At 56.8% G+C, this 95,963-nt stretch carries 79 protein-coding genes and 1 riboswitch; of the genes, 21 read left to right on the forward strand and 58 right to left on the reverse strand.

Annotated features, from left to right (window positions below; all coding sequences use genetic code 11):
• Positions 1 to 363: 363 nt before the first annotated feature.
• From MJ257_RS06405 to bcp, 7 genes are all read right to left on the reverse strand, one after another.
• Complete coding sequence (locus MJ257_RS06405) at positions 364 to 1,764, reverse strand: NCS2 family permease (protein WP_240268438.1); 1,401 nt, start codon at positions 1,762 to 1,764, stop codon at positions 364 to 366.
• 229 nt (positions 1,765 to 1,993) lie between these two features.
• A riboswitch (purine riboswitch) is annotated at positions 1,994 to 2,094 on the reverse strand.
• Positions 2,095 to 2,337: 243 nt separating this feature from the next.
• Positions 2,338 to 3,876 carry a glutamine-hydrolyzing GMP synthase gene (gene guaA / locus MJ257_RS06410; RefSeq protein WP_240268439.1) on the reverse strand — a complete coding sequence of 513 codons (1,539 nt, stop codon included), beginning with the start codon at positions 3,874 to 3,876 and terminating at the stop codon, positions 2,338 to 2,340.
• 77 nt (positions 3,877 to 3,953) lie between these two features.
• Positions 3,954 to 6,359 (reverse strand): DUF4129 domain-containing transglutaminase family protein, encoded by a 2,406-nt coding sequence (locus MJ257_RS06415; protein ID WP_240268440.1) that lies wholly within the window; start codon positions 6,357 to 6,359, stop codon positions 3,954 to 3,956.
• Positions 6,346 to 7,578 carry a DUF58 domain-containing protein gene (locus MJ257_RS06420; RefSeq protein WP_240268441.1) on the reverse strand — a complete coding sequence of 411 codons (1,233 nt, stop codon included), beginning with the start codon at positions 7,576 to 7,578 and terminating at the stop codon, positions 6,346 to 6,348. The genes MJ257_RS06415 and MJ257_RS06420 overlap by 14 nt, the downstream gene beginning before the upstream one ends.
• Entirely contained in the window at positions 7,575 to 8,543 is a 969-nt protein-coding gene (locus tag MJ257_RS06425) for an AAA family ATPase (protein ID WP_240268442.1), read from the reverse strand. The genes MJ257_RS06420 and MJ257_RS06425 overlap by 4 nt, the downstream gene beginning before the upstream one ends.
• Positions 8,544 to 8,660: 117 nt before the next feature.
• Positions 8,661 to 10,022, reverse strand: a complete 1,362-nt coding sequence (locus tag MJ257_RS06430; RefSeq protein ID WP_240268443.1) for a polysaccharide deacetylase family protein — start codon at positions 10,020 to 10,022, stop codon at positions 8,661 to 8,663.
• 183 nt (positions 10,023 to 10,205) lie between these two features.
• Positions 10,206 to 10,694 (reverse strand): thioredoxin-dependent thiol peroxidase, encoded by a 489-nt coding sequence (bcp, locus tag MJ257_RS06435; RefSeq protein ID WP_240268444.1) that lies wholly within the window; start codon positions 10,692 to 10,694, stop codon positions 10,206 to 10,208.
• A 130-nt stretch (positions 10,695 to 10,824) separates the two neighbouring features.
• Here bcp and MJ257_RS06440 point away from each other — a divergent pair, with 130 nt between their 5' ends.
• The 3 genes from MJ257_RS06440 to MJ257_RS06450 all read left to right on the forward strand — a co-directional run bounded on the left by MJ257_RS06440 (position 10,825) and on the right by MJ257_RS06450 (position 14,549).
• Complete coding sequence (locus tag MJ257_RS06440) at positions 10,825 to 11,937, forward strand: LCP family protein (RefSeq protein ID WP_240268445.1); 1,113 nt, start codon at positions 10,825 to 10,827, stop codon at positions 11,935 to 11,937.
• Between the two features lie 184 nt (positions 11,938 to 12,121).
• Positions 12,122 to 13,432, forward strand: a complete 1,311-nt coding sequence (locus tag MJ257_RS06445; RefSeq protein WP_240268446.1) for a glutamate-1-semialdehyde 2,1-aminomutase — start codon at positions 12,122 to 12,124, stop codon at positions 13,430 to 13,432.
• A 145-nt stretch (positions 13,433 to 13,577) separates the two neighbouring features.
• Complete coding sequence (locus MJ257_RS06450; RefSeq protein WP_240268447.1) at positions 13,578 to 14,549, forward strand: bile acid:sodium symporter family protein; 972 nt, start codon at positions 13,578 to 13,580, stop codon at positions 14,547 to 14,549.
• Between the two features lie 665 nt (positions 14,550 to 15,214).
• Here the strand turns inward: MJ257_RS06450 and MJ257_RS06455 are convergent.
• The 16 genes from MJ257_RS06455 to MJ257_RS06530 form a co-directional block, all read right to left on the reverse strand.
• Positions 15,215 to 16,681, reverse strand: coding sequence for an ABC transporter substrate-binding protein (locus tag MJ257_RS06455; protein ID WP_240268448.1), 1,467 nt, complete (start codon positions 16,679 to 16,681; stop codon positions 15,215 to 15,217).
• A gap of 292 nt (positions 16,682 to 16,973) precedes the next feature.
• Positions 16,974 to 17,840: a carbohydrate ABC transporter permease gene (locus tag MJ257_RS06460; RefSeq protein ID WP_240268449.1), complete on the reverse strand. Its 867-nt coding sequence runs from the start codon at positions 17,838 to 17,840 to the stop codon at positions 16,974 to 16,976.
• Positions 17,841 to 17,842: 2 nt separating this feature from the next.
• Entirely contained in the window at positions 17,843 to 18,736 is an 894-nt protein-coding gene (locus MJ257_RS06465) for a carbohydrate ABC transporter permease (RefSeq protein WP_372489750.1), read from the reverse strand.
• A gap of 149 nt (positions 18,737 to 18,885) precedes the next feature.
• Positions 18,886 to 20,211 (reverse strand): response regulator, encoded by a 1,326-nt coding sequence (locus tag MJ257_RS06470; RefSeq protein ID WP_240268450.1) that lies wholly within the window; start codon positions 20,209 to 20,211, stop codon positions 18,886 to 18,888.
• Between the two features lie 20 nt (positions 20,212 to 20,231).
• A complete protein-coding gene (locus MJ257_RS06475) occupies positions 20,232 to 22,004 on the reverse strand; it encodes a sensor histidine kinase (RefSeq protein WP_240268511.1) in 1,773 nt (590 codons plus the stop codon).
• 275 nt (positions 22,005 to 22,279) lie between these two features.
• Positions 22,280 to 22,924 carry a beta-phosphoglucomutase gene (gene pgmB / locus MJ257_RS06480; protein ID WP_240268451.1) on the reverse strand — a complete coding sequence of 215 codons (645 nt, stop codon included), beginning with the start codon at positions 22,922 to 22,924 and terminating at the stop codon, positions 22,280 to 22,282.
• Between the two features lie 257 nt (positions 22,925 to 23,181).
• Complete coding sequence (locus tag MJ257_RS06485) at positions 23,182 to 25,593, reverse strand: glycoside hydrolase family 65 protein (RefSeq protein ID WP_240268452.1); 2,412 nt, start codon at positions 25,591 to 25,593, stop codon at positions 23,182 to 23,184.
• On the reverse strand, positions 25,590 to 27,908 hold the full coding sequence (locus tag MJ257_RS06490) for a glycoside hydrolase family 65 protein (RefSeq protein ID WP_240268453.1): 2,319 nt from the start codon (positions 27,906 to 27,908) through the stop codon (positions 25,590 to 25,592). Before MJ257_RS06490 ends, MJ257_RS06485 begins: the two co-directional genes overlap by 4 nt.
• A 418-nt stretch (positions 27,909 to 28,326) precedes the next feature.
• Complete coding sequence (locus MJ257_RS06495; RefSeq protein WP_240268454.1) at positions 28,327 to 29,592, reverse strand: stalk domain-containing protein; 1,266 nt, start codon at positions 29,590 to 29,592, stop codon at positions 28,327 to 28,329.
• A gap of 112 nt (positions 29,593 to 29,704) precedes the next feature.
• Positions 29,705 to 29,953, reverse strand: a complete 249-nt coding sequence (locus MJ257_RS06500; RefSeq protein ID WP_240268455.1) for a hypothetical protein — start codon at positions 29,951 to 29,953, stop codon at positions 29,705 to 29,707.
• A 97-nt stretch (positions 29,954 to 30,050) separates the two neighbouring features.
• On the reverse strand, positions 30,051 to 30,920 hold the full coding sequence (locus MJ257_RS06505) for an inositol monophosphatase family protein (protein ID WP_240268456.1): 870 nt from the start codon (positions 30,918 to 30,920) through the stop codon (positions 30,051 to 30,053).
• Positions 30,921 to 31,308: 388 nt separating this feature from the next.
• Positions 31,309 to 32,079 carry an enoyl-ACP reductase FabI gene (gene fabI / locus MJ257_RS06510; RefSeq protein ID WP_240268457.1) on the reverse strand — a complete coding sequence of 257 codons (771 nt, stop codon included), beginning with the start codon at positions 32,077 to 32,079 and terminating at the stop codon, positions 31,309 to 31,311.
• A gap of 102 nt (positions 32,080 to 32,181) precedes the next feature.
• Positions 32,182 to 33,183 (reverse strand): UV DNA damage repair endonuclease UvsE, encoded by a 1,002-nt coding sequence (uvsE, locus tag MJ257_RS06515; RefSeq protein ID WP_240268458.1) that lies wholly within the window; start codon positions 33,181 to 33,183, stop codon positions 32,182 to 32,184.
• Positions 33,180 to 33,503 (reverse strand): hypothetical protein, encoded by a 324-nt coding sequence (locus MJ257_RS06520; protein ID WP_240268459.1) that lies wholly within the window; start codon positions 33,501 to 33,503, stop codon positions 33,180 to 33,182. Before MJ257_RS06520 ends, uvsE begins: the two co-directional genes overlap by 4 nt.
• A 52-nt stretch (positions 33,504 to 33,555) precedes the next feature.
• Entirely contained in the window at positions 33,556 to 34,650 is a 1,095-nt protein-coding gene (locus MJ257_RS06525; protein ID WP_240268460.1) for a D-alanine--D-alanine ligase, read from the reverse strand.
• A gap of 579 nt (positions 34,651 to 35,229) precedes the next feature.
• Positions 35,230 to 36,234 (reverse strand): amidase domain-containing protein, encoded by a 1,005-nt coding sequence (locus tag MJ257_RS06530; protein ID WP_240268461.1) that lies wholly within the window; start codon positions 36,232 to 36,234, stop codon positions 35,230 to 35,232.
• A 234-nt stretch (positions 36,235 to 36,468) separates the two neighbouring features.
• Between MJ257_RS06530 and acnA the strand changes: the two genes are divergently transcribed.
• On the forward strand, positions 36,469 to 39,186 hold the full coding sequence (acnA, locus tag MJ257_RS06535; protein ID WP_240268462.1) for an aconitate hydratase AcnA: 2,718 nt from the start codon (positions 36,469 to 36,471) through the stop codon (positions 39,184 to 39,186).
• Positions 39,187 to 39,216: 30 nt separating this feature from the next.
• On the opposite strand, the gene MJ257_RS06540 is transcribed toward acnA, so the two are convergent.
• On the reverse strand, positions 39,217 to 40,098 hold the full coding sequence (locus tag MJ257_RS06540) for a GNAT family N-acetyltransferase (RefSeq protein ID WP_240268463.1): 882 nt from the start codon (positions 40,096 to 40,098) through the stop codon (positions 39,217 to 39,219).
• 121 nt (positions 40,099 to 40,219) lie between these two features.
• Here MJ257_RS06540 and MJ257_RS06545 point away from each other — a divergent pair, with 121 nt between their 5' ends.
• The 3 genes from MJ257_RS06545 to MJ257_RS06555 are packed head-to-tail and all read left to right on the forward strand — an operon-like array spanning position 40,220 to position 43,373.
• A complete protein-coding gene (locus MJ257_RS06545) occupies positions 40,220 to 40,606 on the forward strand; it encodes a GntR family transcriptional regulator (protein WP_240268464.1) in 387 nt (128 codons plus the stop codon).
• A 6-nt stretch (positions 40,607 to 40,612) separates the two neighbouring features.
• Positions 40,613 to 41,716, forward strand: coding sequence for a DUF1648 domain-containing protein (locus MJ257_RS06550; RefSeq protein ID WP_240268465.1), 1,104 nt, complete (start codon positions 40,613 to 40,615; stop codon positions 41,714 to 41,716).
• A 34-nt stretch (positions 41,717 to 41,750) separates the two neighbouring features.
• Entirely contained in the window at positions 41,751 to 43,373 is a 1,623-nt protein-coding gene (locus tag MJ257_RS06555) for an alpha/beta hydrolase family protein (RefSeq protein WP_240268466.1), read from the forward strand.
• Positions 43,374 to 43,543: 170 nt separating this feature from the next.
• Here the strand turns inward: MJ257_RS06555 and MJ257_RS06560 are convergent, their stop codons facing one another.
• Positions 43,544 to 44,284, reverse strand: coding sequence for an IclR family transcriptional regulator (locus MJ257_RS06560; protein ID WP_240268467.1), 741 nt, complete (start codon positions 44,282 to 44,284; stop codon positions 43,544 to 43,546).
• Positions 44,285 to 44,526: 242 nt separating this feature from the next.
• Here MJ257_RS06560 and MJ257_RS06565 point away from each other — a divergent pair, with 242 nt between their 5' ends.
• On the forward strand, positions 44,527 to 45,558 hold the full coding sequence (locus MJ257_RS06565) for an alpha/beta hydrolase (RefSeq protein WP_240268468.1): 1,032 nt from the start codon (positions 44,527 to 44,529) through the stop codon (positions 45,556 to 45,558).
• A gap of 67 nt (positions 45,559 to 45,625) precedes the next feature.
• Positions 45,626 to 47,008, forward strand: coding sequence for a Fe-Mn family superoxide dismutase (locus tag MJ257_RS06570; RefSeq protein WP_240268469.1), 1,383 nt, complete (start codon positions 45,626 to 45,628; stop codon positions 47,006 to 47,008).
• Between the two features lie 26 nt (positions 47,009 to 47,034).
• Here MJ257_RS06570 and folE read toward each other — a convergent pair whose 3' ends face one another.
• The 7 genes from folE to MJ257_RS06605 form a co-directional block, all read right to left on the reverse strand.
• Positions 47,035 to 47,628, reverse strand: a complete 594-nt coding sequence (gene folE / locus MJ257_RS06575; protein WP_059042610.1) for a GTP cyclohydrolase I FolE — start codon at positions 47,626 to 47,628, stop codon at positions 47,035 to 47,037.
• A 44-nt stretch (positions 47,629 to 47,672) separates the two neighbouring features.
• The gene (locus tag MJ257_RS06580) at positions 47,673 to 47,915 is read right to left on the reverse strand and encodes a YneF family protein (protein WP_240268470.1); all 243 of its coding nucleotides are present in this window, start codon (positions 47,913 to 47,915) and stop codon (positions 47,673 to 47,675) included.
• A gap of 96 nt (positions 47,916 to 48,011) precedes the next feature.
• Complete coding sequence (locus tag MJ257_RS06585; RefSeq protein ID WP_240268471.1) at positions 48,012 to 49,046, reverse strand: HD-GYP domain-containing protein; 1,035 nt, start codon at positions 49,044 to 49,046, stop codon at positions 48,012 to 48,014.
• Between the two features lie 26 nt (positions 49,047 to 49,072).
• The gene (gene queG, locus MJ257_RS06590; RefSeq protein WP_240268472.1) at positions 49,073 to 50,263 is read right to left on the reverse strand and encodes a tRNA epoxyqueuosine(34) reductase QueG; all 1,191 of its coding nucleotides are present in this window, start codon (positions 50,261 to 50,263) and stop codon (positions 49,073 to 49,075) included.
• A 65-nt stretch (positions 50,264 to 50,328) separates the two neighbouring features.
• Complete coding sequence (gene rnhA / locus MJ257_RS06595) at positions 50,329 to 50,769, reverse strand: ribonuclease HI (protein ID WP_240268473.1); 441 nt, start codon at positions 50,767 to 50,769, stop codon at positions 50,329 to 50,331.
• A gap of 24 nt (positions 50,770 to 50,793) precedes the next feature.
• Complete coding sequence (gene lepB / locus MJ257_RS06600) at positions 50,794 to 51,405, reverse strand: signal peptidase I (RefSeq protein ID WP_372489749.1); 612 nt, start codon at positions 51,403 to 51,405, stop codon at positions 50,794 to 50,796.
• 115 nt (positions 51,406 to 51,520) lie between these two features.
• The gene (locus MJ257_RS06605) at positions 51,521 to 51,964 is read right to left on the reverse strand and encodes a GNAT family N-acetyltransferase (RefSeq protein WP_059042598.1); all 444 of its coding nucleotides are present in this window, start codon (positions 51,962 to 51,964) and stop codon (positions 51,521 to 51,523) included.
• 356 nt (positions 51,965 to 52,320) lie between these two features.
• Here MJ257_RS06605 and MJ257_RS06610 point away from each other — a divergent pair, with 356 nt between their 5' ends.
• Positions 52,321 to 52,935, forward strand: a complete 615-nt coding sequence (locus tag MJ257_RS06610; RefSeq protein WP_240268475.1) for a superoxide dismutase — start codon at positions 52,321 to 52,323, stop codon at positions 52,933 to 52,935.
• Between the two features lie 42 nt (positions 52,936 to 52,977).
• Positions 52,978 to 53,190, forward strand: a complete 213-nt coding sequence (locus MJ257_RS06615; RefSeq protein ID WP_178024149.1) for a hypothetical protein — start codon at positions 52,978 to 52,980, stop codon at positions 53,188 to 53,190.
• A 694-nt stretch (positions 53,191 to 53,884) separates the two neighbouring features.
• Here the strand turns inward: MJ257_RS06615 and mutY are convergent.
• Both mutY and acpS read right to left on the reverse strand, forming a co-directional pair.
• Positions 53,885 to 55,114, reverse strand: coding sequence for an A/G-specific adenine glycosylase (gene mutY / locus MJ257_RS06620; RefSeq protein WP_240268476.1), 1,230 nt, complete (start codon positions 55,112 to 55,114; stop codon positions 53,885 to 53,887).
• A 12-nt stretch (positions 55,115 to 55,126) separates the two neighbouring features.
• A complete protein-coding gene (acpS, locus tag MJ257_RS06625; RefSeq protein ID WP_240268512.1) occupies positions 55,127 to 55,534 on the reverse strand; it encodes a holo-ACP synthase in 408 nt (135 codons plus the stop codon).
• A 321-nt stretch (positions 55,535 to 55,855) separates the two neighbouring features.
• On the opposite strand from acpS, the gene MJ257_RS06630 reads away from it, so the two are divergent.
• On the forward strand, positions 55,856 to 56,761 hold the full coding sequence (locus MJ257_RS06630) for an AraC family transcriptional regulator (RefSeq protein ID WP_240268477.1): 906 nt from the start codon (positions 55,856 to 55,858) through the stop codon (positions 56,759 to 56,761).
• Between the two features lie 93 nt (positions 56,762 to 56,854).
• On the opposite strand, the gene MJ257_RS06635 is transcribed toward MJ257_RS06630, so the two are convergent.
• The 7 genes from MJ257_RS06635 to MJ257_RS06665 form a co-directional block, all read right to left on the reverse strand.
• Positions 56,855 to 58,054: an ABC transporter permease gene (locus tag MJ257_RS06635; protein ID WP_240268478.1), complete on the reverse strand. Its 1,200-nt coding sequence runs from the start codon at positions 58,052 to 58,054 to the stop codon at positions 56,855 to 56,857.
• Positions 58,051 to 58,740 (reverse strand): ABC transporter ATP-binding protein, encoded by a 690-nt coding sequence (locus tag MJ257_RS06640; protein WP_240268479.1) that lies wholly within the window; start codon positions 58,738 to 58,740, stop codon positions 58,051 to 58,053. The genes MJ257_RS06635 and MJ257_RS06640 overlap by 4 nt, the downstream gene beginning before the upstream one ends.
• A complete protein-coding gene (locus tag MJ257_RS06645; RefSeq protein WP_240268480.1) occupies positions 58,737 to 59,804 on the reverse strand; it encodes an efflux RND transporter periplasmic adaptor subunit in 1,068 nt (355 codons plus the stop codon). Before MJ257_RS06645 ends, MJ257_RS06640 begins: the two co-directional genes overlap by 4 nt.
• A 31-nt stretch (positions 59,805 to 59,835) precedes the next feature.
• Positions 59,836 to 60,471 (reverse strand): Yip1 family protein, encoded by a 636-nt coding sequence (locus tag MJ257_RS06650; protein WP_240268481.1) that lies wholly within the window; start codon positions 60,469 to 60,471, stop codon positions 59,836 to 59,838.
• A 348-nt stretch (positions 60,472 to 60,819) separates the two neighbouring features.
• Positions 60,820 to 61,629: an NAD(+) synthase gene (nadE, locus tag MJ257_RS06655; RefSeq protein ID WP_240268482.1), complete on the reverse strand. Its 810-nt coding sequence runs from the start codon at positions 61,627 to 61,629 to the stop codon at positions 60,820 to 60,822.
• A 136-nt stretch (positions 61,630 to 61,765) separates the two neighbouring features.
• Entirely contained in the window at positions 61,766 to 62,200 is a 435-nt protein-coding gene (locus tag MJ257_RS06660) for a BrxA/BrxB family bacilliredoxin (RefSeq protein WP_240268483.1), read from the reverse strand.
• 140 nt (positions 62,201 to 62,340) lie between these two features.
• Entirely contained in the window at positions 62,341 to 64,038 is a 1,698-nt protein-coding gene (locus MJ257_RS06665; RefSeq protein WP_240268484.1) for a two-component system sensor histidine kinase NtrB, read from the reverse strand.
• Between the two features lie 129 nt (positions 64,039 to 64,167).
• Between MJ257_RS06665 and MJ257_RS06670 the strand changes: the two genes are divergently transcribed.
• Positions 64,168 to 65,445 carry a BaiN/RdsA family NAD(P)/FAD-dependent oxidoreductase gene (locus MJ257_RS06670; protein WP_240268485.1) on the forward strand — a complete coding sequence of 426 codons (1,278 nt, stop codon included), beginning with the start codon at positions 64,168 to 64,170 and terminating at the stop codon, positions 65,443 to 65,445.
• Positions 65,446 to 65,914: 469 nt separating this feature from the next.
• Here MJ257_RS06670 and MJ257_RS06675 read toward each other — a convergent pair whose 3' ends face one another.
• The 3 genes from MJ257_RS06675 to MJ257_RS06685 all read right to left on the reverse strand — a co-directional run bounded on the left by MJ257_RS06675 (position 65,915) and on the right by MJ257_RS06685 (position 69,402).
• Entirely contained in the window at positions 65,915 to 67,207 is a 1,293-nt protein-coding gene (locus MJ257_RS06675) for an ABC transporter permease (RefSeq protein ID WP_240268486.1), read from the reverse strand.
• 65 nt (positions 67,208 to 67,272) lie between these two features.
• Positions 67,273 to 68,019 (reverse strand): ABC transporter ATP-binding protein, encoded by a 747-nt coding sequence (locus MJ257_RS06680; protein ID WP_240268487.1) that lies wholly within the window; start codon positions 68,017 to 68,019, stop codon positions 67,273 to 67,275.
• A 63-nt stretch (positions 68,020 to 68,082) separates the two neighbouring features.
• Entirely contained in the window at positions 68,083 to 69,402 is a 1,320-nt protein-coding gene (locus tag MJ257_RS06685; RefSeq protein WP_240268488.1) for an MFS transporter, read from the reverse strand.
• 267 nt (positions 69,403 to 69,669) lie between these two features.
• Here MJ257_RS06685 and MJ257_RS06690 point away from each other — a divergent pair, with 267 nt between their 5' ends.
• Complete coding sequence (locus tag MJ257_RS06690; RefSeq protein ID WP_178024165.1) at positions 69,670 to 70,137, forward strand: MarR family winged helix-turn-helix transcriptional regulator; 468 nt, start codon at positions 69,670 to 69,672, stop codon at positions 70,135 to 70,137.
• A 213-nt stretch (positions 70,138 to 70,350) separates the two neighbouring features.
• On the opposite strand, the gene MJ257_RS06695 is transcribed toward MJ257_RS06690, so the two are convergent.
• The 9 genes from MJ257_RS06695 to MJ257_RS06735 form a co-directional block, all read right to left on the reverse strand.
• Entirely contained in the window at positions 70,351 to 70,524 is a 174-nt protein-coding gene (locus tag MJ257_RS06695; protein ID WP_240268489.1) for a hypothetical protein, read from the reverse strand.
• Positions 70,525 to 70,550: 26 nt separating this feature from the next.
• On the reverse strand, positions 70,551 to 70,892 hold the full coding sequence (locus tag MJ257_RS06700) for a hypothetical protein (protein WP_240268490.1): 342 nt from the start codon (positions 70,890 to 70,892) through the stop codon (positions 70,551 to 70,553).
• 188 nt (positions 70,893 to 71,080) lie between these two features.
• Positions 71,081 to 72,610 carry an MDR family MFS transporter gene (locus MJ257_RS06705; RefSeq protein WP_240268491.1) on the reverse strand — a complete coding sequence of 510 codons (1,530 nt, stop codon included), beginning with the start codon at positions 72,608 to 72,610 and terminating at the stop codon, positions 71,081 to 71,083.
• A 141-nt stretch (positions 72,611 to 72,751) separates the two neighbouring features.
• Positions 72,752 to 74,326 carry an ABC transporter ATP-binding protein gene (locus tag MJ257_RS06710; protein WP_240268492.1) on the reverse strand — a complete coding sequence of 525 codons (1,575 nt, stop codon included), beginning with the start codon at positions 74,324 to 74,326 and terminating at the stop codon, positions 72,752 to 72,754.
• 1 nt (position 74,327) lies between these two features.
• Entirely contained in the window at positions 74,328 to 74,933 is a 606-nt protein-coding gene (locus tag MJ257_RS06715; RefSeq protein ID WP_240268493.1) for an ECF transporter S component, read from the reverse strand.
• A gap of 161 nt (positions 74,934 to 75,094) precedes the next feature.
• Positions 75,095 to 75,844, reverse strand: coding sequence for an energy-coupling factor transporter transmembrane component T family protein (locus tag MJ257_RS06720; RefSeq protein WP_240268494.1), 750 nt, complete (start codon positions 75,842 to 75,844; stop codon positions 75,095 to 75,097).
• On the reverse strand, positions 75,801 to 76,418 hold the full coding sequence (locus tag MJ257_RS06725; RefSeq protein ID WP_240268495.1) for a GNAT family N-acetyltransferase: 618 nt from the start codon (positions 76,416 to 76,418) through the stop codon (positions 75,801 to 75,803). Before MJ257_RS06725 ends, MJ257_RS06720 begins: the two co-directional genes overlap by 44 nt.
• A gap of 14 nt (positions 76,419 to 76,432) precedes the next feature.
• Positions 76,433 to 78,550 (reverse strand): ATP-binding protein, encoded by a 2,118-nt coding sequence (locus tag MJ257_RS06730; RefSeq protein ID WP_240268496.1) that lies wholly within the window; start codon positions 78,548 to 78,550, stop codon positions 76,433 to 76,435.
• 171 nt (positions 78,551 to 78,721) lie between these two features.
• Complete coding sequence (locus tag MJ257_RS06735) at positions 78,722 to 81,508, reverse strand: S-layer homology domain-containing protein (protein WP_240268497.1); 2,787 nt, start codon at positions 81,506 to 81,508, stop codon at positions 78,722 to 78,724.
• 254 nt (positions 81,509 to 81,762) lie between these two features.
• On the opposite strand from MJ257_RS06735, the gene MJ257_RS06740 reads away from it, so the two are divergent.
• Entirely contained in the window at positions 81,763 to 82,716 is a 954-nt protein-coding gene (locus tag MJ257_RS06740; RefSeq protein WP_240268498.1) for an alpha/beta hydrolase, read from the forward strand.
• Here the strand turns inward: MJ257_RS06740 and MJ257_RS06745 are convergent.
• The gene (locus tag MJ257_RS06745) at positions 82,698 to 82,898 is read right to left on the reverse strand and encodes an aspartyl-phosphate phosphatase Spo0E family protein (protein ID WP_240268499.1); all 201 of its coding nucleotides are present in this window, start codon (positions 82,896 to 82,898) and stop codon (positions 82,698 to 82,700) included. The genes MJ257_RS06740 and MJ257_RS06745 overlap by 19 nt on opposite strands.
• A gap of 221 nt (positions 82,899 to 83,119) precedes the next feature.
• On the opposite strand from MJ257_RS06745, the gene msrC reads away from it, so the two are divergent.
• Positions 83,120 to 83,599, forward strand: a complete 480-nt coding sequence (gene msrC, locus MJ257_RS06750) for a free L-methionine (R)-S-oxide reductase MsrC (RefSeq protein WP_240268500.1) — start codon at positions 83,120 to 83,122, stop codon at positions 83,597 to 83,599.
• Positions 83,600 to 83,945: 346 nt separating this feature from the next.
• Here msrC and MJ257_RS06755 read toward each other — a convergent pair whose 3' ends face one another.
• The gene (locus MJ257_RS06755) at positions 83,946 to 86,021 is read right to left on the reverse strand and encodes an endonuclease MutS2 (RefSeq protein ID WP_240268501.1); all 2,076 of its coding nucleotides are present in this window, start codon (positions 86,019 to 86,021) and stop codon (positions 83,946 to 83,948) included.
• 776 nt (positions 86,022 to 86,797) lie between these two features.
• Between MJ257_RS06755 and MJ257_RS06760 the strand changes: the two genes are divergently transcribed.
• Positions 86,798 to 88,678 (forward strand): LTA synthase family protein, encoded by a 1,881-nt coding sequence (locus tag MJ257_RS06760; protein WP_240268502.1) that lies wholly within the window; start codon positions 86,798 to 86,800, stop codon positions 88,676 to 88,678.
• Positions 88,679 to 88,753: 75 nt separating this feature from the next.
• Here MJ257_RS06760 and MJ257_RS06765 read toward each other — a convergent pair whose 3' ends face one another.
• On the reverse strand, positions 88,754 to 90,190 hold the full coding sequence (locus MJ257_RS06765; RefSeq protein ID WP_240268503.1) for an MATE family efflux transporter: 1,437 nt from the start codon (positions 90,188 to 90,190) through the stop codon (positions 88,754 to 88,756).
• Positions 90,191 to 90,338: 148 nt separating this feature from the next.
• Here MJ257_RS06765 and MJ257_RS06770 point away from each other — a divergent pair, with 148 nt between their 5' ends.
• The 4 genes from MJ257_RS06770 to MJ257_RS06785 all read left to right on the forward strand — a co-directional run bounded on the left by MJ257_RS06770 (position 90,339) and on the right by MJ257_RS06785 (position 93,552).
• Positions 90,339 to 91,244, forward strand: coding sequence for an AraC family transcriptional regulator (locus MJ257_RS06770; RefSeq protein ID WP_240268504.1), 906 nt, complete (start codon positions 90,339 to 90,341; stop codon positions 91,242 to 91,244).
• A gap of 114 nt (positions 91,245 to 91,358) precedes the next feature.
• Positions 91,359 to 92,222 carry a DegV family protein gene (locus tag MJ257_RS06775; protein WP_240268505.1) on the forward strand — a complete coding sequence of 288 codons (864 nt, stop codon included), beginning with the start codon at positions 91,359 to 91,361 and terminating at the stop codon, positions 92,220 to 92,222.
• Positions 92,223 to 92,355: 133 nt separating this feature from the next.
• Positions 92,356 to 92,790, forward strand: coding sequence for a hypothetical protein (locus tag MJ257_RS06780; protein WP_240268506.1), 435 nt, complete (start codon positions 92,356 to 92,358; stop codon positions 92,788 to 92,790).
• 51 nt (positions 92,791 to 92,841) lie between these two features.
• Positions 92,842 to 93,552, forward strand: coding sequence for an AIM24 family protein (locus tag MJ257_RS06785; RefSeq protein WP_240268507.1), 711 nt, complete (start codon positions 92,842 to 92,844; stop codon positions 93,550 to 93,552).
• Between the two features lie 65 nt (positions 93,553 to 93,617).
• Here MJ257_RS06785 and MJ257_RS06790 read toward each other — a convergent pair whose 3' ends face one another.
• Both MJ257_RS06790 and MJ257_RS06795 read right to left on the reverse strand, forming a co-directional pair.
• A complete protein-coding gene (locus MJ257_RS06790) occupies positions 93,618 to 95,330 on the reverse strand; it encodes a methyl-accepting chemotaxis protein (RefSeq protein ID WP_240268508.1) in 1,713 nt (570 codons plus the stop codon).
• A gap of 43 nt (positions 95,331 to 95,373) precedes the next feature.
• On the reverse strand, positions 95,374 to 95,865 hold the full coding sequence (locus MJ257_RS06795; protein WP_240268509.1) for a chemotaxis protein CheW: 492 nt from the start codon (positions 95,863 to 95,865) through the stop codon (positions 95,374 to 95,376).
• Positions 95,866 to 95,963: the final 98 nt, after the last annotated feature.

Below are 95,963 nucleotides of genomic sequence, written 5' to 3' on the forward strand. Positions count from 1 at the left end.
CCAAGGTGTTTGACTTGCTCATTTAAAACAAACTGACGAGATTTAAAATCTCAGTTTATTACTCACTCGTTGTTCAGTTTTCAAAGATCAACTTCGTTATCGCCTTATCGGCTACAACTCTTATATCATATCAGGTAATTCGCTCGAAAGCAAGAACTTTTTTTTAGCATCAAGTTCGATCTTTTTCGCAAATGCCTCATCGCCATGAGCGACTTTTATAATATACCAGACCTCGACAGCAAACACAAATACAATACTTGGAAACGGCCTTATGGTTCGAGAATCTACTATATATAAATATAATAAAAAAGAAGCCCGCAGTCCCCAAAGGGACTACAGGCTTGAGAGGCCTTTGTTGAATACTTATCCTTGGCTGCCAAGGAAAATGTAACGAAGAATAATGAGGACGAACAATACCCACATCAACCAGTGGATGCTGTATTTCTTTTTGCCAAGCAGATTGGCGGCGCAAGCCAGCACCACATAAAACACGATGCCGAACGAAATCCCGTTCGCAATATTATAAGTAAAGGGCATCATCGTTACGGTCAAGAAAGCTGGAATTGCGACGACCATATCGGAAAAGTCGATTTCCTTGATCGATTGAACCATCAGAACGCCAACGATAATCAAGGCCGCCGCCGTGGCGGAACCTGGAATCAAAGCCGCGATCGGAGCCAGGAACAACGCTGCCAAGAAGCAAAGCCCCGTCGTAACGGCGGTAAGGCCAGTACGTCCGCCTTCAGCTACCCCCGCTGCGCTCTCGACGTAAGCCGTCGTTGTTGAAGTCCCCAGCAAAGCACCGCCGGTAACGGCTGCCGCGTCAACCAGCATGGCTTTGCCGACGCGTTTTTTGCCTTCTTCCGGATTTTTCATGATTCCTGCACGGGAAGCCGTGCCTACCAAAGTACCGAAGGTATCAAACAATTCCACGAAAGTAAATGTCGCAATGGCGGAAATAATACCGGTATGCAGAATGCCGTCCCAGTCAAACCGCGCAAAGTTGATTTGCGTGAAGTCCGGAACCCAAGGCGTTTGCGGATCGGACAAGGTACCGAAATCCACCACGCCCATCAGCAAAGCGACGACTGTAGTTCCCAGGATCCCCAGCAAAATCGCGCCGCGAACCTGCAGCACCATCAGAATCCCGATCAGCAATAAGCCGATCAAAGCGAGCTGTACATCGGTATTTTCCAAACTGCCCAAATGAATGACCGTTTCGAAGGAAAGTACATCCGTAAACGTGTGAGCCGCAATATCGCTGCCGGCTTCTACGCCGATCGTCATCAGACCGCTGTTTTTCAGACCGATAATCGTGATGAACAAACCGATCCCGACCGTGATCGCATGTTTCAGCGAATCCGGAACGGCGTCAAGCAGCATTTGACGAACCTTAGTTAGGGTCAACAGGATAAAGATCAAACCGGAAATGAATACGGCGGTCAAGCCCATTTCCCAAGTAAACGGATGATCCGTTGTGGCCGACGAAAGAATAACGGAAGCAAAATATGCATTAAGACCCATGCCCGGCGCAAGCGCTACGGGAAAGTTAATGAAAAGGCCCATGGCGATCGTGAAAATCCCGGCGGAAAGCGCCGTCGCCAAGAATACGGAATACCAGCCCATGTCGATCTGACCAAAAGCCGTCAGCGTATTAGGGTTGACCGTAAGGATGTAAGCCATCGCCATAAACGTGGTCAGGCCCGCCATAATTTCCGTACGTACCGTCGAACCGTTCTGTTTCAGTTTAAAAAACCGATCCATGATAAAATTACTCCCCCTTAGAATTGTGACAATCTAGGTTCAAAAAGCCGGCGTTACAGCACCACTTTGTTGAATTCCCTTCGGAAAACGACAAAAAGCCCGAGGCGACATCCCTCGGGTTACCGTACATCCAGAAGAAACGCAATCGTACTGAAGAGCCCTAAGGCTTCAGGGAAGCAAGTCGGCCTATCATCCGGGCGCCCCCGAACGTTTGACTTCCATGCTTCAGAAATACGTTCCTTCTTTTCGTAGCCAGATCATTTACGGTGACCTCGTAGAGACTTCCGGGCCCATTCCCGGAATTATACGAAAAGAACTATGTGGTTTTGTCGATATCCTGACAAGCCTTGTGACGAAGGCTTATTACATGATTTATTCTAGGCGGACGACCCTAAATTGTCAACAGAAAAAACGAATATTCGATAAAGATCGAGCTTATATTGTTCGCCATTTGAATAAATCGTGAAAAGTCTGCTAATCATTTACTTTCTCGGGCAGCATCGCCATTTCTCTCTTCAAAATAAAAAAAGACTGCTTGTCTCTCAAAAGAACAAGCAGTCTTGATCAAAAAACCTATTCCCACTCAATCGTCGCCGGCGGCTTCGACGTAATGTCGTATACCACGCGGTTGACGTTGTCGACTTCGTTGACAATGCGCACGGAGATTTTCTCCAGCACGTCCCACGGGATACGCGCCCAGTCGGCGGTCATGCCGTCGATGGACGTTACGGCGCGGATACCTACCGTGTAGGAGTAAGTACGGGCATCGCCCATGACCCCTACGCTGCGCATGTTCGGCAGCGCCGTAAAGTACTGCCAGATCTCGCGATCGAGACCCGCTTTGGCGATTTCATCGCGCAGGATGTAATCGGAATCCCGAACGATCTGCAATTTTTCTTCGGTCACTTCGCCCAAAACGCGAATGGCGAGTCCCGGTCCCGGGAATGGTTGTCTCCACACGATTTCCCGAGGCAGTCCCAATTCTTCGCCGACCTTGCGCACCTCATCCTTGAACAGCGTATTCAGCGGCTCGATCAGTTTGAACTTCATATCTTCCGGCAACCCGCCCACATTGTGGTGGGATTTGATCGTTTGGGCCGTCGCGGTGCCGCTCTCGACGATGTCCGTATATAACGTCCCTTGAGCCAAGAATTTGAAGTCATCGAATTTGGCCGACTCTTCGTCGAACACGTAAATAAATTCGTTGCCGATGATTTTCCGCTTCCGTTCCGGATCATCCACGCCGGCCAACTTGGAGAGGAAACGCTCGCGCGCATCGATCTTGACGACCTTCATGTCGAACTTGCCGACGAAGGTCTCCATCACGCTTTCCGCTTCCCCCTTGCGCAGCAGACCATGGTCGATGAACATGCAGGTCAGCTGGTCGCCGATGGCTTTATGAATCAGCATGGCGACGACCGAGGAGTCAACGCCGCCGCTCAAAGCGCACAGTACCTTGCCGTCGCCGACCTTGTCGCGAATATCGCGCACGGCGTCCTCGATAAACGTCTCCATGCTCCAGTTGCCTTCGCATCCGCAGATCTCATAAAGGAAGTTCCGAATCATTTCGTTGCCGTGCACGGAATGCCGCACTTCCGGATGGAATTGCACGCCGTACATGTTGCGGTTCGTGTTCGCGAACCCGGCGATCGGCGCATGCTCCGTGGATGCGTCGACCACGAAACCGTCCGGAAGCTGGGTCACATGGTCCCCGTGGCTCATCCAAACCGTCTGCTTCGCATCCAGTCCGCGAGTCAATGCCGAATGTTCGGCAAAATCAACATCCGCTTTGCCGTATTCGCGTTTCTCCGCGCGTTCCACTTTGCCGCCAAGTTGATGAGCCATCAGTTGCATACCGTAACAGATGCCGAAGATCGGCACGCCGAGATCGTACACGGCCGGGTCGATATGCGGCGCATCTTCCGCGTAAACGCTGGACGGTCCGCCGGAAAACACGATGCCTTTCGGCGCGATTTCCCGCAGGCGTTCCACCGGCGTATTAAACGGCAGCAGTTCGCTGTACACGCCCAAGTCGCGGATCCTTCTTGCAATTAACTGATTGTATTGTCCTCCGAAATCAAGGACCACAATCATTTCATTTGGCTTATTCATGACCGAGCCTCCCTCAAATTATGACACCTATTATACGAAACGACAAAAGAGGTCGTCAAGGAAGCCGGACGTCAAAATCAGCGGCGACGAAAGGCCAACTTCCGGCATTGTTCTAGGAACTTCACGCTTTCCTTTCGCTCCGGCCGCAATCCCCCGTAGTAGATCCTCTCCCAGGTCCGCACGAACTGCTCGGCGGACTCCGCTTGCGCCTGATTTCCGATAAAGGCGGTCTGGATATATTCTCGCGCGGTCATGGCCGCAGGTTTGGGTCCGTAGACCAAAGCCAGCTCGCGCCACACCCGATCCGCCGAAGCCAGCAGTTCGCGTCGGCCGGGAAAGGCGCTTCGCAGAGGCAGTCGCCCGAACGCAAGCGGCAACAAGTGTCCGCGCAACCTCACTTCCCTTGCCAACAGCAAAACGAAACCGGCACCCAGAGCCAGCACCGTCCAATCGAATAGGCGAAGTTGCGGATTCAATCCGGCGAATTGTTTTGCAGCCAGCTCGGTCAGCTGCGGCTGCAGGAGCTTGGCCACCTCGGTAGCTTTGGCCAACAGCGGAAAGGCCGCTTCAGCATCTGCGCCACCCAACCCGTGATCCGCTAAAGTGCTGACGCTTAAAGCCATGGATGCACCGAACCCCGGCGTCGGATCAAAAGCAACCCAACCGGTCTCGGGAAAATACACCTCCACCCATGAATGCGCATCGGCATAGGATACGGTATACCGATGCAACTCAGCGGAACCGGTGCCACCAGCGACGGCGGAAGCGGGTACAACTTCGCTGCCCGCTTCGGCAGCAGCCGTTGCGGCGGATGGCGCAGGATCGCCTGGCGCGAAACCCTTGACCCATCGGGCCGGGATCCCGCCGCTGCGAAGCAGGATGACCATCGCCGTCGAGAAATGGTCGCAATAGCCGATGCGGTCGACGAACAGAAAGCGGTCGACGAAATCGGCGCCGTCCGGCGGCTGGCGGGAATCCAGGCTATAAGCGTAGCGATGCTTCAAATAGCTCTCGACGGCTGCAGCCGCATCGTAGCGGCTGTTTTCTCCGGCGACAAGCTGTTCGCCCAGCTTCCGCACCCGTTCCGGCAGAGCTTCCGGCAGCTGCAGAAAGCGGTTCTGGACCTCCACAGGGTCTGGCCCCTCCTCTTGACGCAGCTCGGCTGCGGACGCCGTCGGCATCGTCGACGTCAGCTCATAGCCGTAAATCTGCTCCGAAGGGGCAGCATAGTCGACGATAAATGCATCGGCCCAGGCGTCAAACCGAGGATCCACCTGTACCGGCTGGTTCCGGTCACCGGCGATGATCCGTTCCGTCTGAACCGGAAGCCCGCCCGACAGCAGGGCCACCCGACCCGTCATCGGCGACTCGAACGTCACCGTTTGCCGGATCAGCTCCCGGCCGGCGTCGACGCCAGCGACGGCAGCGGCGGCTTCGCCCGCGGCCGCTTCGCCCTCGAAGCCGCCGGATCGCTCCGCCTCGGCGATCGAGGGTGCGCCCTCCCCGGCCGGCTGAATCCAGCCCCGGCCGGTATAGACGCTTTTGCTTTCGCCGCGCCAGTACGTATTGTACGGCGACAACGCCGTAAAATACGGGTCATGGCGAAGGCGCAACGGCGCGCCCAGTTTGGAGTCGTCCCGGCCGTAGCCGGATACGCTGATCGCCGGGGCACCGCTCGGCTGGCCCATTAGCTCGGCTCCGGTCCAAGCCGACAAGCTGCGGGCGACCTGCTCCCAGGAAATCGCCCGCACCGGCTGCAGCGGCAGCAAGGAGCTGAGCAGCGCCGCGCCGGCCACGCAGACGAGCACGACGCTCCCGCCGGCCACGCCCCCGGTTCCCCGGCTCGGCCCGGACTCGCCGCGATGGAACGCCGCCGCTTGCAGCGCCAGGCCCAGCGCTGCCGAGCGGATAACGCCTAAATACAGCTCCAAGCCGACGGCGGCTTCCAGCACCAGCAAGTAGATCACCGTGGCCGACAGGAACAGCAGGATACTCTGGCGCGACAGCGCCAGCATCTGTACGGAAACGACCAGCAGCGTCCAGCCGATCAAGAGCAGCAGTGCCCTAGTCTCCATGCTGATCGCGTAGAGCCTTCCCGAATCCAGGAACTCCCCCAGGTCGGCGGCGATCGTTTGCGCGTAACTGCCAAACCAGGCTACCCCTTCTTCCCGCCCGAAGAGATAAAGCATAGCGCCGGCAATCAGCAGCGGCGGCAGCGGCGCAAACAGGCCGGACGGCAGTCGCAGGCAGCCGAACAGCAGCAAAGCCCCGGTGAGGATGAAAAACAGCGGAATCAACTCCGTTTGCCTGTCTGGCATCATCGCATGCAAAGGATACAACCATTCTCCAAACAATCCGAACAGCAGCAGCGTGATCACGATCCGCAGGCCGGCCGAAGGCGCCGGATGCCCACCTCGCCGCGAGGGCGCCTCCGCAGCCAATCGGCCTCCGGCCGTGAGCTCCACATGTTTAAGCGCTGGCATGCCCGCTCGCCCCCTTCCGCCGGGACTTTGTCCGATATAGCGTTAGATCCGCTACCGTAACGCCCCGTTCCCGCAGCCGTGCCGCCAGTTGGATCGGTTGCCCCGATCCGCCGAGCCCGCCGGCGCACCAAACCTCCGCGGCCACCCCAAGCTCGGCCAAATGCAGCAGGTCCCCCGCCAATTCAGGCGTAAGCGTGCCCGTGATGACCGTGAGGCTTTGCCCTTGGGAGAGCACTTCAGACCAATCCCGGCGAAGCAATTCTCCTGCGGACAAGCCGTTTCCCAAACGGAGGCCGGCGAGTTGCTCCAAGCCGCCCATCATGCCTTCGCGGCCGGTGACCCGGCAGGCTCCGGCCATCGCTCCATGGCTAAACCTGAGCTCGCCGGCATCGGAATTTCCCGCCTCGCGCGCGAGCCACGTGGCGGCAGCCGAAACCGCCAACTCGAAGCCGACAGGAGAAGCATAATCCCCTTGCTGCGCGCTCAGCAGCAAATACCGCGGCATTACGCCCTGCTCTTCGGGAATGCGGGAGAGCAGCTCGCCTTTTTTCGCGGAGTATTTCCAATGAATTCGCCGCAGCGGATCTCCCGGAGCATAGGGTCTCAAGCGGCCGGGAGCCGGGGAAGACATCACGAGTTGGGGCTGCCAAGCCCCGCCGCCCTCTTGCTCGCCCCGTTCCTCCGCTTCCGGCGGATCTGCCGCCAGGGGCAAGGGATGAATCACCATCACCTCGGCTGCAGCAGCCTTGCGGCTGCGTTTGAACCAGCCAAACGGATCGCCCCAGGTCAGCCGGACGGACGTGTCTTTATAGACGCCCCGAGGCAAGCCCTGAATGGTATACGTCACCCGGTAATCGCGGCGAAATCCGCTGAAAAACAAACTACCGCCCCGGACTCCCGGGCGGTTCGTTCCTAGTCCTGCAGCGGTCCATGCCAACTCGTCCTCGACCTGCAGCCAAACCGGCGGCAGGCCGCCTTCGCAGCGGACCGTCAGCGTGACGGCGACCGGCTCCCCGGCAACCGGGAACGCCGGCTGCCAAGCGCGCTCGACTTTAAAGCGCTTCGGACCAAGAACTTGCACCAAAGCGCCCTGCAGCATAATCCATCCGGCCAGCAGCAGCAAAAACAAAGCCGACGCTCCGCCGCGCCAAGCGTACCAGCCTCCTAAAGCTCCGGCAAACGCAATCGCTACCGGCCAGGCCCATTCCGCGCGCTTCATGGCGAAACCCCCGTTGTCCGCGCGAAAATCGGCACATTCACTTTGGCCAGCACATCGGCCAACGCCTGTTCTCCCCCGATTCCGGCGAGCTTGGCTTCCGTCCGCAGCACGATCCGGTGCGTCAGCACGGCGGGCGCAACCGCCTTTACATCGTCCGGCGTAACGAAGGAGCGCCCCTTAAAATACGCCATCGCCTGCGCTGCGCCCATCCAGGCAAGCGTTGCGCGCGGACTTAAGCCCAGCGCGATTTGCGGATGGCGCCGGGATACGTCCGCCGCGCCAACCATGTAGCGCTTGATCACGTCGTCCACCAATACGCCGCGTACCAGCCGCTGCATGACGGCCATTTCCTCCGGCAGCAGCACCGGCTTCAGCTCAGCGGGATTCGGCGGATCCTGCATCCGGCCAAGCATATCGACCTCCTGCTCCGGCTTCGGATAACCCAACGTCAGCCGCATCAAAAACCGGTCCAACTGCGCCTCCGGCAGGCGGTAAGTCCCTTCGTATTCCAGCGGGTTTTGCGTGGCTAGCAACAAAAACGGCTTCGGCAACGCCCTCGTCACTCCGTCGATCGTCACTTTCCGTTCTTCCATCGCTTCCAGCAACGCCGACTGGGTTCGCGGCGCCGCCCGGTTGATCTCATCGGCCAGCACCACATTCGCAAACACCGGGCCAGGCCGAAATTCGAACTGTCCGCTTTGCGCATGGTACACCGTTACGCCGGTCACATCGGACGGCAGCAGGTCCGACGTGAACTGGATGCGCCCAAACGACCCGCCGATGCAGGCCGCCAGCGTGCGAACCAGCATCGTTTTACCCACTCCGGGCACATCCTCGAGCAAAATATGACCGCCGCTCAGCATCGCCACCACCGCGAGCTCGATCTCCGCTTTTTTCCCTACGATCACCCGATCCACCTTATGGACGAGCCGCTCCAGCAGCGCCTGCGCTTGATCGTGATTCATCGTGACTTCCCCTCCATTTCTAAACCATGGCCGTAATCTATCAACCAGTTTCCCCAGAAACTAGCCGAAATAGACATGGAAGAAAGAGAGAATACGCCCCGCTCACGACATCTCTTGCTAGAGTGCCGAGACCCGCCGTTCGGTTTCGGTCGAAACCGCCTCGACGACCGGATGGTCCAACGCTTCCAGCAGCGGACGCAGCGGAATCCATAACGCCTGCGCTTTGCGGTCAAACGTCACTTCCCACTCGGCAACCGCCCCGTCCTTTCGTTCGGCGGTCAGCACTCCGCACCGTGTATCGGCGACCACGGAGGCATCCCCCCAGAAGATAAAGGCGCTTTGCGTCGCCTCGCTCCAGTAGACTTCGGCGCCGAGGCGCTCCATCACTGTGCGGACGGGCGCCAAATACTGGCCATCCTGCATCTCGTATTCTCCAGCCGCCAAACGCATTTGCACGCCGCCTGCCTCCACCGTGAGCGGCAGCTCCGGCTTAAATAAAGCCGCATTCGGAACGACGTTGGACGCTACCCATTCGGCCGACGGGGCTGGGCGATTTTTCTTGCCGATCCCGGGATCCAGCGTAAATTGAACAGGCTTTTGCTCCGCGGACAGAACGCGAAACTCATAACCTAGCTTTTTATAGTAATGAATAATTTCCGGCAGCGCCTTGACGGTCTCCTCATGTCCTCCTCCGTCGTGCATCAGCACGATGACCTGTTCCTGGGGTTTTTCCTTCTTCACGTTGCTCACGATTTCGTTCGCCGGGACGCCTTTGCGTTTGGAATCGCCGCTGTCCACGTTCCAATCGAAGACCTTATACCCTCCTTGTTCCAGCAAGTTGAAATACGTCTTATCGAAATGCCCGTACGTTCCGCCCGGCGCACGCACCAGCGGCGTGCGGGTCCCCGTGATTTCCCGCAGCACTTCCTCCGTCGCCTTGACCTGCTTCCAGAAATGGCCGAAGCTGTCGTACAGCGCGTCATAGTCGTGGTTATACGTATGATTCCCGAGGACGTGGCCTCCGTCGACGATTCGCCGGATCACCTCCGGGTAACGTTTGGCTTGCTCCCCAAGCACGAAGAAGGTCGCGGTCACTTCTTCCTTTTTCAAAATCTCCAGCACCTGATCCGTATGCGGGCTTGGCCCGTCGTCAAACGTTAAATAGACCGTTTTGCCTTGCGCGTCCTGCTTCGTTGCCTTTGGCGCCTCCGCTTTCTTCGGCTTGACTCCTGCCAAAACCGTCGGCGCGGCAACCGTTCCTACAGCCGACGCAAGGACGGATTGCCCTTTCAGGGGTGTTGCGAGATTCGCTTTATGGGTCGCGGTTCCCACCGCGGCTTGTTCCTTCATGGCATGGGCCTTCACCTCGGGCATGCCTTGCGGCTGGAAGCCCAGCGGAGCGCCGACCGCAGCGATCAGCACCAAAGTAACCAAAATCATACGAACCAGCATAAGTCCGGAAATCCGTGTTTTTTTCATCAACCTTCTACCTCCGCAGCTAGGATCAAATTCTTTTCTATGAATCCATGGCCTATCTGGTAGATTGTATGAAGGTAGAAACGCAAATAGACTTCCGAAATTAACCGCGGACGGCACAAAAAAATCGCCCCCTCGTCATTTAGACAAGAGGGCGATCCGGCGCAGGGCCCTTAAGCTCCCGCCTTACTTCTTATTCGTCTCCCGAAGCGCCTCCAGCACTTGCTCGGCATGCCCTTTCACTCTGACGCCGCGCCATTCGCGGAGCAGCTTGCCCTCCTCGTCGATGAGGAACGTGGAACGGACGATGCCTTCGAATTCGCGGCCGTACATTTTTTTCAGCTGCCACACGCCAAACTTCCGGCACACCTCGTGGGACTCGTCCGAGAGAAGCGGAAAATTCAGTCCCTGCTTCATAGCAAACCTCCCGTGGGATTTCACCGAATCCCCGCTGATGCCAAGCACCGCGGCCCCGTATTCGCCGTACGCCTGGGCGAGATCGCGGAAATCGCAAGCCTCTTGGGTGCAGGCCGGGGTTGAATCTTTGGGATAGAAATAAAGAACGACCTTGCGGCCGCGAAATTGCGATAGCGAAATTTCCTCCCCGCTGTCCGCGGGTAACCGAAAGTCCGGAACGGGCTTGCCGATTTGCACTTGCTGCGGTTGTTCCGACATGTGAACTCCTCCTCGGGCCTCTCCAACCCTGAAATTGATTGTATTTACAAAAAAAATTATAATGTAAAGATATGTAGTATATCTATAATAGAAACCGAATTTATCGTACGATCTGAAAGGAACGAACCCAATGACGAAACGCACAAAACGGGCGATTCTCTGGTCGGTGATCGGAGTGGTGGTCGTCCTAGCCGCCTTAGCGGCATACTATTTTACCGCCATCTATAATCAAGTGGACAATTTTCAAAAAGAAGGAGAGCAGTCTCCTTTCTATAACGTGCAGCCAACCGAAACGAAAGTACCGGAGCCGTCCAAGTGGGAAGGTACGGAACGCGTGAACATCCTGTTGATGGGCGTGGATGCGCGCGGTTTGAAGAAAGGGGAAATCCCCCGCTCGGACACCATGCTGGTCGCTTCCCTGGACCCCGTGAGCAAGAAGGGTTACCTCTTCTCGATTCTGCGCGACACGTACACGGAAATTCCGGAGCACGGCTCGGACCGGATCAACACGGCGATCACCCATGGTCCGAATACGGCGATGCAGGCGGTCTCCGATCTGCTGGGCATCCCGATCCAATATTATGTGTATACCGACTTCCAAGGATTCATCGAGCTGGTGGATGCGGTCGGCGGGGTTGATTTTTACGTGGAAAAAGATATGCACTACACCAGCAATGCGGATAAACATGAATACGACATCGATTTGAAAAAAGGACAGCAGCACCTCGACGGCAAAACCGCGCTGCAATACGTCCGCTTCCGGCACGACGCCCTGTCCGACTATACCCGGACCGAGCGGCAGCGTAACTTCCTGAAGGCCGTGGCGGATAAGCTGAAATCGACGACCTCGATCATGAAGTTGCCTTCAATTCTGGAGAAGATCAATCCTTACATCGACACGAACCTGTCGGTTCAGGATATGTGGAAGCTGGCCACCGTCGGGTATGACGCGCAAATGTCCGCCAGCGAGCAAATTCCGCCGATGGACCTGCTGGTCGAGAAAAGCGTGGGCGGTTCGTCCGTGCTCGGCGTTCGCAGCGAAGAAGAACTGAAACAATACGTGCAGGACGTATTTAATAAGAGCGAAGAAACGGGCACCGGCAACGGGGTCGAAAGCGGCAGCGAGCCCGGCTCAACCGGGAGCAACGACAGCAACGGCGATGCCGGAGACGGCGGCAGCGGCTCGGGCCGTACGGGGGCGAGCGCCGGAAACGACGCGGACCTGGAGGCGGCCAGCCCGTGAGGCTGGAGAAGCCCTTTTTAAGGGCGACTCCGGTAGTTGCACCATCACCAACAGTTGCTGCTCTCACCACCGCACGAAAACGCCGGTTTTCCAGACTAATCAAATGTACTTTTGCAGTTGTTGGATCGCCGGCGCATCATACTAGTTCTCACCAGTTATTCAACCAGAAAGGAAGTTTAGAAAGATGAATCGATCGCAATCGGAACGATTGTACGAAGAAGCGTTGCAACATATCGTAGGTGGCGTCAACAGCCCCTCCCGCTCGTTCAAGGCGGTTGGCGGCGGGGCGCCTGTTTTTATGAAAAAAGCCGAGGGCGCGTATTTTTGGGACGTAGACGGAAACAAATACGTCGATTATTTGGCGGCTTACGGGCCGATCATTACCGGACATGCCCATCCGCACGTCACGAAAGCGATCCAGGAAGCCGCGATGAACGGCACGTTGTACGGGACGCCAACCGAGCTGGAAATCCGCTTGGCCGTCATGCTGAAGGAAGCGATCCCTTCGATGGACAAGGTGCGCTTCGTCAACTCCGGCACGGAAGCGGTCATGACCACGATCCGCGTAGCGCGCGCCTATACGAAGCGGAACAAGATCATCAAATTTGCCGGGTGCTACCACGGCCATTCCGATCTTGTGCTCGTGGCCGCCGGCTCCGGCCCGTCCACACTAGGCATCCCCGACAGCGCCGGCATTCCGACCAGCATCGCGCACGAGGTGATCACCGTGCCGTTTAACGATGCGACGGCGCTGAAAGAAGCGCTCGACAAGTGGGGCGACGACGTCGCCGCCGTCATGGTCGAGCCGATCGTTGGGAACTTCGGCATGGTGATGCCGAAGCCCGGGTTCTTGGAAGAGCTCTGCCGGCTCGCGCGGCAGTACGGTGCCCTCGTCATCTACGACGAGGTCATTACGGCCTTCCGCTTCCACTATGGCTCGGCGCAAACCTACGCCGGCCTCTCGAATCACGAAGCAATCCGGCCGGACCTGACCGCTCTCGGTAAAATCATCGGCGGCGGTCTGCCGATCGGCGCGTACGGCGGCAGCAAGGAGATCATGGAGCAGGTGGCGCCGCTCGGTCCGGCCTATCAGGCCGGGACGATGGCGGGCAACCCTGCTTCCATCTCCGCCGGCATCGCCTGCCTCGAGGTGCTGCAGGGCGCCGGGGTTTACGACGAGATGGACCGCCTCGCCGTGAAATTGACCGACGGCCTGGCCGAGTCGGCCCGCCGTCATGGGGTGCCGCTGACGATCAACCGGATCCGCGGCTCGTTCTCGACGCACTTCTGCGACCACCCGGTCACGAATTACAACGAGGCGCAAGACACCGACGGCGAAGCGTTCGCTGCCTTCTTCCGCGCCATGCTTAGCCGCGGCGTCAACCTCGCTCCGTCGAAATACGAAGCCTGGTTCTTGACGACAGCGCACACGGAAGCCGACATCGACTTCACCTTGGAAGCCGCCGAGGCTTCGTTCAAGGAAATCGCCCGATAAAATAATAGAGTCTGCCTGGTTCGTTCGGTTACGATCAGGCAGACTTTTTTTTTCGGATAAGCGCTACCCCGGCTCCGTCCCATTTACGATTTTCCGCGAACGTTCTATACTACAAGAAGCTTATAAACCAAAGGATGTCGTGACCATGCTGCAAACGTTGAACCGACAACTGAACAAATTGATGCCTTTGATCACGCCTGCCAGCATCTTGATCGGCGTCCTTAGCGGGAGCCATTTGGCCGCATATACCTCCTGGTCTCCGTGGCTGTTTGCCTTCATGACCTTTGCCGGGAGCATCAGCCTCAGTTTCAAGGATTTCCTGAACGTGCTTAAAAAACCTCTTCCCCTGGTGCTCTGCCTGTTCATCCTCCATCTTGCCATGCCGTTAATCGCTATGGGGATGGGGCATCTGGCATTCCCGGGGGATTTCTATACAATTACCGGCTTCATTCTCGCCGCGGCGATTCCAACCGGGGTCAGCAGCTTTGTCTGGGTTAGCATTTACAAGGGCAACATCGCCTTAACCCTATCGATCATCCTGATCGATACGTTGCTGGCCCCGTTCGTCGTTCCCGGCATTCTGGCCCTGCTGATCGGCACGAGCGTGCGGCTCGACGCCGCTGCGATGATGACCAGCCTGTTCTGGATGATCGTCGTCCCGTCGCTGGTTGGCATGCTGCTAAACCAGTGGAGCAAAGGCAAGGTCATCGCCTCCTGGGGCCCTTGGCTGAACCCGTTCTCGAAGCTAGCGATGGCTTCTGTTGTGGCGATCAACGGTGCCGTTGTCGCTCCTTACCTGACCGACTTCAGCCCGCGGCTGCTGGGTCTGGGCGCGATCATCGTTACGCTCGCGGCGATCGGCTACGTGCTTGGCTTCGGCCTGTCCCGGTTGATCGGCCTGAACGAAGCCGACAAAGTGGCGCTCGTCTTCAACGGCGGCATGCGCAACATCAGCGCCGGCGCGGTACTGGCTGTCACCTACTTTCCTGCTCCGGTGGCCGTTCCGGTCGTGCTGGGCATGGTGTTCCAGCAGATGATGGCCTCCCTTGTGGGCCTGGTGCTGGGACGGCAAGCCCGCGCGCGCCAGCAGAAGGACAAAACGGCGGCAGCCGCGTGAACCATCGGGAACGGCGCACGATCAATCTGAACTCGTCATTCATCACTCGTCATTCATTACTCGGCAACGTCCCCCTCACCTTGGCACCGTCCTCGGCACCGTCCCCCGCACTCGACACTCATCTCCCACCGCTCAAGAGCCGCCCTTTTCCCCTTTCCCCCTTCTAACGGAACCAGATGACCTTATCCATTCATTTCCCGGCCATTTCCCAGCCTAACGGAACCAGATGACCTTATTGGACCTAAACGAGTGTTGAACCAGGCCAAAAAGGGGAAATAACGTCTCTCCGTTCCGTTAGAATTCAAACTGGGCCGATTCTCCCAAAATAAGGTCTCTGAGTTCCGTTAGCGACACTGGCGCTGGCATTAGCACGGCATCATCACGGCATCGGCGGCTGGCATTGGCACGGCATCGGCGACGGCACCCGAGTAACAGATCTACACTCCACATCCTCCCCGCCCCCTTCACCATCATTGTTACTCCGACCTGCGCCCCCGTCACACTAGCACCAAACCGGCCCAACACATTGGCACCATACTAGCACACAGTTCCCCACACTGCCGTAGCTACCCGACCTTCACCGCTCGCCACCTGACGCATCCAACGCAAAAAGAGCCTCCCCCGTCCAAATCGGACCGCAGGGGAGGCTCTTTAGCAATTTATGCTTATTGCGGCTGAATTTTATCGAAGAAATTCTCCTGCACGTACTTGGCTGCGACATCCAGCTGTTTCTTGGAGTCGGTGCCCTTCTTCGAGAACGACTCCTGTACAACGTTCGACATCGTGGCGTAGTAGTCTTGCGTGCCGAACTGCGCCTCCGGCTTGCCTTCCAGCAGGCTGAAGAGCTGTGGATCGTATTTGTACACATTATCGTACTTGTCGTAAATGGCTTTTACCTTGCCGGCGTAGTCGGAATCATCGCTGAAATATTCCAACGGGGTCGGCACGTAGTATTTGCCCTCCGCTTTGCGGGCATTAATGGTGTCCTCAACCGATTTCAATGCATCATCGGTAAAGTAGTCGAACGTGATGTAGCGGAACGCCATTTCCTGTTCGTCTTTCGTGGCGTTCGGGTTGATGACGAGGTAATTGCCGCCCAGAACGCCGTAATGCTTGCCGCCCTTCTCCGCTGCAGGCATCGGGTAAGCAATGACGTCCTCCGGCTTCATGCCGCCTTCGTTCAGCGCCGCCTGAATGACGTCAAACGCCCCGGCGATCACCATGGCCGTCCGGCCTTGTTGGAAGGAGCTGACCGCATCGCCCCAGCCCAGCGCCCAGTCTTGCGGGATCGCATTGGCTTCCCATCTCAGCTTCTTGTAGAAATCCAGCGCCTTCACCCCGGCCTCGGAGTTGAAGACGGCAGTCACTTTGCCGTTTTCGTTCGTTTCGATGTCGCCGCCGGCTTCAAACAGGAAGTTGGTCCAGTTCCAGCCTGCTTCATTGCCTTTGCCCATCGGCGCGATCCCCGAAATGCCTTTCTTCGGATCCGCGACGCCTTTGGCTACGTTGTACATGTCGTCCCAGGTCCAATCGAACGGAGGAGCGGCGATGCCTTTGTCGTCCAGCAGCTTCTTGTTGACTACGGTCGAAGTGACGTAACCGTTTTGGGTGATCCCGTACACCTTGCCGTCAACGATAAATTGGTTTTGCAGCACCGGGTTGATTTCGTCCTTGTACTCCCAGTTGTTCCACAGCTCCGTGATGTCGGCGACCCAGCCGCGCTCCACCAGGAATTGGGCTTCTGTCGCCCACGTATTGTAGAAGGTCGGTGCTTCGTTCGAAGCCATCTTCACGCCGATTTCGTTAACGCTGTACTGCCAGTCGTCTTTAACGATCGTCACGTTCGGGTACTTGGCCTGGAAGCGAGCGATTTTATCATCCTCCTGCTGGCGGAGCGTCGTTTCATCCGGCAGCGGATAGTGGATTTTGATCGTAACCTTGCGCTGCGTGATGTCATCGGCTTCTCCCGCAGCCGGTTCGGCATTGCCTCCCCCGTTGTTGCCCGTGGCCGCCGCATTCCCGCCGCCGTTACCGCCGTTATTTTGGGCTTCCTTGTTGTTCCCTCCGCCACAGGCCGCGAGCAGCGAACCGAGCAGCATCAGGCACATCAACACCGCTGAAAACTTGCGCATTGAAACTCCCCTTTTCTAAAAGTTAGGTTATCTTGCATGTTCATCATAAAAGAGAACGATATCGCAATCGATGTGTGATCTTATGACTTTCATGTGCAGGCCTACGATCGTTACAATGGAGGTTCAAAAAGTCAGGTTTTCAGGACCGAGAAGGTTGGATGAAGCTAGGGCCTGAGTAGCGGAGCGTAGGGCAGACCTACGTGAGCAACGGAAAGCCCGGTTGAATTCAAGATTCGACGTCGAATCTGCTTCATGATCTGCTTCGTCATGGAAAGATTACTTTTTGAACTACCTATCCTTTGACCGCGGACAAGTTGACGCTGCGCATGATAAACTTCTGGAACCCGAGGAATACGAAAATCGGCGGAATCATGACCATGAACAAAATGCTGAACTTGATGCTGCTGTCCATATTCCGTGCGTTGATCACATATTTATAGATCGCCGTCGCCAGCGTGTACTTGTCTTCCGTGTGCATGACCAGGGACGGCCAAAACCAGTCGTTCCACGCCGTGGAGAAAATAAAGATCGCCAGCGTAGCGAAGATCGGCACCGACAACGGAACCGCGATCCGCAAGTAACTGGTCCACTCCGAAGCCCCGTCGATCCGGGCCGCCTCGAAAATTTCCGGATGAATGCCGTCGAAGAAATTTTTCATCAGCAGAAAATAATACGCATTCGCCCCGGCGGGCAGCCAGAAGGCCCAATAAGAGTTCAACAGCCCCAACTCCTTCAGGTTTACGAAGTTCGGGATCATGTAGCTCGAGGCCGGAATAAACAACGTCAGCAGAATGAAGAAGTAAATCGCCCGGCTGTACGGCACGCGGATGCGCGAAATGCTGAACGAGGCGAGGCCCAGGACCAGGATGGTCATCAGCAGATTGCCGCCGAAGATCAGCAGTGTATTTTTCAAGAACATCGGTAAATTGATATAATCCCAGGCTTTCGGGAAATTGTCCCAATGCCACTCCTGCGGGAAGAACCGCGGCGGGAACGAGTTGACCTCCTGATTGCTTTTGAGCCCGTTGAACATCGTCATCGCGATTGGATATAACATCGTAAAAGCCATGACCGCGATGCACAACACCATAAATCCGTAAACGATTTTATTAAGCGGCTTCTGCAAATCGGAGGGCGACAGGATGCCTCTTTCTTTCATAATCAGTACTCCTCCTTGTTCAGCTTGTATTGCAGCACGCCAAGCACGCTTAGCACGAGGAACATCAGGACGCCCAGCGCAGTCCCTGCCCCATAGTCGAGCTGGGTAAAGGCATATTTGACCGTCAAGAGCGCGTAGGTCAACGTTGCTTTGTTTGGACCGCCGTCCAGCAAAGCCAGCTGCGATTGGTAAGCCTGAGAAGTGCCGATCAGCTGTAGAATCAACATCAGCACGATCAAGTTCCGCATCGAGGGCAGCGTAATATATTTGATCCGGGCCCAGACGCCGGCTCCATCGATTTCCGCCGCTTCGTACCAGTCCCGCGGAATGCTCAGCACCCCGGCCAAATAAATCAGCATCGCCGAACCGAACTGCTGCCACGTCTCCATAAAGACGATCGAGACCATCGACCACCTGCCGTCGGAGACGAAGGATACCGGATCGGCCCCAAACCATCCAAGCAATGCGTTGATCGGCCCAACCGGGTCGTACATCCAGCGCCACATCCCGTACAGGACGACGCCCGGCACGACAAACGGGAGGTACGCCGCAATGCGCGCGAAGCCCTGGAACCAGCGAAGTTCGGAAATCGCGATCGATGCGGCGATCGGTACCCAAAAGCCGATCACCAAGCAAAGAAGCATATAATACAAGGTGTTGCGAACCGACAGAAGTACGTCGGGGTTGTTGAACACCTTCACGTAATTGTCCATTCCGACAAACGTGTTGCCTTTGACGAAATCGATATTATAAAAGCTGTAAACCATCCCTTTGATGATCGGGACCCATAAGAACACGATAAATATGGCGATCGCCGGAACCAGGAACAGATATCCCCACATGTACTTCTTCCAGTTTGATCCCCGCCGCGGCGCCCGCGAAGCGTCCGCCCTCATCGTATCCTGCTGCATGTTCCCCGGTGAAATCACGGGTTCCCCCATCTTTCTCCCTCTTTTCTACGTAGTGTCTCTTCCCATTTTAGAAAAGAGGACCCCAGGCGAACATGTCTAAAACTATGTGAACTATAGTCGTTCTTACTTCATCCTTATTTCTTCAGCTCCGTGGGACTGACGCCAAAGTATTTCTTAAATATCTTGCTGAAATGCTCGGGCGACTCGTAGCCTACGCGTTCGGCAATCTCGTATCGGCGCAGGTCCGTATTCTGGATCAGCGTTTTGCTTTCCTCCATCCGCAGCTTGATGACGTATTCCCAAAGGTTGTAGCCGGTATTTTTCTTGAACAGGTAGCTTAAATAATTGGGGCTGACGTGGTTGCTGCGGGCCACCTCGTGGATGGTCAGCCCTTTCTGCCGATAGTTCTCTTCAATATACTTCTTGGCACTCTCCACGATCCGGTTGCTCTGCGTCGTCAACTCCTCGTTGGAAGGGTCCTGGGCATAGTTATGCCAGTTGAAATCGCCATAATAAAATACGTGATAATCCCCATGTCCCCCGCCCCACAGCATCGCTTTGTCCGCCTGTCGGCTTAATACGCCCAGGAACCCCGCGCCCTTGAGAATTTGGCTGATCCCCACCGTGCACAGCAAGCCGAGATACTTGTGAATGTGGTGGTGCAGGCTGCGGCCGAGCATTTCAAGCTGGTTGATTTTATTGAGATTCGGTTCGGCGTACTCCGCTTCATTCCATTGGAGGATGAGGGCGATCTCCAGGCTTCGGGTATAAAAAGACGCCGCCCGCCACTCCTGATGCAGCAGCTCGTTGACGATATTGAGCGCCGCATAGCGGAACAGGCGGGTATCCTCGTCCTGGTCAGCCGACGGTTCCTTCTCGGCGGGGATGGCCAGCTTGATTTTGATCACGGAAAAATACGGCCCGGTGAGCCCCAGCCGCTCGGCTTCTTCGGTCCGCTGCTCTACGTCCCCTTCGGCGGGTTCGCGCAAAAGCCGGCTTAGCCGTTCGCCGGATTCCGGGAGCGGCTCCACCATGTGGAAGTGCTCTGCCCCCCGGGATAGCCAGTCCTCGGCTTGCGGCACCGGCTTATCCATCTTCAGCAGCGCGTTGCGCACGGAATCGAGAAACTGCTCGCTGTTCAGCGGTTTGATGAGATAATCCTTGGCGCCAAGCCGGATCGCCATTTGCGCGTATTGGAACGTTTCGTGCGCGGAGATGATGATCGTCTGCACCCACGGCTTGATCAGCTTCGCCTGCTGCATCAGCTCGATCCCGTTCATTTCCCCCATCTGAATGTCGGTGACCAGCAAATCGATATCCTCCATCCGCACGTAATCCAGCGCCTCGTGCCCGTTATACGCGGTGAAAATCTGGCGAATATCGAGGCCCGAGGCGGTCAATAGTCCGGATAAGCCTTTGCAAATCAACGGTTCGTCGTCGACGACCAAAATGTTATACATGTGCTTGTTCCCCCTGTTCGTCATTCGTTTCGGTCGGCCGCCATGGGCAGGGTAATCGTAACGGCGGTGCCGCCCTCGGGCCGGCCCGCGTATTGGAGGCCGTACTCCGGCCCGAAATGCAGCCGAAGCCGCTGATGAATGTTGCGGATCCCGTAGCCGAAGGACGGGCTTGGCGTTTCATCATTGAGCAGCCTGTCGATCGCCTCGAAATCCACCGGTTTATATCCGTTGTCGGTAATCGTAATGCGTACCCGGCCCTGCGCTTTGTCCGCTTCGGCACGGATGGCGATTTCGCCGTCCTCCCCCATATGTTTAACGCCATGAAAGATCGCGTTCTCGATGAGCGGCTGCAGCGTAATTTTCGGGATGATGGTGGCGTGCAGTTCGGCCGGAACGTCCCAGGTCACACGGAATCCGTACTCGTACCGGTGCTCCTGCAGCTTGATGTAGGCGGAGGCATGCTCCAGTTCCTCCTCCAGCGTGATCAGCTCCCGGCCGCGGCTGAGGCTGATCTTCATCAGCTTGGACAGCTCCTTGATCATTTCCGCGGAGGCGTTGTTTCCCTCCATGGCGCTTTTCCAATAGATGCTCTCCAGCGTGTTGTACAGCAGATGCGGGTTGATTTGCTGGTACAGGATTTGCAGTTGAGCTTCCTTCTGTTTGATATCCATCTGGTATTTATAATGAATGAGCCCGTTAAGCCGGCGCGCCATTTCGTAAATCGTGGAGATCAACACGCTGACCTCGTCATTGCGACCGCGGCGCGGCGTCTCCGGCACCACGTTGCCCGGCTCGTAGCGGCGGACGAAATACACCAGCTTCTGGATCGGGGTCATGAGCGACCGCCAGAAGTACAAAATCAGCACCAGACCCACCGCAAAATAAGCGATGGAGATGAGCTGGATAATCCGTTTGATTTCGTTTTGCTGCTGCAGCAACGCTTTGACAGGAACCTTGTAGACGAGTTTCTGCTGCAGGACGTAATTATAATTAATGACGTAAATAAAGTCATCGGTAATGACGTCCTTCACCCCGATCAGGGAATCGCCCAGATCAGCTTGCGGCGGCAGATTCAGGATTTGCCCGGCCGGCGCCTCCGCCGGCGTCGAGGTCAGGATGCGGTTGCTCCAATCGGTAAAATACAGCTCCCCTTCCGGGATCGAGACGGTTTGTAGCGATTCGCCGATGCGGCCGTCGACGTTGGAGACGACGAGCACGCCGATCGTGCCGTTTTTATAAATGCTGTTGATCGCCCGGACATACGCAAGCGTTTTTTGGTTTTGCTGCCCTTGCGTAGGCGGGGACAAATGATCGATCAGGCGCAGGTAACCGTTTCCTTTTTTTGCGACGGCTTCCTCAAACCACTCCGGCTTCTCCTGCTCAAGAAAGAAATAAACGCCAGCCTTCCGCGCCTCCGGATAATACGGAGCAAAAAAATACGCGTTTGACGGATCGTACACGTAAAGGGAATAATACAGCGGCTCGCGCTGGTCGGTTTCCTGCGAGTAATTGAACAGCAGGGTTTCTAGCTTTTCGTAGGTTTTAACCCGCTCCAGGACGGTCTCCGTCCCTTCCCCGCTGGGGTTCAGTTGCTGGAGCAGCGGATGCTGAAACACCGTGGACGTCACTTTGTTGATCGCTTCGATGTCCCGGGTGATCAGCCGGAAGTTCTGTTTGTTCAGCTCGATATACGCGTTGGTGACGTTGCGTTTCAAGATCTGATCGGCTTTGTAGTTGCCGTAGGCATTCAGGATAAACAAGGGAATCACCATCACGACGAACAGAAGAATCATCTGCTGCTTGACGTTCAGGTTGGCGAACGGGTTTCTGAGTCTGTTGCCTGGTTTCAATGGCTTTGCACCTCCGGCAATTCAAATATAGCAATAATCAAAACCGGCAAGGATGCGCGATTCTACGAACATCGTGGCGGTTTCTCCGATTCTCGTACGCGTTGGGCATGGTCACGCCTTATCTCTTAGTGTAGGGGATTTTGGGAATCTTGCCAGCTAAAAAAATAAAGATCCCTCGGTACGTGTTCGAGGGATCTTCTTGGGTATGTCGCAAACCGTCAACGTGCCGATTGCACCAGTTCATGCAGCCCGCCGACGACAAGGTCGGCCGCGCCCAGGATGTCTGGGCTGCCGATGCCCACGACGCGGCAGCCGGCGGCTTTGCCTGCTTGCACTCCCGCCTCCGCGTCCTCAAACACGACGCAATCGGACGGCGGCAACGCCAGCGCCGCGCTGGCGGAGAGGAACACCTCCGGGTCCGGCTTCGCCTTGGACACTTTGGTGCCGTCGATCACGGCGTCGAACAGTTCGGCGATGCCGAGCCGGTCCAAGATGAACGCGGCGTTCTTGCTCGCCGAGCCGAGGGCGATCTTCACTCCGCGCTCGCGCAGCTGCAGCAAATACGCCTTTGCCCCGGGCAAAATTTCTGACGGCTCCAGCTTGGAAATAAACTCGACGTATTCCCGGTTTTTGTCCGCGGCCATTTGCTCGCGTTCTTCCTTCGTGGCCTCCACGCCGCCCACCTCCAGCAGAATGCGCAGCGACTCCATGCGGCTGACGCCTTTGAGCCGCTCGTTATGGGCTTCAGTAAATTCGAAGCCCAGCCGGCGCGCCAGCGACCGCCAAGCGAGGTAGTGGTACTTTGCCGTATCGACGATCACGCCGTCGAGGTCGAAGATGGCACCTTTCATCGTTTCTAACATGCTGTGATTCTCCTTTGGTCATTTTGATGTGCAGCTCTACGGAATTATTTGATCGGCCAGGCGCTAAAATTGAATTCGATTTTTCGAATACAATTCGTTACTAACGGCATAAATGGCGAATTCTATTCGATATTTCATACAGATTCTCGGCTTCCGTCTCCCTAAAGCCCAATTAAGTATGAAATTTCATATACATTCTGCCGAAATCGTCAGAAATAGCGAATTCTATTCGATTTTTCGTATATAACTCGCCTGCGCTAATGTTTTACTCCACTTGGCCGAGCTGAACCGAGCTGACCGTCCAAGCTCCCGGCAGCTTCATACGGGACGCGAACTTCCTGCCCCGGCGCCACCGCTAGCTCCTGGTCTCTCACACTAAACCGCATGGCCGTCGAATTCTCGCCGGAAGCCTTGATGACGACCTCCCCCCGGCTGACGCGTATCCGGTAGGAGCCGCCGCGAAGGCAGACCGGGAACTCGATCGCCTGCCAAGCGGATGGCAAAGCCGGCCGAAGCTCCGCCTGATTTCCATCATAACGCAAGCCGGCAAATCCCTGGATGGCCGCCATCCATGCCCCGCCATTCGCCGCAGGATGCGTGCCGCCGATATAGAGGTCTCCGACGTATTGCTTCGATTCTCCGGTTAAGTCGATCGTCGCCGTTCGCATAAAATACGGATAACCCCAATCCGGCGAACCCGTATCCGCTGCCACCAAGGCATAAATGCAAGCGCTGAGGCTCGAACCATGCTCCGTACGCGGCTCGTAGTAAGCCCAGTTCGCTTGTTTGACGGACGGCGCATAATCGCCTTTGAACAAGTGCAGCATCAGCACCACATCGGCTTGCTTCAGAATTTGCGTTGTCGTTGCAGGGCCGTTTCCCCCGCCGAGATATTCGTGCGGATGAAGCATCCGGCCTTTCAGATCCGGCAGCGAAACGTCCTCCAGCGTATAATAGCGATCGAATTGCTCGATCAAACCGTCCTTGGCATCCGGCTGAGGAACGTATAACCGATCATGCATATCGCGGATCTGTTCCGGGCTGACGGCACTCTCCGCCAGCAACGCTTCGTAACGCTCGGGGTTGCGGCTTCGCAGAATCTCCATGGCATCCAGGGCGACGCGCAGGCATTCCTTGACCATTCGGTTGGTAAACGCGTTGTTATTCACCCGCTCGTGGTATTCGTCAGGTCCGGTGACATCCAGAATTTCGTACCGTTGCTTCCGCGGATTGAAGTACCCATACGAATAAAAGAACTTGGCACACTCCCACGCCACCTCGGCCCCACCGTCCAAAAGCAGGCTCTCATCGCCGGTAAACGCGTAATACTGCCAGATCCCGTAAGCCACATCCGCGCTGATATGCACCTGCTTATCGCGAAAGTAAGTCCGCATCGGACGACCGGTAAACACATCGTTGACGTTAAAAAGCGTACAGGCATCATCGCCCGTCTCTTGGCTTTCCCAGGCATAGAATGCCCCGTCATAGCCGTATTCTGCCGCTTTGCGTTTCGCGCCGTCCAGCGTATGCACCCGGTACATCATCAAGTTGCGGGCCACCTCCGGCGCCGTATGCAGGAAAAACGGCAGCATAAACATCTCCGTATCCCAGAATACCGCGCCTTTATATACCTGGCCGGATAACCCCCGGGCAGGAATGGATACGCGCTCCGAGCGGTCCGGCGCGATGATATGCAGCTGATACATGCTGTAGCGCAGCGCCAACTGGGCTTCTTCGTCGCCTTCAACCGTCATGTCGGAGGTTTCCCACTTGCGCTCCCATCGATCGGCGTGCTCTTGCAGCAGCCGATCGTAACCAAGCTGCCGCGCTTCCCGTGCGGACTGCGCCGATGCCGTCCGTACGTCGCGTGCCGGTGCCCCGTCCTGTCCGGTCCACACGGCGACGTATTTGACGAATTCGACCGGTTCGCCGGCCCGGCACCGCATTTGGATACGGCGGCGGACCGAGAGATCCTCACGAAGAAGCTGATGCTCTCCGCCTCCCCGAACTTCCGCGGCTTCCGCCACCGTTACCGGTATGCCGAGTTCCTGTGTCCAGGCGGTAAGCGACAAAACTTCTCCTGCCGCATCCGTCCCGCTCTCGATCCGTTCCAGATGTGGGCCGTTGATGTCCCAAACATCGCCGTCAATGCCGGTGACGATCGTAAACTCGCCTTCCCGGCTGCTCTCTACCGCGATACGGGATACGATCAGCTCCGGGCGCACCGCGCTGCAAAACCGTTCCGACGTGATCGCGACCTCCGCTCCGTCCGCCGTGCGGAACACAGAACGACGACGGTGTACGGCGCGGCGCAGGTCCAGCGCCTGCTCGTGAGCGACCAGCTCCGGACTGGCGTCCCCTCTGGCGTCTCCTTCGCCGGCCTTGCCCCGGGCCCCCGCATCAGCCGGATCCACGGCCTTGAGCACACTTAACGGCGCCCCATCCCAAAAGACCGCCGTTGCTAGTCCGTTCGGCGCGTTCACCGGCTCGCGCCACTTGTCCCCGACCTTGTCGTACAGCCCGGCGACGATCGTTGCGGTCAGCTCGCTTTTGCCAAACTCCTCCAACGTCCCCCGATAGCCCAGCACCCCATTGCCAATCATGAACTTGTTGCCGTGGTGTGCGATTCGTTCCGGGTCGAACCCGCTTTCCCTGACGATCCAGCTCATTGGATGACCGCCTTTCGCAGCGGCACCCGAATCCCCGCTTCGCCGATGGTAACCAAGTTCCCATACATCGAAATCTCCACTTCGCCGCCGGTCATTGCGCTGACGGAAGCTTCATTCTGATCCACTTCCACCAACAGCTTCGTCCCTTGATAGGTGACCATGAACCGGTAGCTCCGCCAACGCTCAGGGATGCTCGGATTCAGCACAAGCCTCTCCCCGTCCGAACGCATCCCGCCGAATCCGTATACGATATTCATCCAGGCTGCGGCGATCGAGGTCGTATGCAAACCTTCCCGCGTATTGCGGTTATAGTTGTCGAGATCAAGCCGGGTCGCGAACTCGAAGAACCTGTACGCCTCCTCCGAACGCCCGATTTCCGCCGCCAAAATCGAGTGAATCGACGGCGACAGCGAGGATTCGTGGATGCAGCGCGGCTCGTAGTAATCGTAATTGGCGCGTTTTTCCTCCAACGAATATTCGCTGCTGTACAGGAACATGAACATCAGCACGTCCGGCTGCTTGATCATGTCGTACCGGTATAACCGGTCATACGACCAATGCGAATAAAGCGGAAATTCCGTCACCGGAATCGCGTGAATGTCCAGATGCGGCAGGTCGAAGAAACCGTCATGCTCTTCGAAAATCCCCGTCCGTTCATCCTTCGGGATTTTCATGTGCTGCGCCTTGTTCTGCCAGTCCTTCTGCTCCTCGGCCGTCAGGCCGATCCGCGTTGCCAGCTCGCCATAAGCCGCGGCCGCCTCGCCCCGCATCGCTTCCAGCACCTCCAGCGTATATTCGAATAGCTTTTTCGCCATCAAGTTGAGATAGCAGTTGTTGTTAACCATGAGCTGAAACTCGTCGGGACCCATCACGCCGAAGTAGCCGTATTTCCCCGACTGCTGCCCCCACTGTCCGCGAGTAGCGTAAAAACGGCTGATTTGGATCAGCATTTCCGCGCCTTTTTCATACAGGAAGTCCTTGTCGCCCGTGATGTTCACGTAATGACGAAGCCCGTACGCCACCGCCGTGCCGACGTGCAACTGCAGATTGGAGTGCTGCCACAGGTCGCAGCTTTCCGTTCCGTCGATCGTGGCAATAGGATAAAATGCCCCTTCGCAGTCCAGTTCCTTGGCCCGCTTCAACGCTTGAGGGAGCGATTGATAACGGAATTCGAGCAGGCTGCGCGCTGCCTTCGGATTGTTAAAAATATAGAACGGCAAGCAGTACGATTCCGTATCCCAGAAAGCCAGCCCCCGATACGCCTCGCCGGTCAGCCCCTTCGCGCCGATGTTGAAACCGGGATTATCCCCGTGGTAAGTCTGGTACAGCTGGAAAATGCAAAAGCGGATCCCCTGCTGATTCTCCGGATCTCCTTCGATGGCGATGTCCGATTCCGCCCACACCTGGGCCCAATAGGCTTGTTGATCGGCCGCAATCGCATCGTATCCCAGTTGCGTATGCCGCTCCGCCAGCTCGATCCCCCGCTGCCAAAGGTCATCGTTACGAACCGTAAGGTCCTTCTCCGCCACGTTGACGACGAGTTTGTCCAGTATGCTGCTCTTTCCCTGAGCCAGGTCCAGGGTCAGTTCCCGACCGATGTAGCCTTCCTCCTGTACCAGTTGATTGTTCACGGCATCCCTCGCATCCACGCGGAAACCGGAAAACAACCGGTTGCGCGTATTCGCCGTCTCCCCTAAAATCCCCGCGATCCCGGTTCCGCCGGATGCGGCTGTTTCTCCTTGCTTCAGCTCTTTCCAATAATACCGCTGCTGATCCTCATGGAGCACCGCCAGGTCCAATCCCGTCCGCACCTGGACCGTCCCGGAAAAGTTCAGGGGCGTAAACGTGATCCGCTGTGCCCCGAGATGCGACACCTTCATGCTGACGAGGCGTTCAAACGTGAGCTGCACGTTTTTCCCGCTGGCCGTATGCCACACGAACTCCCGGGTGTAAATCCCGGTGCGGAAATCCAATTCCCGCCGAAAGTCGCTGAACCGGCTCTCCGCCAAATCCAGCGTCTCCCCGTCCAGCGTGATCCGCGTATGCAGCCAATCCACCGCATTCACCATGAAACGCAGCGATTTAATGATCCCTTTGTAATGGGCCGTCACCGGACTTTCCTCGAACAACCCGTTGAAATAACTGCCCATCAGCGTATCCCCGCCATACCCTTCTTCCGGATAACCTCTGACCCCCATATATTCATTCCCCAGCGAAAAAATCGACTCGCTGACCCGGTTCCTCCCCGGATCAAAGCCTTCCTCCACGACCTTCCAGGGGTCGACCTGCAAATATTTGTCCGCGATTTTCGGCATGCTCGCCCTCTCCTCCTGTGTTTAGCGCTTATCTTGCGATCTGTCCTTCAGGGCCGACAAGACCGCTCCCTATCCAGCTTAATGGAACGTTCGCCGCCGCCCAATGTCCAGGAGTAAGGAGCTTATGTGCGATTATACGGAGTTGGAATCCCGGCGGTTTGCCCTGCTTACCTTCTCATGCGCTCCTTTACAGGATTATCCTTTTCGTTCAGGGTGAGGTCCGCGGAAAGAGGGAGACTGGTTTAGTTAGGTAATTCGTTTCTCGTTGACCGGGTCAACTCCTGACTTCCCCTTTTCTCTGTAGCCTGATTAAACGGGATGATCGTGCTAAGGCGCTCGAGCAGAGAAGGGGTTTTGAGCATAAAAAACCGGAGCGCTCCTCACGCTCCGGCTACTCCGGCATCCAACAAGATCAGAATTACAATTCGTTAATAAACACCGTCTTCATTTTACCGCTGTATTGTACATCAAGCCCCAGCCCCTGTACGAGTAAGGCTAACGGTACATAGGTTTTGTTCTCCTTGCCGACCTTCTGCAGGAAAGCCGGCGTTGCGGTGGCGGCTGGCGTGCCGTCCACTTGAATTTGCTTAGCGCCGACCGGAATCACAACCGTCCGGGTTCCATAGGTGATCGTAGCGGTGGAATTGCGGGAATCCCATTTGCTTTGGGCTCCGACCGCATCGGTTATGTCCTTGATGGCCACGAACGTTTGCCCGTTCTTCAGGATCGGCGGATACGGCGTGTTCAGTTCTTGCCCTTTGACCACGACGGATATCGGAGCGCCACCGCTCTTCGCCGCTGTTGTCCGGAAGCTTCCCCAAACCGTTTCGGCGAAGATCTTGGCGATTTCCTCATATCCGGCTTGATTCGGATGGATATCGGTATCCGAAAAAATATGCGTCAGCGAAATTTCGCGCCCCGTAAAGGAAGTCGCCACATGGGCTGCCTTTATCGGCTTCGCTTGGGTCGCATGATCGGCTACGACGCCATCCACGATCGCGGTAAACTTGCCCGCCAGCTGCTGCAGTTCATCGTAAATGGAGGCGCCAACGAGCTTCGGCACCGGCTGGTATTGGTCGGCAATCACGATTTGCGCTGACGGGTTGAGTTCCGTCAGAATGCGGACAACCTCGCGAAGGTTGTCGCCATAAGCCTTCAACACTTCTTCGCTTTGGGCGCGGAGCTGCTCGAGCGAAATGTTCTTCACATCCGGCAACAGTCGAAGCAAGTCGTTCCCGCCGATCGTGATCGTGATCAAATCGGCTTTCTGCAGGTCGGCCTTCGCTTGCCCAATGCCGGAAGCAAAGGAGGCGATTCTTGGATCCTGCACGTTTGGCTGAATGTCCGCAGCGGCGACCGGCGAACCTGCCTGAATCGCCGTTATGTAGTTTTTCAATCCCTCGCTGGTCAAACCGAGGATGCCGTAGTTGACCGCCGAGGTCCGGCCATGGAACAGCCCTTGTTCTTTCAGCCGATCGACGAAGCCGTATGGAACGCTCGTCTCCGTCATCCCCGGCTCGTACCCGGCGGTAATTGAATCGCCGAGCGCCACGATAAGGTAGCCGTCGGCTTGAACCGCTTCGGCGGCTTTGACAGGTGCGGCGGTGGTGCCGCCGAACAGGAAAAGGATCAGAGCGAGCGCTCCCGACAGGACGGAAGCCATGTTCAAGCGAATGTTCTTCAAGCCTCTCAACTCCTTTAAATAGTAGATCATGGGTACGATAGCGCGCAAAACCTGAGGTTCGGTTGCGGCCTCAGGTCTTGTCGATGTTGCATGAATACCGGCGCCTATGCCGTTATTCCGGCTTCTTCTCTATGCGTCCGGTCCTCTTCAGATATTCATCATAACGGCCATCGATTTCCTTGGCCATTTTTCGATAATTCAACGTCTCTTCCACGATCGGGTCCAACGTCGTTTGGATGCGGATTTCGTACTTCGGCGACAATCTTCTGCGCTCTTCCTCGCGGCGTTCTTCCTCGCTGCCGTATTCCCCTTCGGTCAGCATCTCGCTGAGCTCGCGTTCCAGTTCCTTGCTATCGCTCATCCTTGACACTCCTTCCGGTATTCTCGATCAAGCGTACCGCGGATTCTTCCGGTCCATGCATGCCCGCCAGCCGGGGACCTCCGGATAAAGCCGGTCCTTACAAACCGGTTGCATCTGCAGCCCGGATCACGCCCAGCAACTCGTCATGGATTTTGCCATTGCTGGCAATCAAATGGCGTACGCCGATGTGATAAGGGTTACCTGCGGTATCGGTCACTATTCCTCCCGATTCCTTCACGATCAGTGCGCCGGCGGCGACGTCCCAGGCGTTCAGTCCAACCTCGTAATAGCCGCTCAACCGGCCGGCAGCCACATAAGCCAAATGCAAAGCAGCCGATCCGGCGGCGCGTAGGCTGCGTACTTCACTGGATAAAGCGTTAAGCCCGCGCATGTTCACCGGCAACGCAAACTCCCGGTCCGGGTTAAAGCCGACGGCGACGATGCTGCCGGACAAAGCCGCATCGGCGGATACCTTCGACGGCTGCCCGTGAATGTAGGCGCCTTTGCCTTTCTCCGCCACAAACATCTCGTCACGCATCGGATCATAAATCACGCCGATGATGACCTCGCCTTTATATGCCAGCGCAATCGATACGCAGAAAAACGGAAATCCGTGCACAAAATTGGTCGTTCCGTCCACCGGGTCGACGATCCATAAATACTCCGACTCGCTGGCCTGCTTCAACGCAGCCGCGGAAGCCGCAGCTCCCGGTGCTACCCCTTCCTCGCCGAGGATCGCATGATCGGGAAAATGCGTTAGAATCAGCTTACGGATCATCGCCTCCGCACCTTTATCCACGTCCGTCACAAGGTCCTGGGGCGATTGTTTCGTATTCAGGTCCCGGTGGCCCCCAAGCCGGCTCTTAATCCATTCACCCGCTTTAGCGGCGCTGTTGATCGCAACGGCCATCGGGCTTTTGCTTCCTACTACATATGGAACTTTCGGATTCGATTCCAATCGATTCACTCTACTTTCATCGTAAACTGATAATCTACTCCTAAAAAACTATACGTCATTCATTTCTCAAAGTTGCGTCCTTTCGCCTGTCCTGGCGCAGATTAAAGCGAAAGCCGCGAATCCCTATTTGCGGTTGTTCAAAAAATCATCTTTCCATGACGGAGACGAGCGTATGAAGTGGATTCGACATCGAATCTTGAATTCACCTGAACCCTCCGTTGCTCGCATCCCCCAAACGTACGCTCCGCTACTCAGCCCCTAGCTTCATCCAACCTACTCGGTCCTGATAACCTGACTTTTTGAACTTGCACTATATGCAAAAAGTCCGTGTCCAAAAGCGGGGCTTCGCCCCGCCGGAAACGAACTTTCAGCTGACAGACCGCATGCGGCCCCTTCGTTATGCACCTACGATATTGTACCCGCCGTCCACGAAAATAACCTCGCCGGTAATCCCGCGGGACAGATGGCTGATCAGGAACATTGCCGTGTCGCCAACCTCCGCCGTTTCCGTCGTTCTGCGCAGCGGCGCTTTCTCCTCGACCTGTTTCAGGATCGAGTTGAAATCGCTGATGCCCTTGGCCGCCAGCGTACGGATCGGCCCGGCCGATACCGCGTTGACGCGAATGTTCTTCGGTCCAAGATCGTTCGCCAGGTAGCGTACCGAAGCTTCCAGTCCGGCCTTGGCCACGCCCATGACGTTATAGTTGCGCATTACGCGCTCCGATCCCATGTACGTCATTGTCATAATGCTTCCGCCTTCCGTCATGAGCGGAGCCAGGCGTTTCGATACAGCCACCAGCGAATAAACGCTGATGTCGTTAGCCAACGCAAACCCTTCGCGAGACGTATCCACAAATTCACCCGCCAAGTCCTCGCCTTTAGCGAACGCGATGCTGTGCACGAGGCCGTGCAGGACGCCAAACTCGCCGCGCAGCGTGTCCGCCAGCTTGTCGATCTCCTCATCCACCGTCACGTTGCACGGCAGAATCAACGAACCTGGGATCGTCTCGGCCAGCTTGCGCACCCGGCCCTCCACGCGTTCGCTCTCATATGTAAAAGCCAAACGGGCACCTTGCTCCGCCAAACTTTGCGCAATCGCCCATGCGATGCTGCGCTCATTGGCAACCCCCATCACGATTACATTTTTCCCCGCTAATAAATCACCCATGAATATCCTCCTCTATAGTGCACCTTTCATTTTGTACAACTTACCTTATTTCCCTGCAATTTTCAAGAGACCCGAAGATCAGCGCCGGCTTGTCCGAATGCATTACGGCTTAATGCGCACGCTGGCTCCGTCCAAAATTTCAACGCCATCCTCTTGGTAGCGCGCCATATCCTCCATTAACGCAAATAACGCACCGTCCTTAAGCTTGGCCTCCAGCATGACGTCGACCCGGTCGGTGATCGGGGCGATGCTGCGCAGAAACTCGAGCAGCGGTAGGACGATGACATGGTCGGCGTGACCACGCGGATCACTGGCGCTTTTGGGGCTGGACGCATGGATCTTCGGCGGCAGCGGATCATCGGCCGGCGAACCGGCCTGCGCATACGGCGTTTGCCACGTCGCTAGGATGCGCGGCCACAGCTCGGCCGGGGTCTCGCCTTCATGATTCACCCACTGATGGTGAATGTCGAGCACCATCGGAATACCCAGCGCTTCGCATAGCTCCAGGGTCTCGGGTGCGTTAAACGTCTTATCGTCGTTTTCGAACGTCAAACGTTGCTTGATGCGTTCCGGAAGAGCCGCCACGTTCTCGCGGAACCGGGCCCCCGCGGTCGGCTTGTCCCCGTAGGCGCCGCCGACATGGATATTGTTCTTCGCCCGGGCGTCCAGGCCCATGGCGTCAAACATGGCGACATGATGATTCAGATCGCGGATCGAGGATTTCAGCACCTCGGGCCGCGGCGTACTTAATACCGTAAAATGGTCCGGGTGAAAGGACACCCGAAGGCCGTGCTCCTTGACATATTTCCCCACGGCGGCAAACGGCTCCCGCAGCGCTTCGTAAGGATTCCAGTCCGACAGCGACTCGTGGGTCGCTAGAGGAATCAGCTTCGAGGAGAAACGGTAGACCTGAATATCGTTGCCGACGTTATGCCGGAGCAGGCGAAGCGTATTATGCAGATTGTCTCCCGCGATCATCTCCAGCTTACGGATCGCCGCCTCGCGGTCGGCAATCCCGTTAAACGTCTTCAGCGTCATCGTCTTGGACGGCGACGCGTTTTCGATCACGGTGGACATCGCCACATAACCGAAGCGTACGATCATTTTCGGGCAGGATCTCCAAAAAACATTTCGTACGCCAGAGCGGTCTGTACCGCAGACTCTTCTTCCGTCAGCGGACGGACCAGCTCCAGCTCAACCGAGGTAACTTCCTCTCCATTGAAGTTGATTTCGGCAACGCAAGCGGTAATTTTCACGATCGCCACCGCCTTATTATCCGGCGAATAAGCGATCACCTTTTGCCCTGTCGGAAATACGCGCAGCCCCGTTTTGAGCATTTTGCCACGACCGTATTCCAGCAGCTCGTAAAGCTCCTGCTCTTTCTTGAATTTGCAGACCGAGTTGAATTCCGTTTGAAACCCCACCGTCATCCCTTCCTTTCCTCAGCCGGCCGTCCGGGCAGCGATGGCCGCCCGACTAGATCCCGCTTTCGAACTCTAGCGCCTGCCGGGCTGCATAACGCTCCAGCGCCAGCTCGATCAAGCGATCCAGCAGCGCCTCATAGGCCACCCCGGTTTCCCGCCACAAGAGCGGGTACATGCTGAAGGGAGTGAAGCCCGGCATCGTATTCACTTCATTAATCCAAACCTTGTGATCCGATTTCCGCACAAAAAAATCGGCCCGGCACAGTCCGCTGCCGGCGATGGCTTTAAACGCCTTGACCGCCAGCTCGCGGATCCGCTCGGCCAGTTCGGTATCGACAGGTGCCGGAATCAACATCTGCGATTTGCCGTCCAGGTATTTGGCCTGGTAATCATAGTATTCTCCAGAGGAGACGATTTCTCCCGGTACGGAAGCGAGCGGCTCGTCGTTGCCAAGCACCCCGACCTCCACTTCACGGGCATCCACGAATTCCTCGACGATGACCTTCACATCGTAGCGGAAGGCCAGCGCCACCGAAGCCAGCAGCTCCTCGCGATTTCTCGCTTTAGAAATGCCGACGCTCGAGCCAAGGTTCGCCGGTTTCACGAAGCAAGGGTAGCCCAGCTTCTCCTCGATTCCCTGAATCAGCGTATGGCTGGCATGCTCCCATTCGGAAGCGGTGAAGTAGCAGTAAGCGCATTGCTCGAGCCCCGCTTCGGCGAACAGCTTCTTCATAATGACCTTATCCATCCCGGCCGCGGAGGCAAGCACTCCCGCACCGACATAAGGCAAATCGGCCATTTCGAACAATCCTTGGATCGTGCCGTCTTCGCCGTTCGTGCCGTGCAGAAGCGGAAACACCACATCAATATCCGATTGGCCGGATGAAAGCTTGCCGAACAGCAACCCCATCGCGGCGGACGTGTCCCCCGCGCTCCCCCCGAGCTTCAAATCCTCCAGCGCGGCAAACGGCGCGTTCAGCTTGCCGCCGACTTTCCACTTCCCCTGCTTGTCGATATAAAAAGGAAGCAGTTCGTATTTCTCGTAATTAAACGCCTTAGAGACGGCGAAGGCCGTCTGCAGCGAAACTTCATGTTCTCCCGATTTGCCCCCGTAGATGAGGCCTACGGTGATTCTGTCCTGTCCCATAATAAACCTCTTTCCTTGAATAGGTAGTTCAAAAAGTGATCTTTGGATCACGAGGTACTTCATGAAGATCAATCGACATCGAATCTTGAATTCAGCCGAGCCTTCCGTTGCTCACGTAGCTCTTAGCTACGCTCCGCTACTCCGTCTCTAGCTTCATCCAACCTTCTCGGTGCTCCAAACCTAACTTTTTGAACCTCATTGGAATAGGTAGTACAAAAAGTGATCTTTGGATCACGAGGTACTTCATGAAGATCAATCGGCATCGAATCTTGAATTCAGCCGAGCCTTCCGTTGCTCACGTAGCTCTTAGCTACGCTCCGCTACTCAGTCTCTAGCTTCATCCAACCTTCTCGGTGCTCCAAACCTAACTTTTTGAACCTCATTGGAACTAGGTAGTTCAAAAAGTGATCTTTGGATCACGAGGTACTTCATGAAGATCAATCGACATCGAATCTTGAATTCAGCCGAGCCTTCCGTTGCTCACGTAGCTCTTAGCTACGCTCCGCTACTCCGTCTCTAGCTTCATCCAACCTTCTCGGTGCTCCAAACCTAACTTTTTGAACCTCCATTGACTCGACTCTAGAATCGGTCCGCGATATGAAAAAAACGATACACCGTATTGTCGGTCCAGGCGTAGGAGTCCCGGTAGTCCCAATAGCGGTGTTTGCTTGGCGTCGTATGGGCGTTGACCAGCGGCATGCCGCCGGCGTCGAACGCGGTCACGATGGTATTGTGCTGAAACGTGCCGTTGCCGTCCCAATCATAAGCGATGACGTCGCCGAGCTGAAGCTGTTCCGGACGTTCGAGCAGCTCGGCGCGAAGCCCGGCGCGACTTTGGCCGAGATGGCGTTCCAGCGCGTTGGCGACGGACCAGCTATAGCTCCATAGCTCCCGTCCCCCGACGTAGCCTTTGTACCACCAGCCCGATTCTCTTTTTCCAGTATAGTTTATTGGGGCTCCGCCTGCAAAGAGGCATTGGGAGATATAGTTCGTGCAGTCGACCTCAAAGGCGGCGAACTCCGGATTGAAGTTATCCCACCACCGATCGGCGTACAACACGGCCTCCTCGCGCCGGTAGGCAATGCTGCGCGCGCTCCCTCCCCCGAGGACATCGCGGTTCAAGAACGGTCGCGGCGCAGTGCCTTTACGTCCCGCCGCTTCGCCTTCGTCATAAGCGGGAAGCATGATCGCCGGGTGCCGTTCGGGGATCGGCTGCTCCACCTTGATGACGATCCAGCCGGAACCGTCGCGAGTCAACGTCAAACGTTGCTTCTCGATCCGTTCCTCCTGGTGGCGGGCGCCTCCCTTTTCATAGTATATTTTTCTCGACAGCTGCAGATCGACCTCGATCTCGCCCTCGCGGTTTTCAATCTCGCGCACCAGCTTGGCCCGGGTCTCACAGCGCAACGGCGCCGCTCCCCGATGACGATACCAGCTCTCCAGCCTGCGCTTCCGTTCGCCCCGCCGCAGCAAATAGTCCACATCGGTAACGACTGTGCCCCCGCTAGGCGTGCGATAGTCCACTTCGTCCTGGTTCTGCTCGTTTACGTAAACCGACAACGTCTTCTTCCATTCATCCGCCATACGTTCACGCCTCCTTTTCCCTGTTAGTCATTATATGAACGCCCGGGAGGGAGTATGTTTTGCACCTGTCCCGCAGGGGTCTGAAAGCCCATTCATCCGCACTGGTGAAGCCTAAACGGGCTTGGAACCGGGTACAAAAAGTTCTTTACTCACCACGTCAGGGAAGGTATACTAAAATCAAAGAAAATTTGAAATTATGTTTCAACAGGTGAAACCATTCAAGGAGGTACATCCATGTCAGCGAACGATTTCTACTCTTCTGCCCGTACGCTGGAAGTCGGCGGCAAAAGCTACCGTTACTTCGACCTGCAGGCTCTCGAGCAGCAAGGGCTCGGCAGTATTTCCAAATTGCCGTTCTCGATTAAAGTGCTGCTTGAGGCAGCCGTCCGTCAATATGACGGCAGAGCCATTACCCAGGAGCATGTGAAGCAAATCGCCGGTTGGAGCGAGGGCCGCGATGAGAACAAAGAGATTCCGTTTATCCCCGCTCGCATCGTATTGCAGGACTTCACCGGCGTCCCGGTCGTCGTCGACCTTGCCGCCATGCGCGATACCGTGAAGAAAGCCGGCGGCGATCCGAAACAGATCAACCCGCTCGTGCCCGTCGACCTGGTCATCGACCACTCCGTTATGGTCGACGCGTTTGGTTCCCCGGATGCGCTGGAATACAACATGAAGGTCGAGTTCGAGCGCAACGAGGAACGTTACCGCTTCCTGCGCTGGGCGCAAACGGCCTTTAACAACTTCCGTGCCGTACCTCCGGCCACCGGGATCGTTCACCAGGTCAACCTGGAGTATCTGGCTTCCGTGGCTGCGACGAAGACCGTGAACGGCGAAACGGTCGTTTACCCGGATTCCCTCGTCGGCACGGACTCCCATACGACGATGATCAACGGCCTTGGCGTCGTTGGCTGGGGCGTTGGCGGGATCGAAGCCGAAGCCGGCATGTTGGGGCAGCCGCTCTATTTTGTCGCTCCGGAAGTGATCGGGTTCAAATTGACCGGCAGCCTAGCCGAGGGTGCCACCGCGACAGACCTGGCGCTGACCGTCACGCAAATGCTGCGCAAGAAAGGCGTCGTCGGCAAATTCGTTGAATTCTATGGCCCAGGCCTGGCCAACATCAGCCTCGCCGATCGCGCAACCGTGGCAAACATGGCCCCGGAATACGGTGCTACGATCGGTTACTTCCCGGTTGACACGGAAACGCTCGCTTACCTGCGCAGCACCGGCCGTTCCGAGGAGCAAATCGCTCTGGTTGAAGCGTATTACAAAGCGCAAGGCATGTTCCGCACGAACGACACGCCGGATCCGGTGTTCTCCGATCTGATCGAGCTGGATCTCGGTTCCGTCGTACCGAGCTTGGCCGGACCGAAACGGCCGCAGGACCGCATCGAGCTTACGGCGATGAAGGAAAGCTTCAACACCATCATCCGCACGCCGGTCGAGAAAGGCGGCTACGGCCTCAGCGAAGAGAAGATCGAACAATCCGTGCCGGTGAAGCATCCGGACGGCTCGACCAGCGAGCTGAAAGCCGGGGCGGTCGTGATCGCGGCGATCACGAGCTGCACGAACACGTCCAACCCAAGCGTCATGGTCGGTGCCGGCTTACTGGCGAAGAAAGCCGTAGAACGCGGCCTGACCAAGCCGGGTTACGTGAAGAGCAGCTTGACGCCAGGCTCCCTGGTGGTCACCGAGTACCTGCAGAAAGCCGGCCTGATCGAGCCGCTGGAGGCTCTCGGCTTCCACGTTGCCGGTTATGGCTGCGCTACCTGTATCGGGAACTCCGGTCCATTGCCGGACGAAGTCAGCACGGCGATTGCCGATAACGATCTGACCGTCGCGGCCGTGCTCTCGGGCAACCGGAACTTTGAAGGCCGCGTCCATGCGCAGGTCAAAGCCAACTACCTGGCTTCCCCGCCGCTTGTCGTCGCTTATGCGCTGGCCGGAACGGTCAACATCGACCTGCAGAACGATCCGATCGGTTATGACCGCGACAACCAGCCGGTTTACCTGAAGGACATCTGGCCTTCTTCCGCGGAAATCAAGGAAGCGATCGGCCAATCGGTGAGCCCGGAGATGTTCCGCAGCAAATACGAGCACGTCTTCACGCAAAACGAACGCTGGAATTCGATTCCGGTTCCGCAGGGCGAACTGTACGAATGGGATGAGAAGTCGACCTACATCCAAAACCCGCCATTCTTCGAAAAGATCAGCGAAGGGCTGTCCGACATCGCCGATATCCGCAATGCTCGCGTGCTGGCTTTGCTTGGCGATTCGGTCACGACCGACCATATCTCCCCGGCCGGCAACATTTCGCCGAACAGCCCCGGAGGCAAATATTTGACCGATCATGGCGTCGAACGGAAGGACTTCAACTCCTACGGTTCCCGCCGCGGCAACCATGAGGTGATGATGCGCGGCACGTTCGCGAACATCCGCATCCGCAACCAGGTCGCACCGGGCACGGAAGGCGGCGTGACCAAATACCTGCCGACGGACGAAGTGATGTCCATCTACGACGCTTCGATGAAATATCAAGCAGACGGCCAAAATCTCGTCGTAATCGCCGGCAAAGAATACGGTACCGGCAGCTCCCGGGACTGGGCGGCCAAAGGCACCTACCTGCTGGGCGTCAAGGCGGTCATCGCCGAGAGCTTCGAACGGATCCACCGCAGCAACCTGGTTGGCATGGGCGTCCTGCCGCTGCAGTTCCAGGAAGGCGTGAGCTGGAAAACGCTGGCCATCGACGGGACCGAAACGTTTGATATCGACGGGCTCAGCAATGACGTGAAGCCGGGTCAAGAACTGACCGTGACGGCAACCCGCCAGGACGGGACTACGTTCCAGTTCCCGGTCGTCGCCCGTCTCGACAGCATGGTCGACGTCGATTACTATCACAACGGCGGCATCCTGCAAACCGTATTGCGGCAAATGATAGCTTCAAACGCATAAACGTACGCTTTCTATGCAAAAGAGTTCCCTTCAAACTACGAAGGGAACTCTTTTTAACTTGCAGACGTAATAACGCGATTCCGATACGATGGCAAACCCGGTCTTGCTATACAGTTCCAATGCGCCGCGATTCTCAGCGGCTACGCTAAGCCGTATTCGCGTACGACCCAACGCCAGAAGCAGCCGAACGGTTTGGGCCAGCATCTCACTCCCATACCCGTGCCCCTGGTGGGAAGGCAGCACGCAAAAATCATGGATCACCGCCGCATCGCTCCCGAGCAGATTGACGCGAATCAAGCCGATCCGCTCCTCCCCGTGGCAACCGATATAGTTGTGGCGGCCGGGTTCCCGGGTATGGCCCAAATACCGGAGCGTCCACTCCTCGTCATCGCCAAACGCCTGCGACATGCAGCGCACCATAAAGCCAAAATCCTCGAGCTCCTCCGGACGCAGCCTCAGGTCCGGGTGACCGGCGGTGCCCTTCGGGAATGCGGTGAGCTCCATGGCGAACTGCGAGCCGTCAAGCCAGGCACCGAGGTGCCCCACGCAACGCAGGCCGGGTTCGGAATCGGCGGGCACCTTAAACCGGCAGGTTTGGAATCCCTGCTCGCTCATCTCCGCCTCTGCCGCCACAAATAGACGCTGGAAGATACCTTGACGACGCCATTCCGGATGAACCATGACGTTCAGGTTCGCCTCCACTCCATCCGCGGTATACCAGATTAAACATCCGGCGAGATGCCCCTCTGCTTGGTAGAGATAGGCGCGATCGCCGCTTTCTTTTGTTAAATTATCCAGACCGATATGGAGTTTCGAGCTATCCGCCTGACGGCAAATCTGCTCCAGCTCCCGAATCGGTTCCAGCGATTCCGGCGAAAATTCCGTTAGCTTCACTATCTGATGCGTTGACATCAAGTTCATTCCCCCTTTTGCAAAATCGATGCTCCCATGTGATATAAATGAGGCTTTACACTACATTCACCATCTGTTATATTATAAGTATAACAGTTAGAACAAAAGGAGATGCCACACTGTGATTATACAGCTGGATTTACAATCGGACGTCCCGATTTATACGCAGCTGGTCCATCAAATTATCGAAGGAATCGCCAGCGGACGGCTGCAACCGGGCGAGCCCCTGCCGTCGGTGCGAAGCCTGGCTTCCGACATCGGCGTCAACCTGCATACGGTGAACAAAGCCTACACGCTGCTTAAGCAGGAAGGCTACATTCAGGTGCATCGCCAAAAAGGCGTCGTCATTGATCCGGTCGGCATGCCGCCGGTCACTCCCGAATTCCGCGAGAAGCAGCGGCGCGAGCTGCGTCCGATCGTGGCGGAGGCGATTTGCCGCGGTATGGAGAAGGACGAGCTGCTCTCCCTAGTGGAGCAAATCCATCAAGAAATTACTCGAAAGGAGTAGTGTACTATGATGCTTCTATCTACGTTGTTGTTGTTGCTTATGTTTGTCCCCCTGCTGGCTTCCCTGGCCTACATGCCGTATTTGACCCGGAGCACGGTGAGCTTTGGCGTGTCGGTCAGCGAGGAGCAGTATTGGAGCGAACCCGTTCGGCGCTTACGGCGGCAATATACCGCTGTGAGCGGGGCGATATATTCGCTGCTGCTGGTCGCGTGCCTGCTAAGTCTATGGAACAAGGACGGTAACGCCCAGGGAGCCTGGTTCGGCGTTTACGTCGGACTCACCATCGTTTTTTCTACGGCCCTCAACCTGGTTTTCTATTTCCGGATGAAAAAATTACGTCCGACCCTGCCAACCGCTTCAGCTGCTCCCGCCCTGCTGGCGGTGGACACCGGCTTTCGCCGTCAAAAACTGGCGCTCTCCGGCAAGTGGTTCCTGATCCATGCCGTCATTATCGCTGCCAGCGCGGCGTTGGCATTAAGCCAATACGCCGCCATTCCCGACCCGGTGGCGATGAAATTCGACTTCTCCGGCCAAGTGGTCCACAGTGCCGCGAAATCTTACCGCATCGTCTTATTTCCGAACGTGATGCAGGTGATTATGACCGTCCTGTTCTGGTTTGTCAACTGGTCGATTCAGCACAGCAAGCAACAGCTTCAGGCCGGCGATCCGGAGCGTTCGCTCCGCCAAAACGCCGCGTTCCGCCGCAGATGGTCCGTTTTTACGCTGGCTTCCTCGCTGGCACTGGTCCTGATGTTCTCGTTCATGCAAGTAAACATGATTCGTCCGATGGACCAGAACCTTCTCATGTTGGTTAGCATGGCCGTACCGGTGTTTATCGTACTGTTCGCGCTCGTGTTGTCCTTCACCACGGGACAAGGCGGAAGCCGGATCGGCCGCGGACCCGCCGCTGCCGGTACAGGCACGGCGCCTGCACAGGATGATCGCTACTGGAAGCTGGGGGCCATTTACTTTAACCCGCAAGACCCAACGATATTTGTCGAGAAGAGAACCGGCATCGGCTGGACGATGAACTTCGCCAATCCGATCTCTTGGATCACCTTGCTTGGCATTCTGGCTGTCATCGGCTGGTCTGCCTGGCTCGCGAAATAGATCTAATGGAGCATACATTAAGGAGGAGATTACGATGACCAAACGATCCCAACTATTCAAAAATGCAGCCGCCGCTGCGCTGGCGCTTAGCCTGACCCTTCCGTCGGCTTCCGCATTTGCGGCGAAGCAAAGCGCTACGTCATTGGCCCCGGTACGGGAAGCTGCCGAAGCCTTTGGCGCGCAAGTCCACTGGGAGTCCGGCAGCCACACCATCCTCGTGGCGAAGGACGGCCATAAGCTGGTGTTGACCATCGGTTCGTCGGAAGCCCTGCTCGACGGGAACCGTGTGGCTTTAGGCGAACCGGTACGCATTGCCGATGGCCGGGCGCTGATCGACGCCGAATTCCTTGCCGAAGCGTTCGGAGTGAAGGATACGGCCCAGGCGGAAGCCGGCACAAAAGATCCCGCGGACCTGTTCCTGAAGGCGCTGCTCGCCGGAGACGGTACGGAAGCGGCGAAATATGTCAGCGCTTCTTCGTCCTACGCCCTTCCGGCCGCTATGCTGAACCAGCTGTGGGCCAATTATGAAACGGTGTTCGGCAAAGCGGCCGGCGCACCGTCCAAGAGCGAGACGGCCACGTCGGTCCATCGCAACGTCACGTACGCCTTCCAAACGGCAGCGGTTCCGGTCAACTTGACGCTGCGGCTTAACGCCGCCGGGGAGATCGACGATATGTACATCGCCGCCGCGACCGGCTCGGCCTACCAAAAACCCGCCTACGAAGACGCTTCCGCTTATACCGAGCGGGAAGTGACCGTTGGCGAAGGGGCTATGGCCCTGCCGGGCACATTGACGATGCCAACTGGCGACGGCCCATTCCCGGCGATCGTACTGGTACACGGCTCCGGCACGAACGACCGGGACGAGGCGATCGGAAGCGCCAAGCCGTTCCGTGACCTCGCGGTCGGCCTGGCTGCGCAAGGCATCGCCGTGCTGCGGTACGACAAAGTCTCGTACGAGCACACGTTTAAGGTCGCTGCCGATCCCAAGTTCACGCTGAAAAAAGAGACCGTTGACGATGCCTTGAAGGCCGTCGCTCTGTTGAAAAAGACGCCGGACATCGATGCTTCCCGCATCTTCGTGGCCGGCCATAGCCAAGGCGGCTACGCCATGCCGTTGATCACCGCAGGCGATACAGCCGGCGACATCGCCGGGACGATTTTGATGTCCGGGCCCAGCGGCAAATTCGCCGACGTGTTGGCCGAGCAGCAAGCCGAGCTTGTCAGCCGTGTGAAGCAGCTTGGCCAAGACCCGGCGCCTTATGAGCAGCAAGCCGCCTTCTATACGTCGATCGCCGCGATGGTCAACGACCCGCAGTATACGGTTGACCATATGCCGGAGCAATTCCCGTCCCAGCCTGCCTACTGGTGGTTCGAGCAGAAAAATTACGTGCCGGCCGAGCTCGCCAAGCAGCAATCCGGTCCGATGCTGATCCTGCAAGGCGAAAACGATTGGCAAGTGACGATGAAGCAGTTCGAAGGCTGGAAAACTGCGCTGCAGAACCGCAAGGACGTCACCTTCAAATCGTATCCGCAGGTCAATCACCTGCTGGCCAAGGTAGGCGGCCTTTCGATCGGCGCCGAATACGCCCAGCCATCCAACGTTTCCAAAGAGATCGTTGACGATATCGCGGCATGGGTTCGGGGGATGAAGTAAGTCGCGCTGCGCTTACTTCCCCATCGAAGCCAACAAAGCCCGCCCCCTATTGGGGCGGGCTTTGTTGTTCCTTAAGTGCCGGCTGCCACTTCGCGTGGAGGCACAAAAAAATAAGGTGATCCCATCCCTTATTCCCCTCTGCCATCTGCCTTTCGCCGCGTCCGCAACGGCTACATCATCATGCCCATCTCCCGGGCCGCTTCCACCAGGATCGGCCCGTACTCCTCCAGCCGCTGCAGCGTCAAGCGGCTGACCGGCCCCGACACGGACAGGGCGGCGGCCAGCTTCCCCGTCCGGTCGAAGATCGGCGCGGAGACGGCGGATGCCCCCGGCTCCCGCTCCTCGTAGCTGGTGGCATATCCGAGCTCGCGGATCTCCTCCAGCTGCGCCACATAGGCCGCCCGATCAACCGCCGGCGGCCAATCCGGGCTGTCCAGCACCGCCTGGAGCACCTCCTCGCCCGAGTAGGCGACGAGCACCTTGCTGGACGCGCCCACGTACAGCGGCAGCCGCGCCCCGACCGGCGCGACGCGGCGGATCGCCTGGTTGCTCTGCACCGCCTGGATCCGCAGCCGCTCGTTGCCGTCGCGCAAATACAGGCTGACCGTCTCGCCGAGCCGGTCTCGCAGCCGCTCCATCAACAGCAGCAGCAGCACGGCCGGATCGTCGCTGTGGGACATGTGGGTCGACAGCTCCCACACCTTCAGCCCAAGACGATATTTCTCCGTCGCGGGATCGCGAACGACGAACCCCCGCTCCTCCAGCGTGGTCAATAAACGGTGAACCGTGCTTTTATGCAGGCCGATTTCGGCGGCAATCTCCGTCAGTCCCAAATCGCTAGCTTTCGTGAAGCAACCCAATATATCCAAAGCCCGCTCGACCGCGCGCACCGTTAGCTTTCGGTCTTCCATCCGGCATCTACTCTCCTTAGGTTTCACTATATGAAACTCGGTTACATAAATTATATGAAAGAAGCGAATTTCCGTCAATGAAACACCTTCCATTGACATTAACAAGGGATCGACTTACGATTAAATTCAGGAGAACCGCGCTATTTCGACATTTTTTCTTGTTTATTTGCCAATAAAAGCGTTTTCCTAACGGTAAACAGTCCAGATCGCAATCATATAATCTAGTAATGGGAGGGAAGCGCATGAGCCACACCGGCCGAAATGACCTTCCCTTGCCTTCTTCGGCTTACGTAACCGGCGATGTTCCCGCGGCGCCTGCCCGGCACATCAGCATCAAAAATATCCTCGTTGCTCTCTTGCTATCCGTGTTGTTTTTCCTGATTTTTTGCTTCGTCTCGCTGCACGGATATATCGCCTGGGTGTTGTCCAACCCGAAGGTAGCGCCGCTCTACTCCAATCCGAAGCTGTCCATCAACCTCGAATACGAGGACATCGCTTTTCCCGCAGCCGACGGGAGCCGAATAATGCAAGGGTGGTATATCCCCGCGGAAGATTCCGTCAAAACCATCGTCTTTAGCCATGGGTATGGGGCCAACCGCGAGGAATCCTGGATTCCGATGTATGATCTGGCCAATTTCGCCCATCGTCTTAATTTTAATGTCCTGATGTTTGATTACGGCTTTGCCGCGCAAAATAGCAAGGAAGTCGCCACCGGCGGCAAAAAGGAAGCCCAGCAGCTGCTCGGCGCGATCCAGGTCGCCAAGCAACGGGGCGGCCAGGAAATCATCGTCTGGGGCTTCTCCATGGGAGCCGGTACCGCGCTGCAGGCCGGATTGAAAAGCCCGGACATCGACGGCATGATCCTCGACAGCACGTTCCTGCTGGAGCCGGATACGATGTATCACAATATCCGCCAGCATATCGGCCTTCCCCGCCATCCGTCGCTGGAGATCATCGGCATGCTGCTGCCGGTGCTGAACGGGACCAGCCTGCGGCAAATTCCGTACGCCCAGGTCAAATCGGAGGATTATCCGTATCCGATTCTGTTCATTCACGGCACCCAGGATGAAAAAGCGCCTTACCCGATCGCCGAGAAATTGGCGGCGAACCAAACCAACCCCGATTCCGACGTGTGGATCGTGGACGGCGCCCATCATGAATTGATTTTCCGCGAGCATCCCAAAGAGTATCTGCGCAAAGTATCGCTGTTCCTCGGGAAAATCAAGCTCGCGTCCCAAAATACGAACGTACAAACCGGGTCCGTATCCGAATAGCATAAGCCAACCCTCCTCGCCAATATGTTAGTAGTAATGTATTTCTTATCCCTGAGGAGGTAGGCCAATGTTGTTCGTTTACGGGCCTTTTTTGCCTGTGCGCATTTTGGAGGAAATCCGGTTCTGGAAGCAGCAGGAGGCGGAGCATACGGAGGTGATTCAGGCGATCGTTCCGGGTCTGGAGGCCGATTACGTTCGGCTGCTGGAGGAATGGAAGCCGATTTTTGCGGGGACGGAGGCTGCCGCTGACAAGCTGCTGCAGCACGCTTTGGCTACCCCTCACGCCACCTCGAGCCCGGAGGTCATTCATCAGACAGAACGGCTGCTTCAAGCGTCGTTTCAGCAATCGCGGGAATTCATCCGCCACCTTGAGTTCATGCTGAAGCATAGCGCAGCCGTTAAATCGGTGCCGCTAGCCCCGGTTGTGCTGCTGCATATCATTCGCGAATCGGCGTATTTCCTTGAGGTGCTCGAGCGGCTGAACCGGCCGGGGCAAATCGCCGGCAGCATGGCCGGGACGCCGCCGTATCCCGATCCGTATCACGCGAGCGCCGGAGCGCAGCCGCCTTACCGGGAACAAGAACACGCCATCCCGGCCAAGGAGGGAGACGCGGAGGAACTTTCGGCCATTGAGGCGGAGCAACCACACTTGACGGCACCAACCGCCACCACCGTCTCCGCCGCGTTAAACCGAGAAGAACCGTCCGAGGCGAACGGCACCACGGAACCCGAGCCGGAATCCTCGCTGGAAGAAGCCCACCTTCGTCAGGAGCCGGCCGCTGACGATAACGCCGCAGCTGCGGCAGCCCGCGTGCCGGAACGCCCCGTTCCGATCGGCGGACATACGCTTCCTCCCCTGCCTTACCCGTATAATGCACTGGAGCCCCACATCGATGAGCAGACGATGCGCATTCACCACGACAAGCACCATAAAACGTACGTCGACGATTTGAACAAAGCGGAGTTGAAGCTGCAGGATGCCCGCAAATCCGGCAACTTCGATTTAGTGAAGCATTGGGAGCGAGAGCTGGCTTTTAACGGCGCGGGGCATTATCTTCATACGATTTTCTGGGACGTCATGAATCCGCAGGGCGGCGGCAAACCGCAAGGCGAGCTGCTGGAGCAGATCAAACGGGATTTCGGCAGCTACGACGCATTCCATAAGCAGTTCTCCGAAGCGGCCGCGAAAGTGGAAGGCGGCGGCTGGGCCATCCTTGTGTGGAGCCCGCGTGCCCACCGGCTGGAGATCCTCACGGCGGAGAAACACCAGAACCTGTCGCAATGGGACGTCGTCCCGCTGCTTCCGCTCGACGTATGGGAGCACGCGTACTACCTGAAGCACCAAAACGTGCGCGCCGACTACATCAAAGCTTGGTGGAACGTCGTCTATTGGCCGGCCGTAGCCAAGCGGTACGAGGCCGCAAAAAAACTAAAATGGCAGCCGTTTTAAACGGCTGCCATTTGGCTTTTGATGCTCTATTCCTTTAACAAGGACAAAAACTCCGCCCGAGCAGCCGCATCCTTCCGGAAGCTTCCGCGCACGGCTGAGGTTACGGTCTTGCTGCCCGGCTTCTTGACGCCGCGGGCGCACATGCACAGATGCTCGCCTTCGACGACGACCATCACGCCTTTCGGCTGCAGTACCTCATCCATGATGTCGGCAATCTGCGAGGTGATCCGCTCCTGCACCTGCAGGCGGCGAGTTACCGCTTCAACCAGACGGGCCAGCTTGCTAAGCCCGGCGATCCGGCCGCTTGGAATATAGCCAATATGGGCTTTGCCGAAGAAAGGCGCCATATGATGCTCGCATTGACTATAGTAGACGATGTCTTTGACAATGACCAGCTCCTCGTGATTTTCCTCGAAGGTCACGCCCAGCACGTCCCGCGGATCCACTTCATATCCGGCAAAAATCTCCTCGTACATCCGGGTTACCCGGGCCGGGGTTTCGAGCAGTCCTTCGCGTTCTACGTCTTCCCCGATCAATTTCAGGATTTCCCGAACATGATGTTCGATTTGCTCCCGGTTGTCGCCTACTTGCTTGTTCACGTAATCTTTCAATCCAGCCATCTTAAGCGCCTCCTCCTTTCAATAAAGTATGGCGAAACGTTACTTTATTTTTTCTTCTTCGTCGGACGTCCCGCTACCGGCGCTTGTCCGCCTTGGTTCTTCATCATCTGCTGCGCGCGCTGCATCTGCTTGCTGTTCAGGTTATACCCCATTTGCTTCGCCATCTTCTGCAGCATCTGCGGGTCGTTCTGCATCTTCGTGAGCTGTCTGCGGAGGTAAAAGACCCCAATCGCAAAGCCGCCAACCAGACCGACGATTAAAGTAATGATTGGAATAACGATATCCATGTTTCAGCCACCCCTGGAATATTATCGTGCAGCCCCAGCTTTGAAGGCCGGCGCACTCCAAATATCATAGCATCCAGCCTGACGCGATTCAAGGATTCAGGCTAAAACCGCCTCGATAAACAAGGTCGTTTCCGTTGCCAGGTCCACTTCGTTGACGTCCAGCTCGTCGCCGGTGCCCCGCACGATCCGAATGACCGGCCGGCCCGGCAAGCCCCGGTGCTGTCTAACGACCACGCCGGTCTCTTTCGTTCCAAGCCGTACCGAGGTTCCGTTCGGGTATACGGAGATGATGCGCGTAAACTCCACCAACACCTCGTGATCCAGCTCCTGTTCCGAGCAGGCCATCATATGCTCGCAAGCCTCATGCGGCAGCAATACCCGCCCGTCCTTGCTTCCGCCGCTGATCAAATTATCGTACATATTGGCTACCGCGACGATGCGGGGGAACAGATGAATTTCGTCTCCCGCCAGTCCCCGCGGCATGCCGTTGCCGTCCGGACGCTCATGATGCTGCAGCGCCGTATGGGCAATCAACAGATTAAATTCGCGTTTATGCCGCAGCAACTCGTATCCCCGCCAGGTGTGATGGTTTTTGGGGTCCTCCGCATGGGCTCCTTCCGGCAGTTCCTGCGACTTGCCGATATCGTGCAGCAAAGCGCCGATCGCCAAATCCTTAAGCTGAGAATACCCCAAACCCAAGTTCAATCCGATCATCGAGGAAATCAGGCTGACGTTCACCGCGTGAAGATATGCGGCATTGTCCGCCGTCCGGATGTCGGTGAGCTGCAGCAGCACTTCCTTGTTGTTCAGCACGTCGGTCAGCAGGGAATCGACGCTGGCGTTGATTTTGCGCGTGCTCCAGTCCTTGCCGGAGCGGATCGCCTGCAGCGTTTCGGACATCTCCCGGAACACCGCCTGCTTGGTCGACTCGCTAAGCACGTCTTCGATTTCGATATCCTCGAAATCCGGATCCTTAATATATAACATCGTCACGCCGATCCGCTTTAGCGTATTGATCATGAAAACCGTGAGCTGGACCCCTGCCGACAGCAACACGGTCCCGTTGGCGGAATACACGGTTTTGCCCAAAAATTGTCCCGGTTCGATATCCTCGATACTGATGAAGCGCATAAATTGTTTATCCCCCTTGCCGGATATCAGTCCCCGATGGAAGCAAGCAGCTTCTCCTTGGCGGCCCGAAGCCGAACCCGTACTTCTTCGTCCTGCTCGGCGTCAAGCGCCCGGCCGATCGCATCCCTGGCCTCCATGCCCCCGATTTGGCTTAGCGCCCAAGCTGCGGTACCCCTTAGCTCCGGCCGTGGATCATGAAGCAGTATATCTATTAATTTCGGCACGGAAGCCGGATCTTTGAAGTTGCCGAGCGCGATGACCGCATTGCGTTGGATCGGTTTCTTGCCTCTCCAAGCTGCGGCGCTGTCGCCAAAGCGTTCCTTGAACTCGCGATTGCTTAAGTCCAGCAGCGGCAGCAACAGCGGCTTGACCTTCTCGGGATCGGGCGCCAGCTCCGGCCGGTGGTTCCAGGACTTGCCTTTGTTCTTCGGGCAGACGACCTGACACGTATCGCATCCGTAAAGACGGTTGCCGATCTTGACCATGAATTCCTCTTCCACAAATCCTTTGGTTTGCGTCAAAAAAGAAATGCACCGCTGCGCGTTCAATTCACCGGGGCCAACTAACGCTCCCGTCGGGCACGCGTCGATGCATTTGGTGCATTCGCCGCAGTCCTCCTCCACCGGCGTGTCTGGAGGAAACGGCACGTTCGTGATCAGCTCGCCGAGGTAAATCCACGATCCCCATTTCGGGGAGATGATCGCGCAGTTTTTGCCCTTGAAGCCGATCCCCGCGCGCTCCGCCACGGCCCGATCCACCAAGGCACCGGTATCGACCATGCTTTCGATGCGCGCTTCGGGCACGCGTTCGCGGATAAAGCTCTCGAGCTTCTCCATCGCTTCGCGGAGCACCTGATGGTAGTCCCGCCCCCAGGCGGAACGGGCCAGGATGCCCCGCCGCTCGCCGGGCGCCGACTTCGGAGGATTCTCCATCTTCGACGGATAGGCCACCGCGATCGAAATCAACGAAGCCGGCTGGGCAAGCGACAACTCCGGGTATACCCGCTTATCGAGATCCGGCTCCTCAAAGCCGGATTCGTAGCCTTTGTCGCGCCGATCCTGGAGAATCGCCTTTAGCGACAGAAACGGGTCGGCGCTGGCAAAACCGATATCGTCGATGCCTAGCTCCGCGGCCGCTTCCTGGATCTCCCGCTTCAACTGCGCCCAGCGGCTTTCTCCGGCCGGTAAACGGGCAAAGCCGGTTTCCGTCATTGGCATATGTTCCCCCTCCTTGCTGTTCATGTTGCCGTTCATGTTGATGTGATGGCAAACCTGCTGTATTTTTACGAAGACAAACGCTTGATCGCTTCCCGGGCCAACAGGTCGCAATGATTGTTGAGCTCGTTGTCGCTATGTCCTTTAACCTTGACGTATTCCACCTGATGGATGCCCATCAGCCGCCATAGTTCTTCCCAAAGGTCGCGGTTCTCGACGGGCTGGTTCTTGCTGTTCTTCCAACCGTTCTTGAGCCACCCGCGGATCCAGTTCTGCTGGAAGCAGTTGACCACGTAGGCGGAGTCGCTGTATACCTTCACCCGACAGGGTTCCTTCAAATGACTGAGCGCCGAAATCACCGCCTGAATTTCCATGCGGTTGTTCGTTGTCATTTTCTCGCCGCCGGACAGGTCCTTTCGATGCCCGTTAAACATCAGCACCGCGCCCCATCCCCCTGGACCGGGATTGCCGGAGCAAGCCCCGTCCGTATAAATCGTCACTTCCTTCACTGTTCATCCTCCCAAGAAAACGGCTTATAAATCACGGATCTTGGCGATCGGCCAAAAGACGAATTCGGCGCGACCCACGATCCATTTCTCCTTCACGCTGCCGAAATAGCGGCTGTCTTTGCTGCGTCCGGCGTGGCGATTATCGCCCATCACGAAATACTCTTCGGCGCCGAGCCGGACCTCGGCCATATCGCCGTCCTCGATCGCCGAGTCGGTGTACGGCTCGTCCTGCGGCTTCCCATTGACGAACAGCTCGCCGTCCCGCACCTCGACCGTATCCCCGGGGACCGCCACGACCCTCTTGACCAGAAACGGCTTCCGGCCGGCATCCACGCTGGGATCCTTCAGCACGACGACTTCGCCGCGCTTCGGATGGCCCAACCGGTACACCAGCTTGTCCACGAACAGCCGCTCCTGCTCTTCCAAGGTGGGCTGCATCGATTGCCCCTTCACCATCGATAAGTTAAAGACGAATACGTTCAGCAGCAGCATGATGACGAAGGCGATGACGATCGTCTTCAGCATTTCCCACAGCTCCTCAGCCCACCGGCTTTGCGGGCTGTCCGCTTGCGGCTTGCCGGCGGAGCTTTCGAGGTCCGCCGTTGCTTTGCTATCCGAATTCATGACCGGTCCCATCCTGCACCTCATCAAATTTAAACAATCTATATAATAGAAAAGCATATCCTTCACCCATTTGCAATGGATGGAAGATATGCTTCAACATTTCCCAAATTTGCTTTGGAAAGTTTCATCAATTAGAACCTGTCAGCGTCCGGGCTGCTGCGATGCCAAGCTTCTGGAATGCCTCCAAGAACTTGCTGGCTCCATAGCCCATTGCTTCGTACAGCGGCATGATCGCTTTATTGTGTTCATCTCCGGCGACCATAATCCGGCGGACATTCCGCTGCTGGAACCGTTGTTCCATCGCGGACACGAGGCTGCGGCCAACGCCGCGCCGACGGTACTCAGGGTGTACGGCCATGCGGTAGATGCATCCCGTATTCTGATCGATCGTGCCGATCAATACCCCTTTGATCTCTTCCTCGACTTCCGCAACCATAATCAGTTCGGAATCCCAGGAAAGTTGTCTGGCAAACGCGCATTTGGTGTCTTCGTAGCAATCTTCCGATAAGGCTACCTGCAATAGCTCCATCACTTGATTTACATCACTCAACTGAAAGGAACGAATAAGCATGCTATGATCTCCCTTTTCTTCACGCAAGATAGGCCGATGTAAAAAAGACCCCCCCGTTTTACATCAACCGAATATTTGATTCCAGACAAAAAACGAGAAAAAACTCTTTCCTTGTCCATTAAACCATAGATATCTCCCAAATACATCATTTTTCTTCTGAAAGCGCTTTATATTAAGCGTTTACAATTATGAACTTTCGCAAAACGTCCTTATTCGGCTCACAGTTATGCATATATTTTTATGCATTACCAATAATAGGATTGTTATGCGGATGTTAAGAGGCGGGGGTGTTTCTGCTTTCTTTTACGCTCGGATAACGAGGTTTGATCCAATTTAAACGGGAGGTAAGATCGACCATGGCTCACGAATTGCCTGCGTTGCCTTATCCGGCAAACGCGTTGGAACCTCATATCGATGAACAAACGATGAATATCCACCATGACCGGCACCACAACACCTACGTAACGAACTTGAACGCAGCTCTGGAAAGTGCGCCGGATCTGCAGAACAAAAGCGTGGAGGAGCTGATCTCCAATCTGGATGCCGTTCCGGAGGGCATCCGTACGGCCGTGCGCAACAACGGCGGCGGCCATGCCAACCACAGCTTGTTCTGGAAGGTCATCGGCCCCGGCGGCGGAGGCGCGCCAACCGGCGCCGTAGCTTCTGCCATCGACAGCGACCTTGGCGGCTTCGATAAATTCAAGGAGGATTTCACCAAAGCGGCGACAACCCGGTTTGGAAGCGGCTGGGCCTGGCTGGTCGTCGGGAAGGACGGCAAGCTCGCCGTCACCAGCACGCCGAACCAGGACAACCCGCTCTCCGAAGGCTTGACGCCGATCCTCGGCCTTGACGTGTGGGAACATGCGTATTATTTGAAATATCAAAACAAACGGCCGGATTACATCGCGGCGTTCTGGAACATCGTCAACTGGGACGAAGTGAACCGCCTATACGAAGCTGCAACAAAATAAGCTAAGCTACCATTCTATTCACCTAAGAGGAGGCATAAGGTTATGGCACCGAAAAAACGCAAGTTGACCAATGATCCGGAGAAACTTCTGGAAGCCAAACACGCCGAGGACGCGCATAAGCAGCAGTTCACGAATTTCGCCCACAGCGTGACCGGCGGCGGAGCAACGGCCGATCTCGGCAAAGTCTCTGACGAGGAGCACCGCGAACCCGATACGCAAAACCACATGAAATCCGTGGAGAACCGCATGATGTAATCAAAGGCAATAAAAAAGGGAAGGCGCTGGGTGGCGCCTTCCCTTTTTTATGTTGTGCTGCTGCCGCTGAATGGCCTGGGAGGCCGGGCGCGGCACGGTGAGGCCAGATAGCGGTATAAAGTACCGCTATTTCGCTCCGGGAAGGTGCTTCGCCGTAAATAGCGGTAAATGTTGGCCTTATTTAGCCGGTTTCGCGTCTTATAAGGCGGAAATGCCCCCAATAAGGCCACTTTTTACCGCTATTTCGCTCGTAGTGCGGGACTTAGGTGAAAATAGCGGTAAGATTTACCGCTATGGTTCTACTGGGGCGCGCAATAAATTGGGTAAACCTTGAAAGTGGGCGGAATAAGGTGACATTTTAACGCTATGTTTCTAACGCACCAGTCACGCAATCCTGTTGCCATTTACCTCTAACCTCTAACCATTAACCTCTAACCACTAATTGGTCCCTCGCCCTTGTTACTGAGTACTGTCCCAGACCCGTTTAGCGCTCCACATCAACGTTCTACGACCGTGCTTCACATCACGATCCACCGGATCACCGAATCATTGGATCATCGGATCACCAAATCACTCACCAGATCCTCCACCGTGTTTCCCACCCCAGCCGCCGTTGAACCGCCTATGCTATACTCCTCGGCTTCCCTGGCTTCCAGTTCTCGCGTGCCGTCTCGCTCCCTGCCGGCTTCGGCCATTACGAGCCAAAGTACCCGTTCAGAATGCGCAGGAACACGTTCGGGAACGCCAGGTTGTCCATGTCTTCCCGAGTGATCCACCGGTACTCGGCGGCTGTGTCGTCGGCGGCAGGCCCGGCGTTGGCTGGAAGCCGGGCCGCCGAGTCGGCTGCGCCGCCCGCCGCGTCATACGCCGCGGCGGTTTCGGCCACGGCCGCGGGGCTCACGCCGCCGCCGGCTGCCTGCATTGGAATCTCCGCGTCAAAGCGGAACACGCGGAGATTCCAATGGATATGGCTGAACGTGTGCTCCGCGTTCAGCAGCGCCCCGCCCGGCCGGGCGGGCACCCCGGCGGCGGCCAGCGCCGCCGCCAGCCGGTCCATCGCCGGGCCGTCGGGGAGGCCGGCGCCTTCGCCCGGCACGGCGTCGGCGGGGATGTGGGGCAGCTCCCACATCCGTGCGAGCAGCCCCGTGTCCGGCCGCCGGCGCACGAGCACGCGGCCGGCCAGCGCCCCGCCGCCTTCGACGAGGGCGGCAAGCCGGTACTCCGGCCGCGGCGGCTTCGCCTTGCTCTTGACCGGCAGGCGCTCCTCGGCGCCTTCGAGCCGGCCGGCGCAGCGGGCCATCACCGGACAGATCAGGCATTGCGGCGACTTGGGCGTGCAGACCAGCGCGCCCAGCTCCATCAGCGCCTGATTAAAATCGGAGGCCCGCCCTTCCGGGATCAGCTCCGCGGCCAATTCCTCCATGAGAGTGCGCGTCCCGACCTTCGCGACATCTTCCTCGATCAGGAAGTAACGCGACAGCACCCGCATGACGTTGCCGTCCACCGCCGGCTCCGGGCGGTTAAAAGCGATGCTCAGGATCGCCCCGGTCGTATACGGGCCCACTCCCTTCAAGGCGGATACTTCCGCCTTGTTATCCGGCACGGTCCCGCCGTGCCGCTCCATTACCTGCCGGGCCGCCGCCTGCAGATTGCGGGCCCGCGAATAATAGCCAAGCCCTTCCCAGCATTTCAGCACGTCTTCTTCCGGCGCTTCCGCCAAATCCCGAATCGTCGGGAAGCGCTCGATAAACCGCTGAAAATAAGGGATGACCGTATCCACGCGCGTCTGCTGCAGCATAATCTCCGACACCCAAATATAATAAGGATCGCGGTGCCTGCGCCAAGGCAGGTCCCGCTTGGACCGCTCATACCAACCGAGCAGCTCCGTGCTGAAAAATATCCGTGTTTCCCTGTTTCCCCGCATGCTGCTCTCCTTCTATTCCACGCGTTCCACCACGGCAAAGGCCGAAGCCAGCTGCCGCTCATGCGTAATGCTAAGATGTATGGCATATCCGCCGCCCTCCGGACGACCGGCGGCAGCGAGCCCGAGGCGTTCCCAAGCTTCCGGCGTTAAAGTAACCGACGGTTTCCCGTTTACATCGGGCAAGATCTCCATGTCGGTAAAGCTGAGCACCTGGCCGATGCCGCAGCCAAACGCCTTGCTGACCGCTTCCTTGGCCGCAAACCGCCCCGACAGAAACTCCGCAGGACGCGCCGATTGTCCGGGCAATTCCAGCTCCGCCGCAGTCAAGATCCGCCGCCGAAACCGTTCGCCGATCGACTTGTTCAACAAGCGCTCCATCCGCTGGATTTCGACGATGTCATGTCCGATTCCGAAAATCAACAGGCAGCCCTTCTTCCTTCGTTCTCTCATTCTACTATGTTCTTTCCTTGCGTCCCGTCCCGAACCAAGCCCGGGAAACGGCCGCTCCCCCCATTGTAACAGGGAACCCGCGACCGCGCGAGTCTTGATGGGCGTCGGCCGGCTGACCCCAGCCTGAATCTAGCTTGACCCTATACCTGACCCTGGCGATGCCGGACAGGCCTTCTTCCCGCCTATGCTATACTGAATCTATCCATCCAGTTCTCCCCAACCGCAAGAATGATCAAGAAGCCCATTCGTCGGTCCGCTATACTGAAGCCATAGACCGGTCTGGAGGAAGTTATGAATCAAATCAACACCATTCAACAAAGCATCGATTATATCGAAGAACGGCTGGGCGAGGAGCTCACGTTGGCTGAGGTGGCCAAAGCGATGTTTTACTCCGAATACCATTTTCACCGTACGTTCCTGTATTTCGTCGGAGACACGATGACGTCCTACATCCGGAAGCGAAGATTGTCTCAAGCGGCCGAGCTCCTGGCTCATTCCGACCAGAAGGTACTCGACATCGCGCTGCGCTGCGGTTTCAGCTCCCATGAGGCTTTTACCCGGGCCTTCCGGAAAATGTACGGGATTCTGCCGACGGAATGCCGCCGCCGCGGCTGCCCTCCTTACCTTGTGCCCAAAGCGAATCCGCTTCGAGACTTCGTTGCCCAAATTTCTTACGATTGGGGAGATTACGACATGCAATACCGTATCGAACAAGTTCCATCCATGCGTATCTTGGGGTTCTCGCTGAAAACGACCACGGTGGACGGAGAGAATCACAAGGAAATCCCGGCTTTCTGGCAAAAATACATGCGCGAGCAATGGAGCTCGCGCGTTCCCGGCAAACTTCATCCGAACGTTGAACTCGGCGTCTGCACCACCCTCGAAGAAGACGGCACGTTCCGTTATATCATCGGCTTTGAAGTCGACGAAGCGGCCGAAGTCCAGGAGGGCCTGACCGAATATCGCATCCCGCCGGCAACCTATGCCATCTTCACCACTCCGCCGGCCGGCGAGGCGGACTTCACCTCGTCTATCCAGCAAACCTGGGACGAGATCTTCACCAACTGGTTCCCGTCATCCGGATACGAACAAGTAGCTGCGCCCGATTTCGAATGGTACGATGAACGTTGTTGGCCGAAGGAAGGCAAACAGATCGACATTTACATTCCGGTTCAACCGACCGGCGCGAAAGCCTAATCTCGGCTTCTCCGTCAGGCCCAACTGCCCGCACAAAAACAACCCGGCTCCTCCAAACGGAGGACCGGGTTGTTTGAGGTTATCAATAAGGCATTACTCGTAACGCAGCGATTCGATCGGGTGCAGCTTGGAGGCTTTGTTCGCCGGATACAAGCCGAAGAAAATACCCACCGCGGCCGAAAAGCCGAAGGCCAGCAAAATGGCCCAAATCGAGACGACGAACGGCCATCCGGAAATCAAAGCGAACACCCAGGCGGCCAATAAACCCAGTAGCGCGCCAAGCGTTCCCCCGATGAACGAGAGAATCACCGCTTCAATCATGAACTGGAGCATGATCGTCCCCGGAGTCGCGCCGATCGCCTTGCGGATCCCGATTTCCCGGGTTCTCTCCGTCACGGAGACCAGCATGATGTTCATGACCCCAATCCCGCCGACGAGCAGGGAAATCCCGGCGATGGAGCCGATGATCGTCTGCAGGATGGAGAACGTGCTTTTGATCATCTGCTCGGCATCCTTCGCCGATTCCGAGACATAAGCATCCTTGCTCACGTTCTTCCGATCCGCCAGCCAGGATTTGATCGTCTCCACCGTCTCGTCCATTCTCTCCGGCGTTCTGGGCAGAACCTCGATCGAACTTAAGCGATCGCTTGGCCCCTCCCCGTCCGTTGGCATGGCGGTGATCGGCGCATAGGCGGAATAACGTTCCCCGCCCATGCCGCTCATGAGGCTCTCCTGCACCTTGTACACCCCGACGATCCGGAACATTCCACCGGAGAGCTGGATTTTCCGCCCGATCGCTCCTTGCGGAGACCCAAACGCCTTATCCGCATACTTGGCTTCGACCACAATGGTCTTCTGACGTGCCCGCTCCTCTTGCGAGTTAAAGAACCGGCCTGCCACGATATCGATTTTTTGCATCTTGGGCGATTCCGCCGTCGTTCCGGTAATGCTGAACTGCAAGTTTTCCTTCTTGAGTTTGCCGGTCATGCCGTAGGTTGACGACGCCGAAACGTAACGGACCCCCGGCAACTTACGAATTTCTGCCAATTCCCGCTGCCGGAAATAGACATTGTCATCGGGATCTCCGTTGTTATAGTTCGGATAAATCAGAAAATATCCGTCCTCATAATTCGACATTTCGGACATGATCGAGCTTTGCCCGGCCTGCCCGATCGACACGACCGTGACCACCGCGGCGACGCCGAAGACGATGCCGATCATCGTCAGGAAGGAACGCAGCTTGTTCATTCGGAGATTGTCCAGGGCGACAAGGATGCTCTCCCAAATGCTCATAGGCTCACACTTCCTTTACGCTTGTCGCTCAGGATCCGGCCGTCCCCAAACGTAATGATCCGGTCGGCATGCTCGGCGATATCCGGCTCGTGGGTGACGAGCACGATCGTCGTGCCTTCGGCATGGATTTGTTTGAACAGCGCCATGATTTCATGGGACGATTTCGTATCCAGGTTCCCGGTCGGCTCATCGGCCAGCAGGATCGGCGCGTTCATCGTCAGCGCCCGGGCGATCGCCACCCGCTGCTTCTGACCGCCGGAGAGCTCGTTCGGGCGATGCTTGACCCGTTCGGCCAGCCCAACCCTTCCAAGCAGCTCAAGCGCCCGTTCATTGCGCTTTTCCCGGGAGATCCCGGCATACATCATCGGCAGCGTGACGTTTTGCAGGACGGTTTGGCGTCCCAGCAGGTTAAAGCTTTGGAAGACGAAGCCGATTTTGCGGTTGCGCACCTTGGACAGCTCATCCTCGTTCAGGGACTGAACCGGGTCCCCGTCCAGTTCATAGCTGCCGGAGGTGGGGACATCCAGGCAGCCGATAATGTTCATCAACGTCGATTTGCCTGAACCTGACGAGCCCATGATAGCCACGAACTCGCCTTTTTCGATTTGCAGGTCAAGCGGCATCAAAGCCTGAACCTCGAGGGGGCCGTTTTTGTAAATTTTGGTGATGCCCGTTAGCGTAATCATTTCACTTTCACCTTAGCGCCGTCCTGCAGTTTGTCGCCGCCTTGCACCACGACGAGGTCGCCTGCGGCTGCCCCCGTGACCAGCTCGATTTGGTCTTCGCTTTCCTTCCCCGTCGTGACAAGCGTCTTGACGGCAGCCCCGTCCTGAACCTTGAAGACATAGGCCTGTTCACCGTCGTACTGAACCGCGTCGATCGGCACGAGCAGCCGCTCCTTGTCGGGAATCTCCATTTCCACCGTCACGTTATAACCCGGCCGAAGCTCCGGCGCTACTTGATCCAGGCTGACCTCCATTTCCACCGACGTATCTTTCGAGGTCGGGTCGGACAGCCCTGCGGTAGGAGCCAAATAAGAGATCGTCCCGTCATAACTGTCCGCGAAGGCTTCCCCCGTCACCACGGCCTTCATCCCTGGCAACGCCTTGCCCGCATCCAGCTCGTTCAGAAATGCGGTCACTTTAAGACGGCTCACATCGGCAATCGTGGCGATTTCGCCGCCTTCGGCAAGCATCTGGCCTGCGTTCGCCGATAGCGAAGTGACAACGCCATCCGCCGGGATCACCACCTGCTGGTTCGCTAATTGCTTCTCCAGGGATTTTATCGTCAGTTGACTGGAGCGAATGCGCAGATCATAGGAGGTAAGGTCCAGCTCCTTCGGCTCCTGGTCCGGGTTCTCGCTATGCGCCTGCTTGAAGCTCTCAAAATGCTGCTTCTTGGCCGCCAACCGCTCCGCTTCGGTCAATTGCAGATTAATCCGTTCCTTCTCCAACTGCTCCCGGACCTGCTCCATGCCAAGCGTCAGCAGCACTTGCCCCTTCTTGACCACATCGCCCTGCTTCACCTTCACCGCTTCCACCACGCCGCTTGCCGGCGCGTATACCGACGTCGTCTGTCCCGGCTCCAGCTTGCCGTTCGTAAAGATCTGCTCGACGATCTTCCCCATCTTCACTTCGGCCGTCTTCACTTCGGCGGCCCGATTGAGCCCCACCATATTGGCAACCACCAGCACGATGACGGCCAACCCGACGAGGGCGCCCCAAAACCATTTTTTCTTGAACAAGTCCATCACCTATCCTATTTATGTATCATTGCGAACTTCAGCTCAGCAGCAGCGAGCCCAGCGAAATCACGAGCCAAGCTGCAATAATCCAGGTCGCCACCTTTTTGCGCGGCCGGTTCATGATCACCGAGGAGCCGATGATGTACAGAACGAGGCTCCAAATGGAGAATGGATTGATCAAGGACAATAAACGATACATCTGGCTGGACTTATCGGAGACAAAAGCCCCTAAGCTAAGCGAAATGTCCGTTGCCGACTGCACGTCCATCGTCATGACCAGGATCCCCGTGATCAAGCTGCCCACAAGGCCCGGCAGAGAGGAAAATGCGGCGATGGATACGAACTGCATGTATTTGCCTTCCCCGCGCACCACCAGATTCAACAACATCAGCAGCAGGCCTGTCACGAACAACATGATCACCGGCGCAACGATGCCCATGACGTAGGCGGACGTTTTCGCCGTGGCCATAAACGTATCCTGCATCGAAGCATCGATCTGCTGGTTTTGGAACTGCCGGTGAAATTCCTTCTCCAATGCCGGCATCTGCATGTAGACCACGGCAAAGGATACAACCACCAGCACCGCTAGCGCAAACAGCCAAGCGGTTTTGTTCTCCCGCACCCGCTTGAACGTTTCCTCCGGCGCCATAAAAATCGTAAATACGTTCTTCAAATGAAACCCTCCCTCAAATCTCCAGACTTAACTTCATCCTATACCACTTCCAAATAAAGACTATAACATGGATCATGTTATATATACGGACAAAGCGACAAAGAGATTCAGGGACAAGTCCGCCCCCAGGTTCGCGAACTCCCCATTCGTCAGAGCTTCGTTAGGTCTTCCTGCATTATAACCCCTTCTCCCGCCGGCGCCACTGGCCCGGGTCCGGGATTTCTCCTGGACTTAAGTCCAAGCCCGACCGGCATAAAAAAACGCGAGCCCCCGGGCGTATCGCCCGGGCTCGCGTAGGTCATGCCCGATGACGGTCACCGGCCTTCTCCGGCCGGCGTTCTCCTTGAATCAAATGCCCGGGATCGGGCTGCGTTTATGCTCCGTTTTCCGATAGAACGACTCCAGCCGCTCTTGAACCGCCGGGTCGATCGGCTTGCCTTCGAGATAATCGCTGTTATCGTCGTAGCTGATCCCAAGTTCCTTCTCGTCCGTTTGCCCTTCCCACAGGCCGGCGGTCGGCGCCTTGTCGATCACGCTTTGCGGCACGCCGAGGCGTGCGGCAAGCTGGCGAACTTGACGCTTGTTCAGCGAGCTAAGCGGCGTAAGGTCAACCGCTCCGTCGCCCCACTTGGTGTAAAAACCGGTGATCGCCTCGGAAGCATGGTCGGTGCCAACGACAAGCAGGTTAAGCTCGAAAGCCAGCGCATACTGCATGACCATCCGCGTCCGCGCCTTGACGTTGCCTTTGCCTTGCGGGCTCAGGTGACGGGACTTCCCGATATTTTTCAAGCTGTGCTCGACTTCAAGGGCGATTTCGTCCACGGCTTCCTCAATGTTCGTCTCCGCTGTATGCTCAAGACCAAACGCCTTGGCCACCTCGTAGCTGTGATCGATGTCCTCCTGCTTCCCGTAGGGCTGGAATACGCCCAGCGTCATATACGGCTGGCCGGTTTCCTGCGTGAGCTCGTCCGTTGCCCGTTTGCATAGGCCGGTCGCCACGGCGCTGTCAATTCCTCCGCTGATGGCGATCAAGAGGCCGGTCGTGCGCGCGGCTTTGACATGCTCCTTCAAGAAGTCGACCCGACGGCGAATCTCTTCGTCCACGTCGATGACGGGCTTTACGCCCAAACGATTAATGATTTCCTGCTGCAAACTCATCCTTAATCCCTCCACATCCAAAATATTACACCTTATGTAAGTAGCATTCCCCAAATCTAAAAACGCCCCGGCCCATCCGGACAAGCCGGATGGCGGGGCGAAAGCGGCTAGCGGTTCGGCCGCCGCCAGGATCGGCTTAACGGCAGAACCGGTCGAACGCGCTGGTCAGATCGGCGGCGATTTCCTCGGCCGAACGGTCCTCGATTTGGTGACGTTCGATGAAATGGACGAGCTCTCCGTCCTTCATCAACGCGATCGAAGGCGAAGAAGGCGGATACGGCGCGAAATATTCGCGTGCCTTCGCCGTCGCTTCCTTGTCTTGCCCGGCAAATACGGTGAACAAGTGATCCGGCGTCAGGTCATGCTGCAACGCCTTCGCCACGCCCGGACGGCACTGTCCTGCCGCGCAGCCGCAAACGGAATTGACGACGACCAGCGCTGTTCCCTTCGCGCTCGGCAGCTTCTCTTCGACTTCCTCCGGCGAGCGGAGCTCTTGAATGCCCAGCACGGTCAATTCGTCTCTCATCGGTTGCACCATGTCTCTCATATATTGGTCAAATGACATCGACATTACCTATCACTCCTTATGCATAATAAAATGGCCCATTCCCAAGCGCCGCACCCGCGTCGCCCTTAGCCAGATTAATTTTATTATACATTCATAAGGAAGGAAAGCAACTCTTCCCCCATCGCCGTCCAACTCATCCGAACTTACGAGAGCGGAAAGAAAACGGTAAACGTCGTGCCTTGCCCCTCCGCCGAATCGACGCTGATTTTGCCGCCGTGGCGTTCGACGATGCTGAGGCATAATGCCAGCCCAAGCCCCGTTCCTTTCGCCTTCGTGGTGAAGAAAGGCTCGAACAGCTTATCCCGTTGCCCGGGAGGAATCCCGGGACCCGTGTCACTGACGAGCAGCAACCCGCCTTGATCCGCCACCCGGGTCTCAAGCGTAAGTTGCCCCTTCTCTTCCATCGCTTCCATCGCATTGCGCGACAGGTTCAGGATCAGCTGTTTGATCTCCTTGGCATTCAACAGCAGCGTGGGCAGCCGATCATCCAATTTAACCTCGATCGTTTGGCCGCGAAGATTCGCGTCCGCCCAGAGCAAAGGCGTCAACTCCTTGATGATGTCGTGGAGGTGGCATTTCTCGCTTTCCACCGGACGATTCTGCGCAAGCGATAGAAAATCGTTGATGATGCCGTTAGCCCGGTCCAGCTCCTCCATCACGATTCGATAATAATGGTCCAGCGTCGGCGGGCTTTTCTCCCGCATCAGCTGCAGGAACCCCCGGACCACTGCCATCGGATTGCGGATCTCGTGCGTAATGCCGGCGGCCATTTGGCCGACCAGGCTAAGCCGCTCCACATGGTTCAGCTCCATTCGAAGCGTTTCCAATTCGGTGATGTCCTGGACGATCGCGACCGCGCCGATCACTTCTTGGGAATGGCTTTTTTGAATCGGCGATGTACTGGTAAAATAAATATGATCGTTGGCTTTGATCAGGTCGGTCATTTTCGTCTGGCCTTCAAGCGACTGCTCGACCCGGGAAGCGATCGACTCGATCGGGACGCCGCTGAGCACGTCGTCCAGCCTGCGGAGGAGCAAATCCTCGCGGCGCAGCTCTTCCGGCTCCTCGCGGTACGACCGGAACAATTGGAGAAACGTGTCGTTTATCGATATAATATAGCTTTGTTGATCCAATAAAACGATGCCTAGCGGAGCGGCATCCATCATCTGTTGAAGCTTCTCCGCTTCCCGGAAGTATTCGCGGGACAGCTGCATCACTTGGCCCCGCAGCTTTTCCTTCTCCAGCGTGCTTTCGATCATGTAGACGAACAGGCTGCCCACCAGCATCGTCACGAGCACGTTGACGAGCCATACCGATAACGCGCTCAGGTCGGAATTAAACGACATGCTGCCGGCAAAAAAAGGCGATAAGCCGATCATCGTCTCCCCGCCCATAAAGAATAGGGAGAGGATGGCTACTTTGCCTTGGCGGCCGGTTCTTTGAAAGTAGCGGGAAGTAAGCAGGACACAAGGAAATAGAAGCACTCCCGTCTCCAGGATATACCCGACAAGGGTGTAATTTACTGCAAACAAAGGATGGAGTATGAGCTGCATCAGAGCCAAGGCGACCCCGTCACGTAACCTGCCATACAGCATCAGGGCAAACAGGGGCAAAATTCCAAAGTTAAGCGGAATCACGTCCCACAACCGCGAGGCAAAGATGTCGCAAAGCAGCGTGCTGCACAAGCAGGTATACGTTAGTCCGATCGCAAACGGCTGCCCCTTGGCGCTACGGTTGTTGTGCTGCCCATAACAATGACTTTTTTCAAACGTCAACGGAAACAAAAAGGCAGGCAAACTGGCGATCAGCACTTGAAGCATGATCTCTTTTACAGCATCCACGTTCTCCCTCCTCTGGCGGAAGAATACAAGAATACAACTCTAGTTTCGATTAAATCATAGCCGACAAAGTTTTACAATAATGCATAGTTTAGAAAATAGTAAGAAAGTACAAATAGAGAGGGAAATCACATGAAAAAAGTCGACGTAATCGTCATCGGCGGCGGCCCTTCCGGACTGATGGCCGCTATCGCGGCGGCAGAACAGGGTGCGGACGTCGCGCTCCTCGATAAGGGGGACAAGCTGGGGAGGAAGCTCGGCATCTCCGGGGGCGGACGCTGCAACGTGACCAACAATAAGGACATCGATGAGCTGGTCACTTATATTCCGGGCGGGGGGCGTTTTTTATACAGCGCGTTTTCTCTGTTCAGCAACCGGGACATTATCGCGTTCTTCGAAAATCTGGGCATCGCACTTAAAGAGGAGGATAACGGGCGGATGTTCCCGGTGTCCGACAAAGCCAAAACGGTGGTCGACGCGCTGATCGGCAAAGCCCGTTCGCTTGGCGTCCGGCTGCTTGTCCACCATCCCGTCCGGGAAATTCGCTACGAGGAAGGCCGCGTTGCCGGCGTCGTGCTGGCTTCCGGGGAGTTTATGGCAGCTCGTGCGGTGGTCATAGCTACGGGAGGACGCTCGGTGCCCCATACCGGTTCGACCGGCGACGGCTACCCGTGGGCGCAAGCGGCCGGGCACACGATCACCGAGCTGTACCCGACGGAGGTGCCGATCGTATCCCGGGAGCCATTCATCCAAAGCCGGGAGCTCCAAGGGTTGTCGCTTCGCGACGTAAAGCTGTCCGTAATGGGACCAAAGGGTAAACCAGTCGTCAGCCATCGCGGCGACATGCTGTTCACCCACTTCGGCTTGTCCGGCCCGATCGCCCTGCGGTGCAGCGGTTTTATCCGCAGCGTCAAACAGAAAAACGGCGGCGGCGACGTCACCCTGGCGATCGACCTGTTTCCGGACGAATCGGGGGCCGGGCTGGAGCAGCGCTTGCGCCAACTGGCTGCGGACGAACCCAAAAAAGCGCTGAAGAACGTGCTGAAAGGCACGATTCCCGAGCGTTTGCTGCCCTTGCTGTTCACCCGAGCGGAGCTTGCGGCGGACACAACTTACGAGCATTTGCCCAAAGAGCCGTGGCAGGCGTTCGTGTCCGTGCTGAAGTCGTTTACGCTTCGGGTGAGCGGCACCCGCTCCTTCGAGGAAGCGTTCGTGACCGGCGGCGGCGTCCATCTGAAAGAGGTCGACCCGCGCACGATGGGGTCGAAGCTGATGGGCGGCCTCTATTTCTGCGGCGAGGTCTTGGACATCCACGGTTATACCGGCGGATACAACATCACGGCGGCTTTCGCCACCGGTTATACCGCCGGGCACCACGCCGGGCTGGAGGCGCGGGAAGATGAAGGTTGAAGTGCGGGAACGTGAAGGCCTGCACGATTACTTGGAGGTCCTCCCGCGCCTAACGGACAGGAGGGCATACACACTACTCAATCCAATGGCGAACTGTAGCTCAACTTGCCAAACTGGGCACTAACATTCGGCCTTCTAACGGAACCAGGAGACGCTATTGGCCCGTATTGCGGATGCCGCAATTTCTTACGGAACCAGGAGACCTTATTTCGGACAAATACAGCTGAATTTCCGCCACATGAGGCCAATAAGGTCTCTGGGTTCCGTTACAGCAGGAAATCGCCGGGAAATGAGCGAATAAGGGCGCTACGTTCCGTTAGAAATCTGGCCTAAGCCGCGACACGCACTGAAACCAACACTAAACTTGGCTTGGCTGTGCTGGCTCGGCTTGTGGAGCCGGTCCCCGTCGGGCCTGCGTTATGCGGGCGAATATCCTCCGGCTTCCTTGGCGGCACCACTCCTCCGCGGTTCAACCGGACCGCGGACGGCGTCCGATAGCCAGCCCGATCCCGCGGGAAAAGCCGCCGAGCCACCGGGCGATCAGCACGCCGCCGACTGCGCCGGCCGGCAAGCCCCACAGCGGCGGAAACAGCTTGGCCCCGAGCGCCGCCGTCAGCACGATAACCGCAGGCAGCAACAGCAAGGTCATCGCCGGAGCCGCGCTGCGGTATTCCAGCGATTTCTCGAGCGGAAGGATCGACATTAGCTCGCGCTCGAAGAAGGCTCTCCGGTGGCCGCCCAGCCAGTAAAGCAGCAGCAAAAGCAGCGCGGCATACACGATCAGATTCACCGCGGGATACGGCGGCAGGAGAACGGCGGCCAGCCCGGCCAGCGTCATCTGGGCGTATATCTTCCATTCGCTGCCACGGAAGAACGCTTTGACGAGCGCCTCGGCGACGCGAGCCTCCGGCTGCCGCGAGCGCGTCAAGCGGCGCAGACGGCGGAACAGCCACGGCTTGGAGCCGCCGGACCGGGGGGCTTTCGGCCGTTCGACTGCCGAAGCGAGAAGCAGCGCGGTCAGCCGCGTGCGCTGCCGCTCCTCCTCGCGCACTTCGGCGTCGAAGCGGCCCCGCAGGCGGAAGCGGAGCCAGCCGAGCGCGCCTGCTAGCAGCGCAAGCACCGGCAAGGCGACAGCGATCGCCAGGCCGGCCGGCGGCCCGCCGCCGTCCGTCGCGGCAGCCCATGCGGCCCAAGCCCCGAACCCCGCCGCCAGCACCGAGTAAGCCAGCGAACGCAGCAAGAGATGGCGCCAGCCCGCGGTGAGCACGCCAAGCAGCTGCTGGATGAACATCTGGACGAGTTTCGCGGCAAAGGCTACCGCATATAACCCGGCGATGGCCGTCCAGCCCATCCCGTAGACGCGAACCAGCAGCGGGCTTAAAGCGGCGATGGCGACGGCCAGCACCATGGCTTGAACGGCGGCGGATGCGGCTACCCCGCGCAGCATCAATCCCTTTATCCACCGCGGCCGCTGCCGCAGGAACAGCACGTCCGCCGCTTCGATATAGAAAGAAATCCCGCCGCTGCTATACAGAAGCAACAGCAGCAGGACCGGGACGATCGGATACGGCAGTTGAGTCAGCCAAGCCGGCAGCTCATCCCGCCATAACCCGTAATAGGCCCGGCCGCCTAACAACAAGCCGGGAATGCCAAGATACAAAAGGATCGTCCAATCAAATGTAAACTTCAAGACGCCCAGCTTCTCCCGAAACCGATCCCGCCAGCGCCGGACAAATAGACGCCGAGCCGTCATGGATGTCATGCTCCTCAAATGCTCCAGCCCCCTCTCTCCGCTCTCCGATCTCCGCCTTGTCCCGATAACGGGCTTCAAGTTAAGGCATCGAAGCAATCGAACAAGGAAGCCCCCGGCATTGCCGCAGCCGCACGGATGTCGTCCAGCGTGCCGTTGGCTTTAACCCGGCCGTCCGAAATCAGGATAAAATCGTCGCAGATCCGCTCCGCCGTATCCAACACGTGCGTGGACATCAACACGCCGGCCCCGCGGCGGCGCTCCTCCTCCAGCAAGCCGAGAAAATCCTTGGTCGCCCGCGGGTCCAGGCCAATAAACGGCTCATCGACGATATAAACGTCCGGACGGCTCAGGAATCCGATCATCAGCATCATTTTTTGCCGCATGCCCTTGGAGAAACCGCCAGGCAGCAGGTCCCGCGCTTCAGTTATGCGGAACTTCTCCAACAGCGCCCCGGCCTCCCGCTCGAATTCGGGCTCGTCCATTCCGTAGACGGCTGCGGCTAGCCCTAAATGCTCCCATAACGTCAAGGTGTCATAGAACACCGGTTGCTCCGGAATATAGGCATAATGGTTCGCCCCGCCGTGAAATTCCACCGCGGCGTCCGTATACGGCAGCAGGCCAAGGATCGCCTTCAACGTCGTGCTCTTCCCTGCCCCGTTCGGCCCGATCAGCCCGGTGAGCACACCGGGCTTGACCTCGAGCGAGATTTGTTGAACGGCAGCTTTCCCTGCCTCGTATCCCGCTTGATGAATATTCACTTCCAACCATGCTTGTTTGGGTTCCAAAAAAATCTCCTCGAATCTTCCCGTCGTTTCTTCCATTATAAGACATGATGCGCTTTTGTACATGTCCGGCCGGGGCGGGGCTGCCCCGCCGCCGTTCCGTTACGCTCCCATGGCCGGTTCGGCGGCCACGCGGTCCCGCTTCATGATCGCCGGGGCAAATGCCAGCAGCAAGAAGCCGATAGCGGCCATCAGGCAGCCCGAAAGGATAAAGGCGGGCTCCGGTCCGAAGGCGGTGACCAGCGAACCGCCGAACAGCGGTCCGATCAACGTCGCGGTCGAGGTCAAGCTCGACACCGTTCCGAAAACGCGGCCGGTCACCGCTTCCGGGGTGCGCTGCTGCAGCATGACCTGGAACGGGATAAACGTCATACCGGCGCCGAGCCCGGCGAATGCAAACAGCGTCAGCATCAGAGCCGTTACTCCGTCCGTAAGAGGCAATCGGCTCACGATGAAACCTGCTGCCGCGAACACCAGCCCCAGCACGGCCCCGCCGATGCCCATTTTGAACAAAGGGGTGATGCGCAGCCGCTGCGCGAACCACGCCGCCGTCAGCGTACCTATTCCGCTAAACGTGATGCACCATCCGAGCAGGTCATCGGACACGCCGGGGATCTCCCGGAACAGGACCACCGCTTGCGAGTCGGCGATCTGCAGGACGAGCAGGCTGGCGCACAAAATCAAAGTGCTGTAGGCGAGCAGCGGAATCCCGCCGATGATTTTCGCACCGGCTGCCATTTCCGTCCAGAAGCCTTGCTTGTTATTAACGGAAGCCGGATCCCCGGTACCTCCCTCTGCCGTGTTCAACTGCCCGGCAGCGCTCCGCAGCTTGCCCGGCACCTTGCTTAACAAGAGCGCGGATACAAGGAAGGTTCCCGCATCCACGACAAAACACACCGTAACGCTAAAAGCAGCCGTCAGCATGCCGCCCAAGGCAGGGCCGATGATTTTGGTGCCCTGTTCAATGATGGCGCTGTAGGAAACGGCTTGATCCAACTGCTCATGCGGAACGATCTCTTTGATTTTCCCGTTCTTCGCCGGCGAGAAGATCACGTCCAAGATCCCCTTGGCGATCAACAGGACGTACACCTGCCAGATCGCCGTCACGAAGACGAAACCCAGAAGCACCACGAATCGCACGAGATCGGAGAAAACCATCAGCTTCTTGCGCTCTACCCGGTCCGCGAGCATCCCGGCCAACGGACCGCCCACCAATACGGGCAGCACCATAAACAGCGAGACCATCGTAATCTCCCAAGGCGTCGCTTGCCACTTGAGGCCGACCATGGTCAGCAAAGCAAGCAAATACAGCCAATCCCCCACATTGGATACCAGCTGCGCGGACAGCAACGCCAAGTAGGCGCGGTTTTGCAGGAGCCCGGACTTTTCCCGGCCCGCCGATTTGTTCCCAAATCCCGTCATTGTTCCCTCATCCCCTACCCCACAACGATTATGAAGTTATCTTAATGAATCGAAGAAGAGAATCCATCCGTCTCAGGGAGGATTCGTTCCCTATGCCGCAGGCTGAAATTTCAAGCAGGCCCGAGGCGCAGTAACAAACATTTATTTCCATTAAAAAAAGCGCAAATTGTGATAAATTATATTTTTTTTAATTCGCGGGTGTTTTAAGATTACAATAATTCGACCTTGTTCAAAGATTCACAAATATAAAGTAAGGGCGGGATGCACATGATGACAACCGAAGAACGCGGAACGGACTTGTCGCTGCATTTGTACCGGGTTTTTGCCAAATCGTTTAAGAGCGTCAACGAACATGCGGTGACGGGGAGTAAAATCCAAGGGTTTAATCCGACGGCCTTCGCCGTCCTGGAGGTCCTCTATTACAAAGGCTCGCAGCCGATCCAGCAAATCGGCGCCAAGCTGCTGCTCCAAAGCGGCAACGTGACTTACGTGATCGACAAGCTTGAAGCGGCAGGCTTGCTGCACCGGACGCCTTGTCCGCGCGACCGGCGCGTGATTTATGCCGAGTTAACGCCGAAAGGCAAGGAGCTGATGGATCAGCTGTACCCGGAATTCGCCGATCGGATCGACCATGCGCTTAGCGGGTTGAACGACGAAGAGAAGCAAATCATGATCGAACTGTTGAAGAAAATGGGCCGCGAAGCCGAGAAGCTCGCCCCATTGCTGCGGAAATAAAGCAAAAAGGCTGTTTCCGGGATCATCATCACGATGAACCTGGACACAGCCTTTTTGGGGAGATCCGGGAGATTTCCCTTCAATAGAATAGAGTGATGAAATCACCTTATTACGCCGATCTCCTTTGATCTAAGCAGAATAAGGTGATTTTTTCATATTATCCGGGTAGGAAAGGGCGTGGTTTGCCGATTTCTGCCCGGGCCATAACCTCATTTAATGAGTCGGATCCATATCCTTGTTGTTGTCGCGATTGTTGATATCCCGGTGCCGGCGATCATTCACCTTTTGCTGCATCTGCTGGGCTTGATGCGCATTCACCGGGGTTCGTTCCAAATCCTCGGCCACGTTGGTCAAATTTTTATCGATACCCGATTTGCTTCGTGCCATCGCAATTGTCCTCGCTTTCTCTACTATTAAGGGTTCGTCAGAGGCGACAACGCTTGGGCGCATTCGTGGATATGGCGGACGTAATCCCCGGCCAGTTCCTGAATTTGTACGCTGTTCTCCGCGATCGTCTGCCCGTCCCGCTCCACATCAACCAAATCGACGCGAACCTCGCGCGGGTCCATATAAGAGCACTGAAAATCAAAGGAGTAAAACTGATGTCCCGCCGCATTGATATGAATCCGCAGCCCCTGGGGGTTGGCCGCATCGGCTTGCACCTGCGCGGAGTCCCCCGGATTCAGGTATTCCGGCAGCTGCTTTTGCCAGGCGTCCACCAGCGTATGTTGGTCAATGTTCATTTCCTTGTTCATAGTTACACCTCCCCTTTCCCGTTAAGGTGCGAAGAGGCGGGCGATTTTATACCGGCATACGCAAAACAGGCTACCGTCCCGTTTCAACATTCTACAGGAGTCGGCAGCCTTGAGTAGGCGCTTAGGACAGGCCATTGCCATTACATGCTCCGGCGCCAGAAAGCTTAGATCAAAGGGCAAAACCTACGCTAGGCTTTGTCCACGGCGGGATCGCCCGCTTTTGCCTTGGCGTCCTCCTCCTGCCCCGGAGCCCGGTTGCGCAACCCTAAAGCGCAGAGAATCCCGACTACGGCAATGACGGCCATGACGATAAACAGCGTATGCAGGCTTTGCGCCAATACCTGCTTCAGCTCGCCCCACAGTTCGGGGGCCAGCAGATGGACTTTTTCGGGAGACAGCAGTTGGTCGATATCGTCCTGCGAAATCGGGATGCCCGCTGCGGTGCCATTTTTCGTCTGGGACGCGATATGCAGATTTATCAAGGTGCCGAAGGCGGTGACGCCGATCGTCTGCCCGATCGATTTGACGAAAGAATTCAACGCCGTGGACGCGCCGCGCAGGTTGTAGCCGACCGAGGACTGGGCGATGATCGTAAATACGGTAAACGAAAAGCCGAACCCGATCCCATACAACGCGTTAAAAATCAGCAGCGGCCAAATCGGCGTGGCCTCGTGGATCGTGGCCAGCCCCGCCGCGCCAAAAGCGATGATCACCATGCCGATCAGCGAAGTGTAGCGAGAACCGCGGGTAATCAGCCAGCGGCTGCCCAGGACCGAGCCAAGCATCCAGCCGATAGACATCGGGGCAAGCGCCAGTCCGGAAACCGTCGCGTTTTGGCCGAGCACCCCTTGAATCCACAATGGCAGATACGAGGTAAGTCCGATCAGCAAGGCGCTTGCCAAGAGACTGGTCGCATTGGAAAAGGCGATGTCGCGAATCCGGAACAGCTTCAGCGGCACCAGCGGCTCCTCGGCGCGTTGTTCGGCAACGAAAAACAGCACCAGAAAACAAGCCGCCACGGCAAAAATCCCGATCAGCCACGGGGAATTCCAGGCCAGCTGCTGCCCGCCCGTCGCCAGCCCGATCAGCAAGGCGGAGACGCCGACCGTAAAAGTGAGCGCCCCCAGAACATCGACCTTGACCTTCCGTCTCTCGATCCGCTCATGCAGGTAAACAATGATGAAATAGAGCGATAGCAAGCCGAACGGTACATTAAAATAGAAGGCCCAGCGCCAATTCAGCGAATCCACGACATAGCCGCCCAGCAGCGGACCGATCAAGGAGGAAATGCCCCATACGGAGCTGATCCAGCCCTGGATTTTGGAACGCTCCTCGATGGAATAAATGTCGCCGATGATCGTAAACGTAACCGGTACCAAGCCGCCGGCCCCGATCCCCTGCAGGGCGCGGAATCCGATCAACTGGCCCATGCTTTGGGCTGTACCGGACAGAATCGAGCCGGCCAGGAACAGCAGCGAGCTGATGACGAATACCGGCTTGCGCCCGTACAGGTCGCTGATTTTGCCAAAAATCGGCGTTGTGACGGACATCGTCAGCAGATAGGCGGTAAACACCCAGCCCAGCAGCCGGGCTCCGCCCAGATCACCGACGATCCGCGGGCCCGCCGGCCCGATAACCGTGCCTTCGATGGCGGCCAAAAACGTGGATAATAGCAAGCCGGTCAAGATATAATTCCGTTTCAGTTTGGTTGGTTTCATGATGAACGATACTTCCTTTCTTTACCATCCGGGCAATGATTCCATAAGCATCCATTATAGTAGAATGCCCCGAAAAAAGAAAGACGGACGGCCAAACGCGGGTCATGACCCGGCTTGTCGTCCGTATCGTTATACGTATTTTCATGGGCGGGATTCATTCCGTTCTTCCTCCCGGAGCTGCCCTTCCGCCATCCTCCAGCGTTTGACCGGCTGGCCTTCGAACAGCTCCGGCTCATGGGTGATCATGATCAGTGCGGCTCCCTGCCCCAGCGCCTCGCGGCACAATGCCGTCAGCAGGCGAACGCCGCCATAATCGATGCCGGCCGTAGGCTCATCGAGGATATACAGCCGCTTCGGGCAGATCATGACGGAGGCTGCGCTCAGCAGCCGCTTCTCCCCGCCGCTTAGCCAATACGGGGATTCGCCGGTTTTACCGGCTAAACCGATGGCCTCCAGCATGCGCTCGGCCCGCTGCCGCAGTTCCTCCGGCACGGGATCCCGCGGCCGCAGCCCTAGCTCGGTGCGCGGGCTGTACAGCAGCTCGTCCCACACGGTCGAGGCGACGAATTGCTGCTCCGGCTGCTGGAACACGTAGCCGATCCCGGACGCCAGATCGTACAGCGTCCGGCGGGCGGTATCCCGGCCCTGCCAGAACACCGTCCCTTTGGGCGGGGGCAGGAGGCCCATCAACAGGCGGGACAACGTGGTTTTGCCGGAGCCGTTGTCCCCGCACAGCAGCCGCCATTCGCCGGGGTACAGCGTGAGGCGGACGTCCCGCAGCACCGGCTCGGCCCCGCGGGCGAAGGCGTAGCTGAGCCCGCGCGCCTCGAGCAGGGGCACGGGCATCGCCGCCGGTGCGGGCACGGCGGCGGAAGGGCCCGGCGCGCGCGGGTTGCCGCGCGCCTCGGCAGGGGCGGCGGTCCCCGCGGGGCCGCCGCCGCTTGGGCCTGCTGCCGCAGGCGCCGCCGTGCCGGCCGGCAGCAGGCCCAGCGCTTCCAGCCGCGCGCTCGCGCCGCGGCGGATGCGCTCCGCCGGACCGTCCAACGCGACGGTTCCGGCGTCGAGCACGACGAGCCGCGGCGCAGCCAGCGCGAGCTCGTCCATCCGGCCGGACATCGTCACGATGGTCCGGCCTTCGCCGTGCAGGCGGCGCAGCAGCGCCAGCAGCCGCCGGCGAGAGGCGGCGTCGAGGCTGGCCGCCGCCTCGTCGAGCACGAGCAGCGGCGGCTCCAGCGCCAGCACCGCCGCGATCGCGGTGCGCTGCCGTCCGCCGCCGGACAGCGCGTGCACGGGCGCAAGGCGACGGGGCGTCAACGCCACCTCCGCCAGCGCGTCCGCGACCCGCTGTTCCAACTCAGCGGCGGGCACGCGCAGGTTCTCCGGGCCGAAGGCGACTTCGTCTTCGACCCGGCCCTGCACGAGCTGCGCGTCGGGGTCCTGGAATACGACCCCGACGCGCCGGGCGACCTCGCCGATCTCCGCTTCCGCGGGATCGACGCCATCTACGAGCACTCGGCCCGAACGGCTCCCTCCCCCGGCGCGGGGGAGATAACCGCTGATCAGCTGCGCCAGGGCCGATTTGCCGCTGCCGCTCGCCCCGACGAGCGCCACCCACTCCCCGCGTTCCACGGTGAGTGTCACGCCCTGCACCGCCGGGTCTCCGCCGGGCTCGAACGCGTAGCTGACGCCGTGCAGCTCCAGTGCCGCCCGCGGCATCTTACGCTTCCGCCCGGCGTCCGGCCGCGAAGCGGCGAAGCAGTCCGCTGCCGGCCAAGGCGTCGCCTAGCAGCTTGACCAGCAGCCCGCACAGGATCATGCCGCTTAGCACCCGGACGACTAACGCGATCAGCAGAACATCCATGCCCCACTTCGTATAGCCGAACATCTGGGCGGCAAAGAAGAACCACAACGGCACCATCGCGCCTCCCGTAATCATCAACATTGGCCAGCTCCATTTTTTATATCGCACAAGGGCAAAAGCCGCTTCCACGATAATCAAATAACAAGCCGCGGCCACGAAGCAGGACAAAATGCCGTACGCCGTTCCCATAAAGGCTTGGACGACCGCACCGATGCCATAGGTAATCAAGGCCGTACCCGGTTTGCGGATAATATAATACGCCAACAGTCCGTAAATCATATACAACCCGGTGATCGTGGAGGTAAGGATCGGTCCCCCCAACCCGTTCAGCGCCTGATTTAATGGCGACAGAAAAACCGTCATCACGGCGTTAGCCGCCGCCAGCATCGCCATAAGTACGATATCCAGCGTGGTGAAGCGTTGGAACGTTTTGCCGGAACTTGCTCCTTTCACTTGAACCATCCTCTCGTCGTTATCCTAATTGTTAACCATAAATGATAATTTAGGTTAACAATCAATCCGCGTCAAGTCCTTTTTTTGAGCCTTTGCTCCTCGGCATGGGGTCTTATGCCGCAAGGCACCGGAATGCCAGGCCCCTCGGGCCTGCAAGCGAATGAAGTACCTTACACCCTCCACAGGCCCGCCGTCAAAATCAAACTTAGGATCATCGTGCATACACCAACCGCCTCAAGCGGTACCTCCCGCAAAAACGTCCGCTCCCGATACGCGCCGAAGCCCTTGGCGTCCATCGCCCCGGCGGTTTGTTCCACGCGTCGAATCGCCCCGGCGAATACAGTGACCAGCTGTCCGCGCCGCTGTTCCAGTCGCTCCACGATTCCTCGCGGGTGCCGGCCCATGCGAAGCTTGCGGGCTGCCGCAGCCTGCCTGCCTTCTTCGGCCAGCAGCGGCAGAAACGTCAGCGCCATCGAGATGCCAAACACAAACCGGTACGGCAGCTTCAGCCGGGTCGTCATCATTACGACGAAGTCCTTAGGATCGGTAGACTCGATATAAGCCAGCGAGGACAAGAACAAACTGACCATTCGCAGGGTTACCGCCGAAGCATCGCTAAGCGCAGCGGCTGAAAACGGCAGCAGTCCCCCGGCTCCGCCTTCCCGGAGCTGCACGGCAAGCGCGGTCACCGCAAATAACGGCAGGCCAAAGCCTAAGATCCAGGCGATACGCCGCAGCAGCAGCCGCCAGCTCATCCCGGCCCCCAGCTTGGCCGCCGCGATCAGCGCCAGCAACAGTACGGCCTGCCGCCGCGGATCGTCCCAATGCATGGCGAGCGCTGCCAGGCAGGTTAACGTGACCAGCTTGCTGAGCGGATCAAGACGGTGAAGCGCCCCGATGTTTTTTTTCGCAAGCTCCATCGTTAAGTTGTCCCTCCCCATAATATTCTTTCTTCAGCAAGGAATACATCAGCAGATCGACGAATCCGCTCTCCGTCCTTTGATACTGCCGGAGCAGGCCTTCCTCCATGAACCCGAACGCCTCCAGCAGTCTGCGGGATGCCCCATTCCGCGGATCAACCAGCGCCTCGATGCGGTTTAACCCCATCGTCTCATACCCGTAAGCGAGCAGCATTCGCAGCGCTTCCGACATATACCCGTGCCCCCAGTAATCGCGGCCCAGGTCGTAGCCGATCTCTCCGCGATAGGCCCCGGCCAGCTCCCAGACGTTAAAGCCGCAGCTCCCGATCAGCTTCTTCTCCTCCTTGAGCTCGATGCCGAAACGGAGCGCGTCTTCGCTCTCGGATAAACCGTTAAGCAGGTTAATCATCTCCCAGGCTTCCTCTACGGAAGCGAACGGCGGAACATTCATATACTTAGTGACTGCAGGATCGCTCCAATAACGAAACATGACCTCCGCATCATTTCTCTCCATCCGCCGGAGACGCAGCCTTTCGCCTTCCAGCACGGGGATGTCCCCCCCGCATTTGTACATGTTTCGCACGCTCCTCATTCTCCCGGTGGCAGGATATGTTCAAGATAAGCCGTCTTCCATACATGGGAAAAGTTCGCGATCGCCGTCCGCAGATGCCGATAATACGTAGCCCGGCTCATCCCGCAATGGCTTGCCGCTGCGGTCGGATTTCCCGGATATTGACGGTAGGTCACTTGCAAGATCGTCCTGTCCTCTTGGGACAAACCGTACCGTTCATCCTCGAAAATCGAATTTATGAACCCTTTCAGCCCGGCCCCGCCTTCGCATCCGATCGCTTTGGCGACCTCATTCAGCCCAGCGGGCTCGCCTAGCCGGGAGAGCATTTTACGCACCTCGGACTCCGAGAGGTCGGTTCTGCGAAACGCCCCCATCTCCGCTGTATGCATGGCTAAAGGTTGGGAGAAATGCGTCGGTTCCCCTCCCGGTCCTCGCCCTTCCGTAAAAAGCGACAGGATCCAATCCCCGAACAGATCTCCGCGCAAATCAAGCTCCAGGACGTCAGCCCGGGCCCAAGAAACGTCGCAGGCCCGCGTAACGGTCGGCCGAAGCTTGAATCCCATGCCCTGCAGGAATTTCTTAAGCTCGTTGTTCGTCGCCACCAGCACGGCCCGGCTTCCGTCTCCCAACAAGGATAGGCGATCGAGGATGAGCGTTCCGACTAATTCTTCCCGGGTAAACCCGAGTACGTCGTCCCTTGCAGCCACGAGCAGCGCGAAATAGGTATCGGCCTCCTCCGGCTCGCGGTTCCATTCCGTCTCATCGCAGCATTCCGCCAGTTCGTCCGGGAAGTATTTGCTCAGCAGCCGCCCCGTTTCCCGGTGAAGCAGCACGGTGATGAAAAACCCCGCAGGACGCCCCTCCTCTTCGCGAAGAACGCCAAAGCTTTCGGGGAATCGGCTTAACAACTGATCGAACAGCCCCAAATACGCCGCCCGCTGATGCGGATCGGTGCTGTATTCGAACCACTCTTCCAAAATCCGTCTCAACCCGGGCCCATCCGCTTCCCGAATCTGCTCTATGGGAGGGGTAAAAGAATCCTTGCCAAGGTGGGCATATCCGGTGCTGTGCGTGAACATCACTTTTCCCAGTTGCAGCAACTGCGCGGCTACCTCCTTGCGGGCCAGACGGTCGCCGGACTGCAGCTTTCGGCAAAGCAGTTCCGCCGCCGACAGTCCTAGCCTTTGCAACCGTTCCGGCTCCCGCTGGCGGAAATCCCGTTGCAGATGGGAGCGGGCCAAATCGTGCAGCGCAAGGCCCTCGGCCCGAATGCGGACGAAGGATAAATTCGACAACTGCCGATATTGCTTCGTTTCGACCTCCTCGCCGGACAAGCGGGAGAGCATCTCCTGATTGGCGTAAGGGAGGAGGGTCAGGATATCGATCAGCGGCTGCAGCTCCGGCGCGGCCAATTCGCGCAACACGTGTGCGCTGATCGTTTGGGATAAGGGGAGCATCCTCTCCGCCTCAAGCAAGTTCTCCCCCTTAGCCGCCAGGTCGACCGACAAGGCCAGCGCCATCGGGTGCCCATCGCTCGCCCTGGCGATTGCGCCCACCCATTCGGGATCGGACAGCCCGGTCGCCCGGGCATATTCGGCCGCCTCCGAACGGGTGAAATTCGCCAAAGGAAGCTCCACGATTCGCCTTCCCCACGCCGGATGCATCCTCCAGACGGCCGACAAAGCGGGGCGGGTCGCCATCACGATAGCCAACCCCGAGGCGGGAAGCTTGGGGAGAAACGCTTCGGTCAGCCAGTTTTCCTGCAGCAGGCAGAGTTCTTCGCCGTTATCCATGCATAAGAGGACCCGATTGTCCGGCGAGGCCTGCAGCAAAGGTTGCAAGGGGGAGTCGGGAACACGCCCGCCCAACTCCCAAGCTACCGCCCCCGCCAAAGCGTCGATAAATGAGGAAGGCGTATGCGCGCACGACCGGCTGTCGATCCACAACGTCAGCGCCCCTTTATTTTGGGCCATCAGTTGCATTTCGTGCATTAATGATGTTTTGCCGATTCCGCCCAAGCCCGTAATGGAGAACAAGGTAAACGGAGCCTTCGCATCATTCAGCCAAAGGTCCAAAGCCGACCGTTCCCGCTCACGGCCGATAAACGGCCTGACCGTTAACTCTTTTGCGTCCATCCTTCGCCTTGAACCCCCAGTCTATCCGGATATTTCTTGCGATACTAATTATAGACGTTGCCAGATAAGCGTACAAGGCATTAGACCGTATCCGGGGGAGGGTGAAGTTCGAACGCGAAAAGCGCGGGACGGGGAGATCCAACTCCCTCGCCTCGCGCTCTTCTAGGCCGGTTAAAGCCTCTCTACAACCGTTATCGTTACCCTTAAACTTTCGATCTGCGCCTCATCCTCCGGACTAAAAATCCCGTCCGGCGCCTCCACGGCAAGCGTAAAAGTTCCTGCCGGATGATCGGGGCCGACGATCTTCCTGAATTCATAGCCCTGCCCAAGCCGAACAAAGCCTCCCCAATCTTCATTCGTATCCACGATATACATCCTGAAGTAAAGGTTTTCGTCCTGAATGTATTGACGACTGCCATCCATCATTTTCAAACTTAGGATGGATTCGTCATAATGGTTCTTATAGAGCCTTATTGTATTAGCGGAAAGCTCGGGAGGCTGGCTCAGCTTCGTGCTCTTGGCCGGAATCGTTAAGGTAAAATCCTTTAATATCAAGCTCCAATCCGCCGGATCGTTCAGATTGTAAATCTCCAGCGAGAAGGTTTGCGTCCGTTCCGTGTATCCCTGGATCAAGGTTCCGTCCGGCTTGATATAGAGGAGAGGCACGATATCGATCCCGTTAAATTTGACCCCATACCCCGTGCCCTCCAGGATCGGAACTCCCGAATCCGGTCCGAATAGGTTCAGCTTATAGCCGCCGTTTCCATCCGGAAGCGCCTGCGGCTCATAATTCGCTGCCACCTGATCGGCCAAGTACTTCGCGTTGATCGTTTTCTTCGGCAAGGTATACGGGATCGGATCGGTATCGGCATACTCCCCGCTGGATTCGCGAGTGAGCCGGTAGATCACCTGGATGTCGAGATCGGTTGCCGGAAATTCATCAAAAGTTCCGTCCTCGCGAATGACGTATTTTCCGTCCACAACGGATTGCAACTTCATGCGAACCCCCGGAACCGCGTAATCCGGAAAATTAATTTTGCGAGTCCCCGGCGCCGGGTTCTCCCAACCGAGCCCGGCTACGCATTTGGCGATCAGGGACAAATCCGCATCCGGACTGTCCGCCTTGCCGCTGATGGCGGCTCGAACACGCAAAAGGGCTTTGTCATCCGGACGGTTGACTTTAGTTACCTCATAATTCAGGGTAGTCATCACCCCCCAACAAGAAGGCGGGTTGATGGTTCCGTCCCCGGGAAAAATGTCGGGCGGATCGGCAATGGCGGATAGCAGCTTTACCGTAAAACCCGGAAATTCAGGAATCGGTATTTTTTTTACGTCCGCAGGGATTGTGATGATCGGTGGGTATCCTTTCACCGCATCCTGGGCGGTTACCCTCGGCCCTACCGTAATTTCAAAACGCCGCTCCGTCGATTGCGAGCCGTAGACCGCTTTCACCTTGATCCCGGCTTTACCTGCGGCTACTGCGCTAAGCTTGCTGCCCTTTTCATCAACGGCCACAACTCCCGGCGCTTCCGAGACGTAGCTGAGCACCGCCCCGGAAGGCTTGACTGCGAGGACCGGAAAAGGCATCGTATCTCCCGTCTCCATCTCGAGGTCAGCCGGTTGCTCCAGCTCCAGCTTCGGCGGTTGGACCGGATCGCCGCCGTTTCCGGAGCCTCCTGAGCCCCCTCCGCTTCCTGGAGACGGAACCGATGGCACGTTTCTGCTGTTGCCTTGTCTCCATTTCCCGCCGATATTCGCACGGATATTGTCCGCCAGCTCCCACTGCTCGGGCATCTGCTCAATGATGGCTTCATTTGCAAACACCTCGGCTCGGCGGATATTTCCTGTTCCGTAAATGCCGGCCCGGGCTCTCAGCTCGACCTTGTCCACGGACGTTTCCTTCGCCAGCCTCACTTTGGCCTCGTCGCTCCCCTGCGCAATCTCCAAAACACCGATGGAACCTGACGTTAAGCTTATGTCGACCTTGGCTTTTTCCAGGCGGATAGCCGCAAAACGGCCGTTTAGGCTAATTTTCCGCCCCCCCTCCACAACCAGCTCTCCGTCTACTTGAACATGGTCCAGCGTCACTTCGCCATCTCCGATCGAAGCAGCCAACACCAGATCCCCTAACACCCTGATATTCCGCAACGTAACTCCCCCGGCCGTTACTTCGGCGGACGTTACGTTATGGATGACTTTGCCCGGAGTCTCGCCGTAAACGCCAGCTTCGCTATACGTGCGGCTATCCGCGTGGCGCTCTAGCCAATCCAAGAGCCTTACGGAAATAACGGCCGCCTCGGCTCGCGTCAACGCCTGCCGGGGCTCAAACGCACCGTCCGGCTTCCCGGCGATCAAGCCTTCCTGAACCATGGCCATCACGTCGCCTGCCGCCCACTCGGCCAGCTTGTCCGCATCCGTAAAAGGGGTACCGCCGGACTTGTCGAGAGCTGTCGCCGATTGATGGCGAAGGAGGCGTCCTAGCATCGCCGCGGCCTCCTGCCGGCTGATCTTCTCCCGGGGCCGGAATTTTCCATCCTTGCTCCCTTGCACGTATCCTTCCTTCAAGGCAATGGCTACATCACCGCTATACCATGCCGTCTTGGGCACGTCCGCAAAGCCGGAAACCGGCGTATCCGCGGTTTCGCCGCTGCCGTGCCGGGTCAATCCTGCCATCCGATTCAACAGCGCGACCCACTCTGCCCTTGAGATCGCTTCTTCCGGCCGGAACCGTCCGTCTTGATAACCCGACAAGAGCTCTTTCGAGCGGAGCGATTCCACGGCGTCACGAGCCCAATGCGCTTCCATGTCCATAAATGAGGAGTCGGCTAGTCCTCCTTTGGCCGCCCCAGGCGTCCCCGCCGCCTGCGCCGCCGGAGCCGAGACTCCAGGAAGGGCCAAGATGAGCAACGTCAACAGGCCGATCCGTAACCTTTGTCCGCAAATACCAAAAACACGCATTACATATCCCCCAAATAGTCCGTTTTTCGAAATGTGCCCCCAATCGGACTCATTCTAACACGGAATTTGGACGGATCCGTCTCGTTGTTGTATCAAATAAGTCTCACCGTTCCCGCCGTTATTCAAATGATAAGCATCCGAGCGCGCGACGGGGCAAATTTCCCAGAAAGGCGATTTTCCTTCCAACTTTTCGGTGATACTATTATAAACATAGAGAGCTTTACGGATAGGCTCGCAAGGAGGAAACCACGCACATGGTATTTACGATCGTGATTTTAGTTTTGCTGCTGGCCGTGCTGGTCTTCGTAAGCGGCTTGCCGCGTTTTGCGGTGCGCCAGATTACCCAGATGCGGCTGCAAACCAATGAGAGCATTTACGAATATTTGGAGCGAACCGGCGTCTATACCCGCGATCAATTCGAACGGCTACCCAAACGACCGGTTCAAGTGATGTCCCGGGACGGACTGAAGTTGTACGGGTACGTGCTGGAGTTGTTTCCCGAGAGCCACCGCTGGATGATCATCGTTCACGGCTATACGGTTTCGCTGCACGCCTCCACGCAATATATCGACATGTTCCAACAGACGGGGTTTAACATTTTGCTGGTAGATCAGCGCCGGCATGGCGGGAGTGAAGGAAGCTACACGACTTATGGGTTTCAGGAAAAATACGATGTACAAACATGGGTTCACTGGATCCTGGAGAATTACGGGGAGGGTAGTGTGATCGGCTTGCATGGCCAATCACTAGGGGGCGGAACGGTCCTGGAGTATCTCTCCATCGCCCATCCGAATGTGAAATTCGTGATCGCCGACTGCCCCTATTCGGACTTGACGGAGCTCATGCGCCATCAGATCTCCAAGCTGAACAAGCTGCCGGCCAAGCCGCTCTTGCCTCTGGTTGACAAGATGCTGCAGCGCAAAGCCGGCTTCCGACTGAACCAGGTCAGCCCGATCAAGGCCGTCGAAAACAGCACGCTGCCGGTTTTGTTCATCCACGGCACAGAAGACAATTACGTACCGACGTACATGAGCCGGGAGATGTACCGTCAGAAGCCCGAACCCAAAGAAATTCTGCTCGTGGAAGGCGCGGTCCATGCCAATGCCTACGGCATCAATCCCAAAAAGTATGCCGAGGAGGTCCAGACCTTCATCGAGAAAGCGCTGGGCACGGAGGAACCGGCGGCCGCTTATTTACCGAGCATCTGACTTTGGGCCATGACGATATATTGATCCAGGCGTTGGCTCAATTCCAGAATCGTGCCGCTGCTGAAGTTATCTTGGGTAGCGGCATTCATCAATTCCAGACGCAGATGCTCGATGGTCGCCTTCAGATCGTTGCTGATTTTGTTATTGGTACGGCTTGCGCCTCGGAGAGTTTGAGATACCATAAAAATCACCTTTTCATTAATCTTGTCCCTATTTTACCTCATGATGCCAAAAAACATATTTTGCAAATTTGATAAAAAATAGCACTCGGTGTCGGACTTTGTAAGAAAAAAACAATTTCCTTTTCGACGGGATGCTACCCCTCGACAAAAAACTTCTTTATAATGGATGTATCGCTGTCGGCGGCCTAGGCCCGTCCGCAGCTTCAAGGAGGGAATGACGCATGTTTCAAGCCAGCGAATATAGCGGCTCCCGCGCAGAACGGCAGAACGCCGTCTTGTCGCAGCTTCGGGCGCTAATTTACGAGGAGAACAGCCAGGTGGCCAATTTGGCCAACGCCGCCGCGCTGCTGAACTTTTTCTTAGATGATATCAATTGGGTCGGCTTTTATCTGTACGACGGCCAGGAGCTGGTGCTCGGACCGTTCCAGGGCCTTCCGGCCTGCATCCGGATTCCGCTCGGCAAAGGCGTGTGCGGCACCAGCGCGGAACGCCGCGAAACGCTGCGGATCGAGGATGTTCACGCTTTTCCGGGCCACATTGCCTGCGATGCGGCGTCCAACAGCGAGATTGTGGTACCGATCGTTAAGGGGGATCAACTCCTTGGCGTATTGGATATCGACAGTCCGCTGAAAGGACGGTTTGACGCCGAAGACCAGGCGTTCCTGGAGCAATTTGTGGCGACGCTCGCCAAACAATTGTAATTGGTCGCTTCCTATTCCGGATGGCGGAATACCTGCAATAATGCAGTTTTTTTAAGACGGAATGGTAGAAAATCGGGGAATTGATGCAAAAGTGCAGTTATTTGCTCTCGTATCACCGAATTTCGGTGAATGAGCGTAAAATACCTGCACTTTTGCAGTTTTTTCGGTTGAATTGAGTTTTCAGCCCAAAAAAGATGCACTTTTGCAGTTTTTTCCCAACAACCCGGCCTAAACCTTGAGTTGTATCGGACAAGACAAAACGCGAGCATAGGGGTGGGACCGCCCTCTCTGCTCGCGCTCTTTGATTCTGCCATCGCCAAACGTTCCGGCAAATTACCGCCCGCGATTAATCCTCCCCGGGCCTTTTGATAATCTCCAGCCCCTCCACATGCCGCTTGCTCATCAGCTTGCGTTTTTTCCGGTTCTCCTTCGAGTCGAACACGATATCCAGATCATAGTCATCCGGATAAAGCGATTCGCTCTTGAGGTAGAGCTTTAACCGTTTATGATTGACTTTGATTTTCTGCTTCTGGACCTGAACCAGCGCTATTCCCCGGAAGTCGGGCGGTTCGACGACGATGCCGATTTTCCCAAGAGACGTCACGAGGACGGCATCGCCCACTTCAAACCTGCGGGAGGGTTGGATGGCCGCATGGTCCGCTTCACCGGGGGTTCCACCGGCTTTCGTTTCGCTGCCGGCAGCGCCCTCAGGCTGTGTCGCTTCCATTCCGGCGTCAGCCGGCCCTTTAGGCTGCGCCGCTTCCGCCGCTCCCAGTTCCTTCCCGCCCCTTGCGTCCCGGTGGTTCCGGTGCATGAGCATTTCATCAGGCGCCGAAGCTTGCTTTGCCGGTACGATCTCGTCCCACCGCATGCCGCCACCGCTGCCATCGGCGGATAGCTGGCGGCTGACGATGTGCTGCGAGCGTTCGATGATTCCTCCGGTCATCCCCAGCTTGCGGGCGATTTCGATCGCATAACTTCGGCCGGACTGCCCGATGGTCAACCGGTACAACGGGCGCAACGTCTCGGCGTCGAATTCCATCCTCGCGTTCTCGAAGCCTTCCGCCCGAGAGGCGAACGTCTTGAGTTCGTTGAAATGGGTCGTGACCATCACCGTCGACCCCTTCCGGGCAAACTCCTCCAGGATTGCGATCGACAAGGCGATCCCTTCACCCGGGTCGGTACCCGCGGCCAACTCGTCGATCAGCACGAGAGTGGTTGGCCCTGCTTCCCGCAGAATTTGCACGAGAGCACCGATCTGAGCGGAGAACGTGCTGAGCGACTGCTCCAGATTTTGCCCGTCCCCGATCACGGCGCGGATGCCCTGGTACACCGCAAAACGGCTGTCCGGGGATACCGGCACCAGCAGACCCGATTGCACCATCAGGGACAGCAGGCCAAACGTCTTCAGCACGACGGTTTTCCCGCCGGTATTGGGGCCGGTGATGATCAGCGTCCGGTAGCTCGCGCCAATCGCCATATCGAGCGGGACCATCGTTTGCAGAAGTTTCGGATGCTTGGCCCCGCGAATCACCGTGTCTCCGGTCTCGCTAAGCTTCACCGCCTCCCCGCCGATCGCCGCAGCGTATTTGGCTTTGGCAAAAATAAAATCGTACGTCCCCGTAATCTCGATATTCCGAACGAGGTCGGCCGCTTCCCGTTCGACCATTCCGGCGAGATAACCCAGGATCTTCGCTTCCTCCCGAGCCTCTTCGCCCTGAAGCAGCTCCAGCTCGCCCTGCAGCGCCGCGACCTCTTGGGGTTCGATGAACACCGTCTGGCCGCTGGTCGACTGGTCCAGCATGCGCCCGTTTACCTGCTTGTAGTAGTCTTTTTTGACCGGAATCACGTATCTGCCGCCGCGCACGCTCACGATGTTCTCCTGCAGGATGGAAGCATGACGGGCCATCACGGACTGGATGCGTTTCTGGATCCGCTCTTTGACGACGGCGATTTTCTTGCGCGTCTTCTCCAGTTCCCGGCTCGCTTCATCGGTTATGACCCCGAACCGGATGCAGCGGAGAATCTCCTGCTGCAGCGCAGGCAAATCCTGCAAATCGGTCGCATAAATGCCGATCCTCCAGGCCAATTCCCCTTTGGAAGCCATATATTTCTTCAGCTGCCCGCAACTGTGCAGGAACGTCTGTACCGCCATCAAGTCCTGCTCGGTGAACAGATAACCCGTACCCAGCAAAGAGACGACCAGATCAATCCCCTCCAACGAGGGGAGCGGTACGCTCGCCCCCTTTCCGTACAAGGCCCGTGCCTCCGCCGTTTCGGCAATCGCCCGTTCGATCGCGCGTTTTTCCACCATCGGCGCAAGCTCTTCGATTCTCTTGCGGCCGGCGTAAGAGACCGCGTATCCCAGCAAATCCTGTTTGATGCATTCATATTCCAACGTACTTAGCGAAAATGTATTCAAGGTTAGAACCTCCTTCATAGGGTTGTCATTCCTTCTTTCCGGCATAAAAAAAGGCAAAGGACAGCACGTATGCCATCCTTTGCCTATACTTCTCCCGCCGTTGCCGATCAGAAAATCAAAAAAGCCGTGCTGAAAACAGCACGGCTTCATCATGATCATGATGACGGCAGCTGGAAAAGCTGCAAGATGTTCCGCGTGTGTTCTTAACTCATTCATAGACCGAAACAAGCGTACGGGAAAATACGGGCTCGCTCAGACCTCAAGCGGCACGTTCCTGTACCCTGTGTAACCGTCTTTATGAAGTTGCTAGTTAAGAACCTTCACCGACATCAAAATCTCTCCTCTTTAGAGGTAATTCAAAAAGTCATCTTTCGATCACGAAGCTAGACAAGAAGTAATATCGACATCGAATCTTGAATTCACCCGGGCCTTCCGTTGCTCACGTAGCTTCCAGCTACGCTCCGCTACTCCGTCCCTAGCTTCATCCAACCTTCTCGGTGCTCCAAATCTGACTTTTTGAACTTCATTGAAATGAGGTAATTCAAAAAGCTTCCTGAAAGAAGGAATACCTTTAATTTACCAAAAAGAGGCGCTATTCGTCAAGAATCCGAGTTTATGCGCACTTCATCCCTTTTTGAGTGGAATATCTTGCTAATTGAGTGAATTGATTAATTTTATTCTTACGATCATTTCATGTATTATATATGGGGCGTTAAAATTGTTAACTCGGCATTAAATTCAACTAAAGGAGCTTTTGCGGAAAGGAAGGAAACGAAGTGTCACAATTCAATCGCATCCGGCTCGCCAACATCAAGCCGTTTGTCTTTTTCTCCGTCATTATGATCTTGAAGATTTATCTCGTCTGGACGGCCATTTTTGATGGAGTTCCTGCTTGGGGGCCATTGCTGAAGGAAATCCCGTTTATCTGGGTTTTGTTCTGCCTGATTGAATGGTTCTCCTCCAAACGTAAGATTGGCCTTTATCTAACTGTAAACTTGATCGTTACCGCGATATTCTTCGCAGCCGTTATGTATCATAAATATTATGGGGTAATTGTAAATTATACTGCCCTGCAGCAGGTCAATCAGGTCGCCGCCGTGAAGAACAGCGTGTTCTCCCTGCTGGCGCCTTATTATTTGCTGATCTTTCTGGACATCGTAGTAATCGGCTTCTGGCTGTTCCGGAAGAAACGTGCCGAGAAGCTTAAAGCTTTCTTTAATCTAAAAAAAGCCAGCACTGGCGTAATCGCCGGCATCTTCGGCTTCTCCCTGCTGCTGTGCATCTTCAACATTTGGCCGAACCGGGCCAGCATGAACGAAATTAAGCAAGCCGAGCAAATGGGCATCCTGAACTATGAGACGTACACGATTTTCTCCAGCACCAAGAAGGAAGAACTGGTCGATAAAAACCAGATCTCGCAAGCGAAAATCGATAAGTTGAAGGGCATTACCGCCCCGTCCGATCCGAAGTATTTCGGTGCTGCCAAAGGCAAGAACCTGATCATCATTCAGATGGAATCGTTCCAGAACTTCCTAATCGACCTGAAGATCGACGGCCAGGAAGTGACGCCGAACATGAACAAGCTGGTCAAGGAAAACACGTACTTCAACCATTTCTATCAAATGGTTGGTCAAGGTAACACCTCCGATGCTGAATTTGTCGTCAATACCTCATTCTATATTCCATATAATGAGGCGGCGACGCAAAACTACCCGGACAAGGAATTGCCGAGCTTGCCGAAACTCATGCGGGATCAAGGTTATGATACCGCGACGTTCCATACCAACGTCGTTGATTTCTGGAATCGCGGCGAACTGTACAAAGCGATTGGCTTTAACCGTTATTATGACCAGAAATGGTTTGGTACAGAGGACACCGTATTCTTTGGACCTTCAGATGAAGTGCTGTACAAGAAAACAGCCGAAGAGCTGGATCGCATGCAGCAAACCGGACAGCCTTTCTATACCCAAGTCATCTCGATGACGGCGCATCATCCGTTCACGACGCCGCATGAGAAGGATAAAATCCAGCTGCCGGAGCGTTATCAGGACAATATGGTTGGCGATTATCTGCGGGCGCAAAGCTATGCAGACTACGCGTTGGGCCAATTTATTCAGGACTTGAAGCAAAGAGGCATTTGGGACAACAGCGTCGTTATGATCTATGGAGATCATCTTGGCTTGCCGATGTATTCGCTGGACAAACATGGACTTGAGCTGATGAAAGAGATCTACGGCCGAGATTACAGCTATATTGATATGATTAACATTCCGCTGCTCATTCATGCCCCTGGCGTCAACACGCCTGCGGTTATGAACAATGTCGGCGGCCAGGTTGATATCCTGCCAACGGTGGCTAACCTGCTCGGCGTGAATCTCGATAACCACATCCATTTCGGCGAGGATATTTTGAACCAGACGTCTTACAACTTATTACCGCAGCGTTATTATCTTCCGTCCGGCTCGTTCCTGAACGATCAGGCGTTATTTATCCCAGGGGTTTGGTACAACGATGGTACGAAGTACCCGCTGGCGAAAGATGGCGTGAAGCAAGCATTGACGACGGAAAGCGAATATAATCGTGCGCTTGAACTGCTCCGCCTCAGCGACAGTTACGTGCAACAGCTGCCCGACCGGGTGAAAGAAAACAAAGAATGACACGAGGATTTGCAAAAAAATCAGAGCCGCAGGCATCCCGAATCGGGATGTCCTGCGGCTCTCTTTTCTTCACCCTTACAACGCCGGAGTGGCAACTCCCTCCATTGCTGTTTTCTCTAGCGCTTGCCTTTGGTCTTCCTGGCTTAATCCGCGTTCATGAAGCAACTCCTGCTCTTTCATGCGTAGATGCTTACGCCCTCTCCAGCGGAAGAATGAAAACACGCCGCGGATATATTCGTCGCTGATCATGCTGGCATAAATCGCAATGATTCCCCAACCCAGCGATACCCCAAATAAATACGAACAACCGGTTGCCACCACCGACATGAAAATCAAGGAGATCACCATTGTGTAACGGGTGTCCCCTACTGCATTCAAGGAGTTGCCAAGTGCCATGTTAATCATTTTACCAGGCTGCAGCAGCAGATTCAGCCATAGCAACGCAGCGCATAAGGCCAAGATATCGGTATCTTGCGTAAACAGCCCCAGTAGCTTGGGACCTAACAACACGAGAATAAACGCGTTGACGATAACCAGCGGCAGTCCGAAGGCCAACACCCGGTATACCGCACGATACGCTTCCTTCGTTTTGCCTGCTCCGTAAAGATGGGCGATCTGAATTTGCGCCGCCATTGCCAACGAGAAACCTAACATGAAGCAAAACGACTCCAGCGTATTCATATACGTCCTGGCGGCCAGTTCGGTGGAGCCAAGCACCGCGAGGAACGAGAAGATCGCCAGCTGCGAGAACACCCAGCTCGCTGAATTGACGCCCAGCGGCCAGCCGATAACGAGCACTTCCTTGAACAGCTTGCGATCGAACACCGGAATGTCCTTGAAGCCGATCCGCCGCTGGAACGTGCCAAGGAAAATCAGCAGCAGCACGATCGTAGCGATCAACCGGCTGATCACCGTCGAAATGGCGACCCCGGTCAAGCCCCATTGCGGAAAACCGAAGGCGCCGAAGATAAAGCAATAGTTCATGAAAATATGAATGACGTTCATGCCGATCGCCGTAAACATCGGGCCTTTCGTATTCCCGGTATTCCGGATCGCGGTCCCCAGCATGGAGATCATCGCGGTCAAAATCATCCCGCCGCCAACGACGGAGATGTAGACTTTCGCCAACGGCAGCAGTTCGTCCGGCAGTTGCAGCATCGTGGCGATCGGCCCAGGTACGGCGATCAGCAGAATGCTAAGGAAAATGCCGATGGCGGCCGTGACTTTGAAGGCGATAATCGCCACGGTCCGGGCGTCCTCCTCACGGCCCGAGCCGATCTTCTGGGCAATGACGATCCCCGCACCGCTTGCCACGGTAGCAAATAACGTGGTGAGCGCATTAAACAGCTGGTTGGAGAACCCGACAACCGCAACCGCGTTATCGGAGATACGGCTGACCATCAGCGTATCGACGGTGCCCAGCAGAATCTGCAGGAACAATTCGATAAATATAGGCCAAGCGAGCAGCCAGAGGGAAAATTTATCCTTCTCGCTGCCCTTCATTTTCTTCATTATTACAACCTCCTGGATATCGGGGAATCCATCGAACTCCCTGTCGTCGTGTTAGCATGAAACACATTATAGATGGTAACGTCATTTTGATGTATCATAGAATCAACTCAATCTTTCATTATTCCAACCTAAGAGGAGCTGGTATCCTTTGCCTCCGATCATCGAATTTACCGCGCCCCCTCTGCCCCATTACATCGTCAGCGGTTCGGCGGTGATCCCGGTGGGCGGCAAACATCCGAGCCGGCAAAATATCGGCGCCTTCGACCTTCTGGTCGTCGAACATGGGCGCTTATTTATCGGCGAGGAAGGCCGTCAGTACGAAGTGGCAGCAGGTCACGCGTTGATCCTGCGCCCTGATTGCTATCACTATGCGCCGCAGGGCTGCCGGGAAGATACGCTGCACCACTGGCTGCATTTTCAATTGATGGGCGATTGGCGTGTCGTGGAGGAGGAGGAATACCGGCATTGCGGATGCAGCATGACGGATAAAGACATTCCCGGATCAATCTCCCTGCCTCCGTTTACGGCTACGTCGTATACCGTCCCCCTGCCCCAATATGCCAAGCTGGCCCAGCCGCAGAAAATCATCACCCTGCTGAACGAGCTGGTCGAATTAAATCGGGACATCCATTTGGACAGCGTCCGGCTGCGGCAGCAGGCTCTTTTTCAAGACGTTATCGTGGAGTTGTCCGCCTCGTCTTCCCCTGCCGGGCTTCCTCCGCAGTCGGCCTGCGCCGAGAAAGCAGCCTCCTATCTGCGCGAGCATTATGATGAGCCTTTTTCCGCACAAAAGCTTGGGGAGAGCATCAATTTCCACCCGGTATACATCGCACGCTGCATGCAGAAGGTGTTCGGCTGTTCGCCTGCCGTTTATTTGCAGCGCCTGCGGATTGACCAAGCCAAACTGCTGCTCCTGCAAACCGACCTGACGATCGAACGCATCGCCGAGCAGGTTGGTTTTAACCAAGCCGCCTATTTCACGGCCTGCTTCAGCAAGACTGAAGGCATGTCTCCGCGGAAATACCGTCAGCGGTTCACTTGGAACATGGAGTAGGTGCCGTTTAGGCGCTCCCCGAAGACTGGCTTTTTGCTTATCGGTCGGGACTTCTCTATAATTCAAAGGAAGAGACCGCTTTTTTTGATACTTAAGCCAACTGGGGGAAATGGATTGACACTCGTGAAAATATTCGCCGACAGCATCTCGGATCTGCCGGAATCCTGGGCCGCCGCATACGATATCGGAATAGTTCCGCTTTATGTCGTTTTCGGCGAGGCCGCCTACAAAGATAAACTGGAGATTACCACCGCCGACATCTACCGACGGGTCGAGGAGGACGGTGTCCTTCCCAGAACGGCAGCGCCGGCCCCGGCCGATTTCATTGCCGCTTTTACGCCTTGGGTTGAGCAAGGACATACGATCGTGTACATCAGCATGTCATCCAAGCTCTCGTCCACTTACCAAAACGCCTTGATCGCCGCAGCCGAATTTCCCGAAGGACGAGTGCATGTGGTGGATTCCCTGAATGTTTCCGGCGGTATTGCATTACTGGTCCTGAAAGCCGCCATTGCTGCCAAGCAGGGAACCGACCCTTCCGAACTGGTCGGCATGCTGGAGGAAATGCGGGACCGGGTCGAAATCGAGGTGCTGGTGGACAATCTCGATTACTTGCACAAGGGGGGCCGCGCTTCCAGCGTGCAGCATATGATCGGAAGCTTGCTTAAAATCCGGCCCGTGTTGAAAGTCAAGGAAGGGCTGGTCATCTCCGCCGATAAATACCGTGGCAAAACCGAGAAGGCCGTCGAGCGAATGGTCCACCACTTTATCGACAACGTCCACAAGGTCGACCGGGAGCTCATCATCGTCGCGCAGACGTTAGCCGAAAAGGCAGCCGGCTTCATTAGGAATACCCTCCTCGAAAAGACGGACGTCAAAGAAGTCGCCATTATTGAAGGCGGGTGTGCCATCTCCTGCCACTGCGGTCCGCGAACGGTCGCCATCATGTACCTTCGGCAACCGAATTGTGCCTTGTAAGCTAGATCGGTATCGCTTGTAAATAGACGAAACAGGCCTCTTCGCCGGCCAAGACATTGCCGGTGAAGAGGCTTGTTTCGCATGGAAACCATAACGTCTCGTCAAACGTAATAGTTGTTAGGAGGTGGGGAACATGAGACATTATCGGTTAGGCGTGATGACTTTGCTGATGACCGTCTTATTGCTGGACGCATCATGCTTCGGAAGCGCCAATCGAGCCCATGCGGGAGCCTGGAACGATTGGGTCAACGGCGTGAAGGAACTCTCGCAGCTCCCCGCCGAAGTGAATGAACTGAAAGACGATTACGCGGCTACGGTGGACAAGCTTGAACAAGCTCAGGGCACGCTGGCGGAAACCCAAGACACTTTGGAAATGTTCCGGCAGCAAAACGAGGAGCTGATGGAGCGCAACCGGGAGCTATCCGCAACCGTCAACGCATTAACCGAAGCCCAACAAACCCGCGACGCCAACGCGCGCAAGATGCGCATCCTCCTGTTTACGGCCGCCGGGTTGTTTGCCGGATATTTCATCCTGCTGCGGGTCGTTCGTTTCGCCCTACGGCGCTAATGGTTGACCCTATTCCGATTGTGAAGCCCCCGGACTGGAGGTTGTATTGAAATGGACCTGCACGAGCATCAAGATCCTTCCACGATGGGTGGACAAGCCGTTACCTTTGATTTGCAACCTGGAGACCGGCTCCATATCCTGCACCCCGGCCAGGTGATCGCTTACCGCGGACCCGCCGCGCAACGAAGCGACAAGCTGCTGGACATCAAGGGGATTTACCGCAAGCGCAAGCTAATTCGCTCCGATTACAGCGGGCCTTGCCAACTTGTGGCCGCGTTTCCTCCCTCGGTCGGACTAAAGACGTTAACGCTGACGGAGGGCAGCGATTGGCTGTACGATTTTCGCCAGCTCTTCTGCTATACGGAGGGCATCCATATGGAAACGCGCGTCCTCAGCATGAAGAACATGATGATCACGCGCGATGCGGTAAAAGTTAAGTTTTCCGGCCGTGGGCAAATCGGCGTGTTGACTCAAGGGCAAGTCCTAGAGCTCCCGCTCCATCCGGAGGAGCCTCTATACGTCGAAGCCGGCCGGGTGCTGGCTTACCCCGAGAACGCGAAGCTGGAGTTGTCGGTTTACGGCAACCACTTGGCCAGCCAACATATGCGCTACCAGTGGAAAATCACGGGGAACGGGTCGATCCTCATCCAATCCGGCGGTGCCGGAAGCCAGGATCTGGAGCGGGATCTGCAAGCGGAGGACGGCATCGTGCGGCGTTTTCTGCGCGAAGCGCTTCCCTTTGGAGGGGTTTTTATCAAATAAAAAAGGGGCCAAGCCAAGGGAGTGTTGTCCCTTTGGCTTGGCCTCTTCCCATGAATTTTATGCGCTCAGTACTTTCCGAATTCCCGGTCGCTCAGGACAATCCGCCCGCCTCGAGGGGAAGCGGGATGCCCCGGAGCGTCCTTAGAACCCTCTTGGCTTGCGCGGTTATTTTCGGCCATCTGCCCCAGCATGCGCAGCACGTCAGGATGGATCTCATCCGTGCCCCTGAGCGCCTTCGGAAGATTGCCTTTCCGCAAGTTAAAGCGTTCGACTTGCTCCCGCAGCAAGTCGGCTTGGCTGGACAATTCTTCGCTCGCTGCCGCCCCTTCTTCCGAAGTGGCCGAATTTGCCTGAATGACCTGGGAGACCTGAAGGATTCCTTGGTTGATCTGGTTCACCCCCGCGGATTGCTCTCCCGATGCGGTGGCGATATCGCCTACCAAATTGGCCACCTTTTCCACGTCGCACACGATGGCCTTCAACGCAGCGGCCGTATCGTTGGCGATTTTCGTTCCGCCTTCCACCTTACGCACCGAATTTTCGATCATGCCCGTCGTCTCTTTGGCTGCATTGGCCGACCGCGCCGCCAGATTCCGAACCTCTTCGGCCACGACGGCGAACCCTTTGCCGTGCTGGCCTGCCCGGGCTGCCTCCACCGCCGCATTCAGCGCCAAAATGTTCGTTTGGAAAGCAATTTCGTCGATAACCTTGATAATCCGGGAGATGCTCTCGGATGCGGTATTGATGCCGTCCATCGCCTTCAGCATCTCATTCATTTGCTCGCTGCCCATCGTCGCGTTATTTCTGGTTTGCTCGGCCAATTGGCTGGCCAGCGCAGCATTATCCGCGTTTAACTTGGTTTGAGATGCAATCTCCTCGATGGAGGCAGACAACTGCTCGATCGAGCTGGCCTGTTCAGTAGCCCCTTGAGACAAGGCGATGCTAACGTCGGAAACCTGCTTGGATCCGGAAGCAACCTGCTCGGAAGCCGCCTGAATGTGCGTCATCACTTCGTTCAAGTTGTCCGTCATTTTACGGAACGATAACGCAAGCACGCCGACTTCATCCCGATGTTCGTTTACGATCTCCACATCCAGATCGCCATTCGCGATTTTCTCCGCCGCCGTCATTAATTGGGTAACCGGTTTGCTGATCATTCGGGATATCGTAATCCCGAGTAGCACCGCTACGGCGATGGTAATCCCCACGATTGCCAGCATGGAGTTCACGGTCCGACTCGATTGGGCGGTTAAGGCATCCGATAGCTGTGCACCGGTCGTCCGTTTCTCCTCAAATAAACGGTCAATGCCGGTCGCGACGGCGCTGATGATCGGAGTGCCCTCCTTGTAAAACCGTTCGGTGGCCGCTTCCTTTTGACCGGACCGCACCATCTGCACCACCTGGTCTCTTAAGATCGAATAGGCGTCGAGGTTCTCTTTAAGCTCATTAAATACGGTCCGCATCTCTTCGGTTTGAACTTCCCCCTCGAACTTGTCCAATCCCGCTAATATCTGTTTGTCCAGATCGGCCATCTTTTGTACGTATTCATCGATTTCCTGATCATCCGAGCTGATTAACACGTCCCGGATCTTCGCGCGCGTATCGTTAAACATCATGCCCACTTCACCGATTTCCCCGGTCGGAATGCCGTAATCGGTATACAGAGCGCTGTAGTCCCGATCTATATTTTTGATGTTCCAAAGCCCCACAAATCCGACAACCCCAGCTAGAAGAGCGACCAGAACGAAGGAACTAATTAACTTTTTGCCAATTTTCATGTTGTAAAGCCATTTCATCGACGATTCCCCCAAGTTGATAGATTCAGTTTAATGTATCAGCCGTGATATGCTGCTCGTTAATCAGTCGATCGCAATCCAGCAGAAGCAGCATGGCCCCGCCGGATTTCCCGACCCCCGCCACAAAACGGCTCTCCCCGTTCCGAAGATCCGGAGGCTGCACGATGTCTCCCGCAGGGATGGGCATCACTTCCGCCACGCTGTCTACGATCAGCCCGACCGACATGTCTTTTAGTTCGACGACAATGACGCAGGTGCGGTCAGAGTAGGAACGGGGCGACATGCCGAAGCGAACCCGCACATCCATCACCGGGATGACCGTCCCTCGTAAATTGATGATGCCGCGAATATAATCCGGCATTTGCGGCACTGCGGTGATCGGCTGTATGCCGATGATTTCAGTGACGTATCTGATCTCAATTCCGTATTGCTCCCGCTCCACCAGGAAAGTTAAGTACTTGTCCCGGAGAGAATCGTTGAACAGCCCCTCTTCCTCCTCATTGCATGGATCGGCCATCTCATCATCTCCTTGATTTCGGCTATGTACCTCAAAGCGTGCGGCAACGATGTGCCGCTCTGTTCACCTCTTAAGAAAAACAAAAATCTCCCCCTACA

The organism is Paenibacillus timonensis, assembly GCF_022427145.1.
In the GTDB taxonomy this organism is placed as follows: Bacteria; Bacillota; Bacilli; order Paenibacillales; family Paenibacillaceae; genus Fontibacillus; species Fontibacillus timonensis.

Coding starts and splice junctions, on each gene's coding strand:
- MJ257_RS06635 (WP_240268478.1), bottom strand. CDS start 58,054: ATGAGCATTTGGGAGAGCATCCTTGTCGCCCTGGACAATCTCCGAATG.
- MJ257_RS06785 (WP_240268507.1), top strand. CDS start 92,842: ATGGACCTGCACGAGCATCAAGATCCTTCCACGATGGGTGGACAAGCC.
- MJ257_RS06430 (WP_240268443.1), bottom strand. CDS start 10,022: ATGAAAAAAACACGGATTTCCGGACTTATGCTGGTTCGTATGATTTTG.
- MJ257_RS06530 (WP_240268461.1), bottom strand. CDS start 36,234: ATGGCGGATGAATGGAAGAAGACGTTGTCGGTTTACGTAAACGAGCAG.
- guaA (WP_240268439.1), bottom strand. CDS start 3,876: ATGAATAAGCCAAATGAAATGATTGTGGTCCTTGATTTCGGAGGACAA.
- MJ257_RS06420 (WP_240268441.1), bottom strand. CDS start 7,578: ATGAAGCGCGCGGAATGGGCCTGGCCGGTAGCGATTGCGTTTGCCGGA.
- MJ257_RS06555 (WP_240268466.1), top strand. CDS start 41,751: ATGACCAAACGATCCCAACTATTCAAAAATGCAGCCGCCGCTGCGCTG.
- MJ257_RS06415 (WP_240268440.1), bottom strand. CDS start 6,359: ATGCCAGCGCTTAAACATGTGGAGCTCACGGCCGGAGGCCGATTGGCT.
- MJ257_RS06795 (WP_240268509.1), bottom strand. CDS start 95,865: ATGGCCGATCCATGCAATGAGGAGGAAGAGGGGCTGTTCAACGATTCT.
- MJ257_RS06745 (WP_240268499.1), bottom strand. CDS start 82,898: ATGGTATCTCAAACTCTCCGAGGCGCAAGCCGTACCAATAACAAAATC.
- MJ257_RS06690 (WP_178024165.1), top strand. CDS start 69,670: ATGATGACAACCGAAGAACGCGGAACGGACTTGTCGCTGCATTTGTAC.
- MJ257_RS06615 (WP_178024149.1), top strand. CDS start 52,978: ATGGCACCGAAAAAACGCAAGTTGACCAATGATCCGGAGAAACTTCTG.
- MJ257_RS06735 (WP_240268497.1), bottom strand. CDS start 81,508: ATGCGTGTTTTTGGTATTTGCGGACAAAGGTTACGGATCGGCCTGTTG.
- MJ257_RS06675 (WP_240268486.1), bottom strand. CDS start 67,207: ATGACATCCATGACGGCTCGGCGTCTATTTGTCCGGCGCTGGCGGGAT.
- MJ257_RS06405 (WP_240268438.1), bottom strand. CDS start 1,764: ATGGATCGGTTTTTTAAACTGAAACAGAACGGTTCGACGGTACGTACG.
- queG (WP_240268472.1), bottom strand. CDS start 50,263: ATGCCAATGACGGAAACCGGCTTTGCCCGTTTACCGGCCGGAGAAAGC.
- MJ257_RS06500 (WP_240268455.1), bottom strand. CDS start 29,953: ATGAGCGATAGCAAGGAACTGGAACGCGAGCTCAGCGAGATGCTGACC.
- MJ257_RS06425 (WP_240268442.1), bottom strand. CDS start 8,543: ATGAATCACGATCAAGCGCAGGCGCTGCTGGAGCGGCTCGTCCATAAG.
- MJ257_RS06460 (WP_240268449.1), bottom strand. CDS start 17,840: ATGAAAGAAAGAGGCATCCTGTCGCCCTCCGATTTGCAGAAGCCGCTT.
- MJ257_RS06645 (WP_240268480.1), bottom strand. CDS start 59,804: ATGGACTTGTTCAAGAAAAAATGGTTTTGGGGCGCCCTCGTCGGGTTG.
- MJ257_RS06525 (WP_240268460.1), bottom strand. CDS start 34,650: ATGGGACAGGACAGAATCACCGTAGGCCTCATCTACGGGGGCAAATCG.
- MJ257_RS06540 (WP_240268463.1), bottom strand. CDS start 40,098: ATGTCAACGCATCAGATAGTGAAGCTAACGGAATTTTCGCCGGAATCG.
- MJ257_RS06440 (WP_240268445.1), top strand. CDS start 10,825: ATGACGAAACGCACAAAACGGGCGATTCTCTGGTCGGTGATCGGAGTG.
- MJ257_RS06580 (WP_240268470.1), bottom strand. CDS start 47,915: ATGGATATCGTTATTCCAATCATTACTTTAATCGTCGGTCTGGTTGGC.
- lepB (WP_372489749.1), bottom strand. CDS start 51,405: ATGGGACCGGTCATGAATTCGGATAGCAAAGCAACGGCGGACCTCGAA.
- MJ257_RS06445 (WP_240268446.1), top strand. CDS start 12,122: ATGAATCGATCGCAATCGGAACGATTGTACGAAGAAGCGTTGCAACAT.
- MJ257_RS06780 (WP_240268506.1), top strand. CDS start 92,356: ATGAGACATTATCGGTTAGGCGTGATGACTTTGCTGATGACCGTCTTA.
- MJ257_RS06550 (WP_240268465.1), top strand. CDS start 40,613: ATGATGCTTCTATCTACGTTGTTGTTGTTGCTTATGTTTGTCCCCCTG.
- MJ257_RS06610 (WP_240268475.1), top strand. CDS start 52,321: ATGGCTCACGAATTGCCTGCGTTGCCTTATCCGGCAAACGCGTTGGAA.
- MJ257_RS06630 (WP_240268477.1), top strand. CDS start 55,856: ATGAATCAAATCAACACCATTCAACAAAGCATCGATTATATCGAAGAA.
- nadE (WP_240268482.1), bottom strand. CDS start 61,629: ATGAGTTTGCAGCAGGAAATCATTAATCGTTTGGGCGTAAAGCCCGTC.
- acnA (WP_240268462.1), top strand. CDS start 36,469: ATGTCAGCGAACGATTTCTACTCTTCTGCCCGTACGCTGGAAGTCGGC.
- MJ257_RS06670 (WP_240268485.1), top strand. CDS start 64,168: ATGAAAAAAGTCGACGTAATCGTCATCGGCGGCGGCCCTTCCGGACTG.
- MJ257_RS06765 (WP_240268503.1), bottom strand. CDS start 90,190: ATGAAGAAAATGAAGGGCAGCGAGAAGGATAAATTTTCCCTCTGGCTG.
- MJ257_RS06695 (WP_240268489.1), bottom strand. CDS start 70,524: ATGGCACGAAGCAAATCGGGTATCGATAAAAATTTGACCAACGTGGCC.
- uvsE (WP_240268458.1), bottom strand. CDS start 33,183: ATGATCGTACGCTTCGGTTATGTGGCGATGTCCACCGTGATCGAAAAC.
- MJ257_RS06470 (WP_240268450.1), bottom strand. CDS start 20,211: ATGTATAACATTTTGGTCGTCGACGACGAACCGTTGATTTGCAAAGGC.
- MJ257_RS06685 (WP_240268488.1), bottom strand. CDS start 69,402: ATGACGGGATTTGGGAACAAATCGGCGGGCCGGGAAAAGTCCGGGCTC.
- MJ257_RS06455 (WP_240268448.1), bottom strand. CDS start 16,681: ATGCGCAAGTTTTCAGCGGTGTTGATGTGCCTGATGCTGCTCGGTTCG.
- bcp (WP_240268444.1), bottom strand. CDS start 10,694: ATGTCGGAACAACCGCAGCAAGTGCAAATCGGCAAGCCCGTTCCGGAC.
- MJ257_RS06680 (WP_240268487.1), bottom strand. CDS start 68,019: ATGGAAGAAACGACGGGAAGATTCGAGGAGATTTTTTTGGAACCCAAA.
- msrC (WP_240268500.1), top strand. CDS start 83,120: ATGTTTCAAGCCAGCGAATATAGCGGCTCCCGCGCAGAACGGCAGAAC.
- MJ257_RS06660 (WP_240268483.1), bottom strand. CDS start 62,200: ATGTCGATGTCATTTGACCAATATATGAGAGACATGGTGCAACCGATG.
- fabI (WP_240268457.1), bottom strand. CDS start 32,079: ATGGGTGATTTATTAGCGGGGAAAAATGTAATCGTGATGGGGGTTGCC.
- MJ257_RS06790 (WP_240268508.1), bottom strand. CDS start 95,330: ATGAAAATTGGCAAAAAGTTAATTAGTTCCTTCGTTCTGGTCGCTCTT.
- folE (WP_059042610.1), bottom strand. CDS start 47,628: ATGGCTGGATTGAAAGATTACGTGAACAAGCAAGTAGGCGACAACCGG.
- pgmB (WP_240268451.1), bottom strand. CDS start 22,924: ATGTTAGAAACGATGAAAGGTGCCATCTTCGACCTCGACGGCGTGATC.
- MJ257_RS06730 (WP_240268496.1), bottom strand. CDS start 78,550: ATGGACGCAAAAGAGTTAACGGTCAGGCCGTTTATCGGCCGTGAGCGG.
- MJ257_RS06485 (WP_240268452.1), bottom strand. CDS start 25,593: ATGAGCTGGATCGTCAGGGAAAGCGGGTTCGACCCGGAACGAATCGCA.
- MJ257_RS06560 (WP_240268467.1), bottom strand. CDS start 44,284: ATGGAAGACCGAAAGCTAACGGTGCGCGCGGTCGAGCGGGCTTTGGAT.
- MJ257_RS06465 (WP_372489750.1), bottom strand. CDS start 18,736: ATGAGGGCGGACGCTTCGCGGGCGCCGCGGCGGGGATCAAACTGGAAG.
- MJ257_RS06475 (WP_240268511.1), bottom strand. CDS start 22,004: ATGATTCTTCTGTTCGTCGTGATGGTGATTCCCTTGTTTATCCTGAAT.
- MJ257_RS06705 (WP_240268491.1), bottom strand. CDS start 72,610: ATGAAACCAACCAAACTGAAACGGAATTATATCTTGACCGGCTTGCTA.
- MJ257_RS06740 (WP_240268498.1), top strand. CDS start 81,763: ATGGTATTTACGATCGTGATTTTAGTTTTGCTGCTGGCCGTGCTGGTC.
- MJ257_RS06490 (WP_240268453.1), bottom strand. CDS start 27,908: ATGCCGAAAATCGCGGACAAATATTTGCAGGTCGACCCCTGGAAGGTC.
- MJ257_RS06565 (WP_240268468.1), top strand. CDS start 44,527: ATGAGCCACACCGGCCGAAATGACCTTCCCTTGCCTTCTTCGGCTTAC.
- MJ257_RS06570 (WP_240268469.1), top strand. CDS start 45,626: ATGTTGTTCGTTTACGGGCCTTTTTTGCCTGTGCGCATTTTGGAGGAA.
- MJ257_RS06720 (WP_240268494.1), bottom strand. CDS start 75,844: ATGGAGCTTGCGAAAAAAAACATCGGGGCGCTTCACCGTCTTGATCCG.
- MJ257_RS06710 (WP_240268492.1), bottom strand. CDS start 74,326: ATGCCGCGGGCGGCACTGGAGCTGCACGGCGTCAGCTACGCGTTCGAG.
- MJ257_RS06450 (WP_240268447.1), top strand. CDS start 13,578: ATGCTGCAAACGTTGAACCGACAACTGAACAAATTGATGCCTTTGATC.
- mutY (WP_240268476.1), bottom strand. CDS start 55,114: ATGCGGGGAAACAGGGAAACACGGATATTTTTCAGCACGGAGCTGCTC.
- MJ257_RS06725 (WP_240268495.1), bottom strand. CDS start 76,418: ATGTACAAATGCGGGGGGGACATCCCCGTGCTGGAAGGCGAAAGGCTG.
- MJ257_RS06585 (WP_240268471.1), bottom strand. CDS start 49,046: ATGCGCTTCATCAGTATCGAGGATATCGAACCGGGACAATTTTTGGGC.
- MJ257_RS06605 (WP_059042598.1), bottom strand. CDS start 51,964: ATGCTTATTCGTTCCTTTCAGTTGAGTGATGTAAATCAAGTGATGGAG.
- MJ257_RS06715 (WP_240268493.1), bottom strand. CDS start 74,933: ATGGTTCAAGTGAAAGGAGCAAGTTCCGGCAAAACGTTCCAACGCTTC.
- MJ257_RS06700 (WP_240268490.1), bottom strand. CDS start 70,892: ATGAACAAGGAAATGAACATTGACCAACATACGCTGGTGGACGCCTGG.
- MJ257_RS06640 (WP_240268479.1), bottom strand. CDS start 58,740: ATGATTACGCTAACGGGCATCACCAAAATTTACAAAAACGGCCCCCTC.